The following is a 110,752-nucleotide window of genomic DNA, read 5'->3' on the forward strand; positions in this document are numbered from 1 at the left end:
CTGTGCGCGGGCGTGACCGTCTATAAGGGGCTGAAGGTGACCGATACCAAGCCTGACGACTGGGTGGTGATCTCCGGCATCGGCGGGCTCGGGCATCTGGCCGTGCAATATGCCAAGGCCATGGGCCTCAACGTGATCGCCGTGGACATCGACGACGCCAAGCTCGATCTGGCAAAGCGGCTCGGCGCCGCGCTCACCGTCAATGCCCGCTCTGCCGATCCGGTGGCGTTCGTGAAGAAGGAAGTGGGCGGGGCCCAGGGGGTGCTCGTCACCGCCGTCTCGCCCAAGGCCTTCGAGCAGGCGCTGGGCATGGTGGGGCGTGGCGGCACGGTGGCCCTCAACGGCCTGCCGCCCGGCGACTTCCCGCTCTCCATCTTCGACACGGTGCTGAACGGCATCACCGTGCGCGGCTCCATCGTCGGCACCCGGCTGGACCTGCAGGAGGCCCTGAACTTCGCCGGCGAGGGCAAGGTGAAGGCCACCATCGAGACCGAGCGCCTGGAGGACATCAACGCCATCTTCGCCCGCATGCACAAGGGCGACATCCAGGGCCGCATCGTCCTCGATTTCGAGGGCTGAGAGGGCCCGTGCCTCTCCGGGGCGGGGCGTCTGCGACGACCTCGCCTCGGGGGGCGCGTTTGCCTTATTTTTGATCAGCGGTGCACAGGGGCAGATTTCCGCCCGAAAACTGGCCTCGGCCTTGCTCTGACCTCTCCCGGCTTTGGTTCATGGAGAGTTTGCAATGTCGGACGATGCCCTGCACCCCGTCGTCGTAGCGAAGAAGACCATCGAGGCCGACAATATGGTCTCGTTCGAGCTGGTGGATCCGGCGGGCGCCGAACTGCCGGCATTCTCCCCCGGCTCGCATATCGATGTGACCCTGCCCAGCGGCATGGTGCGCCAATATTCGCTGTTCAACAGCGCCCATGAGCGCAACCATTATCTCATCGGCGTGTGGAAGGATGCCAACAGCCGCGGCGGCTCGGTGGCCCTCTACCAGGATGTGCAGGTGGGCGACACGCTTCAGGTGAGCACGCCGCGCAACCGCTTCGAGGTGCCGGAAACCACCACCCGCGCCCTGCTGCTGGCCCGCGGCATCGGTGTCACTCCGATCCTCTCCATTGCCGATCATCTGAAGGCCCGGGGCATTCCCTTCGAGCTGCACTATCTGTTCGCCGGCGGCTCGCCGGGTTCGTTCAAGGGGATGATCGAAGCGTCGGCCTTCGCCGGAGACACCACCTTCTACCTGGAAGGGGCGCAGCCGCCGTTCAATCCCGCCACCATCCTCGCCGACCGACCGGCCGATACCGAGCTGTTCATCTGCGGTGTCGACTGGTGGATGGAACCCATCGTCAAGACCGCCCAGCAGAAGGGCATCGACCCCGCCCTGATCCATATGGAGCGGTTCGGCGGCAAGGCGCCGGCGCCGCTCTTGGACAAGGTGTTCGAGGTCAAGATCGCCTCCACTGGAAAGACCTACAAGATCCCCGGCGACAAGTCGGTGTCGGGAGCGCTGGAGGAGCGGGGCGTCAAGATCCGCACCTCCTGCGAGCAGGGCGCCTGCGGCACCTGCAAGGTGAAGGTGCTGGAGGGCGAGGTGGACCACCGCGACAAGCGCCTCTCCACCGCCGAGAAGGAAGAGGGCTGGATGCTGGCCTGCGTGTCGCGTGGCAAAGGCGACCTGCTGGTGTTGGACTTGTGACACGTCCCGCCAAGGCCGGGGGATGTCCCTCAGCGAGGGTCTTTAAATACCTTTGATGGCGGGCCGGCATTGCCGAAAAGGCGCGCGCGGCCCGCAGAAAATTTAGGCACTGGCGCGGCGCCCTCGGGCGCCGCCGCACGAGCCGCAGGATCGGGAGCATGGTCATGCCGAGCGACGTGGAGCTGTGGCGCACCGCCTGGGTCATCGCCGAGCAATATGGCTCCGAGGGAGTCGATTTCGCCGCGGAGATGGCCCAGAGCTTCGAGAGCGGGGGCAAGACCTTCGAGCAGGGGGTGTGGCTCGCCATCATGTATAAGGTGGAGGAGATCACCGCCGGCGAGGGGCGCGCCCTGCAATAGCCGGGCGGGGCTTTGCTCCGCGCGGATCGGCCTTGGGTGTCAGCGGGCAGGCATCGCCATCAGGCCGAGCAGGCCCTTGAGCAGCGCCGTGGGCGTCGGCGGGCAGCCGGGAATGCTGAGGTCCACCGGCAGCACCGCTTGCACGCCGCCCATCACCGCGTAGCTGCCGGCGAACAGGCCGCCGTTGAGGGCGCAATCTCCCGCCGCCACCACCCATTTGGGCGCGGGGGTGGCGTCATAGGTGCGCTTCAACGCTTCCCCCATGTTGCGCGTGACCGGCCCGGTCACCAGCAGCACGTCCGCATGGCGCGGCGAGGCCACGAACTTCAGCCCGAACCGGTCGATGTCGTAGAAGGCGTTGGAAAGCGCGTGGATTTCCAGCTCGCAGCCGTTGCAGGAGCCGGCATCCACCTCGCGGATGGAGAGGCTGCGCCCGAGGGTGGCTTCCGCCGCCACGCCCACCTCCCGCGCCAGCGCGGCGAGTTCCACCGCACCGGGGCCGGGCTCCGTGAGCGGCGATGAGGCGAGGCTCTTGAACAGCAGGGTCAGCATGCCGGCGCCTTACAGGTCCACGCCCGAGTAGGAGCAGTTGAAGGATTTGTTGCACAAGGGAAAATCCGCCACGATGTTGCCCTCGATGGCGGCTTCCAGCAACGGCCATTGGAACCAGGACGGATCGCGCAGGTGGGCGCGGGCCACCCGTCCCTCCCCGTCGAGGCACACCACCGCGAGCACGTCGCCGCGAAAGCCCTCCACCAGCGCCACCCCTTCGCCGCGGCCGGGTTCGACCCGGGCGGCTATCGGCCCATCGGGCAAGGTGTCGAGCAACTGGGTGATGAGGCCGAGGCTCTCCTCGATCTCGCGAATGCGGATCCAGATGCGGGCGTTCACATCGCCATCGGTGCGCACCGGTACGTCGAAGCGCAGCCGGTCATAGGGCGCATAGGGCAGGGCGCGGCGGGCATCGAAATCGCGGCCGCTGGCCCGTCCCACATAGCCGCCGGCGCCGAAGGTGGCGACGAGCGTCGCCTTGACGATGCCGGTGCCCACGGTGCGATCCTGGATGGACGGCGTCTCGTCATACAGCCGCACCAGCGCGGGGAAGGTGGCCGCGACGGTGGCCACCAGGGCGCGCAGGGCGGTGATGCCGTCCTCTGTGATGTCGCGGGCGACGCCGCCGGGCACGATGGCATCCATCATCAGGCGATGCCCGAAGGCGATGGCGCTCGCCCGCAGCACCCGCTCGCGCAGCGCGCCGCAATGGGCCAGCATGAGGGCGAAGGCGGCGTCGTTGCAGATGGCGCCCACGTCGCCGATGTGATTGGCGAGCCGCTCCAGCTCCGCCATCAGCGCTCGCAGCGCCGTCGCGCGTGCCGGCACGCTCACATCCAGCGCCGCCTCCACCGCACGGGCGAAAGCAAAGGCATACGCCACCGTGCTGTCGCCGGAGGTGCGGCCGGCGAGTTGGGCGGCCTTCGCCACGTCCGCGCCGGCCATCAGGCCCTCGATGCCCTTGTGGACGTAGCCGAGCCGCTCCTCGAGCCGCACCACGGTTTCCCCATGGCAGCTGAAGCGGAAATGGCCGGGCTCGATGATGCCCGCATGCACCGGCCCCACCGGGATCTGGTGCAGCGCCGCACCTTCGGCTGCAAGGAAGTCATAGGGTGGCTGCGGCTCCGCCGGGACGGTCCCGCCGAGCGGGGCTTGGACCGCCCAGCGGCCATGGTCCAGCCACGGCCGGCTGTCGGGGGCATGATCGGGGATGAGGCCGAACAGGTCCCTCACCGTGCGTTCCAGCCGCTGCGCGGGGGCATGCACCTGCCCCACCGAGGGGAAATGCCCGTCCGGGCAGAGGCAGGTGGCGATGCCGGCGGTGCCGCTCTGTGGCTCCAGTACCGCCATATGCACGGCGTCGTCGTCGCCCCACAGGCCGGCGAGGGTCAAGGTGCCCTGGGCGAGATGGGCTGCGAGGGCCGACCAGTCGCCGGGGGCAAGCACGGCGCGGGGCCAGGGGCGGCAGGCGGGCACCGGGGTGCCGCGGGCGAGAAGTTGGCTGAGGCTCTGCATGGCGCGCCCCTATCCCAGAAGCCCGGCCACGTGCTGGAACCACGCCACCAGCGGCGCCGGCAGGTAGATGCCGGCCATGAGCACGAGCGCGAGGTGGACCACCATGGGCAGGTAGGAGGCCTTCACCGGCGCGGTGCCCGGTGAAGGCGCGCCGAAGGCGATGGCGGAGAGCTTCAGCATCAGCGCGCCGAAGGCGATCAACAGCCCGACCACCAGCGGCAGGGCCAGCAGCATCAGCGGGAACGGCTGCTCGAACGTGGAGGTCACCAGCAGGAACTCGCTCATGAACACCCCGCCCGGCGGCAGGCCGGCGATGGCGAGGGTGCCGATGACCAGCGACCAGCCAAGCGCGGGATGGGAAGTGGTGAGGCCGCGGATCTCGGAGAGCTTCTGCGTGCCCTTCACCTGCGCCACATGGCCCACGGCGAAGAAGATGGCGGATTTGGTGAGCGAGTGCATCACCATGTGCAGCAGACCGGCGAAATTGGCGAGCGGCCCGCCGATGCCGAAGGCGAAGGCGATCAGCCCCATATGCTCGATGGAAGAGTAAGCGAACAGGCGCTTGATGTCCCGCCGCCGGTACAGCATCACCCCGGCGATCAGCAGCGAGGCGAGGCCCATGCTCATCAGCAGCGGCCCCGGCGCCAGTGCGGCGGGGTTGGCGGCGAGCAGCATCTTAAAGCGCAGCACCGCATAGAGCGCCACGTTGAGCAGCAGGCCCGACAGCACCGCCGAGATGGGGGTGGGCCCTTCCGCATGGGCGTCGGGCAGCCAGGCGTTGAGGGGGGAGAGCCCCACCTTGGTGCCATAGCCCAGCAGCAGGAACACAAAGGCGAGGTTGAGCAGGGCCGGATCGAACTGCGCCGCGCGGGTCACCAGCACGCTCCACACCATGCCGTCCTGGCCTTCGCCCACCACCGGCTGGGCCGCCATGTAGACGAGGATGGTGCCGAACAGAGCGAGGGCGATGCCCACCGAGCCGAGCATGAAGTATTTCCATGCCGCTTCAATGGCTTCCGGGGTGCGGTAGAGGCCGACCATGAGCACGGTGGAGAGAGTCGCCACCTCGATGGCCACCCACATGACGCCGAGATTGTTGGAGACCAGCGCCAGCGTCATGGCGAACAGCAGCACCTGATACATGGCGTGGTAGGCGCGCAGGTTCAGGCTGTTGAGCCGGCCGCTCTCCACCTCATGGGCGATATAGGTGGCGCTGAACACGGCGGTGGTGAAGGCGACGAAGCTGTTCAGCAGCACGAACACGCTGTTGAGGTCATCCACCAGCAGCAAGGCGCCGCTCTCGGGCCGGTGCACCACCAGCCCCACCGCCGCGCCGAAGCTGATGGCGCAGGCCAGAACGTTGATCCACGCCCCGGAACGATAGGCGGGCCACAGGGCCAGCAGCACGGCGGCGAGCGCCGGCGTCGCCAGAAGCACGGTCATGGCGGTCATGAGCGGCCTCCGCGGAAGCGGTCGAGGGCGTCCACGTCCACCGTGTCGAAGCGCTCGCGGATGTGGAACAGCACCACGCCGATGACGATGAAGGCGATAAGCACCGAGAAGGCCACCGAAATCTCCACCACCAGCGGCATGCCGCGGGCGCCGGTGGCGGCCAGGATCAGGCCGTTCTCCATGGACATGAAACCGATGATCTGGCTCACCGCGTTGCGGCGGGTCACCATCATCAGCAGGCCCAGCAGCACCACCGAGAGGGCGAAGGCCAGGTCCTCCCGCGCCAGCGGATCGGAGGTGGCGGTGACCGGCAGCATGATGACCAGCGACAGGCCGACGAGCCCGAGCCCGGCCAGCATGGTGGGGCCGGTGGCCACCGCCGTTTCCACCTGCCGGTGCAGGCCGAGCCGCGTCACCATGCGCTGCAGCGCCAGGGGAAGCGCGATGGCCTTGAAGATCAACGCGATGGCGGCGGTGACATAAAGATGCGGCGCATCATGGGCATAGGCCTGCCAGGCCACCGAGGCCGCCAGCGCCACCGCCTGCAGGGCGAACACCTTGATCAGCGCGGTGAGGCGGTCCTGATACAGCATCATCAGGCTGATCAGCACCATGGCGCCGGCCAGGAGATGGGCGATGTCGAAGACCAGATGGGGGGAAATGGGCAGGTCCATGGATCAGAGCCCCCGCGACACGAACAAGAGCAGGGTGCCGAGCAGCCCCAGCATCAGCGCCGCGCCGAGGAAGTCCGGCACCCGGAACACCCGCATCTTGGCGATGGAGGCCTCGAACGCGCCCAGCAGCGCCGCGCCGCAGACCAGCTTGGCGCCATAGGTCACGAAGCCAAGCGCGAAGGCGCCGGCACCGGCGCCCGCCGGGGCGAGGCCCCAGGGGGTGAAGACGCAGGCGATGAGGGAGATGTAGAGCAGCAGCTTCAGCTGCGCCGATAGCTCGATGAGGGCGAGGTGGCGGCCCGAATATTCCAGCACCATGGCCTCGTGCACCATGGTCAGCTCCAGGTGGGTGGAGGGATTGTCCACCGGGATGCGGGCATTCTCCGCCAGGGCCACGATCATCAGCGCGATCAGCGCCAAAGCGAGGGAGACCCGCAGGCCCACGCCCGCCAGCATCACCCCGGCCATGGTGGAGAGCTGGGTGGAGCCAGCCACCAGGGCCAGGGAGAACACGATCATGATCATGGCCGGTTCGGCCAGGGAGGAGATCATCATCTCCCGGCTCGCCCCGAGGCCGCCGAAGCTGGTACCGATGTCCATGCCGGCCAGCGCCAGGAAGAAACGGGCGCTGCCCAGCAAGGCGATGATGGCGATGAGGTCCGCCGACCAGGAGAACAGCAGCCCGGTGGCGAAGGTGGGCACCAGGGCCGCGGCGACCCAGGTGGCGGCGAAGATGAGGTAGGGGGCGGCGCGGAACAGCCAGGAGGCGCCCTCCGCCACCACCGCTTCCTTGCGCAGCAGCCGGGCGAGGTCGCGATAGGGCTGGACGATGCTGGCGCCGCGCTTGCGATAAAGCCGCGCTTTCACCTTGCGCACCAGGCCGGTGACCAGGGGGGCGAGGGCGAGCACCAGCAGCATCTGGCCGCCCTGGATGAGGAGGTGGTTGATCAGCGCCATATGGCCAGCACCAGAAGGAGCGCCACCAGCGTCGCGAAGACGATGCCGAGATATTGGCGAATAGTGAGATAGGGCAGGATGTTACTGCGCTCGGCCAGGGCCTCTACCGCCCGCGCCAGCGGGGTGAAGAGGAGGGCCCATGCGGGGTCGCGCTCGGTCAGCCGGATGCGGGCGGGGGCGCTGTCGCCGGGGGGCGGCATGGTCACCTCCTCGCGGGCGCTGAACAGGGTGCGGGCGAACACCCGCCGCAGGGGCTGGCCGAAGCTGGAAGCGGAATACTGGGTGACGGGATCGGCGTTGGGAAAGCCGCAGTCCCACGCCGGCGCGCGGCGCAGCGCGCGGGAGGCGAAGCGGTGGATGACGAGGGCCATGAGGCCCGCCGAGAGCACCATGAACACGAAGACGAGGAGGCCGTTGTAGCTCGAGCGGCTCTCGCCCACCGGAATGATGGAGAGCCAGGCCACATCCGTCTGCACCGGCAGGCGGGCGCCCATGAGCGGACCCACCGCATTCTGCAGCGCGTCGAGCACCGGGCCGGGCAGGATGCCGGCGAGCACGCACAGGGTGGCGAGCCCCACCATGGCGCCGCGGGACCAGCGGTCCACCTCGACCGCCTGCGCGGCCTCTTCCGAGCGGGGGCGGCCCAGGAAGGCGATGCCGTAGAGCCGCACGAAGCAGGCGGCGGCCAGCGCCGCGGCGAGCGCCAGGAGGGCGCCCACCAGGGGCACCAGCAGCTTGAGGCCCCAGGGGGACAGTGCCGGGCTGAGCAGGATGGCCTGGAAGGTCAGCCATTCGGAGACGAAGCCGTTGAGCGGCGGCAGAGCGGAAATGGCGGCGGCGCCCACCAGCATCACCACGGCGGTGGTGGGCATGCGGTGGATGAGGCCGCCCAGCTTCTCCAGGTCGCGGGCGCCGGTGGCGTTGAGCACGGCGCCGGCGCCGAAGAACAGGAGGTTCTTGAACAGCGCGTGGTTGAGCACGTGGAACAGGCCGGCGGTAAGGGCCAGCGCCCCGGCGGCCATCAGGCCGTTGCCGCGGAATGCCAAGGCGAGGCCCAGGCCGATGAAGATGATGCCGATGTTCTCGATGGTGCTGAAGGCGAGCACCCTTTTCATGTCCGATTGCAGGAGCGCCTGCAGCACGCCGGCCACCGCGCTGATGCCGCCGATGGCCAGCACCGGAATGCCCCACCACCAAGCCGGCGGACCGGCAAGATCGAACACGATGCGGATGAAGCCATAGACCGCCACCTTGGTCATGACCCCGCTCATGAGGGCGGAGACGTGGCTGGGCGCGGCGGGATGGGCCAGCGGCAGCCATACATGCAGCGGCACCAGGCCGGCCTTGGAGCCGGCGCCGAGCAGCGCCAGGGCCAGCACCAGCGCGCCCACCAGCGGGCCGTGGGGGGCGTGGGTGAGGGTGGCGAACGTGAGATCGCCGCCGCCCGCCAGCAGCGCGAAGGCCAGCATCAGCGCCAGGGTGCCGAAGCTCGCCATGGCGATATAGACGAAGCCGGCCTTGAGGTTGTCGGCGGATTTGTCGTGGGCCACCACCAGCGCCCAGGAGGCCAGCGACATCAGCTCCCAGCCGAACAGGAAGCTGTAGGCATCGGCCGCCACCAGCACCAGGGACATGGCGCCGAGGAAGGCGGGGAAGAAGGGCAGCACCCGCTGCGGGGCATGCTCACGCCGGCCGTAGCCGATGCCGTAGAGGCTGGCGGCCGCGCCGCCCAGATTGATCACGCACAGGAAGAAGCCGGCGAGCGGATCGAGGCTGAAATGGGCCCCCATCCAGGGCACGCCCAGGGGCAGCACGAGGGTGGCCGGAGTGCCCAGCACCCCCTGGACACCGAACACAAAAGCCGTCGCGGAGATGAGCGCGCTGGCGCCATAGACGAGGGGCCGGCCGAGGGGCGTGCGGGCCAGCGGCACGGCCAGCGCTGCCAGTGCGAACAGGGCGAGGATGCTCACCAGTGTGCCCGGCAGTGGCGCGATCAGGGGCCCGCCCATGGCTCAGCCCTCCCGCTCCGGCGCCGGGCGCCGGGCGGTGAGCCGCACGCCGCGGCCGCCGCCGTCGCTGACGGTGCCTTCGCCGATCAGCTCGATGCCGGCGGTGCTGAGCGCGTCCACCAGCTTCATGAGGGAATCCACATTGCCGCGAATGACCTCCTCGCTGGCTTCCATGCGCTGGATGGTGGGCACCGAAAGGCTGGACAGCGCCGCGAGACCTTTCTGGTCGAGGCCGAGAAGGGCGCGGGCGGCACGGAGCTGGGCGGCGGTGATCACGAGCGGGGTGACCGGCATCAGGAGAGGATTGGTGAACGCTACGCCCCCTCTTCTCAGATTTCAACGACAAATAGTGATGTTTAAAACATCATGTGCCCGTCTGACGCAGGCGCCTGGGAGCCGCGAGCGGGCGGCGAAAGGCCGCCGCCCGCTCGCGGCTTTGTGTCCTGATACCGCCCTGGAGATTGAATGCCGGAGAGGAAGTGTGGTAGTCCCGGCCCTGCGGTCAGTGGGGCGACTGTTGAGCTAACCGAGCTCAACCTTAGGAGACCGTTCAGGCATGGGAGCCTGGCTCTTGCCGTTCCTCCAGCATCCCTTTGTGCAAGCATTCATCCGTTTCGTGATCTATGTCGGCATCATTTCTGGAATTTTTCTATTAATGTATGTCGACGCGATGACAACCAAGACGTTTGGTGAGACGTCTCTTGTCGAGATTTCTCAGTCGGTTATCTTAGTCGTGGTCACAGCGATTTTCGCGACCTGCGCGGTGCGGCTGCCGGCGCTGCGGGTGTCGGCGTGGCTTCTGGCCACCTTCACCGCAGCCTCGCTGATCCGCGAGAACGACGTCTGGCTCGACATGCTGCATGACGACGGCTGGCAGATCCTCGTCACGCCGGTCATTCTGGCCGGGCTCTTCTACACCTGGAAAAACCGCACGCGGTTTCTGGACGAGCAGGTCCACTATACCCAGACCAGCGCCTTCGGCCTTCTGATGGCAGCTTTGCTGACCACCTATGTCTTCGCGCGCTTCTACGGCATGGGGGCGTTCTGGAAGGCGGTGATGCAGGACGCTTACCTGCGGAACATCAAGGACATGAGCGAGGAATGTCTGGAGCTGTTCGGCTACGGCATTCTGCTGTGCGCGGCCCTTGAGTTCGTGGTGGTGGCCCGGCGGCTGGTGCGCGGCACCGATCCGGCGGCGGCCGCCGGCGCCTGAAACGGCAGCGCCCCACCGATGGGCAATCGATGGGGCGCGGGCGTCGTACGGGTGAAGGGGCTTGGCCGCCTCAGGCGATGAGGCGATAGGCCGGCAGGGTGAGGAATTCGTCGAACGTGTCGGCCAGCGACATGTCGGCGAACAGGCCGATGGCCTCGGGGAAGCGGCCGGAATCATAGACGTCGGCGCCGAGCACGGTGCGCAGCTTGGCCATCTCGTCGTCCAGAAGCGCCTTGAACAGGTCGGCGGTCACGGTGCGGCCGTCGTCCAGCTGGGCGCCGAGGTGGATCCACTGCCACACCTGGGCGCGGCTGATCTCGGCGGTGGCCGCATCCTCCATGAGGTTGTAGAGCGGCACCGCGCCGCGACCGCGCAGCCACGCCTCGATATATTGCACGCCCACGCGGATGTTCTCCCGCAGGCCCGCCTCGGTGCGGGTGCCCTGGTGCACCTCCAGCAGATCGTCGCGGGTGACGTTGGCAGCGGGCTTCACCACATCACGCTGGTTGGCCGTGGGCATGAGGCGGTCGAACACTTCCATGGCCACCGGCACCAGATCGGGATGGGCGACCCAGGTGCCGTCGCAGCCGAGGCCCGCCTCGCGCTCCTTGTCGGCCTTCACCTTGGCGAAGGCGGCGGCGTTGGCGGCGGCATCGCCCTTCACCGGAATCTGTGCCGCCATGCCGCCCATGGCGAAGGCGTTGCGGCGGTGGCAGGTTTCCACCAGCAGCAGGCAATAGGCCTTCAGGAAGGCCTCGCTCATCACCATGCGGCTGCGGTCGGGGGTGAGGAAGCGGGCATTCTTGCCGAGCCGCTTGATGAACGAGAAGATGTAGTCCCAGCGGCCCATGTTGAGCCCGGCCATATGGTCCTTCAGCTCGAACAGGATCTCGTTCATCTCGAACACCGCCGGCAGGGTCTCGATGAGCACGGTGGCCTTGATGGTGCCGTGGGGGAGCCCCAGCTGCCGCTCGGTGAAGCTGAACACCTGGTCCCACAGCCGGGCTTCCAGGTGGCTCTCGGTCTTCGGCAGGTAGAAATAGGCGCCGGAGCCCTGGGCCAGCGCCGCCTTGGCGCAATGGAAGGCGTAAAGGCCGAAATCGAACAGCGCGCCGGACATTTCCGCCCCGTCCACCCGCACATGGGCTTCCGGCAGGTGCCAGCCGCGCGGGCGGATGATGAGCACGGCGGGGGTGGCGCCGAGCTTATAGGCCTTGCCGCTGGTGGCGTCGGTGAAGTCGATGACGCCGGCCCAGCGATCCTTCAGGTTCAGCTGGCCCTCGATCATGTTGGTCCAGGTGGGGGAGGAGGCATCCTCGAAATCCGCCATGAACACCTTCGCCCCCGAATTCAGGGCGTTGATGATCATCTTGCGGTCCACCGGGCCGGTGATCTCCACCCGGCGGTCCAGGAGGTCGGCGGGCAGGTCGGCGATGGTCCAGTCGCCCGCCCGCACGGCGGCGGTCTCGGGCAGGAAATCGGGCAGCTCACCGGCGTCGAAACGGACCTGGCGCTCGGCGCGACGGGCCAGCAGCGCCTCGCGGGTGCCATTGAAGCTGCGCTGCAGGCTGGCGACGAAGGCCAGCGCCTCGGGGGTCAGGATCTCCTCGAAGCGTGGGGCGAGCGCGCCGGTGATCTCGACGCCGGCGGGCAGCGCGGTGGGGGAAATGGATGCGGAAGCGACGGACGCGGACATGAGCGGCCTCCTTGAGCCGGATGAGACGGGAACGGAACGCCGGCGCATCGTGGCGCCGGAAAAGGGATCAGCGGGCGGCCGCGACGGCGGCGCGCAGGCGTTTGGCGGCCTCCGCGACGTCGTCCGCCGCGCACAGGGCCGAGACCACGGCGACGCCATCGGCGCCGGCACGGATCACCTGTGGAACCGCCGCGACGTCGATGCCGCCGATGGCCACCAAAGGCAGCGGCGTCAGGGCGCGGACCGCGGCGATGCCGGGCGCGCCGATGGCGGCGCCCGCATTCGCCTTGGTGCCGGTGGCCTTGACCGGGCCGACACCGAGATAGTCGACGCCGGTGAGGTCCGAGGCGGCATATTCCGCCGGATTTCCCACCGAGAGGCCGAGAATGCGGCCGGGCCCCAGCAGGCCCCGGGCATCGGCGGGGGCCATGTCGTCCTGGCCGAGGTGCACCCCATCCGCATCGGCCGCCACCGCCACATCCACCCGATCATTGATGATCAGGGGAATGCCGAGGGGGGCGAGCAGGGCCTTCAGCGCCCGTGCCTGCTCCACCAGGGCGCGGCCGTGGGCCTGCGGGTCCCGCAGCTGCACCAGGGTGGCGCCGCCCTTCACCGCCGCATCCACCGTCGCCACAAGGCCGCGCGCCGCGGTGAGGCGCGGGTCGGTGACGAGATAGAGGGTCAGATCGAAGGCGGGAGCCATGGTGCGACCGGGGTTGGAGCGGCGCGGCGGCAGCCGCCGCGTGTTGCTGCAGTGGTACCCTTGCGCGTGGGGGAAGTCTAACCCTGGCGAGGCAATGGACTTTCGCATTGCCGGCAACAATGGGTGCCGGCTCAGGCTGCGGCCTCGGTGAGGGCGCTGGGGCGGGGGCCGCCGGTGGCCCAGTCGAGCAGCTCCACCGTGTGCACCACGGGCAGCGCCGTGCCGGAGGCGATCTGGGTGAGGCAGCCGATGTTGCCGGCGGCGATCATCTGCGGCCGCAGGGCCTCCAGCGTGTCCACCTTGCGGGTCTTCAGCGCGTCCGCGAGCTCGGATTGCAGCATGTTGTAGGTGCCGGCCGAGCCGCAGCACAGGTGCGGGTCGAACGGCTCCACCACCTCGAACCCGGCCTGCCGCAGCAGCGCCACCGGCGGGCTTTTCACCTTCTGCCCATGCTGCAGCGAGCAGGCGGAATGATAGGCCACCCGCCCGCCGGGCCCGTGCGCCGCCGGCAGGTCCTGGGCGGCGAGGAATTCGGTGATGTCTCGCACCTTGCCGGCCAGCGCCGCCGCACGCCCGGCGAAGGTAGGATCGCCGGCCAGCATGTGGCCATAGTCCTTGAGGGTGGTGCCGCAGCCGGAGGCGGTGACCAACAGCGCATCGAGCGGGCCCGCCGCCTCGAACGCCCTGACATTGGCGCGGGCGAAGGCGAGGGCCTCCTCGGAGCGGCCCATGTGGTGGGGCAGGGCCCCGCAGCAGCCCTGACCGGCCACCCGCACCACCTCCACCCCCATGCGGTTGAGAAGACGGATGGCGGCGGCGTCGATGGCCGGCTGCAGCACCTGCTGGGCGCAGCCCGCGAGCAGCGCCACCCGCGCCTTTCGCGGCCCCGCCGGGGCATGCACACCGCCATCCCGCGCTGCCGGCGGCACCTTGTGGGGCGCCAGGCGCAGCATGGCGGCGAGGGGGGCGAGCCCCGCCCGTTCCAGCAGGCCGGCGAACGGCCGCCCGAGGGCCGCCGCCTTCAAGGCCAGGCGGAAGCGGCGCGGATAGGGCAGCACCCGGGCGATGAGGGTGCGCACCAGCCGTTCGGAGCGCGGCCGCGCATAGGTCTCCTCGATATGAGCGCGGGCGTGATCGACGAGGTGCATATAGTCCACGCCCGACGGGCAGGTGCTGGTGCAGGAGAGGCACGACAGGCAGCGGTCGATGGGCCCCACCTCCTCGGCGGTGGCGGGCCGGCCATTCTCCAGCATGTCCTTGATGAGATAGATGCGCCCGCGCGGACTGTCGCGCTCGTCCCCTTTCAGCACATAGGTGGGACAGGTGGCGGTGCAGAACCCGCAATGGACGCAGGCCCGCAGGATCCGGTCCACCTCGGCAAGCCGCGGATCAAGGAGCTGCGCGGGCGAAAAATGGGTCTGCATGGCTCAGCGTCCGGGGCGGGCGGGGAAGGGCAGGAGCGCAAGGGATGGCATGTCACCAGACCTCGTGCATGCGGCCGCGGTTGAGGAGGCCGGCCGGGTCAAAGCTGGATTTCACCCGGGCCGTCAGGGCGGCGAGTGGCTCGTCGAGGGGCTGGAACACGGCGGTCCGTGCCCGCTCCTCAGCTGTGGCGCGCAGGAGTGTGGCATGGCCACCTGAAGCTGCAAGGGCCGTTCGCACCGTGTCCGCTTCCGATCGCGGGCCAGGCAGCGCCAGCCAGATGAGGCCGCCGCCCCAGTCGCAGAAGGCCTCGGCATCGAGGGTGGCGCAGAGCCGCGCGGCCAGGGCGGGGCCGGCCATGGGGGCGGTGGAGAGGCGCCACAGGGCGCGTTCGGGGCAGCCGACGAAGGGCGAGACGTCCCGCACGGCCGCCCACAGGGCGCTGGAGGCGGCTTCGTCCATCACCGTGCACGGGCCGAAGGGGGCGAGCACGCGGGCCAGCATGTCCCGCCGCGCCTCAACCGAGGGACCGACGCCTTCCAGCCGCAGCATCACCGTTCCGGTGGCGATGCCGCCCGGCAGGCGCACCGCCACCCGGGCCGGGGCATAAGCGGCGCCGGAGACTTCGCAGGACGAGCCCAGCGCCGCGCTCATGGCCGCCGCCGCCGCATCCGGGGCGAGGCCTTCGAGCCGCAGGGTCTCCTGGGTTTCGGGGCGCGGCAGCACCTTGAGGGTGATCTCGGTGGCGACGCCCAGGGTGCCGAAGGCACCGGCGAACAGGCGCGGCAGGTCGTAGCCGGTGACGTTCTTCACCACCCGCCCGCCGGACTTGAACAGCTCGCCGCGCCCCGACACCGCCTTGAGGCCCAAAGTATGGTCGCGCACGGCGCCGGCGCTGATGCGGCGGGGGCCGGCGAGATTGGTGGCGACGAGCCCGCCGAGGCTGCCCGCCCGCGCCGCGCCGCCGAACAGGGGGGCAAGGTCCGCCGGCTCGAAGGCGAGCATCTGGCCGCTTTGGGCCAGCATGTCCTCGATGTCCCGGCGCGGCGTACCGCAGCGGGCGGAGAGCACCAGCTCTTCCGGCTCGTAGAGGGTGATGCCGGAGAGGGCGGAGAGGTCCAGCACCGTGTCGGCCACCACCGGGCGGCCGAGCGCCGTGAGGCTGCCGGTGCCGCGGATCTCCAGGGTGCGGCCGTTCGCACCGGCGGCGTTGACGGCGTCGACCACATCCTGCGGATCGCGGGCGAGGAGGGTTTGCGGCATCGTCACCTCAGAACCGCGGCAGGTCGGGGAAGGGCGGGGCGCCGCCGCTCACATGCATGCGGCCCATCTCGGCGCAGCGGTGGAGGGTGGGGAACACCTTGCCGGGATTGAGCAGGTTCTGGTCGTCGAACGCGCATTTGAGACGCAGCTGCTGGGCGAGATCCACCGTGTCGAACATCTCCGGCATGAGGTCGCGCTTCTCGATGCCGACCCCGTGCTCGCCGGTGAGCACGCCGCCCACCTCCACGCACAATCGCAGGATGTCGGCGCCGAACGCCTCGGCCGCCTCCAGCTCTCCGGGCGCATTGGCATCATAGAGAATGAGCGGGTGCAGATTGCCGTCGCCCGCATGGAACACATTGGCCACCCGCAGCCCGTGCCGGTGCGACAGCTCGCGCATGCGGGCCAGAACGAAGGGCAGCTGGCGGCGGGGAATGGTGCCGTCCATGCACAGATAGTCCGGGGAAATGCGCCCCACCGCCGGGAACGCCGCCTTGCGCCCGGCCCAGAAGCCGAGCCGCTCCTCTTCGCTCTGGGACACCCGCAGCGTGGTGGCGCCGCAGGCCTGCGCATGGGCGGTGACCGCATCGAGCAGATGGGCGCACTCGGCTTCCGGCCCGTCCAGCTCGATGATGAGCAGGGCCTCCACATCCAGCGGATAGCCCACGTTCACGAACGCCTCGGCGGCGGCGATGGCGTCCTTGTCCATCATCTCGATGCCGGCGGGGATGATGCCGGCGGCGATGATCTGCGCCACGCAGTCGCCGGCGCTCTCGGAGGTGGGAAAGCCCACCAGCACCGCCCGCGCCGTATCCGGCTTCTTGAGCAGGCGCACGGTGACTTCGGTCACCACCCCCAGCAGGCCTTCCGAGCCGATGATGACGGAGAGGAGGTCGAGCCCGCCGGCGTCCAGGTGCTTGCCGCCCAGGCGCACGATCTCGCCGGTGATGAGGGCCAGCTCCACCCCCAGCACATTGTTGGTGGTGAGGCCGTATTTGAGGCAGTGCACGCCGCCGGAATTCTCCGCCACATTGCCGCCGATGGTGCAGGCGATCTGCGAGGAGGGATCGGGGGCATAATAGAAGCCCAGGTGCTCCACCGCCTTGGTGATGCCGAGGTTGGTCACTCCCGGCTCCACCACGGCGCAGCGGTTGGCGGTGTCGATCTCGCGGATGCGGGTGAACTTGCCCATGCCCAGCAGCACCGCATCGGCCAGCGGCAGGGCGCCGCCCGAAAGGGAGGTGCCGGCGCCGCGCGGCACCACGCGGATGGCGTTGTCGTGGCAATATTTCAGCACCGCCGCCACCTCGTCCGTGGTGGCCGGCAGCACCACCACCAGGGGCAATTGCCTGTGGGCGGTGAGGGCGTCGGATTCATAGGGGCGCATGGCCCGCTCGTGGGCGATCACGCTGTCCGCGCCCACCAGCCGCGCCAGATCGGCGACGATCTGGTCGCGCCGCGCCAGCACCGCCGCATCGGGCGCGGGCATGACGAGGCGGGAGCCGTCATGAGAGCCATCAGGTGACCCATCATGCACGCCCTGCTGAGCGCTTTCCTCCGCGCTTTCCTCCGCGCTTTCCGCCATGCTCTCCTGCGGTCCGCCGTGCGGCCGCGCGCCCGCGTCTCCCATGCCGGCTCCCCCGACCCATTCTGTTTGGTGCAATTATAATCGGTTCCGCGGAAAAGGTGGTCGCCGATTATTGCGCTGTCGGATAAAGTGAGTTGGAAAAACGGAATAATTGCCGGGCGACGCCGCGCCGATGATCGACAACCTCGCCGACCTTGAGATCTTCTCCCGCATCGTCACCGCCGGCAGCCTGTCGGCGGCCGGCCGCGAGATGGGCCTGTCGCCGCCGGTGGTGTCGAAGCGGGTGCAGCGGCTGGAGGAGCGGCTGGGCACGCGGCTGTTCCAGCGCACCACCCGCAAGGTCACGCTCACTGAAGCCGGGGAAGGCTTCTACGAGCGGGTGGTGGCAATCCTGGCGGCGGTGGAAGAGGCGGAGGACGCGCTGGCCCATGGCTCGGCCGATGCGCGCGGCCTTTTGCGGGTGTCGGCGCCCACCTCGTTCGGCCGCATGCACATCGCCCCCCATATCGGACCTCTGCTCAAGACCAACCCCGGCCTGACCGTGGACCTCGAGCTCACCGACGCCTTCGTGGACATCGTCGGCGAAGGGTTCGACCTTGCCATTCGCATTGCCGATCTCGACGATTCCAGCCTGGTGGCGCGCCGCCTCGCTCCGGTGCACCGGGTGCTGTGCGCCACCCCCGATTATCTCGCGCGGGCGGGCACGCCCAGAGATATCGAGGCGCTCTCCGGCCATGTGCTGCTGGCCACCCATTCCCAGGATCCATGGCGACTGGAGGGGCCGGAGGGACCGGTGACCCTGCGGATCGCGGCGCCGCTGCGCACCAATTCCAACGAGGTGGTGCGCGCCGCCGTTCTCGCCTCAGTCGGCATCGCCCTGCGCTCCACCTGGGACGTGGGGCCGGAGCTGCGGTCCGGGGCGCTCCAGGTGGTGTTGCCGCAGTGGCATGCCTCCCGCCGGGTGGGGGTGTTCGCGGTCTATCCCAGCCGGCGGTTCCTGCCGCTGAAGGTGCGGCTGTTCATCGATCACCTGGCCGCCCGCTTCGGGCCGCTGCCGCCGTGGGACGAGGGATTGGGCGGCCTTTTGGCCGGCACCGCCAGCACAGCGTGAAAACGGGTTGGCCGCGCCGGGCATGTGCGCCATAAGGGCCGCATCCCTCCCAATTGGCCCCCATGCCCCAGACCTCACATTCCCCCACCACGTTCACCCTGGCCGGCACCGCCGAAGGGCTGCGCGCCATGATGCCCCTCATTCCGGGGCTGTTCGTGTTCGCCATGGCGTTCGGCGCGGCGGCGGCCCAGAAGGGGCTGACCCTCGTGGAGGCCAGCCTGTTCAGCGCCATGGTGTTCGCCGGCCTCGCCCAGATGGTGGCGCTGGAGGGCTGGACCCAGCATTGGTCGGCGACCGCCTTGCTCACCCTCGGCCTTTTGACCATGGCGGTGAACACGCGCCATGTGCTGATGGCGGCGGCCCTGCGGCCCTGGTTCGCGCCACTGCCGGCCTGGCAATCCTATGGCGCGCTGCTGCTGCTGGCCGATAACAATTGGGCGCTGGCCATGCGCTATCGGACCCAGGGCGGGTCGGACGCGGGCTATTTTGTCGGCGCCGGCTTCATCACCTGGCTGTTCTGGGTGATCGGCACCGCCGCCGGCCATGTGGTGGGCGGCGGCATTCCCGATCCCAAGCAGGTGGGGATCGACGTGGTGGTGCCGGCCTTTTTCATCGCCATCCTCATTCCCAATTGGAAGGGCCGGCGCGAGGCGGTGGGCTGGGGCGTCGCCGCCGCCGTCGCCATCGGCGTGTCGTTCGTGCTGCCGGGCTGGTGGTTCATCGTCATCGGCGCGCTGGCAGGCGCCCTGGCGGGGGGATTCACCGATGAGCGCTGAGCTTGGCACCCTGCTCGCCATCTCGGTGATGGCGCTGGCCACGGTCTTCAACCGGGCGGCGGGCTTCTTCCTCATGCGGCTGGTGCCCATCACCCCACGGGTGCGCCGGGTGCTGGATGCCCTGCCGGGCGCCCTGCTGGTGGCGCTGCTCGCCCCCGGGGCCGTGCGCGGTGATCGCGGCATGATCGCCGGGCTGGTGGCGGCGGTGCTGGTGGCCCGCTTCCTGCGCAGCGACATTCTGGCGGTGGTGGCCGCCATGGTGGCGGCGGCGGCGGTGCGCTTCGTCTGGCCCTGAGCCCGCGCGCCGAAGCGGGGTGGATTGGCGGTCTGTCTTGCAGATCTGGGGCCATCCCGCCCCTGCGCTCCTTCCCCACCCGGAAAGACGAAGGCCGCGGATCCAGGGGGTCCGCGGCCTTCGTCTGATCTGAGGACCTCCCGTGCGGGTGGCCCGAGCGGCGTTCACATCGCCTTCTTGTCGCTGGTGGTGGCGGCCTGGCTGCCCGGCGCCGGCGTGGGGGCCGCGGGCTGGGCCGGCTTGGCCACCGGCCGCGGCTTGGGCTTGCGCCGCACGCCGAGGGCGCGCACCTGGCTCACCACTTCCGAATGCAGCTGCGGCGACTTCTCGATGTTGAAATGATCGATGGCCGCCACCTGGTCGAGGTTGCGGTTGATCAGCTTGCCACGGAAGCCGGGGCCGGCGGTGAGCCGCTTTCCGTAACCGTTATTGGACTGGTAGTAGTTCACGAAGCGCCCGGAGGCGGCACCCACAGTGTTCACGCCCACCGGATCGAAGGTGACCACAAGAGTGGGCGGGGTGCCGAGAGCGGTGAGGCGCTCGGCCATCTGGATGGCGGCATCGGCGCCCAGGGAGTGGCCGACCACCACGATGGGGAAGCGGCCATGGGCGCGGCTTTCCGCCGAGGCCATGTCGGCCAGGGACTGCCATTGGCCATATTCATACACGGTGGCGGGAATGCCGCGGGCATTGAGCTTGGCCGCGAGGTCGTCCAGACCATAGGAAAACACATTGGCCAAGCCGCGCATGAGGTAGACATGCGGGGTGCCCTGGGCGGCGGCGGGCCGCACGGCGATGGTCAGGAACAGCGCTGCGAACAGCGCCACAGCGAAGCGCAAGCGGGACAACATAGGCACACCATCAATCGTGATCGCTGACTTCTGCCGTCAATTTGGCCGAGCGGCAACCCAAGTTTGGGGAATGGCCGCCGGCAGACCCGGCGCAAGGGGCGTTTTGTGTCAGGTCCGTGACCTCGCTGCATCAGCGCGGGGCCATCTGCCGTAAGGTCTGACGTTGGGACAGCCTGGGCGGAGCGCGCCAGCCGGGGCCGGCCTCAGCTCGGTGCGCCCACCAGCAGCACGTGCAGGCTGCGCGGGCCATGGGCGCCCAGCAGCAGGGTCTGCTCGATGTCGGCGGAGCGCGACGGGCCGGTGATCATGTTGATGGCCCGCGGCAGCTGGCCATCGGGGAACTGCGCGCGCACCCGGGCCCAGGCGGTTTCATAGTCCGCCACCACGTCCTTCGCCTCCAGCACCACCAGGTGGTGGTCGGGCAGGAAATTGAGGGTGGTCGGGTTGTCGGCGCCGGAGAACAGCACCAGCGTGCCGGATTCGGCGATGCCGGCGAAGGCGTGGGACAGGCCCACCAGTTGGCGGCCGTCGGACGGGCCGATCCACACGTCGATCTGCGGCGCGCTGCTCCAGGGCAGAGCCGCAAGGCGGGGATCGGCGCCGCGCAGCAGCTTCAGGGGCAGGTCGCGGGCGGAGAGGTAGGCGGCGATGGCGCCGGGCACCTCGGCGGCGGAGGCCAGGTGATCGAGCGAGCTGGCGGCGCCGAGCGCCATGGCCTTGAACAGCTCCAGCCGTTCCGCCGGCGGCAGCTGGGCGCGGGCGGGGATGATTCCGGCCGGATGGCTGGCGAGCCGCGCCTCCACCTCCTGGCGCCGCGGCGCCTCGCGGGAGGTGACGCCCAGGGCCCGCCGGACCGACGCCAGCACCGTATCGCGGGAAGACGGCGTTGATGTCATGGGGCGGGGCTCCGGCTGGTGGTCCCGGCGGCCTTGCGGGCGCGCCACTGGGCCTGGAAGGTGTCGCCCTCGGGGGCGGGGAAATCGCGGGTGGCGGTCCAGCCGCCGGCCAGGGGCAGTGATGCGAAGCGGCCCTTGTCGCGGCCGAACAGCGACAGCGCCCGCATGGCGAGGCGGGTGGCGGGGCGATAGAGCCAGCCGTTGCGGGCGAGGAACGCCCACAGCTTCAGCCCATAGCGCTGGGGCGCCGGGGTGAGGTGGCGCTCGAACTCCTGCTGGCGCCAGTGCCGCAGCAGCTTGGGCAGGGGAATGCGCACCGGGCACACCTCCTCGCACCGGCCGCAGAAGGTGGAGGCGTTGGGCAGGTTGGCGCCCTTGTCGATGCCGATCATGGCCGGGGTGAGCACCGAGCCCATGGGGCCGGGATAGACCCAGCCATAGGCGTGGCCACCCACCGACTGGTAGACCGGGCAATGGTTCATGCAGGCGCCGCAGCGGATGCAGCGCAGCATCTCCTTCAAGGTGCCGCCCAGCATGGCGGAGCGGCCGTTGTCCAAAAGCACCACATGGAATTCGCCGGGCCCATCGGGATCGAGGGCGCGGCGGGGGCCGCAGGCGAAGGTGGTGTAGACGCTCATGTCCTGACCGCTGGCGGAGCGCGCCAGCACCCGCAGCAGCTGGTGGGCATCTTCCAGGGTGGGCACCAGCTTCTCGATGGAGGCCAGCACGATGTGCGCCTTGGGCAGGGTCTGGGTGAGGTCGGCGTTGCCCTCGTTGGTGACGATCACCGCGGTGCCGGTCTCCGCCACCAGCACATTGGCGCCGGTGAGGCCCACGTCGGCGGCGAGGAAGCGCTGGCGCAGCTCGCCCCGCGCCTCCGCCAGCAGCGCGGTGGGCTCCACCAGGTCGCGATCCGCCGGCAGATCGGTGTGCACCCGGCGGAAGTCGGCTTCCACCTGGTCCTTGTTGAGGTGGATGGCGGGGGCGATGATGTGAGAGGGGGATTCCCCGCGGATCTGGATGATGTACTCGCCGAGATCGGTCTCCACCGGGGTGATGCCGGCGGCGGCGAGGTGATCGTTGATGCCGATCTCTTCCGAGACCATGCTCTTGCTTTTGGTCACCGTGCGCGCGTCGAGACGCTGGCAGATGCCGGTGATGATCTCGCGGGCCTCCGCCGCATCCACCGCGAAATGTACGTGGCCGCCGGCCTCGCGCACCTTCTCCTCGAAGCGTTCGAGATAGAGGTCGAGATGGGCCAGGGTGTGGTTCTTGATGTCGCGCACACTGTCGCGCAGAGCATCGAACTCGGGCAGCTTGGCGATGGCGTCCCGCCGCTTGCCGACAAAGCCCGGCCCGGCCTTGGCGAGGGCCGCCTGCAGCTGCGGATCGGCCAGGGCTTCGGTGGCGTTCTGCTTGAACTCGGGGGAGGTGATGGCGACGCTCATGGCCTCAACCCTTCTTGGCGGGCGCCGGCGCGCCGATGGCGGGTCCATCGCCCATGCCGGCCAGCACCTCGGCCACATGGCGCACCGCCACATCGCGGCCCTGGCGCTGCAGCTTGCCGGCCATGTTCATGAGGCAGCCGAGATCACCGGCCAGCAGCGTATCGGCGCCGCTGGCAAGGATGTTGTCGGCCTTCTTGCCGACGATGGCGTCGGAGACCATGGGATATTTCACACAGAAGGTGCCGCCGAAGCCGCAGCAGGTATCGGAATCGACGAGTTCCGTGAGCGCGAGACCCTCGACGCTGGCCAGGAGCTGGCGCGGCTGCGCCTTCACCTGCAGCTCGCGCAGGCCCGAGCAACTGTCGTGATAGGTGACGGTGCCGTCATAGCGGGCCTCCACCCTGGTGACGCCCAGCACGTCCACCAGGAAGGAGGTGAGCTCGAACACCTTGGCGCAGAAGCGCTCCACCCGCCCCGACCAGTCGGGCTCGCCGACGAACAATTCGGGATAATGGGCCTTGATCATGCCGGCGCAGGAGCCGGAGGGGGCGACCACATAATCGAAGCTCTCGAAGGCGGCGATGGTCTTTTCCGCCAGGGCGCGGGTGGTGACCCGATCGCCGGAATTGAAGGCCGGCTGGCCGCAGCAGGTCTGGCGCGGCACGTCCACGTCGCAGCCGGCATCCTCCAGGAGCTTCACCGCCGCGAACCCCACCGAGGGGCGGATCGTATCCACGAGGCAGGTGACGAACAGCCCCACCCGGGGCGGACGGGACGAGGCGGCGTCGGACGCGGAAGAGGCGGTCATGGCAGCTCGGCTATGGGCGCGCCGGGCATAAAGCGCCGGCGCGCGGGGAAGGCCCGGTGGAACGGGGCGTCACTCATTTTGGAATGATCCTATATCACCTCGCTGATGCAGGTAAAATGGCGCCCGTGGGCCCGGGGCGCGGCTTGACGGGGCCGGCATCTGGGCTCATTGGCCGAGATGTCGGTGATGCGCGGGCGGTGGCCCGCCGGGAGGGGCCCTTGTTCGTGAAATGGTCGGAACTCTCCACCACGGCGGTGGCGGCGCTCGACATGTCGCGGCTGGTGGCGGTGCTGCCGGTGGCGGCGGTGGAGCAGCACGGGCCCCATCTGCCCCTCGGCACCGACACCTTCATCGCCGAGGGCTATATCGCGCGCATCGCGCCGCAGGTGCCGGATGGTCTCGCGGTGGCGATGCTGCCGGTGCAGAGCATCGGCAAGTCCGATGAGCACCAGAACTTCGCCGGCACCCTCACCTTGTCGCCCACCACCGCCATCACCGCCTGGGGCGAGATCGGCGCCTGCCTCGCCCGCGCCGGGGTGCGCCGGCTGGTGATCATGAACACCCATGGCGGCAATGTGCCGGTGATCGACCTCGTGGCCCGCACCCTGCGGCTCGACCACGGCATGCTGGTGGCGATGTCGTCCATGCACCGCTACGGCTATCCGCCCGGCCTGTTCAGCGATGCCGAGCGGGCCCATGGCATCCATGGGGGCGAGGTAGAAACGTCGCTGATGCTGGCGTTTCGCCCGGATCTGGTGGACATGGCCCAGGCGGCCGATTTCGCCCCCTATTCCATCGCCATGGAACATGACTTCAAGCGCCTCAGGGCCAACCACCCGGTGGGCTTCGCCTGGGCCAGCGAGGATCTGAGCGCGGCCGGCGCCATGGGCGATGCCCGTGGCGCCACGGCGGAGAAGGGGGAGGCGGCGGCGCAGTTCGGCGCTCGCGCCTTCGTGGAACTGCTGGAGGATCTGGCGGCGTTCGACCTCGACCGGCTCGGCTGAGCTCAACCGTCGAGCAGGGCCGGCAGCCGCGCCCGGTTGAGAGCGAGCCACTGCAGGGCGATGATCAGATAGCCATTGGCGCAGCGCCCGGCCGCCAGCATGGCGAGGGCCTCGTCCACCGACAGCACCAGGGGACGGATGACTTCCGTCTCCTCCACAAGGCCGGTGCGCGCGGGCACGGCAGCCGCGTCCACCTCGGCCAGGAACAGGGTGGCCTGCTCATCAGTGATGCCCGAGGTGGGCATGAACTGGAGAAAAGGCACCATGCGGCCGGGGGCGACGCCGATTTCCTCCAGGCATTCGCGGCGGGCGGCGGCCTCTTCCGGCTCGCCCTCCTCCACGCCGCCGGCGACGATCTCAACGAGCTCGCTGCGCGCCGGCCCCAGGGCGAGATAGGCCGGCAGGCGGAACTGGCGCACCAGCACCACCTGGTCGCGCGCCGGATCATAGGCGAGCACCCCGACCACGCAGCCGCCGCGCAGGATGTCGCGGGTCTGGCTCACCACCGCCCCGTCATCGGCGAGATGGGCGGTGTAGCGCTCATAGGGGCGGTAGCCATTGCCGAGGGGGGTGGGCCCCTCCACCGTGACGTCAGCGGGCCCGTCACCGGGCAGGGGCTTCAAGGGGGCGGTCATTGGCACACCACGCCGGAGGTGTCGGTTTCCAGGGAGAAGGCGGCGGCGAACAGGGCGCGGGTGTAATCCTCCCGCGGCTGCTCGAACACCGTGCGGGCCGGGCCTTCCTCCACCATCCTGCCGTTGCGCATCACCAGGATGCGGCTCGCCAGCGCCGACACCACCCGCAGATCATGGGAGATGAACATGAAGGTGAGGTCGCGCTTCCGCTGCAGCGCCCGCAGCAGCTCGACGATCTGTGCCTGCACGATCATGTCGAGGGCGCTGGTGGGCTCGTCCAGCACCACGAAGGAGGGCTCGAGCGCCATGGCGCGGGCGATGGAGATGCGCTGGCGCTGGCCGCCGGAGAATTCATGGGGGTAGCGGTGGCGGGTCTCGGGGTCGAGCCCCACATCCGCCAGCGCCGTGATCACCCGCGCCTCGCGTTGGTCCGCATCGAGCTGGCGCTGGTGCACCAGAAGGCCTTCGGCAACGATCTCGCTGACCGACATGCGTGGCGACAAGGAGCCGTAGGGATCCTGAAACACGATCTGCATGTCGGCCCGGAGCGGCCGCAGGGCCTTGAAGCCGAGGCCGTCGATGCGCCGGCCGAGGAAGGTGACCGGCCCGGCCGAGGAGATGAGGCGCAGCAAAGCGAGGCCCAAAGTGGTCTTGCCGGAGCCGCTCTCACCCACCACGCCCAAGGTCTCGCCGCGGCGGATGGCGATGGTGATGCCGTCCACCGCCTTCACATGGCCGATGGTCTTGCGGAACACGCCGCGCTTGATGGGGAAATGCACCTTCAGATCAGTGGTTTCCACCACGATGGGCGCATCCGCCGCCACCGGTGCCGGATCGGGCTTCGGCTCGGCGCTCAACAGCGCCTGGGTATAGGGATGGCGGGGGGTGAGGAAGGTCTCCTCGGCGCCGCCCTGCTCGACGATCTCGCCTTTCTGCATCACGCACACCCGATCGGCGATCTTGCGCACGATGTTGAGATCGTGGGTGATGAACAGCATGGCCATGCCGAGCCGGGCCTGCAGATCCTTCAAGAGCTTGAGGATCTGCGCCTGCACCGTGACATCGAGGGCGGTGGTGGGCTCGTCGGCGATCAGGAGGTCGGGTTCGTTGGCGAGCGCCATGGCGATCATGACGCGCTGGCGCTGGCCGCCGGACAATTGGTGCGGATAAGCGGAGAGCCGGGCGGCGGGATCGGGAATGCCCACCTCGGCGAGCAGCTCCAGGGTGCGGGCGCGGGCGGCATTGGCGGAAAGGCCGCGGTGCAGAATGAGCATTTCGCCCACCTGCTGCTCGATGGTGTGCAGCGGGTTCAGGGAGCTCATGGGTTCCTGGAACACCATGGTGATCTTGTTGCCGCGCACCCCGCGCAGCTCGCGCTCGGACACCTGCAAGAGGTCGCGGCCCTGGAACAGGATCTCACCGGTGGGGTGGCTGGCGGCGGGATAGTTCAGGAGTTTCAGCACCGACAATGCGGTGACCGACTTGCCGGAGCCGCTTTCGCCCACCAGGGCCAGGGTCTCGCCCTTGGTGATGTCGAACGACACGCCCTTCACCGCCAGCGCCTGGGTGCCCTCGCGGCGAAAGGCGACGGAAAGGTTGCGGACGGAGAGGAGGGGATCAGTCATCGGCGTTTCTCGATGAAGGTCGCAAAGTCGAAATCCGCTGGATCAGTCAGCTGAATGGCGTTCGCGTCGCGCCACCGTCTGTCGGCCGTGATGATCGCATCGCACGCGGCGTGTTCGGCAGTGGCGATATGGATGGCATCGGGCAGCTTGGTGCTCGGCTTCCTGTTTCGCACCCGGGCCGCCCGCCCGAGGATGTCGCGGGACACCGGATGCGCCTCGATCTGCCCGGCGGTGCCGCCGGCAAGAAGGCTATTGTAGCCGATGACGAGGTGCAGGTCCTGATCCCGCAGCGGCTTGACCAGGAGCTCCGCCAGCGACAGCTCGCTGGTGACGACCACTGCGCCGGTCTGACGGCCGCCGGCCAGCAGACCTGCGAAGCGATCCAGCGAGGCGCCCGGTCCCTCGACCAGCTCAATGATGGTGTTCACGTCGAAATAGAGGCGCACCGGCGGTCAATCCCACTCGTCTCGAAGGGCGCGGATGCGGGCGACGGCCTCCTCGGAGGTGACGTTGCGGGGGCCGACCAGTGCGCGGATTTCCTGGATCGTCATGGGTTGCGGATGGGCGAGGATGTCGGCGACCAAAGCGTCGAATGCGTCGCGATCGAGCTTCGTCTCCTCCTCCACCGTGATGGTGACGGTCTGGCCGGCCGTGAGGCCCTGCCGCAGGTCCTCCGGCAGCTTGTCCACCGGGTAATGCTCGCGCACGATCTTGTTCATCTCGTCACCCGAATAGCGTCACCTGCCTGCCCAACCCGCGCCAGTCTACCACAGCCCGGCCGAAGGTCGGGTCACTCGAACGTCTTGCGCGGGTCGAAGGCGTCGCGCACCGCTTCGCCGATGAAGATGAGCAGGCTCAGCATGAGCGCCACGGTGAAGAAACCGGTGAGGCCGAGCCAGGGGGCCTGGATGTTGTTCTTGCCCTGGGACAACAGCTCGCCGAGGGACGGCGAGCCGGGGGGCAGGCCGAAGCCGAGGAAGTCCAGGGCGGTGAGCGTCATCACCGAGGAGGAGAGGATGAACGGCAGCATGGTCAGCGTCGCCACCATGGCGTTGGGCAGGATATGCCGCGTCATGAGCGTGAAATTGCCCACCCCGAGGGCCCGGGCCGCCTGCACATATTCAAAGTTGCGCGCCCGCAGGAATTCCGCCCGCACCAGCCCCACCAGCGACACCCAGGAGAACAGCAGCAGGATGCCGAGCAGCACCCAGAAGCCCGGCACCAGGATGGAGGAGATGATGAGCAGCAGATAGAGCGAGGGAATGGCCGTCCAGATCTCGATGAAGCGCTGGAACAACAGGTCCACCCAGCCGCCGAAATAGCCCTGCACCGCCCCTGCCGCGACGCCGATGATGGACGAGATGACGGTGAGCGCCAGGCCGAACAGCACCGAGATGCGGAAGCCGTAGATGAGCCGGGCCAGCACGTCGCGACCCTGGTCGTCGGTGCCGAGCCAGTTCCATTCAAGGCCCGCGCAGCCGGACACGCCCTTCTTTTCGGCCACCGCCTTGCACTGGTCCTCGGTGAGCATCCAGGTGGGCGGCGAGGGGGCCGGGGTGGGCAGGTCGAGATTGTGGGTGGAATAGGAATAGCGGATGGGCGGCCACACCATCCAGCCGCCCTTCTCGGCGATCAGCTTCTGCAGATAGGGGTCGCGATAGTCGGCGTCGGTCTCGAAGTCGCCGCCGAAGGCGGTCTCCGGATAGGCGTGCACCACCGGGAAATAATAATGCCCCTCGTAGGAGACGAGGATGGGCTTGTCGTTGGCGATGAACTCGGCGCCGAGCGACAGCACGAACAGCACCGAGAACAGGATGAACGAGCCATAGCCGCGCCCGTTGCGGCGGAAATTGGCGAGCCGCCGCCGGTTGAGGGGCGAGAGGGCGAAGCGGCTGTGGCGCCGGGTTTCGCCCGGCGGCGGCAGCGCGCCGTGGGGCAATTCGCGGGCGGCGGGCATGTCGGTGGGTTCGCCCGGCTGGAGCAGCGGCACGTTCTCCATGGCCTCACACCTCCCGCGTCTCGAAGTCGATGCGCGGATCGACCAGCATGTAGGTGAGGTCGGAGACGAGGCCGACGATGAGGCCGGCGAGGGAGAAGATGTAGAGGGTGGCGAACACCACCGGATAATCCCGGTTCAAGACGCTCTCGAACGACAGGAGACCGAGCCCGTCCAAAGAGAAGATGGTCTCGATCAGCAGCGAGCCGGTGAAGAAGGCGGAGATGAAGGCGCCGGGAAAGCCGGCAATGACGATCAGCATGGCATTGCGGAACACGTGGCCATAGAGCACCCGGTTTTCGGTGAGGCCCTTCATGCGCGCGGTGGTCACATATTGCTTGCGGATCTCTTCCAGGAACGAATTCTTGGTGAGCAGCGTCATGGTGGCAAAGGCGCCGAGCACCATGGAGGTGAGCGGCAGCACCAGGTGCCAGGCATAATCGGCGATGCGTTCCGGCCAGCTCATTTGCCAGAAATTGTCGGAGACCAGCCCGCGCAGGGGGAACAGGTCCAGGAACGAGCCGCCGGCGAACAGGATGATGAGCAGGATGGCGAACAGGAAGGAGGGGATGGCATAGCCGACGATCACCACCGCCGAGGTCCACATGTCGAACTTCGAGCCGTCGCGCATGGCCTTGGCGATGCCCAGCGGAATGGAAATGGCGTAGGTGATCAGCGTCATCCACAGGCCCAGCGAGATGGAGACCGGCATCTTCTCGGCGATGAGGTCGATCACCGAGATGTCGCGGAAATAGGAGCGGCCGAAATCGAAGGTGGCGTAATCGGCGATCATCTTGAAGAAGCGCTCGTGCGGCGGCTTGTCGAAGCCGAACTGCTTCTCCAGCTGCTTGATGAAGGCCGGGTCGAGCCCCTGGGCGCCGCGATATTTGGAAGAGACAGCATCGGCCGTTCCCGCCGCCTGGGCCGCCGCCGCGCCGCCGGAGAAATCGCCGCCGCCACCGGACACGCGGGAGGTGGCGGACACGTCGTCGCCGGTCAATTGGGCGATCACCCGTTCCACTGGCCCGCCCGGGGCGAACTGGATGACCACGAACGACACCAGCATGATGCCGAGAATGGTCGGTACCATGAGGGCAATGCGGCGGATGATGTAAGCGAGCATCCCGTCTCCCGATCCAGCCGTGCGGCGGTCCCCAGTCTAGAGCATTCGCGCCGGGTGGACACTGGTGCGCGCGGGGAAAATGCGTGAACTCAAGACTCTAGCGACGCTCAGCCGCCATGCGTCGTCTCCGGGGTGGTGCTCCACCAGGTGTCGAGGACGCCGAGTTCGTAGCGCGGCTTGGTCTGCGGCCGGTCGAACACGTTCCAATAGGCGATGCGGTGCTCGCCCGAATACCATTGCGGCACCCAATAATGGCCGGCCCGCAGCACCCGGTCGAGGGCGCGGCAGCAGGTGGTGAGGGCTGCCGCATCCTGGGCCGCCAGCGCCTGGGCGATGAGGGCGTCCACCACCGGATCGGCGATGCCAGCCACATTGTAGGACCCCGGCGTGCGGGCCGCCTCGGTGGAGAAATAGGCCCTCAGCTCGTCTCCCGGATAGGGCGCGAAGCTGTAGCGCCGCACCACCACATCGAAATCGAACGTCTGCAGCCGGGCCTGGAACTGGGCCGGATCGACGATGCGGAAGGTGGCGTCGATGCCCACCTTTTTCAGGTGGCCGATGAAGCGGGCGTGGTGGCGCTCCATGGCGCCGTCGTCGTCCAGGAACTCGATGGTGATGGTCTCGCCTTTGGGCCCCACCAGCTTGCCCTGGCGAAAGCCGTAGCCGGCCTCCTTCAGCAGCGCCACGGCTTTCAGCCGCAAGGCGCGGTCCTCGCCGGAGCCGTCGGAGACGGGGGGCACATAGGGTTCGCCGAACACCTCTTCCGGAACCTTGTCGCGGAACGGCTCCAGGAGCTTCAGCTCGGCGGGGGAGGGCAGGCCTTCCGCCATCATGTCGGAGTTCTGGAAGAAGGAGACGGTGCGGTGGTAGGAATCATACATCAGATTCCGCCGCGTCCAGTCGAAGTCAAACAACAGGCCGATGGCCTCGCGCACCCGCCGGTCGAAGAATTGCGGGCGCCGGGTGTTGAGGAACCAGCCCTGCACGCCGGAGAAGGATTCATCCGGCAGGGTCTCGGTCTTCACCCGGCCGTCATGCACCGCCGGGAAGTCATATTGGGTGGCCCATTCGCGGGCGGTGAATTCCTCGCGGAACAGATAGACCTTGGCCTTGAAGCCTTCGAGGCCGGCGATGCGGTCGCGGAAATATTCGTAGCGCACCGTATCGAAATTGAAGCGGCCCTTCAGAGCCGGCAGGTTCTGGCCCCAATAGTCCTTCACCCGTTCGTATTCGATATAGCGGCCCTGTTCCAGTCGGGAGACCTTGTAGGGGCCGGACCCCAGCGGCGGCTCCAGGGACGACTGGTTGAACGGGTGCCGCGCCAGAAACGCCTTGGAGAAGATGGGCATGCCGGCGGCGGTCAGCGGCACGTCGCGGGCCCGCCCGGCCTTGAAGCGCATCACCACGGCGTGGTCGCCATCGGCCTCCACCTCAATGAGGTCGCGCAGGGCCATGCGGATAGTCTCGTAGCCGTCCGCCTTCAGCGCCTCGAAGGTGGCGACCACATCGGCGGAGGTGAGCGCCGTACCGTCGTGGAAGCGGGCTTCGGGGCGCAGGGGAAAGCGATAGGTCAGCCCGTCGTCGCTGATCTCGGCGCCGGTGGCGAGGCGCGGATACAGCGCGCTCTTCTCGTCGCCGGCGGCGGTCATCAGCGTATCGTAGATGAGCTCGATGCCCTGGGCGCCGTTGCCCCGCTGGTTATAGGGGTTCAGCGTGTCGAAGGTGGTCAGCGACTGGTTGTAGAAGGTGGTCCGCCCCATCTGCGAGAATGGGCCGCCCTTGGGGGCGTCCGGGTTCACATAGTCGAAATGGGTGAAGTCGGCGGGATATTTCAGGTCGCCGAAGAAGGAGAGGCCGTGCTGCTTGAGGACGGCGGTGGGGCTGCCGCCCTCGTCGGCCGCCGCCGCCAGGGGCGATGGCCCCTCGGCGCGGGCGAGACGGGGGGCGAGCGCCGGTGCCAGCAGGCCCGCGCCGACGCCGATCCGCAACAGGGCACGACGGCTCAGGCTCATTTGCCGCCTCCGATCTTGGCCGCCTTGGCGGCATCGAACCACCAGATGTCGGGGAAGGCGAAGGAATAGGCCGGCAGCGGCGCGGGGTGGGAGAAGCGATCCCAGCGGGCGGTGCGGGTGTAGTTCAAGGTCCAGGCGGGAATGACGAACTCGTTCCACATCAGCACCCGGTCGAGGGCGTGCGTGGCGGCCACCAGATCGGCCCGGTCGGTGGCGTAGATCACCTTGTCGATGAGCGCGTCCACCGCCGCATCCTTGATGCCGGCATAGTTGCGCGAGCCTTCCCGATCCGCCGCCTGGGCGCCGAAGAAATCGCGCTGTTCGTTGCCGGGCGAGAGCGACTGGCCCCAGCCGGACACGATCATGTCGAAGTCACGCGCCCGCAGCCGGTTGATATATTGGGAAGAATCCACCATGCGGACGGTGACGGTGATGCCGAGCCGCTCCAGCGCCGGCTTGTAGAACACCGCCACCCGCTCCATGGCCGGGCTCGCCAGCAGGATCTCGATGGTGAAGGGCTCGCCGGCGGCATTCACCAGCTTGCGGTTCTTCACCTCGTATCCGGCGTCCTTGAGGAGCCGCGCCGCCTCGCGCAGGTTGGCGCGGCGCGCCTCCTCATTGCCGCTGACGGGGTTGGTGTAGGCGGTGGTGAACACCTCCTGCGGCACCTGGCCCTTCACCGTGTTGAGAATCTCCAGCTCGCGCCCCTCGGGCAGGCCGGAAAAGGCGAGCTCTGTGCCGGAGAAGAAGGAGGAGATGCGCGTGTATTGGTCGAAGAACAAGGTGTGGTTCATGCCCTCGAAATCCAGGGCATAGTTCAGGGCGCGCCGCACCCGCCGATCCTGGAACTTGGCGCGTCGCAGGTTGGGAATGAAGGCCTGCATGACGCCGGAGGCCCGGTTCTCGAACATTTCGAGGATCACCTTGCCGTCCTTGCGGGCGGGGAAGTCATACGCGGTGGCCCAGTTCTTGGCCGAGCTTTCCACCCGGAAATCGTACTGGTCCGCCTTGAAGGCCTCGAGCATCACCGTGTCGTCGCGGAAATACTCGTAGCGGATCTCGTCGAAATTGTTCCGGCCCACGTTCACCGGTAGATCCTTGCCCCAATAATCGGCGACGCGCTCGTAGACGATGGTGCGGCCGGGGGCCATGCTCTTGATGCGATAGGCGCCCGAGCCCAGCGGCGTCTCGAGGGTGCCCTGGGTGACGTCGCGCGGCTTGCCCGAAGCGTCCTGGCCGGTCCACCAGTGCTTGGGCAGCACGATGAACTGGCCGACGATCTGCGGCAGCTCCCGGTTGCCGGCCTGGTCGAAGGTGAAGGTCACGTCACGCGGGCCGGTCTGCTCGGCCTTCACCACGTGGCTGTAATAGAAGCGCTGGTTGGGGTTGTTGGCCACCAGCGTCTCGAACGACCACACCACGTCCGCCGGGGTGATGGGGGTGCCGTCGTGCCAGCGGGCGTTTTCGCGCAGGCGATAGGTGACCTGCGAGAAATCCGGTGGATAGCTGACGCCCTCGGCCAGCAGGCCATATTCGCTCGCCACCTCGTCGAAAGCCGAGGTCATGAGCGTGTCGTAGATCAGGTTGAGGCCGGCGGCGGGGGTGCCGCGGGGCACCACGAAATTGAGCGAATCAAAGGTGCCGTCCTCGGCGAGACGCAGCAGGCCGCCCTTGGGGGCCTGCGGGTTCACATAATCGAAATGGGCAAAGCCGGCCGGATATTTGGGTTCGCCCATCAGCGAGACGCCGGTGCGGAACACCGGCGCGCCGCCGGCGGGCGCATCGGTGGTGGCCGGCGCGCTTTGTGCCGCGGCCCCGCGTGCCACAAGGGCCGGCGCCAAGGCGGCGGCGAGGGCGAAGGTACGGCGGGTCATCAGCACAGGCATCGTCGACTCCGAGGAACAGGTCCGCTGCAGATCGGGATACCTGATTATGGCGCCGATCGCGACCGGGGGAAGATGGCGCCCCGGCTGGGCGCGAACGGTGGCGCCCGGCTGCGGCAACAAAAAGGGCCGGTCCGCGTGGACCAGCCCTTTTTCCATTCCGATGCCTGACAAATGCGTGAGGCGAGCCGCCGCTTCCGGTCTCAGCCCAACGGCCCGCGGCCGTCGCCGGCACTCCCCTCAACACCCGCGCCTCACACTCAGGTGCCTCACCCTTACTTTGCGGCCTTACCTAGCGGCCTTACTTGGCAGCGGCCGCGGTGGGCAGCGGCTGCGGATTGTGCGACAGCGAGTTCAAATAGGCGATCATGTTGGCCCGATCCACGCCCTTGGGCAGGCCGGCAAAGCCCATGGCCGTGCCCGGCACCGCCTTCTTCGGCGCGGTGAGGAATTCGTTGAGCGCCTCGGGGGTCCATTCGCCGCCCTTGGCCTTCATGGCGTCCGAATAGGAGAAGCCCTCGGTGCTGGCCACCTTGCGGCCCACAACGCCGTAGAGGTCGGGGCCCACCTTGGGGCCGGCGCCTTCGGCGAAGTTGTGGCAGGCGGCGCACTTCTTGGCGACGGTGGCGCCCTTTTCCACGGAGGCGGAGGCGAACAGCTCCTCGATGGGGGGCTCGGCCACCTTGGCCACCGCCGCGCCACCTTCGGTGATGACGATATCGTACCCGGGCTTGGCCGGAGCTTCCGGCGTGAACAGGACCTGCGACACCACGCCGATGCCCACGGCGAACGCCAGCGCGCCCAGCGTCGCACCTGCGATTTTGTTCAATTCAAAGAAGGTCATCGGCGCTTTGCCCCTCGAAGCCCTTTTTTCGGCGCACCCGGCCGCGAAATGGGCAGCGCGCGGCAGGATGCATCCAATCCCAACGACGGCGCGGACACACGCCGCGCATTCGTGGCGACACTAAGCACTTTGATTGGGGCCGCGCAACCCGTATTAAAGCGCGCGCCACTGCCCTTCTGCGCGCTCCGCCCGCAGCCCGCAGCACCGATCGAGGTCGTCATGTCCGGCGCTCAAACCGTTGTTCTCATTCCGGCCCGCATGGCCGCCACCCGCCTGCCGGGCAAGCCCCTGGCCGACGTGGGCGGGCGACCCATGATCGTCGAGGTGGCGCGTCGCGCCGCCGCAGCCGAAATCGGCCGCGTGGTGGTGGCGACGGACAGTCCGCAGGTGGCGGAGGCGGTCATCGCCGCCGGCTTCGAGGCGGCGATGACCCGGGAGGATCATCCCTCGGGATCCGATCGCATCTTCGAGGCGCTGTGCACCCTGGAGGACGCCGGCACCATCGAGACGGTGGTGAATGTCCAGGGGGATATCCCCACCATCGATCCCGCCAGCATCCGCCGCGCGCTGGAGCCCCTGCGCGACCCCGCGGTGGACATCGCCACCCTGGCGGCGGAAATCGTGCGCGCGGAAGAGAAGACCGACCCCAACGTGGTGAAGGTGGTGGGCTCGCCCATTGGCGAGGGGCTTATGCGGGCGCTTTATTTCACCCGCGCCACGGCTCCCACCGGCGAGGGGCCGCTCTATCACCACATCGGCCTTTACGCCTATCGCCGCGCGGCCCTCACGCGGTTCGTGGCGCTGCCACCCTCGCCGCTGGAGGTGCGTGAGAAGCTGGAGCAGCTCCGGGCACTGGAAGCCGGCATGCGAATCGACGTCGCGGTGGTGGACACCGTGCCTTTGGGGGTGGATACCCCGGCCCATCTGGAACGGGCCCGCCAGCTGCTGGCCGCTGAGGCGGCCGGCCGCTGAAACCCGCGTGAGATCGAAAGCAGACCGAAAGCACCATGCAGCGCATCACCTTTCAGGGCGAGCCCGGCGCCAATTCCCACATCGCCTGCCGCGAGGCCTTCCCCGACTATGAGGCGGTGCCCTGCGCCACCTTCGAGGATGCGTTCGCCGCCGTGGAGAACGGCACCGCGGCGCTGGCCATGATCCCCATCGAGAATTCGGTGGCCGGCCGGGTGGCCGACATCCACAGCCTGATGCCGCAGTCGCGGCTCAACATCATCGGCGAATATTTCCTGCCCCTGTCGCACCAGCTCATGGCGGTGCCCGGGGCCAGCCTCGACACCCTCAAGACGGTGCAGAGCCATGTCATGGCGCTCGGGCAGTGCCGCAAGGCCATCCGCGCCCACGGGCTCACCCCGCTGATCGGCGCCGACACCGCCGGCTCCGCCCGCGAGATCGCCGAGGCCCACGACATCAGCCGCGCCGCCATCGCTTCGCGGCTGGCGGCGGAGATCTATGGACTGGAGATCCTGGCCGAGAATATCGAGGATGAAGCCCACAACACCACCCGCTTCGTGGTGCTGGCGCGCAATGGCGAGTGGGCGCCGGCGGACCAGGGGCCGGTGGTCACCACCTTCGTGTTCCGGGTGCGCAACGTGCCGGCGGCCCTCTACAAGGCGCTGGGGGGCTTCGCCACCAACGGCGTCAACATGACCAAGCTCGAATCCTACCAGATGGACGGCCACTTCACCGCCACCCAATTCTATGCGGACGTGGACGGCCACCCGGACGAGCGCGCGCTGAAGCTGGCGCTGGAGGAACTGGCCTTCTTCTCCCGCGAGATGCGCATTCTCGGCGTCTATCCCGCCCATGCCTATCGGCTGAAGCTGCGGGCCGAGGAAGCCGCGGAATAGGCGTCCGGCGTCTCAGTGGTCGAAGCGGAGCGCGATGCGGGCGCGCCCGCCGGAGCGGCCGAAGCGCACATGGTCGGACAGGCGCTGCAGCATATAGGCGGCGAAGGCCGCCACCTCCTTGGCATCGCCCAGCAGCGCCTCGGGAGAGGGCTGCTCCTTGGGCGGTTCCACCACTTCCCCGTCATAGAGCAGGAAGACGTCGAGATGGGTCTCGTCGAAACGGGCCCGCAGCTCGATGGGCCCTTCGGCGAGGCCGCTGTCGGTCACCAGCTCCAGCGCCTGCGCCACGGTGGGGATGGCGGCGGCGATCACGTCGCGCCGCGCCCCCCAGGCATCGCCCTGCTGCTCCAGGAAATCGCGCGCGAAGGGAAAGGCGTGGGCGTGCACCGGCACCAATTGCCCCACCTCCCGCGAGATGCCGATGCGGAACAGCATGTTGAGCAGGATCGCGGTGCAGGCGGCGACGGTCAGCGGCGTGGAGAACAAAGGCTGCAGCGCCACCGGCAACTGCCCCTTCAGCGGCAGCAGCGCCACCGACAGGCCGGCCAGCACCGACAGGCCGACCAAGAACACCCGCCGCTCCGACAGCCGGCGGGAGGTGATCAGATCCATGCCGGCCACCACCAGATAGGCAGACGTATAGAGCAGGATGCCACCGATCACCGGTGAGGGGATCATGGTCAGGGCTACGATGGCCTTCGGGAAGAAGGCGGTGGCACAGATGAGGACGCCGGCGGTGATGCCGATCACCCGGGCGGTGGCCTGGGTGGCGAAGGCAAGGCCCACCGACGAGGACGACAGGCCGGACTGGAAGCCGCCGGTGAGCCCGTTCAGCACGTTGCCGAGGCCGCAGGCGGTCACCGCGCGCTGCACCGCGCCCATGTCGGCCCGCCGCCAGTCCGCATCGTTCATCTTCTCCAGTGAAACGGTGACGGAGAGCACATCCACCAGATTCATCACCACAAGCAAGGCCATCAGCGGGAACAGGCTGGAGTCGAAGCGGAGGGGGGGCAGGCTCAGCTGTGGCCAGGCGAGGAGGGGCGCGGCGGCAATGGCATCGCCCGTGCCCGGATGGCCGGTGCCCAGGATCACCGCCAGCCCCCAGCCGAGCGCGGCGCCGGAGAAGACCGCGAACAGCTTCAGCCGGCGGGGGGCGAACACGGTGATGGCGACGATCGTTCCCAAGGTCGCTGCGCTGGTCAGCAAGGCGTGCCCGCCGATGGTGAAGTCGGAGGTTTCGACGATGCCGAGGGCGCGGCGCAGGGCGGGTCCTGCCAGCGAGACGCCGAGCATGGTCACTGCGACCCCCGACACTTCCGGTGGCAGCAGCACCCGAAGGGGGCGCGCCAGGCGGGCGGCAAACAGCTGGCACAGGCCCACCAGAATGGTGCTCATGGCCATCAGCCCGATCCCGCCCAGGCTGATGGCCTGTACCGCCAGGGGAATCGCCGCGGGCGCGGGAATGTGGACGCAGAGATAGCCGCTGCCGAAGCGGCTGCGCAGGCATTGCAGAATGGTCGCAATGCCGATGCTGAGGGCGCAGGCCGACAGCAGGGCGGAGATCTGCCCGGCCGACAGCCCGGCTTCGGTGGCGGCGAGCAGCGGGTAGATGAGGAAGGTCACCGCCAGCATGGCGTGCTGGGTGGCCAGCGCCAGCAGTGGCCCCCGCGGCACCGGATCATTCAGCCCATAGACCAGGGTGGCGGGCCGGCGCGGCGTGCGGCCGAAGCCGCTGGGCGGGGGAAAGGCGAGGTCCAGAAGCCGGCGGAGCCGTTTGCGGAGCGCCGGTGGGGGAGACATCGCCTCAGCCACGCGCGCGCTCCACGAAAGCCCGCATCAGATGGTGGGCGATGGCCGCCGGCGCTGGCGCGAACAGGCCGTCGGGATGGGTGTGGGCGATCAGCGCCGCCACTTCGTCGCGCTCGAACCAGCGCACGGCTTCGAGCTCGCCCGGATCCATGGTGATGGTGTCGCTGGTGGCCTCGGCAAAGCAGCCGATCATCAGCGACATGGGGAAGGGCCAGGGCTGGCAGCGGTGGTAATGGACGGCGCCCACATGGATTCCCGCCTCTTCCAGGGTTTCGCGGCGCACCGCGTCCTCGAAGGTCTCGCCGGGCTCCACGAAGCCGGCGAGGCAGGACCACATCCCCGGGGCGAACTGGGGCTGGCGGCCGAGCAGGCAGCGGTCGCCGCGGGTCACCAGCATGATCACCACCGGATCGGTGCGCGGGAAATGCTGGGCGCCGCAGGCGGGGCAATCGCGCCGCCATCCGGCGTCGACGATGCGCGAGGCGCCGCCGCAATTGGAGCAGAAGCGATGCCGCTGATGCCAGCCGAACAGCGCCTTGGCGCAGGCGAAGGCGCCCAGATCCGTCGGCGCCACCAGCCCGCCGGAGGCCACCGAGCGCAGGTCGGTGACGGCAAGGCCCGCCGCTTCCATCTCCTCCCGCCGGCCGGGATCGAACGGGGTGGCAAAGCGCGGCGCGTCGGCCTCAAGCCCGAGGAACAGCGGTTCGCCATTGGCCCAGAGGGCAGCGGCGGCGCGGGAAAACAGGGCCGTGTGCGGCGGGCCGAGAGGCGCCAGGGCCACCAATTCCCCGCCCAGCAGGTAGGTGCGCGCCTCCGGATGGTCTCGCAAGGCGTCCGCCTGTGGCCGCACATGGCCGGCGCGGTCGATGCGGGTCTCGACATAGCCGAGCGGCGGCGGCGCGCCGAGGGAAGGGCGGGGCGGAACGAACATGGCGGGCAGCGGCACCTGAGGTCTGCGGCGCAGGCCCGGGACGGTGGCACGGGGACCGAACCGAGGCAAGCCTGTTGACCTGATTTCGCCTGCTCCCGTGCAGAGAAAGAAGCGGGCGCAAAAGGCCGTGGTGCCCTAGGCGGGCGGCGCCAGGCGCTGCCGCAGGGCGGCGAGCCGCGCGTCCCGGGTGGCGGCGTCCAGCGGCACGCGGGTGCCGACGCCGAACACCGGGCCCGGCCAGGCGGCATCGCCGGGATTGCGGCCGACCACGTGCACGTGGAGCTGCGCCACCACATTGCCCAAGGCCGCCACATTGATCTTGGCGCAGCCGGAGGCGGCCTGCACCGCCGCCGCCACCACCGCGATCTCCTCCATCAGCACCGCCCGTTCCGCAGCGACAAGGTCTGTGATCTCCACCAGGCCGGCGCGGCGCGGCACCAGCACGCCCCAGAAGAAGCGGGCATCGTTCACCAGTCGCAGGTGGCACAAGGGCAGGTCGAGGACGAAGGGCCCATCGCCTTCGAGGCGCGGGTCGAGGGCGAAGGGGGTGGGCGAGCTGGGATCGGACATGGCGCGGAGCGCTCCTGGCGGGCCGGCCGGGGGCCGGTGGCGCCCTGTCATGCCCCATGGGGGCGATCGCGGACAAGTCTGTCGCGGGCGGGGGCGCGGTGGCGCGGTGGCGCGGTGGCGAACCCGCCTCCGGAACGCGACGAGGTTGCCCCCGCCGCCGCGAGCCGCTATGGAGGCGCCGCAATGCGCCGCGCTTTCCTGTCTGGCGGCGCGCATAAGGTTTTCGGGGATGGTCCGCAACGTCACTTCCGCCCGCTCGTTCTGGTGCGCCCTCTCGCGCCCGGGAGCGTCGAAACGTCGAAAATGACGCTGCGCTGACGGCGCCCGTGGCGCGCCGACCTGACGTTTCCCCTGTTCAGATCGAAGAAAGGCACGAGCGATGGCTCGGCTGGTGATGAAGTTCGGCGGCACCTCGGTCGCCAATATCGAGCGTATCCGCAATGTGGCGCGTCACGTGGCGCGCGAGGTGAAGGCCGGCCACCAGGTGGCGGTGGTGGTTTCCGCCATGGCCGGCAAGACCAATGAGCTGGTGGCCTGGTGCAAGGAGGCCGCGCCCCTCTACGATCCGCGCGAGTATGACGCGGTGGTGGCCTCCGGCGAGCAGGTGACCTCGGGGCTGCTCGCCATCGCTCTGCAGCAGATCGGCATTCCCGCCCGCTCCTGGCAGGGCTGGCAGATCCCGCTTCTGACCGACGATGCCCACGGCTCGGCCCGCATCATGGAGGTCGACGGCACCCGGCTCGGCGCCGCCATCGACGGCGGCGAGGTGGCGGTGATCGCCGGCTTCCAGGGCATCCATGCGGAGAGCGGGCGCATCACCACCCTGGGGCGCGGCGGCTCCGACACCAGCGCGGTGGCCATTGCCGCCGGCCTGAAGGCTGAGCGCTGCGACATCTATACCGACGTGGACGGGGTCTACACCACCGATCCGCGAGTGGTGCCCAAGGCCCGGCGGCTGGACCGCGTGGCCTTCGAGGAAATGCTGGAAATGGCGTCGCTGGGCGCCAAGGTGCTGCAGGTGCGCTCGGTGGAGCTCGCCATGGTGCACAATGTGCGCACCTTCGTGCGCTCCAGCCTGGTGGATCCCGATGCGCCGGAGATGGCCAACGTGGAGAAGGCCGGAACGCTCATCTGCGACGAGGAGGAGATCGTGGCAAACCAGATGGAAATGCAGGTGGTCACCGGCATCGCCTTCTCCAAGGACGAGGCCCAAGTGTCCATCCGCCGGGTGGCGGACAAGCCGGGCATCGCGGCCTCGGTGTTCGGCCCGCTGGCGGACGCCCATATCAATGTGGACATGATCGTGCAGAACGTGTCCGCCGATGGCTTCACCGACATCACCTTCACCGTGCCCACCGCGGATTACGAGCGGGCCAAGGCGGTGATCGAGACCGCCCAGCCGGTGATCGGCCACCAGATCGTGGAAGGGGCCACCGACGTCACCAAGGTGTCGGTGATCGGCATCGGTATGCGCTCACACGCGGGCGTTGCAGCCCAGGCGTTCGAGGCGCTGGCGGCCAAGGGTATCAATATCCGCGCCATCACCACCTCGGAGATCAAGATCTCCTTCCTCATCGATGCGGCATACACCGAACTTGCGGTTCGGACTCTGCATTCGCTATACGGGCTCGACAACTGACGGTGGACCTTTCAGGATCCCCCTTGGGATACCTTTGTTCGCCGTTGGCTCCGCGGGTGTGAAACCCGCACAATCTAAGGATGCGGCCGATGCGTGGCGCGCTCGGCGGTCCCCGCGTGCTGTTGCGCCGGCTCCGCGAAGTGATGGCGGAGCAGGTCAGCGCGCAGGATCGCCTCGACAAGATCGTGGTGCTGATCGCCGCCAACATGGTCGCGGAGGTCTGCTCGGTCTACGTGTTGCGCGTCGATCAGACCCTTGAGCTCTATGCCACCGAGGGTCTGAATCGCGACGCGGTTCACCAGACGGTGATGAGCGTGGAGGAAGGTCTCGTCGGCCATGTGGCCCGCGAGGCCGAGCCGCTGGCCCTGTCCGACGCCCAGGCCCATCCTGAATTCTCCTACCGTCCGGAGACGGGGGAGGAGGTCTACAATTCCTTCCTCGGCGTGCCGATCCTGCGGGCCGGCAACACGCTGGGCGTGCTGGTGGTGCAGAACCGCGCCCGGCGCACCTATACGGAAGAAGAGATCGAGGCGCTGCAGACCACCGCCATGGTGCTGGCGGAGATGATCGCCTCCGGCGAGCTCACCGCGCTGGCCCGCCCCGGCGCCGAGCCGGCGGTGCGCCGGCCGCTGCATCTCCAGGGCGTGGCGCTGGCCGATGGCCTGGGCCTCGGCCATGTGGTGCTGCATGAGCCGCGGGTGAAGGTGACCAACGTCATCGCCGACGACGTGCCGCGGGAAACCCACCGGCTGGATGCCGCCATCGGCAAGCTGCGCCACTCCATCGACATGCTCCTGGAGGACGACGGCCTCGCCAAGTCCGGCGAGCACCGGGACATTCTCGAAGCCTACCGCATGTTCGCCCACGACCGGGGCTGGATGCACAAGATGCGCGAGGCGGTGCTGTCCGGCCTCACCGCCGAGGGCGCGGTGGAGCGGGTGCAGTCGGATACCCGCGCCCGCATGATGCGTGCGTCCGATCCCTATCTGCGCGAGCGGCTGCACGACCTCGACGACCTCGCCAACCGGCTGCTGCGGGAACTGACCGGCCGTGGCCGCGGCGGCCTCCTGGAGCGCGAAGAGCTGCCCGAGAACGCCATTCTGGTGGCCCGCAACATGAGCCCGGCGGCGCTGCTGGACTATGACCGCACCCGCATCCGCGCCCTGGTGCTGGAAGAGGGCGGCACCACCAGCCACGTGGCCATCGTCGCCCGCGCCCTGGGCATCGCCGCCGTGGGCCAGGTGGAGAATGTCACCGGCCTTGCCGATTCCGGCGATCCGGTGATCGTCGATGGCCAGGCGGGGGAGGTGCATCTGCGGCCCCCCGGAGACGTGGAGGAGGCCTATGCGGAGAAGGTGCGCTTCCGCGCCCGCCGGCAGGCCCAGTATGCGGCGCTGCGCACCCGCCCGTCGGTGACCAAGGACGGGGTGCATATCAATCTGCACCTCAATGCCGGCCTGCTGGTGGATCTGCCCCATATCGCCGAGACCGGGGCGGCGGGCATCGGCCTGTTCCGCACCGAACTGCAGTTCATGATCGCCTCGGCCTTCCCGCGCATTTCGGAGCAGTTGAAGCTCTATCGCGCGGTGCTGGACGCCGCCGGCGAGCGGCCGGTGACCTTCCGGACCCTCGACATCGGCGGCGACAAGGTGCTGCCCTACATGCGGACGGTGGAGGAAGAGAATCCGGCGCTGGGCTGGCGCGCCATCCGCCTCGGCCTCGACCGGCCGGGGCTGCTGCGCTCCCAGGTGCGGGCGCTGCTGCGCGCCGGCGCCGGGCGGGATCTGCGCCTCATGTTCCCGATGGTGGCGGCGGTGGACGAGTTCGATTCCGCCCGCGCCATCGTCGAGCGCGAATTGACCCATCTGCGCAAGCACGGCCATGGCCTGCCGGAGCGGGTCTATGTGGGCGCCATGGTCGAGGTGCCCTCGCTCCTGTTCCAATTGGACGAGATCCTGGCCCGGGCCGATTTCCTCTCGGTGGGGTCCAACGATCTGGTGCAGTTCCTGTTCGCCGCCGATCGCGCCAATGTGCGGGTGGCCGATCGCTTCGATCCGCTCTCGCCGCCGGCCCTGCGGGCCTTCCGCATGGTGGCCGAGGCGGGCGCCCGCCACGGCAAGCCGGTGACCCTGTGCGGTGAGCTGGCGGCTCGGCCGCTGGAAGCGGTGGCGCTGGCGGCGCTGGGCTATCGGGCGCTGTCGGTCTCGCCGGCCTCCATCGGCCCGGTGAAGGCGACGCTCTTGGAGCTGGACGTGTCCGCCGCCCGCAAGGTGCTGCTACCGCTGCTGGACGATCATTCGGGAACCGCCGACATCCGCCTGGCCCTGCGCGGCTTTGCGGAAGCCACCGGCGTGCCGTTGTAGCGGGCGTGGCTGAACGGGCGTGATCGCCCCGCGCGCTCCGGTGGCGTGAACCGGAGGCCCCTTGCTCATCGGTTCAGGTTCCCATGTCGTCCTCCCTGCCCCTTGCCAAGCTCGACCAGCTGGTCGCGCGCCATGCCGAGATCGAGGCCGCCCTCGCCCATGGCGCCGAAGGCGACGAATATGTGCGCCTCGGCCGCGAATTCGCCGATCTCGCGCCGGTGGTGGAGCAGGTCCGGGCCTTGAAGCAGGCCGAGCAGGACCGCGCCGGCGCCGAGGAACTGCTCACCGAGGCCGCCGGTGACCCGGAGATGCGGGCCCTGGCGGAGAGCGAGGTGGAGCGGCTCGACGGGCGTATCGAGGAATTGACCCATCTGGTGCGGCTCGCTCTGCTGCCCAAGGACGCCATGGACGAGCGCGGCGTGATCCTGGAGATCCGCGCCGGCACCGGTGGCGACGAGGCGGCGCTGTTCGCCGGCGACCTCTACCGCATGTACACCCGCTACGCCGCCGAGCGCGGCTGGAGCGTGGAGGTGCTCTCCGAGAGCGAGGGTACCGTGGGTGGCTACAAGGAAATCATCGCCGCGGTGCACGGGCGCGGCGCCTATGCCCGCCTCAAGTTCGAGAGCGGCGTGCACCGGGTGCAGCGGGTGCCGCAGACCGAGAGCGGCGGGCGCATCCATACCTCGGCCGCCACCGTCGCCGTGCTGCCGGAGGCGGAAGAGGTGGATGTGGACATCAACGAGGCGGACCTGCGCATTGATGTGTTCCGCGCCCAGGGCGCCGGCGGCCAGCACGTGAACAAGACGGAAAGCGCGGTGCGCATCACCCATCTGCCCACGGGCACGGTGGTGGCGGTGCAGGACGAGCGCTCCCAGCACCGCAACAAGGCGCGGGCCATGGCGCTGCTGCGGGCGCGCCTCCTGGACGAGGAGCGCACCCGCGCCGCCGCCGGCCGTGCCGCCGAGCGCAAGGGCCAGGTGGGCTCCGGCGACCGCTCCGAGCGCATCCGCACCTATAATTTTCCGCAGGGACGGGTGACCGACCACCGCATCAACCTCACCCTCTATAAGCTCGAGGAGGTGATGGCGGGCATCGCGCTCGACGACATCCTTGATGCATTGCTCACCGAACACCACGCGGCGTTGCTGGCGGCGGCGGACGAAGCCTGAAACACTTACAACCCGCCCTTGGCCCACGCGCGGCGCGCGTGTGGCCACCAGCCCCAAGCAGATGATGATCGACGCCCGGCCTTTCACGGTTTGGAATTTCAGTCGGCAGATGGCCGCCGAGCTCTCGGTGTCGGGCGTCAGCGCCCCCGAGCTGGAGGCCGGACTGCTGCTGGCCCATGTGCTGGGCTGCGCGCGTTCCGACCTGCTGGCCCGCCGCGATGAGCCCATTTCCCCAGAAGTGGAACGCCAGGCCCTGGCGCTGCTGGTGCGGCGCATCTCCGGCGAGCCGGTGGCGCGGATTCTCGGGCATCGCGAATTCTGGAGCCTCGATTTCCGCCTCTCCCCCGACACGCTGGTGCCGCGCCCCGATACCGAGACGGTGGTGGAGGAGGCGCTGGCCCTGTTTCCCGACGGCGCGGCGCCCCTGCGCATCCTTGATCTGGGCACCGGATCGGGCGCCATCCTGGCGGCCCTGCTCAGTGAGCGGCCGCAGGCCATCGGCCTCGGGGTGGATCGCGCGGAGGGGGCGGCGCGCGCCGCGCGCGACAATCTGGCGCACGCGGGGGTTGCGGACCGCAGCGCCGTGATGGTGGGGGATTGGGGCGCGGCCTTGTCCGGCGGCTTCGACCTGGTGGTGTCGAACCCGCCCTATATCGCCCATGGCGCGCTCGCCAACCTGCCGCGGGAGGTGCGCCTGCACGATCCGGCGCTGGCCCTGGACGGCGGCGCGGACGGCTTCGACGCCTACCGGGCGATCGCCGGGGAGCTCGGGCGGCTGCTGGTGCCCGGTGGCGCGGTGGTGCTGGAGCTGGGGGCCGGACAGGACGAGCAGGTGCGTGACATCCTGCGCGAGGCCGGCCTCGCAGTGACCAGCCCTACCCGCCGGGATCTTGCCGGGATCGCCCGCGCGCTCAGCGCCCGGCGGCCGTAAGGGCCGGGCCCTTCGGGATGGTGGGGCTGAAAAAATCGCTTGGAAGGCGGCAGGGAACTGGGTAGTGTCCTTGCCAGGAATCGAACCGGGGCATCAGCCGAAACGGCTGGTCCGGGTTTCCAGAAACTTCGGTTTCGGATGCTCGCGGAGCAGTGCGTGGCGGCGCGCAAGAGTGCAGCGCTCCCGTCGGCCTCCAAACGGGACGATCGAATCACCAGGTTGCAGGCACTTCCGCTTTCTTGGGGTGCGGCGGGTTGGAATGGCCGTTTCCGGTGACGCGGGGCGGCGGTTCGCAGGCGTTCAGTTGCGAACCATGCAGATCCAAACCAGAGCCTGGATTGATATTGCCATCAGCAGCGCCCGATGCAGGCGGGCCTTGCAGGGAAGAGTTTCATCATCCTGCGATGAGAGACACGGTCGCTGATACCGAATTTTCGGTCTCCCGAGGATCAGAGGATCCCACAGGATCAACGCACCCGAGGGCTTGGCGCACCGGACGCAAGCGGCGGCTTGAACGCCGAGCGAGTAGAGAACGATCCAGATGAGAAATGGTCAGCAGAAGCGTATGCGCGGCCGGAACAACAACCGCCGCAGCACGAATCCCCTGACGCGGGTCTATGAATCGAACGGTCCGGACGTCAAGGTGCGCGGCACCGCCCACCATATCGCCGAGAAGTATCAGCAACTGGCGCGGGATGCCCAGTCCTCGGGCGACCCGGTGGCGGCTGAGAATTATCTCCAGCACGCCGAACATTATCTGCGCCTGATCGCCTCCCTGCAGGGCCAGTTCGCGCCCCAGACCGGGTTCGGTCGCGATGATGAGGGCGACGAGGACGATTTCGACGACGTCTCGGCGCTGGATGCGCCGCAGCCGTTCGGCCGGGCCGAGACGCCCTATCCGGCGCGTGAGGCCCGCGAACCGCGCGAGGCGCGGGAAAGCCGTGAGCCCCGCGAGGGACGCGAGCCGCGGGAAGGCCGTGAGCCGCGTGAGAATCGTGAGCCTCGAGAGGGGCGTAGCGAGGGGCGCGGGGACGGACGCTCGTCCCGCGACAATCGCCAGAACTACCGCCGCAATCGCGATGAGGATGGCGGCGACTATCGCAGCAATCGCAATCGTGACGACGCCGAGGGCGCCAGCGCCCCCCGGCCGGCGCGGGCGCCGCGCAGCAGCGAGGAGGGCGAGAGCCCGCGCCCGAGCCGAGCCAGCGCGCGCAGCTCGGCTGATGCCGAGGACCTGGGGCTGCCGTCCTTCATCACCGGCGCGCCGAGCGTCGCCAAGGTGAGCGTCGAGGCCAAGGCTGAGCCCAAGGCCGACACCAAGATCGAAGCGAAGAGCGAGACCAAGGCTGAAGCGAAGGCGAAGAGCGAGCCGGAAGCCAAGGCTGATCTGGAGGCCGCGCCGCCGGCCGGTGAGGATGACGCCGCTGCCGAGGGGCGCACCCCCACGCGCCGTCGCCGTCGGCTGCGCACCACCCGCACCGATCGCGCGGATGAGGCGTCCGCTGGCGGTGAGGCCGCGGGCGGCGAGCCGGAGCAGACCGCGCTGTTCGGCGAGTGAGCCGGCGCGGCGCTTCGCGATCCTGAGACACGACAACGCCCGGAGCGGTCCGCTCCGGGCGTTGTCGTGTCTGGACCCTATTGGCGCCGCTTCTGTCGATCCGCAGCCTGCGGCTCAGAGCCGGCGCAGGCTCACCTCCGCCACCTCATGGTCGCCGGCCTTGCGCAGGATCAGGTCGGCCCGTTGCCGGGTGGGCAGGATGTTGTCCTGGAGGTTGGGCAGGTTGATGGTGCGCCAGATGGACAGCGCCCGCTCCGTGGCCGCCTCTTCGGTCAGCTGCGAATAGCGGTGGAAGTAGGAGAGCGGATCCATGAAGGCGGTGGAGCGCAGCCGCATGAAGCGGTCCACGTACCACTCTTCCAGCACCTCCTCTTCGGCATCGATATAGATGGAGAAGTCGAAGAAGTCGGAGACGAAGGGGATGGCCTTGCCGTCCTTCGGCGGCCGCGTGGTCTGCAGCACGTTCAGCCCCTCGACGATGAGGATGTCCGGACGGTCCACCTCCACCATCTGGTCGGGCATGACATCATAGAAGAAGTGGGAGTAGAGCGGCGCCCGCACCGGCCGGCGGCCGGCCTTGATGTCGGTGAGGAAGCGCAGCATCAGCGGCAGGTCGTAGCTTTCGGGAAAGCCCTTCTTCTCCATCAGTCCTTCGCGCTTCAGCACCGCGTTGGGATAGAGGAAGCCGTCGGTGGTGATGAGGTCCACCTTCGGCGTGTTGGGCCAGCGTGCCAGCAGCGCCTGCAGCACGCGGGCGGTGGTTGACTTGCCCACCGCCACCGAGCCAGCGATGCCGATGATATAAGGCATCTTGCCCTCGCCGGGCCGTTCCACGTCCTTCTGGTCGAGGAAGTAGCTCATGGCGCGGAACAGCTTCTGGGTCGCCGCCACGTAGAGCGAGAGCAGCCGCGAGAGCGGCAGATAGATCTCTTCCACCTCGCGGATGGAGAGATGGGCGTTGAGGCCTTCCAGGCGCGCGATCTCGTCGGGCCGAAGGGTCATGGGCGTGTCGCGGCGCAACGTGGCCCAGGCTTCGCGCGAGAAGGTGCGATAGGGGGAGAGGCTGGCGTCGATACGGCGGTCCATCCGGTCCCTCGCCTCCGTGTCAGCCCTTGGCCCGGCTGGCTTTTTCTTCCAGTCCGGAACGGCCGGTGCGGCGCGCCAGCTCGGCATGCACCGCATTGAGGCTGATGCCGCGGGCGTTCAGCACCACCAGCAGATGGTAGAGCAGGTCCGAGCTTTCCGCGATCAGCTCTTCGCTGGGACCAGACACCGCCGCGATCACCGTCTCGACCGCCTCCTCCCCCAGCTTCTGGGCGCATTTGCCGATGCCGCGCTCCAGCAGCGAGCGGGTGTAGGAGGACGTGGCATCGGCTTTGGCGCGCACCGCGATGATGGCTTCAAGGTCGGCCAGGGTGAAATCGTCAGTCATGTCATCGCTCATGGCGCACCTCGTTCAGTCCGCGGTTGGCGCGGCGGACGGGAGGAAGGGGAGTGCGGCAGGCGGCAGGCCACGCGCGCCTCACACGTCGAGCCGCACCGGCAGGCCCGCCTCCGCCAGCCGGTCCTTGGCCTGGCGGATGGTGAAGGTGCCGAAATGGAAGATGGAGGCGGCCAGCACCGCCGAGGCGCCGCCGTCGACGATGCCTTCCACCAGATGGTCGAGGGTGCCGACCCCGCCGGAGGCGATCACCGGCACGTGCACCGCGTCCGACACCGCCCGGGTCAAAGCGCAGTCGAAGCCGCGGCCGGTGCCGTCGCGGTCCATGGAGGTGAGCAGGATCTCGCCCGCCCCCAGGTCCACCACCTCGCGGGCGTATTGGATGGCGTCGAGCCCGGTGGGCTTGCGCCCGCCGTGGGTGAAGATCTCCCAGCGGTCGGCTTCGCCGGGGCCGGACACCTTCTTGGCGTCGATGGCCACCACGATGCACTGCTCGCCGAACTTCTCGGCCGCCTCGCCCACGAAGGCTCGGCGGTGCACGGCGGCGGTGTTGATGGAGACCTTGTCGGCCCCCGCATGCAGAAGGGTGCGCACGTCGTCCACGGTGCGCACGCCGCCGCCCACGGTGAGCGGCATGAAGCATTGCTCGGCGGTGCGCTGGACCACGTCGAGGATGGTGCCCCGGTTCTCGTGGCTGGCGGTGATGTCGAGGAAGGTCAGCTCGTCGGCGCCGGCGGCGTCATAGGCGCGGGCCGCTTCCACCGGGTCACCGGCGTCGCGCAGGTCCACGAACTGGACACCCTTCACCACGCGGCCGTCCTTCACGTCGAGACAGGGGATGACCCGGACTTTCAGCATGGCATACCTATCGTCCGGCCACCAGGGCGAGGGCCGCGCGGGGATCTAGCCGGCCATCATAGAGGGCGCGGCCGGTGATGGCGCCTTCGAGCTTCTGCGCCCGCGGCTCCAGCAGGGCCTCGATGTCCTTCAGCGAGGCGAGCCCGCCGGAGGCGATCACCGGGATCGAGACCGCGTCGGCGAGCGCGATGGTGGCCTCGAGGTTCAGCCCCTTCAGCAGGCCGTCGCGGGCGATGTCGGTGTAAATGATGGCGGCGACCCCGGCATCCTCGAACCTTTTGGCGATGTCTTCAGCCGGCAGGTCCGAGGTCTCGGCCCAGCCGTCCACCGCCACCCGCCCGTCGCGGGCGTCGAGGCCGACCGCGACGCGGCCGGGATGGGCCTTGGCGGCGGCCTTGACGAACTCGGGATCGCGCACCGCGGCGGTGCCGAGGATGACCCGGTTGATACCCTTTTCCAGCCAGGTCTCCACGGTCGCCCTATCGCGGATGCCGCCGCCGAGCTGCACCGGGATCGAGACCGTCTCCAGGATCCGCTCCACGGCGGCGGCGTTCACCGGCTTGCCGGCGAAGGCGCCGTTGAGGTCCACCAGATGCAGGTAGCGGAAGCCCAGGGTCTCGAACTCGGCGGCCTGGGCCGCGGGATCGTGGTTGAACACGGTGGCTCGCGCCATGTCGCCCTGTTCGAGGCGAACGGCGAGGCCGTCTTTCAGATCGATGGCCGGAAAAAGGATCACGGATGCCACTTCAGGAAATTCGCGAGCAGGGCCAGGCCGAGGGTCTGGCTCTTCTCAGGGTGGAACTGGGTGCCGGCCACGTTGTCACGGGCCACCATGGCGGTGATGGTTCCGCCATAATCGGTGGTGGCCACGAGGTCGAGCCCGTCGGCCGGCTTCAGGTGATAGGAGTGCACGAAATAAGCGTTGAGGCCGCCTTCTCCGGTGCGGATGCCGGTGAGCAGCGGATGCTCGCGGGCCGGGTTCAGCGTGTTCCAACCCATGTGCGGGATCTTCAGCTGCGGATCGGTGGGGGCGATGCGGTCCACCTCGCCCTTGATCCAGCCGAGGCCGGCGGTAACGCCGTGCTCCAGGCCCCGCTCCGCCAGCAGCTGGGCGCCGACGCAGATACCCAGGAAGGGCCGGCCCTTTTGGTGCACCGCCTCGGTCATGGCTTCCACCATGCCGGGCACGGCATCAAGCCCCGCGCGGCAATCGGCGAAGGCGCCGACGCCGGGCAGCACCACCCGGTCGGCGGCGCGCACCACATCGGGGTCATGGGTGACCACAACGGCTTCGCCACCCACGGACTGGGCGGCCCGCTCCATGGCCTTGGCGGCCGAGTGCAGATTGCCGGAATTGTAGTCGATGATGGCGACGGTCATGAAGGATTTCCCGGATCAGGGTCCTGGATCAGTGGCCCGGAAAGGCGCCGATGACGGGTGCGGCCCCGGCGCCCGGCAGCACGGGCGCGCCGCTGGCGCGGCTTGGCCGCAGCGCCGCCGGCGGCGCTGGGCGCCGCGGGCTCCAGGCCGCGAAGAAGCGCTGTTCGGCGAGATCGCGATGGGGCGCGATCACCACCCCCTCGTCCTCATAGCCGAGCCGGCGCAGCTTGCGCGCACGCAGGTCCGACAGCTCGAACGCCAGCAGCAGGTTGAAGCCGAGCATCACCACCTGGGTGCTGGCTTCGGGGGCGCCGAGGGCGGTCGCCAGCGCCATCAGTCCCAGTACCGCCACATAGGCGGCGAGCGCCAGCCAGAGCCGGTGGGCGAGCAGCACCAGCGGAGCGAACAGCAGGGTGAGCCAGGAAAAGCCCTCGCGCACGAACACCACACGCCCCTCCGCTGCCGCCCGCAGATCCTGGGGGCGGGCGCGGGAGAAGACCGTAAAGGTCGCCATGGCTCGCTCCGTCCGCGCCTAATTGCCCAGCGCGCCCTTGGTGGAGGGGATTTCCCCCGCCGCCCGGGCGTCGATGGCCACCGCTGCCCTGAGCACCCGCGCGAGGCCCTTGAAGCAGCTCTCCGAGATATGGTGCGCGTTGAGACCGTACAACGTCTCCACATGCAGCGTCACCCCGGCGTTCATGGCGAACGCCTGGAAGAACTCGCGCACCAGCTCGGTGTCGAACGCGCCGATCTTGGCCACCGGGAAGGTGGTGCGGAACACCAGGAACGGCCGGCCGGAAATGTCGATGGCCACCCGGGTGAGGGTCTCATCCATGGGCAGCAGGCAGTCGGCGTAGCGGGTGATGCCCCGCATGTCGCCCAGCGCCTTCTTCACCGCCTGGCCGAGCACGATGCCCACATCCTCGGTGGTGTGGTGGAAATCGATGTGGAGGTCGCCCTTCGCCTTGATGGTGAGGTCGAAGCGGGCATGACGCGCGATGGCATCCAGCATATGGTCCAGGAACCCGATGCCGGTCGAGATGTCGGACTGCCCCGTCCCGTCGAGATCGACGGCGACGGAGATCTGCGTCTCCTTCGTCTCGCGAACGATGTCTGCCTTGCGCATGAACGCCTCCAAGGCAGCGGGTTCTAGCAGCATCCCCGCTGCAACGCCATATGGCGATGAGATGACGGACCCACGAACAGGAGTTGTGATGCCCACCGCCGCCAATGCCGGGATCGAGCTCGACTATGAGGTGAGCGGGGAGGGCCCGCCGCTGCTGCTGATTTCGGGCCTGTCGGCCCAGCGTCCGTTCTGGTCGCTGGCCCGGCCGCGGCTCAAGGGCTTCCGCCTGGTGGAGTTCGACAATCGCGACATCGGCAAGAGCGGCCGCGCCACCGGCCCCTATGAGATTGCCGACATGGCGCGGGATGCGCTGGCGGTGCTGGATGCCGCCGGCATCGACCGGGCCCATGTGGTGGGCCATTCCATGGGCGGGGTGATCGCCCAGGAGCTGGCGCTCTTGGCGCCGGCCCGGGTGGATCGGCTGGTGCTGGCCAATTCCTTCGCCCGCAACGATCTCTACACCCGCGAGGTGTTCCGCCTCATCGCCGATCTGCGGCGCACCCTGGACGACGAACTGCTGTTCGGCGCGGCGCTCACCTCGTTCGTCATCGGCATGCCCACCCTCAAGCACACGGCGCTGTTCGGCTTCGTGCAGGCCGCCCTCGATGCCGGCCTGCTGCAGGAGAAGGACGCCTTCCTGCGCCAGCTCGACGCCTGCCTATGCGCCGACACCTTAGACCGGGTGAACGGCATCACCGCCCCCACCCTGGTGCTGTTCGCCGATGGCGACCGCCTGTTTTCCTCCACCATGGCCCGGGAGCTCGCCACCCTCATTGCCGGCGCCGACATCGATGAGATCGTCGACAGCGGCCATTGCCCCATGGTGGAACAGCCGGTGGCCTTCGCCGAAGTGGTGACGAGCTTCCTTCACGGCGGACGCGGCTGAACATTGCGTCCGGCGCAGAACGGCATAAGTAAGCCTTCGGGTGGAGCCCCACCCGAGGCCCGCTGTCCCGTCCGTATGCCACGGCGGCGGCCGGGTCGTCAGGGCATTGCCCTGTGAATTTGGACTGAGGCCCGATCGCCCCAGGCTGGCCCACATGCGGCCGGGGGTGCAGGCTTCTCGCGGAGCGCTTGATGCATTCTTCCCCGGATACCATTTACGGCACCACCATCGTCTCCATCCGCAAGGGCAGCCGGGTCGCCATCGCCGGTGATGGCCAGGTGACGCTTGGGAATACGGTGCTGAAGGCCAATGCCCGCAAGGTGCGGCGGCTGGGGCGGGGGGATGTGATCGGCGGCTTCGCCGGCGCCACCGCCGATGCCTTCACTCTGTTCGAGCGGCTGGAAGCGAAGCTGGAGCAGTATCCCGGCCAGCTGCAGCGGGCGGCCGTGGAATTGGCCAAGGACTGGCGCACCGATCGCTATCTGCGCCGTCTGGAAGCCATGATGATCGTGGCCGATGCGTCGGTGACCCTGGTGCTCACCGGCACCGGCGACGTGCTGGAGCCGGAGGCGGGCATCGCCGCCATCGGCTCGGGCGGGCCCTATGCCTTGGCCGCAGCCCGGGCGCTGGTGGACCACCAGGACGACCCCGAAAAGATCGCCCGGCGGGCGTTGGAGATCGCCGCCGACATCTGCATCTACACCAACGGCAACATCGTCATCGAGACCATCGGCGCCTGACGGCCGCCGCGTCCCGATGGTCCGGCCCTTCCAACGGAAGCCTTTTTTCCCATGAGCAGCGACTTTTCCCCCCGCGAGATCGTCTCCGAGCTCGATCGCCACATCGTCGGCCAGGCCAATGCCAAGCGGGCGGTGGCCATCGCCCTGCGCAACCGCTGGCGCCGGTTGAAGCTGGACGACAAGCTGCGTGAGGAGGTTCTGCCCAAGAACATCCTGATGATCGGCCCCACCGGCGTCGGCAAAACCGAGATCTCCCGCCGCCTCGCCCGGCTGGCCGGCGCCCCCTTCATCAAGGTGGAGGCCACCAAGTTCACGGAAGTGGGCTATGTGGGCCGCGACGTGGAGCAGATCGTGCGTGATCTGGTGGAAGTGGCCATCGGCCTTGCCCGCGAGGTGAAGCGCAAGGACGTGCAGGCCAAAGCCCATCTCGCCGCCGAAGGCCGGGTGCTCGACGCTCTGGTGGGCGCCAACGCCTCCGCCGCCACCCGCGATGCGTTCCGGAAGCGCCTGCGGGCCGGCGAGCTGGACGACAAGGAAGTGGAAATCGAGGTGCAGGCGGGTTCCGCCGGCATGCCCATGTTCGAGATCCCCGGCATGCCGGGGGCACAGATGGGCGCCATCTCGTTGGGCGACATGCTGGGCAAGGCCTTCGGTGGCCGCGCCAAGCCGCGCCGGGTGACGGTGAAGGAGGCCCATCCGCTGCTGCTCAATGAAGAGGCCGACAAGCTCATCGACCAGGATGCCACGGTGCAGGATGCCATCCACGCGGTGGAGAACAACGGCATCGTGTTCCTGGACGAGATCGACAAGATCGCCGGCCGCGAGGGCCGCTCGGGCGCCGATGTCTCCCGCGAGGGCGTGCAGCGCGACCTGCTGCCCCTGATCGAGGGCACCACCGTCTCCACCAAGCACGGGCCGGTGAAGACCGACCACATCCTGTTCATCGCCTCCGGCGCCTTCCATGTCTCCAAGCCGTCTGACCTGTTGCCGGAGCTGCAGGGCCGCCTGCCCATCCGGGTGGAGCTGGAGGCGCTGACCCGCGCCGATTTCGTGCGCATCCTCACCGAGACCGAGGCGAGCCTCGTCAAGCAGTCGGTGGCGCTGATGGAGACCGAGGGTGTCACCCTCACCATCACGGCTGATGCGGTGGAGGCCATCGCCGACGTGGCGGTGGAAGTGAACGCCACGGTGGAGAATATCGGCGCCCGCCGCCTGCAGACGGTGATGGAGCGGGTGCTCGACGATCTCTCCTTCACCGCGCCCGATCGCTCGGGCGAAGCGGTGGTGGTGGACGCCGATTATGTGCGCACCCGGGTCGCCGATCTCGCCAAGAACGCCGATCTCAGCCGCTACATCCTCTGAACGGTTGCCGGTTCAGCGTGCGCCTTCGCCGGCGGCCATGATGTCGGCGAGGGCGGGAATGATGTGGGTGCGCATGGCGCGGCCGTAGAACAGGGCGAAATGGCCGGCGCGGGGCACCACAAGATGCCGGCGCAGCGCCTCCGGCACGTTGGCGCACAGGTCATGGGCGGCCTCGGTCTGGGTGAGGGCGGAAATGTCGTCCTCATCCCCTTCCACGGTGAGGAGGGCGGTGCGCTCCAGCCGCGCCGGCTCCACCCGGTGGCCGGCGATGTCGAGGGTGCCGCGGGCCAGCGCATTGGCGCAGAAGATGGTGGCCACATTCTCCATGAAGAAGTCACCCGGCACGTCCATCAAGGTCCAGCACAGGCGGGCCAGGGGAAAGCGATAGGGATCGGCGCCCTCGTCGAACGCCAGCTGCAGCGGCAGCCGGCCGCCGCTCATGGTCTGGCGCCAGAGGTAGAGGGCGAAGGTGTCGGTCTGCCGCCAGGCGGGAAACACCAGGCGCCCGGCGCCGGCGAATGGCGGCGGCACGGCCTCCAGCACCTCCTGCCGCAGGGCCTCCAGGGAGCGGCCCTGCAGCATGCGCCACAGTCGCGTGGGGTTGCGCGAGGGATCGATCGGCCCGCCCACCAGGGTCAGGCTGGCCGGTGGCGCCCCCAGCTCCGACAGCAGCAGCGACCCCACCAGGGCCGGCACCGCCCCCTGGCACACCCCCACCACATGGGTGAAGGGCATGGTCTTGTGACCCAGGGCCCGGATCATCTGCGTGGTTTCGAGGGCGTTTTCGGCAAAGCCGAAGCGGCCGGCCTCAAGCGGCACATGGCGGGCATCGGGCCAGTCGGTGATGGCCACCTCATCGGCAATGGTGAGCAGCGCCACCACCAGATCGCGCATGAGGAAGGGAAAGCCCCCCGCCATGGGCGCCACCACCAGCACCCGCCGGCGCGCGCCCTGCGCCGCCACGGCATTCGCCGGCGCGCGGGAGAAGGTGCGCAGGCGGCCGAAGGGCAGGTAGCCGCCGATCTCCTCGGTCACGGGGCAGGCGTGTCCCGCAATGTCCACCGCGCCGATGCTGAATGGCTGATACGCCTTGTCGGCGGGTCGCCGCTCCGATGCGGGGGCCTCGTGCGTGAAGGGACGATGGTCGTCGAGCCACATGGGGGATTCCTACGGCAGCTCGCCTCAGGGTCGCAAGAGAGGAGGGGATGCCGCAAGAGGGGTGTCGTGTCGGCGATCAGGCGGGTGGGCCGAACAGGATCCGCAGGCGGGCCCGGACGCCGCGGGCGCGCCAGGCGTCGCGCAGCATGGGGGCCCATTCCACCACCACGATCTTCAAGGGGTTGGCGGGGACAGTGGTGCCGGCGAGGCCGAAGCGCAGGGGCTCGGCCCCTGGGGCTTCGGCGAAGGTGCCGAACAGCCGGTCGAACACGATCAGCACACCGCCGAAGTTCCGGTCGAGACAATCCGGGTTGGAGGCGTGGTGCACCCGATGGTGCCGCGGCGTGTTCAGCACCCATTCCAGGGGGCCCAGATGCGGCGGGCGCGAGAGGTGCAGCAGGAATTGATAGGCGAGGCCGAGACCCAGCATGCCGAACACGGCAAGGGGCGGGAAGCCGAGCGCCACCAGCGGCAGATAGAACAGGAGGCCGCCGGTCAAAGGTCCGCCCCAGGCCAGCCGCACCGCCGCGGTCAGGTTGATGCGGCGCGCGGAATGGTGGACCGCATGGCTCGCCCATAGCCAGCGCACCCGGTGCATGGCGCGGTGGTGGAGGTAATAGGTGAAGTCCACCGCCAGGAACAGCAGGCCGGCACGCAGCGGGCCCTCGATGGGGATGTCGAACAGGCGGTGCTGGGAGACGAACAGCACCGGTACCGCCAACAGCCCGGCCGATGCGACGCCGATCACCTTGTTGCCGGTGGCGATGACGAGCGAGGCGGCGGCTTCGCGGGCATCATGGCTGTCGGCGCCGTGTCGGCGCAGGATCAGGTATTCGCCGAGCATGAGCAGCAGGGCGAGGCCCGCGCCGAGGCCCGCGCCGTTGCCGGCAGAGCTGGAAAACAAGGAGATCACCTTACGGCCCTCCGGCGCTGGTTCCGCCCCGCTCCAGGCTCACTGCTTGGCGTTGGCGCGGGCCTGGGCGGCCGTGGCGAGGGCGGTCTTGCAGGCCGGCGAGATCTGGTCGGATTTCTCCATGATGCATTGCTTGATGCGTCCGCCGCCGGGCTGCACGCCGGCGCACAGGGCCTTGATGTCGGCGCCGCAGGCCTTCTGCAGTTCGGCGATGGACTGGGCCAGCGCCGGGGTGGCGAGCAGGGTGCCGCTCACGGCGAAGAGGATGAAGGATGTACGGATCATCGGAGCACTCCAGTGGGGACGGAAGGGGTGGCTCAGGCTGGCGGAACGCGCCGGACCGTGGCTTTGGGGCGGCTCGCCACGGTCCGGCGCCCGCGATGGCGTCATTTTGGGGTGACGCTCACCGAGCCGGATCGGGTGATGCTGGTGCCGGCGGGGCCGATGGTGGTGCGGCCGTAGGACAGCGTGCCGGTGCCGGTGCGGGTGGCATAGCCCGACCGTGTGGCGCTGGCGCCGGCCGCGCCGGTAACCTGGACGCTGCGGGAGCAGGTGCCGGCCGCGCAGCCGCCGGAGCCGCTGGCGGTCGCGGTGCCCCGTGCGGTGGTGACGGTGCCGGAGCGGCTCCAGGCCGACGCTTCGGAGGCGGCGGCCAGGGACAGCAGGGCGGCGACGGTGAGGGACAGGGCGGCGCGCTTCATCTTCATCTCCTGCGCGGCGCCGGTGGGACGGGGGCTTCAGGGCGGAGCCGCGCTGTGATGGGGAGGACGATGGCGGCGCCCCGTTGCCGACGGATTGCAGGGCGGCGGCGCGCTGTAACGTTTTGTAACCGGCGGCACCATGCGTATTGAAGCCGGCGGCAAGCCCCGCGACACTGGCGCCATGTTGCCTTCGTCGTCCCAGACCGCGTCACACGCCCGCACCCTGCTGCTGGTGGAGGATGATCGCGAGATCCGATCCCTGCTGGCCGATTTTCTCACCCGCGAGGGCTTTGCGGTGCTGGTCGCCGAGGACGGCGGCGCCATGGACCGTCTGCTGGCCGGCACTCGGCCCGATCTGGTGGTGCTCGACCTCATGCTGCCCGGCGAGGACGGGCTGTCCATCTGCCGCCGGCTGCGGGCGCGCGGCGGGCTGCCCATTCTGATGCTGACCGCCAAGGGCGACGAGGTGGATCGCATCGTCGGGCTGGAGATGGGTGCCGACGATTACCTGCCCAAGCCCTTCAACCCGCGCGAGCTGCTGGCGCGCATCCGGGCGGTGCTGCGGCGCGCCGACGGCACCGTGGCGGCGCCCGCCACCCGCCGGGTGGCGTTTGCCGGCTTCCTGGCCGATCTCGATGCCCGCAGCCTCAGCCATGCCGACGGTGGGGGGGTGGAGCTGACTTCGGCGGAATTCGAGCTGCTCACCTGCTTTGTGGAGCGGCCGAAACGCATCCTCTCCCGCGATCAGCTGCTGGACTGGACCCGGGGCCGCAATGCCGATCCGTTCGACCGCACCATCGACGTGTCCGTGAGCCGGCTGCGGCGCAAGCTGAGCCAGGTGGACGCCGAGGCGGGCCAGCTGATCAAGACGGTGCGCAACGGCGGCTATCTGTTCGCCGCGGACGTGCGGGTGCTGTAGGCCCATGCTCCGCTTCGGCATTGGCGCGCGCATCGCGCTGATCATGCTGGTGGCCCTGGTGGCCGCCCAGGTGCTGATGCTGGCCGCCTACATGATGGAACGGCGCGGGGCCGACGCCGCCAGCGCGACGTTCCTGCCGCTCATGGGCCAGATCGCGGCGGTGGTGCGGCTGGTGGACCAGATCGATCCGGCCCAGCGGGACCTGGCGCTGCAGGCCACCACCAGCGCCGGCTTTCTGCCGCGCTATCTCAAGACCCCGCCGGCCATTCACACGCCACTGCTGCTGCAGACGGTGGAGCGCCGGCTGCGCGCGCTGATCGGTGCCGATGACGGGCGGCTCATCGCCGTGACGATCATCGGCTCCGACCGCAATGGCGGCCAGCCGGTGCGTCGGTTCGGCGAATTGTCCGGCGCGCGACTGCAGGCGGTGGTCGCGCTGCGGTCCGGGGGGTATCTGGAGATCCTGGCCGGCGGTGATCTCACCGTGCGGCTGCTGGGCCTGCCGGTGGGGCTGCTGGCGGGCGTTCTCGGTTTCCTGGTGGCTCTGGCGGCGCTGCTTGCGGTGCATCGGGAAATGCGCCCCTTGACCGCGCTCGTTGCCGCCGTGAACCGGTTCGGCGCCGCCCTGGAGGTGCAGCCGGTGCCCGAGCGGGGCGCGCCGGACGTGCGGGCGGTTATTCGTGCCGTCAATGTCATGCAGGCCCGCATCGCCGATCTGGTGCGCACCCGCACCCTGGTGCTGGGCGCCATCAGCCATGATCTGCGCACCTACCTCACCCGCCTGCGCCTGCGGCTGGAATTGCTGCCGGCCGATCCCCATGTGGCCAAGGCGAACGCCGATCTCGACGGCATGCAGGCTCTGGTGGACGACGCGCTGGCCTATGCCCGGGCCACCTTTTCGGGCGCCTCGGACGAGGTGGTGGATCTCTCGGTGCTCGCCCGCGCCGAACTGGAGGCCCGCCAGACCCAGCAGGCCAAGGTTCGGGAGGCCGACGGGGCTGCAGAGCCGCGGCCCGCGCCGGTGCGGCTCACCGGTGCCGACACGCCGCATCTGGTGCGTGGCGCACCCGGCGCCCTGGCGCGGGTGGTCGCCAATCTGGTGGGCAATGCCCTGGCCTACGGCGGGTGCGCGGATATCAGCCTGTTCACCGGTCGGGACACGGTGGAACTGCGCGTGGAGGATCGCGGACCGGGCATTCCGCCGGCGGCGCGGGAGCTGGTGTTCGAGCCGTTCCAGCGCCTGGAGCCGTCCCGCAACCGGGACAGCGGCGGTGCCGGCCTCGGCCTCACCATCGTGCGCCAGATCGTGGCCGGGCATGGCGGCCAGGTCATCATCGCCGATCGCCCCGGCGGTGGCGCGCAGGTGCGTGTGCTGCTGCCGGCGCTGGCGTTGGGTGAGGGGCCGGCCTGAACGACAAGGCCCCCGGCACATGGGTGCCGGGGGCCTTGTCGGACAAGCGTCAGTGGTCGGTCAGCGCCGCATCTGCTGCAGCAGGGCGACGTCGGGGTACCCGTCCGGCAGCAGGCCCTTGCGCACCTGGAAGTCCTGGATGGCGCTCTTGGTCTTCTGGCCAAGGATGCCGTCCACATTGCCGATGTCGTAGCCCATCTGGCTCAGCCGGCCCTGGATCTCCAGCCGCTCCGCCTTGGACAGGCCGCGCTCCTCATTGGGCCAGGCCTGGGCGAAGTGTCCGCCGCCGCGCAGCCGGTCGGCCAGATGGCCGATGGCGAGGGCGTAGGCATCGGCCGGATTGTACTTCAAGATGGCGTTGAAATTGCCCAGCATCAGGAAGGCTGGGCCGTTGGCGCCCGCCGGCAGCAGCAGGAAGGCCTGGTCGGAGGCGCGGGGAAAGCCCTTGCCACCCGGGCGGGCCACGCCCAGCGACGCCCACTGGCCGAGCGATTGCTTGAAGGTGCGATTGACGTAGCGGTAGTCGAAGCCCTTGGGCAGCACCACCTCATAGCCCCAGGCCTTGCCGAACTCCCAGCCGTCCAGCTTCAGGTTGTTGGCGGTGGAGGCAATGATGTCGGGGATGGAATCCACCACGTTGCGCTTGCCGTCGCGGTCGAAGTCCACTGCGAAGCGCTGGAACGAGGTGGGCATGAACTGGGTGGGGCCGAACGCGCCCGCCCACGACCCCTTCAGGTGGTCATACGGCACGTCGTCCTTGTCGAGGATCTGCAGGGTGGCGATGAACTCGTCGCGGAAATAGTCCTGCCGCCGGCCGATGCAGGCCAGAGTCGCGGTGGACACCAGCACGTTGCGGCTGCCGATGCCCTTGGGGTCGCCATAGGTGGATTCGATGCCCCAGATGGCCGCCACCGCATAGCGGTCGACGCCATAGGCCTTTTCCACCTGATCGAAGATGGGCTTGTAGCGGGCCAGGATCTCCCGGCCCTTCTTCACCCGCCAGTCGCTCACCAGCATTTCCACATAGGCCCCGGTGGGCTTGGAGAATTCCGGCTGGCTGTCGAGATAGTCCATGATCTTCATGTCGGGCTCGAGCCGGCTGGTGTAGCGCTCGAAGGTCCGCCGCGACACGCCCTTGGACTGTGCCAGGGGCCACATGGAGGCAATGCAATTGGGGAAATTGGCCTGCGCCTGGGCGATGGCCTGGGGGGTCATCAACGGATGGCCGCCGCCGGTCGCCTGGGGCTGCGGCGCGGTGAAGCCGCCGAAGATGGAGCCGGTGGTCTGGGCCTGGGCGCGGGCCGGCGTGATCAGCGCAACAGCCGCGAGTGCCAGGACCGCGCCCAGGGCGCTCTTGGTGATCGGTGAAGCCATTACGCGAACCCTCGTCATCTCATCTGCCGTTACGGCAGCCGCAGGAGCCAAAGCGATGTGTCGTGCGTTAGTGGGCAGGCAAGACGGTTGAGCCGAGGTTAACAAGGGCCAGCAATTTGTGCCTTTTGCAGGGCGTGGGCCCGGCTGGAGGGCGGCGCGCCCATGGCCGCATGACGATTTCGATGCCGTTAGGCAAACATCAACCACGGCGCGCCAGATTTCAGCCCGTATTCCCGATGATAGGTGCGTGGCACCCAAGGCCGGGAGCGGCGCTTCCGGAGGATCAAGGCGGACATCTTGATGCGTAAGCCCATTCGCAAGGCGATTTTGCCCGTGGCCGGACTCGGCACTCGGTTTCTCCCGGCCACCAAGGCGGTGCCGAAGGAGATGCTGACCGTGGTGGACCGTCCCGTGGTTCAGCACGTGGTGGACGAGGCACGGGCCGCCGGCATCGAGCACATCGTTTTCGTCACCGGCCGCAACAAGGCGGTGATCGAGGACCATTTCGACCGTCAGTTCGAGCTGGAGCGCACCCTGCAGGAGCGCGGCAAGCTGAAGGAGCTGGAGCAGCTCGATCGCGATACGCCGAAGGCGGGCACCACCTCCTTCACCCGGCAGCAGCTGCCGCTGGGCCTCGGCCATGCGGTGTGGTGCGCCCGTGACATCATCGGCGACGAGCCGTTCGCGCTGCTGCTGCCGGACATGCTGCACATGGCCAAGGACGGCAAGGGCTGCCTCGCTTCCATGGTGGAAGCCTATGACGAGACCGGCGGCAACGTGCTCGCGGTCTATGAGGTGCCGGAGGACCAGGCCTTCCAGTACGGCATCGTCGGCACGGGTGCCGTGCACGGCAAGGCCCACGCCATCACCCAGATGGTGGAGAAGCCCAAGCCCGGCACCGCCCCCAGCAACCTCGCCATTTCCGGCCGCTATATCCTGCAGCCCACCATTTTCGATCTGCTGGCCAAGCAGGGGCAGGGCGCCGGCGGCGAGATCCAGCTCACCGATTCCATGCTGAAGCTGAAGGAGAGCGAGCCGTTCTATGCGGTGACCTTCGATGGCGCGATCTATGATTGCGGCTCGAAGATCGGCTTCCTGATGGCCAATGTGGCCTATGCCCTGTCGCGGCCCGACATCGAGGACGAGTTCCGTGTCGCGCTGGGGCAGGTGCTGGACCGCAAGTGACCGTGCAGTGACGGCGCAGTGACCGGGGCCGGAGGCGACGGGTGGCCACCATTCCGTCGCCTTCGTCGGCCACAGCTGCGGTGAGGATGGAACGGGAGCACTCATGGTCCGATTCGCGCTGCTGGCGGCCGCGCTGGCGTTCTGGGTCGCCGCGCCGAGGTCGGCGCTGGCCCATCCGCACGTGTGGGTCACCATGTCCACCGAGGTGGTCTACGACGCCCAGGGCCAGTTCACCGGCCTCAAGCAGGCCTGGACCTTCGACGAGGCGTTCAGCGCCTTCGCCTTGCAGGGGCTCGACAAGACCAACAACGGCACCTACGGCGACGACGTGCTGAAGCCGCTGGCCGAAGTGAACGTCACCTCCCTCAAGGAGTATGATTACTTCGTGACGGCCAAGTCGGCGACGGCCAAGCTCGCCTTCAAGGATCCGACCGACTATTACCTGACCTATGACAACGACGTGCTGACGCTGCATTTCACCCTGCCACTGGTGAAGCCGCTGCCGGCCAAGGGCACGCTGTCCATCGACATCTACGACCCCACCTATTTCGTGTCCTTCGGCTTTCGGGAGAAGGATCCGGTGACGCTGGTGGATGCCCCCGCCGGCTGCATCAAGGCGGTGGTGTCGCCGGAACGCTCGCAGACCATGCAGCTCAGCGAGAGCTTCTTTTCCAGCCTGACCGCGTCGAGCAATTTCGGCGCCCAATATGCCGATAAGATCACGGTGAAGTGCCCGTGAGCGCCGATGCGCCCGTTCGCGGCGCGGGGGCGCCCCTGCGCTGGCTTCTCACCGCTGTGCTGGTGGCGCTCGGCTGCGCCGGGGCGGTGCTGCTGCTGGCGCTGCTGCTCTACCCCGAATTCGCCTTCGCGCAGGCCTTCGGCGCCGCGGGCGCCAAGCCGACGCCGTTCGGGCTCGGCTCCGCCCCTCCGCCGTCGGGCATCGGCGGCTATATCATCGCCCGCCAGGCGGAATTCTATCAGGCCCTCATCAAGGCGGTGCGCGCGGCCAAGGCCGATGGCCATGGGGCCTGGCTGCTGGCCGGCCTGTCGTTCGCCTATGGGGTGTTCCATGCCGCGGGGCCCGGCCACGGCAAGGCGGTGATCTCTTCTTATCTGCTGGCCGATGGCGGCACCCTGCGCCGCGGCGCGGCCCTCGCCTTGGCGGCGGGCCTCGTGCAGGCGGTGGCGGCCATCGCCTTCGTCGGCATCCTGGCGGTGCTGCTCGGCGCCACCGCCGTTTCCATGGCCCGGGCCATGAACGTGGTGGAGATCGCCGCTTATGGCGGCATCGCGCTGTTCGGCGCCTATCTCGCCTTCACCAAGGGACGGCGGCTGCTGGCGCTGGTGCGGGGCGACGCCATCCATGCCGCCGATTGCGATTGCGGCGATGCTCATGCGCCTGATCCCGCCCTGCTTGCGGGGCAGGGCGGGCTGCGCCGCATGGCGGTGGCGGTGGTCTCCGCCGGCGCGCGGCCGTGCTCGGGCGCCATCCTGGTGCTCACCTTTGCTTTGTCCCAGGGCGTGTTCATGAGCGGCGTCATGTCCGCCTTCGCCATGGGGCTCGGCACGGCGCTCACCGTCACCGGCATCGCCGCGTTGGCGGTCTATGGCAAGCGCCTGGCGGTGCGGCTCGCCGGTGTGGATGGGCGCTGGCCGGAGCTGGTGCGCGGCACGGTGGAGCTTGGCGCGGCGGTGCTGGTGATGCTGTTCGGGCTGGCGCTGCTGACCGGCTATCTGGAAAGCGAACGGCTGCTGCCCGGCTGATCCGCGTCTGCTGCGATGCGGGATCTGCGCCCGCATCCACGCTGCATTGCCGCCCAAAACCATCCTGCATTGCACCAAAATGCGTCATGCCGCGCTTTGAGGCAATTTCGTTGCGTTTGGAGTTGGAACAACGAAATTGCCGGGTGCGACACTCCGTGTCAGCCTAAGGTTGAACGGCTCAGGGCCGCCCCTTTCGGCAGACCCGTACCTTCCGGCGCTGCCAGGCGGCCTCAAGAATGAGTCGGCCGGAGGCGCCCCATGGCTTTGAACGCGGTCCGTCTGGACGACAAATACGACCTCTCGCAGGAGCGCGTGTTCGTCTCGGGCACCCAGGCGCTGGTGCGCCTCGCCCTCATGCAGAAGGCGCGCGACCGCCGCGCCGGCCTCAACACCGCGGGCTATGTCACCGGCTATCGCGGCTCGCCCTTGGGCGGGCTCGACCAGCAGTTCCTGCGCGCCGAGAAGGTGCTCACCGCCAACGACATCAAGTTCCAGTCCGGCCTCAATGAGGACCTTGCCGCCACCGCTTTGTGGGGCTCGCAGCAGGCGGAGCTGCGGGGCGAGGGCCGGTTCGATGGGGTGTTCGGCCTGTGGTACGGCAAGGGGCCGGGGGTGGACCGCTCCGGCGACGTGTTCCGCCACGCCAACAATGCCGGCACCTCCCGGCATGGCGGCGTGCTGGCGCTGATGGGTGACGACCACACCTGCGAAAGCTCCACCACCGCCCACCAGAGCGAGTTCCATTTCGTCGATGTGATGATCCCGGTGCTCAACCCCGCCGGGGTGCAGGAGATCATCGATTACGGCCTTTACGGCTGGGCCCTCTCGCGCTTCTCCGGCGCCTGGGTGGGGCTCAAGGCGGTGAAGGACACCATCGAATCCACCGCCATTGTCGATGGACGGCTCGACCGGGTGAACATTCTCACCCCTGCGGATGTCGTGATGCCGCCGGGTGGCCTCAACATCCGCCTGGGCGATACCCCCATCGCCCAGGAAGAGCGGCTGCAGGAGTTCAAGCGCGACGCGGTGGTGGCCTTCCTGCGGGCCAACGGCCTCAATCGCATGATCACCTCCGGTGGGCCCCAGGCCCGCATCGGCATCGCCACCGTCGGCAAGAGCTATCTGGACGTGCGCCTGGCGCTGGATGAACTGGGCATCGACGAGGTGCGGGCCAATGCGCTGGGCCTGCGCATCTGGAAGGTGGGCTGCCCCTGGCCGCTGGATACCGAGGGGCTGATGCAGTTCGCCCGCGGCCTCGACCTCATCATGGTGGTGGAGGAGAAGCGCTCGCTCATCGAAGTGCAGGTGCGCGAGGAGCTGTACGGCACCGCCAACCAGCCCAGATGCATCGGCAAGAAGGATGAAGAGGGCCGCTGGCTGTTCCCGGTAAAGGGGGCGCTCGATCCCAACGACATCGCCATCGCTCTGGGCAAGCGGCTGCTCGCCTATGGCGACCTGCCGGACATTGCGGCGCGGGTGGCGCAGCTGGAAGAGGCGCAGAAGGCGCTGGCGGCGACCGCGGATGTGGCCACCCGCATTCCCTATTTCTGCTCCGGCTGCCCGCACAACACCTCCACCAGGGTGCCCGAGGGCATGCGCGCTTATGCCGGCATCGGCTGCCACTACATGGTGCAGTGGATGGACCGGGAGACCACCGGCTTCACCCAGATGGGCGGCGAGGGCGCCAACTGGATCGGCGAGGCGCCGTTCTCCCGGCGGCCCCATGTGTTCCAGAACCTGGGAGACGGCACCTATAACCATTCCGGCTACCTGGCGTTGCGCGCCGCCATCGCCGCCAAGGTGAACGTCACCTACAAGATCCTTTACAACGACGCGGTGGCCATGACCGGCGGCCAGCGCCACGACGGTGATCTCACCGTGCCCGTTATCGCCCGCCAGGTGGCGGCGGAAGGCGCCGAGCGGGTGGTGGTGGTGACCGACGAGCCGGGCAAATACCCGCCCAACACGGTCTGGCCGGGCGGGCTCACCATTCATCATCGCGATGAATTGGATGCGGTGCAGAAGGAATTGGCCGCCATCCCCGGCGTCACCGTGCTGATTTATGACCAGACCTGCGCCTCGGAAAAGCGGCGGCGCCGCAAGCGGGGCGCCTTTCCCGATCCGGATATGCGCGTGCTCATCAACGAGCGGGTGTGCGAGGGCTGCGGCGATTGCGGCGTGAAATCCAATTGCGTCTCGGTGCAGCCGCTGGAGACCGAGTGGGGCCGCAAAAGGGAGATCGACCAGTCCTCCTGCAACAAGGATTTCTCCTGCGTGAACGGCTTCTGCCCCTCGTTCGTCACCGTGCACGGGGCGAAGCCGAAGAAGGTGGCCGGCGCGTCGGCGGATCGCAGCGCCGAGGCGGCGGATCTGCCGGAGCCGGTGCTGCCGCAGATCCACGGCACCTATTCCATCATCGCCACCGGTGTGGGCGGCACCGGCGTCGTCACCATCGGCGCCATTCTGGGGATGGCGGCGCATCTGGAAGGCAAGGCCTGCGGCATGATCGACATGGCCGGCCTCGCCCAGAAGGGCGGCGCGGTCTACAGCCACATCCGCCTCGCCCATGACCCCGCCGACATCACAGCCATCCGCGTGCCGGCGCGCGGCGCCGACGTGGTGCTGGGGGGCGATCTGGTGGTGGCGGGCACCAAGAAGGTGCTGGCGGCGGTGAAGCCCGGCGAGACCCTGGTGGTGGTGAACACCCACGAGGTGCTGCCCGGCGACTTCACCCGCAACGCCGATTTTTCTCTGCCCACGGCGCGCATCAAGCGCACCATCACCGAGGCGGCGGGGGCGGCCAATACCCACTTCATCGAGGCGAGCCGGCTCGCCACCGCCCTGTTCGGCAATGCGCTGGCCCAGAACATCTTCATGGTGGGCTATGCCTATCAGTTCGGTGCGCTGCCGGTGTCCGCCGCGGCGCTGGAGAAGGCCATCGAGCTGAATGGCGAGGCGGTGGCCATGAACACCGCCGCCTTCCGCTGGGGCCGGCGCGCCGCCGCCGATCCCGCCGCCGTGGAGGCTCTGGCCCAGCCCAAGGGGGCGGTGAGCGATGCGCGCCGCCTGTCGGAGAGCCTCGATGAGGTGATCGCCCGCCGGGTGGCGGAGCTGACCGCCTATCAGAGCGCGGCCTATGCCCGCCGCTATGCCGCCGCCGTGGAGACGGTCCGCGCCGCCGAGACGGCCAAGCTGCCGGGCCACACGGAGCTGACCGAGGCGGTGGCGCGCAACCTGTTCAAGCTGATGGCTTATAAAGATGAGTATGAGGTGGCCCGGCTCTATGTGGATGGCGCCTTCGCGGCGCAGCTCGATGCCGCCTTCGATGGCGCCCGCAAGCTGGAATTCCACCTGGCTCCGCCGCTGCTGGCGCGCTTCGACCCCGCCACCGGCGTCCCGAAGAAAATCACCTTCGGCCCCTGGATGATGCGCGTGCTGGGGGTGCTGGCGCGGTTCAAGGGCCTGCGCGGCACCGCTTTCGACCCGTTCGGCCACACCGAGGAGCGGCGCACCGAGCGGGGGCTGATCGCCCAATACGAGACGCTGCTGGCGGAGATCGCCCGGCGCCTGGAGGCTGACAGCCATGGGCTGGCGGTGGCGCTGGCCTCGGTGCCGGAGAAGATCCGCGGCTTCGGCCCGGTGAAGGCGAAGAGCCTTGCCGCCGCCAAAGCCGAGGAAGCCGCCCTGCTCGCCCGCTTCCGCGAGCCCCCGGCGCTGCGCGCGGAGGCGGCGGAATAGGCCGCCTTGCGTGAGGTGAAGTTATCTGACTAAAGTCAGAAAATGCAGGCAGGCCACATCAATCAGGTGCGCCGCTTCAACCGGCTGGTGACGCAGCGGGTGGGGGCGCTGGAGAACAGCTATTTGCAGCGCGGCCGCCCGCTGGGCGAGGCGCGGCTGCTGTTCGAGATCGGGCGACCGGATGCGCCGGATGGCGTTGACGTGCGGGAGCTGCGCGCGCGTCTTCAACTCGATTCCGCGTATGTGAGCCGTCTGCTCCGTGCCCTGGAAGGGCAGGGGCTGGTGGCGGTGCGGCGCCGGGCGGATGACGCGCGGGTCCGTTGTGTCGCCCTGACCTCCGCCGGCCGGGCGGAGCGCGACACTTATGATCGCCTCTCCGACACCTTGGCCCGTGACCTGCTCGCGCCTCTGGCGCCACCCCAGCGGGCGAGGCTGGTGGCGGCCATGGCCGAGGTGGAGCACTTGCTGGCCCAGTCCGGCCGGCTAGCGGGTCTTCATGGCAACCTGAGGATCGTGGTGGAGGATCCGGCAGGGGCCGATGCCCGCTGGTGTCTGGAGGCCTATGTACGGGACCTTGCCGAACGCTTCGAGGGCGGGTTCGATCCCGCGCGCAGCAATCCCATCGCTTTGGAAGACATGCGTCCGCCCCACGGCGCCCTGGTGCTGGCCCGCATGGCGGCGCGGCCGGTGGGCTGCGGCGCGATCAGGTTCCACGATGCTGGAGTTGGAGAGATCAAGCGCATGTGGGTCGCGCCCACGGCCCGCGGCCTCGGCGTGGCCCGCCGCATCCTCGCGCGATTGGAAGAGGCGGCGCGCGGGGCCGGGGTCTCCCTTCTGCGCCTTGAGACCAACCGCACGCTGACGGAAGCGCAGGCGCTGTACCGGGCGAGCGGCTTCGTGGAGGTGGCGCCCTTCAATCGCGAGCCCTACGCTCACCATTGGTTCGAGAAGCCCCTGGCGCCTCCACCGGGCGTGGAACCCGCCTGAGTTGCTCGCGCGCGGGTGCTGGCGCGGGCGGTTCAGCTCTGCTCGTGCCGGGGCTTGCCGGCGGCGCGGCGGCCGAAGTCGGGGGCGGCGGTTTCCTGGCCCAGCTCGATGATGGAGCGGCGGATGGCGCGGGTGCGAGTGAAATGGTCGAACAGCGCGTCGCCGTCCCCATAGCGGATGGCCCGCTGCAGGGCGGTCAGGTCCTCGGTGAAGCGGCCCAGCATCTCCAGCACCGCATCGCGGTTATAGAGGAACACGTCGCGCCACATGGTGGGGTCGGAGGAGGCGATGCGGGTGAAGTCGCGGAAGCCGCCGGCGGAGAATTTGATGACCTCGGAGGCCAGGGTCTCTTCCAGCTCCGCCGCCGTGCCGACGATGTTGTAGGCGATGAGGTGGGGCACGTGGGAGGTGATGGCCAGCACCAGATCATGGTGGTGGGCGCTCATCAGCTCCACATTGGCGCCCATGGCGCGCCACAGGCCGCTCAGGCGGTCCACCGCCTGTTCGTCGGCCCCTTCCGGCGGGGTGACGATGCACCAGCGGTTCTCGAACAGGCTGGCGAAGCCCGCATCCGGGCCGGAAAACTCCGTGCCCGCCACCGGATGGGCCGGCACCAGATGGGCGTGGGCCGGCACGAACGGCGCCATGGCCTCCACCACCGCCCCCTTCACCGAGCCCACGTCGGACAGGATGGCGCCGGGCTTGAGGTACGGCCCCACCTGTTCCGCCACCGCCCGCGAGGCGCCCACGGGCACGCAGGCGATGACGAGATCGGCGCCGGTGGCGGCGGCGGCGAGATCCTCGGTCACCTCATGGGCGAAGCCGAGCTCGCGCACCCGGGCGCACACGGCGGTGTCGCTGTCGGCCACCACCACGGTGGTGGCGAGCTCCTTCTCACGCACGGCGCGGGCGATGGACGAGCCGATGAGGCCCGCGCCGATGACCACAAGCCGATCGAACAGGACGGCGCTCACGCCGGCTTCCCCGCAAGGAAGTCCCTGAGGGCGTCCACCACCAGGCGGTTGGCCTCCTCCGTGCCCACCGTCATGCGCAGGGCCTGGGGCAGGCCGTAGGACGCCACCGAGCGCAGGATCAGTCCGCGCTTGGTGAGGAAGGCGTCGGCCTCCTTGGCGGTGCGGCCGGGGGTGTCCGGGAAGTGGATCAGCAGGAAGTTGGCCACCGAGGGGGTCACCTTCAGGCCGAGGGCCTCGATCTCGCGGGTGAGCCAGGGCAGCCACGCGGCATTGTGCGCCACCGACTTCTCCACATGCTCCGCATCCAGAATGGCGGCGGCGCCGGCGAGCAGCGCCGGGGTGTTCATGTTGAACGGCCCGCGCACCCGGTTCATGGCGTCGATGACATGGGCCGATCCCACCGCCCAGCCGATGCGCAGGGCGGCGAGGCCATGGATCTTGGAGAAGGTGCGGGTCATCAGCACGTTCTCGCTGGTGAGCGCCAGCTCCAGCCCGGTCTCGTAATCGTCCTTGCGGACATATTCCGCATAGGCGGCGTCCAGCACCAGCAGCACGTGGGGCGGCAGCGCGGCGTGCAGGCGCTTCACCTCGGAGAAGGGAATGTAGGTGCCGGTGGGGTTGTTGGGATTGGCGAGGAACATCACCCGGGTGCGCTCGGTCACCGCCGCCAGCAGGGCGTCCACATCGGTGGTGAGGTTGCGCTCGGGGGCCACCACCGGCACGCCGCCGGCCGCCAGGGTGGCGATGCGGTACACCAGGAAGCCGTGCTGGGAATACACCACCTCGTCGCCGGGACCGACGAAGGTGTGGGTCACCAGATTGAGCAGCTCGTCGGAGCCGGCGCCGCAGATGACGCGATCGGCATCAAGCCCATAGGCGCGGGCGATGGCCTCGCGCAGCACCTGGGAGGCGCCGTCGGGATAGTCCTGCAGGTTGAGGCCGGCCTCGGCAAACGCCGCCACCGCCTTGGCGCTGGGGCCGAGGGGGGTCTCGTTGGAGGAGAGCTTGAAGACCTTGTCCACCCCCGGCGCGTGGCTCTTGCCCGGCACGTAGGCGTCGATGGCGAGAACGCCAGGACGCGGCTGCGGGCGCGAGGGGGAGACAACGTCTTTCGGCACGGCGGACATCGAAGGTCACTCCACAAACACAGGTCCCCGCGGCCACGCGATGGCCGCCGGGGGCAGAGGCATATCACACATTCACTTTATGGATGGCGGCGTGGCTGCCCACCTCGCACACCGCGCGGATGCCGGCGCCGGCGCCCTTCACGGCGTCCAGCACCTCGTCCACCTGGTGGCCGGGGGGCAGCGAGACCAGCAGCGCGGCGCCGTCCAGGGCTTCGTCGGGCGCCAGCAGCGTCTCGGCGAAGGCCGGCAGGGCATGGCCGGCACGGGCGCTCCAGCCGGAGACGCGGAGGGAATAGACCCGCACCTCGCGCACCGCCGCATCGGCGATGGGGTGGGAGACCACGAACACCGGCAGGCCGGCGGGGTGGTCAGCCCGCTCCACAAACGGCAGGCGGGCGATGATCTTGGGCGCGCCGTCCCCTTCCAGCTGGGTCCACCAGGGCAGGGTGCCGATGGCGGCGGGCAGCAGGCCGAGATCGCCCTTGGAGGCGGCCACCGCCTCGATCACCCCCGCCGCGCCCATGTGCGGCACGAATGGCACGGTGAAGCCGAAGTGGAAACGGGCGCTGTCGCGCATGGCCGGCTCACCCACGGCGAGATCGGCATGCACCGCATAAGGCGACTGGACATAGGTGAAGGTGGCGATGATGACGCGCCAGATGCTCTCCACCGTATCGAGGGGGAGCAGGCCATGGTGGCGTTCCACCAGCCGGCGCATCATCTCGGCCTCGCGTGCCGGGCGAAAGGCCGAGCCGCCCTCGGCGCCCTGGGTGCGTTTCACCTGCACCAGGCGATCGATGATCTCACTGCGCTCCATCAGGAGGCGGTGCATGGCTTCGTCGATGCGATCGATCTCGGATCGCAGATCGGCGAGGGAGGGGGATGCGGAAGCAGGGGGTGCGGAAGAGTGTGTCATGGTCAGCCGGCTCGCCGCGAGGCTTAGCGGGAACGCGGCTGAGAATCAAAGGAATGTTGGTCGGCGCGGCCCCTTCAGGCGGCCGGCGGCAGTCCGGCGGGTGGCTCGGGTGGGGGCAGCCGGCGGGCGGCGCGTTCGGCGGCGGAGCGCAGCACCGGCTTGAAGAAGCCGGCGCTGGAGCCCGCCACCAGCCAGTAGACGAGGCCCCCCGCGAGGCCGGCGGCGATCACATAGAAGGGGTCGTGGGCGGCGGCGTTCACTTCCGCGTCGGAGGCGAACAGCTGGGTGCCGATCCAGGCGGAGACCACGCCATTGGCGGCATGGAACATCCAGGAGCGCACCGCGAACAGCTCCGAGAACAGGATGCCCACCGCCGCCACCAGCCACATCATGGACACCAGCAGCACCAGCACGAAGCCGGCCACCACGATGGCCACGAAGGCGCCCAGCGCCGCCTCATCGGGCGTGCCGGCCTGGAACAGGGTGCCGATGCGCCACTCGCCCACCAGGATCACCGCCGAACCCGCCACCACCGCGGCCAGATAGCCGAGGGGCACCAGGATGAGGCGCAGCAGCAGGCGGAAGAGATTGTCCATGGCCGGCGGTCGATACCCTCAGGCCGGCTGGTGGCAGACGGCTTCCACATTGGTGCCGTCGGCATCCAGCACGAAGGCCGCGTAATAATTGGGATGGTAATGGGGCCGCAGGCCCGGCGCGCCATTGTCGCGCCCGCCGGCGGCCAGGGCGGCGGCATAGAAGGCATCCACCGCCGCCCGGTCCGGGGCGGTGAAGGCCACATGGACGGGGCCACTGGGCGTGGGCCCGCTGCCGAGCCAGAATTCCGGCTTGCCGGCGCCGAAGCCCACATGGGCGGCGCCTCCGGTTTCCGCCGCGCTCACCTCCATGACGACGCCGTAGCCGAGCGGCGCGAGGGCCGCCGCATAGAAGGCGCGGGCGCGCGCGAAATCGCTGACGTGAAGGCCCATATGGTCGAGCATGGGGATGCTCCCTGCGGTTACTCCGCCGCTTCCGCCGCGGCGGCCATGGCGCGATAGGCGAGGCGCTCGCGGGCGGAGAGCTTCTCGCTCTCACTCTTCAATTGCCCGCAGGCCGCCAGGATGTCGCGCCCGCGCGGGGTGCGCACCGGACTCGCATAGCCGGCCTTGAACACGATGTCCGAGAAGCGCTCGATGGTCTCCCAGTCGGAGCACTCATATTGGGTGCCCGGCCAGGGGTTGAACGGGATCAAATTGATCTTGGCCGGCACCCCTTCCAGGAGCTTCACCAGCGCCCGGGCATCGGCGGGGCTGTCGTTGACCCCCTTCAGCATCACATATTCAAAGGTGATGCGCTTGGCGTTGGAAGCGGCCGGATAGGTGCGGCAGGCCTCCATCAGCTCCTTAATGGGGTACTTCTTGTTGATGGGCACCAGCACGTCGCGCAGGTCGTCTTTGACCGCGTGCAGGGAGATGGCCAGCATCGGCCCCACCTCGGCGCCCAGGCGCTCGATCTCCGGCACCACGCCGGAGGTCGAGACGGTGATGCGGCGCTTGCCGAGGCCGAGGCCATCGCCATCGGACAGGATCTCGATGGCTTCCTTGACGCTGTCATAGGCATAGAGCGGCTCGCCCATGCCCATGAAAACGATGTTGGTGACCAGCCGGTCGCCCTCGGTGGGCAGCCCCGGGCCCACCGCCCGCTCGCGGCCGGGATAATCGCCCAAGCGGTCGCGGGCCACCATCACCTGGCCGACGATCTCGGCGGCGGTGAGGTTGCGCACCAGGCGCTGGGTGCCGGTGTGGCAGAAGGCGCAATTGAGGGTGCAGCCCACCTGGCTGGACACGCACAGGGTGCCGCGGTCGCTCTCGGGGATGTAGACGGTTTCGATATCGTGGGGCTTCTCGCCGGGATTGTCGGCGGGAAAGCGCAGCAGCCACTTGCGGGTGCCGTCCTGCGACACCTGCTCCATCACGATCTCCGGACGCGCCAGCGTGTAATGATCGGCCAGCCGGGCGCGCAGGTGCTTGGAGACGTTGGTCATCTCCGCAAAATCGGTGGCGCCGCGCAGATAGATCCAGTGCCAGAGCTGGTTCACCCGCATGCGCTGCTCGCGCCCCTCGACGCCGATGGTGGCCAGGGCGGCGCCGAGCCGGGCCCGGTCGAGCCCCACCAGAGACGGCAGGGCATGCGCCGGCGCATCGGCGGGTCGGCCGGCGGCGAGGTCGGAAACGGGGGCGGGGTCGAGAGCGCTGGTCATGGCGTCACACATAAGCCTTCCCGCGCCGGCTTTCCACAGGCGTTCGGCGCGGTGATGGGGATGCGGGGCCTTGAAGCAGCGGATTGGGGCGCCGGCAGGGCGGGCGCCTGAACATCATCGCGGGCGGCACCCCGCCGCTGGCGGTCATCCAGCGGCGGGGGCGCGGTGTTCCGCGGCAGTCCTCGTCCGTCAGCGGCATTCCTGGGCGACCCGGTCGAGGGCCTGGGAGATGCCGGAGAGGGAATATTTGTCGGTGGTGACGTTGCCGCGGCCGGAGGTGAGGGCCACCGACAGGTCTCGACCCTTGCGCATGGCGTCCACCAGCTTGGCCTCGTCCGCCACATTGCGGACCCAGGCCCCTTCGCCCTTGGTGTAGAGCTGCAGGCTGAGGCTGCCCACGGTGAGCGTGGCATCCTTGCCGTCCTGCAGGGGGAAGCCGGCGGTGATGGACACCTCGTTCTTCACATTCTCACCGGGGCGGGTGGAAATGAAGAAATAGGCGGGGTCACGGTTGAGGCCCGCGGGCAGGCGGCTCTTGGGCTGGGAGATGGCGTAGCACACCTTCGGGTTGCCGGTGGAGGCATAGACGCTCCAGTCCCCGAACTGGGCAACCGGCTTGGATTGACCCTGAGCCAGCGCGGGCGCGGCGGCCAGGGTGGCGAGGAAAACGCCCAGGAGCGTCGGACGGACACGACGAGGTGCCATGGCTTCTCCTTTTCGTTGCGGATCTCCAGTCATAGACCTTCGAGCCGCGAAACTGAGGGGTTGAGCCTATGTGCCGCAGGGTGCGATCGAGGCAGTCGAAAAAAGATGGCGGGCGCGCCTTGCGTTTTCTTAAACCAACGGCTCCGCTCACCTCAATGCGTGAACCCCTCAAACATCGGCGATCTGCAGGCTCTGCACGGGTGCGACAAACAGGTGGCGCGAGGCCGAAAGTTCTGGCTTGTACAAAGCTTTGCCGCTACGGCCCGGGCGCTGCGGCGACCGGCCGATGGTGCATTCAAACTGCCGCGACGGTTAAGGAATGGTAACCGGCCGTGGGGAAATGGCGGAAACGGGAGGTGTGATCCATGAAAGCGGTGTTGTGCGTGCGCCATGGGCCGCCGGAAGCCCTGGAAATCGTCGGCCTGCCCGATCCCACGCCGGGCCCCGGCGAGGTGGTGGTGGACGTGGCGGCCATCGGCCTCAATTTCTTCGATACGCTGATCATCCGTGATCTCTATCAGGTCAAACCCTCGCTGCCGTTTTCCCCCGGCGGCGAGTTCGCCGGCACCGTGGCGGCGCTGGGCGAAGGGGTCACCGGTGTCGCGGTGGGCGAGCGGGTGTGCGGCTACATGAGCTACGGCGCGGCGCGGGAGAAGGTGGCGGTGCCGGCCTCCCATCTCGCCCGGGTGCCCGACGACCTGGATCTGGTCAAGGCCGCGGGCCTGATCGTCACCTATGGCACCGCCCTCTATGCTCTGCGCGATCGCGGCAATCTGAAGGCGGGGGAGACCCTGGCGGTTCTGGGGGCGGCTGGTGGCGTCGGCCTGGCGGCCGTGGAAGTGGGGCGCGCCCTCGGTGCCCGGGTGATCGGCTGCGCCTCGTCGGCGGAGAAGGTGGCGTTCGCCCGTGCCCATGGGGCCGAGGCGGGGCTCGACTATACCGCCTCCGATCTCAAGGCCGGTCTCAAGGCGTTCGCCGGGCCGGGCGGGCTGGACATGGTGTTCGATCCGGTGGGGGGCGAACTGGCGGAGCAGGCGCTGCGGGCGCTCGGCTGGTACGGCCGCTTCATGGTGGTGGGCTTCGCCGCCGGCGAGATTCCCAAGATCCCCCTCAACCTGCTGCTGCTGAAAAACTGCGATGCGCGGGGCGTGGCCTTCGGCGCGCAGGCCAAGAGCGATCCGCTCTGGCTCAAGGCGGCGGTGGAGACGCTGGTGGGTTACGCCCATGCGGGCGCCATCTCCGCCCATGTGGATGCCACCTTCTCCCTCGACGACTGCGCCAAGGCTATCGGCCTCATCGCGGGCCGCAGGGTGAAGGGCAAGGTGGTCCTCACCACCGGGTGAGGACGCGGTTGGGCGGGCGCGCTGACCCGCCGGTCGGCGGGGCCTCCGGCGGCGGTCCTCAGCCGCGGCGCAGGTCTTCCAGCGCGTCGTGGGCGGCGCTGTGGTGCTGCGGGGTGATGTGTCCGGAGATCAGGCGCAGGGCGGTCATCAGCACCGCCGCGTCGTCGGTGAAGCCGATCACCGGGAACACGTCCGGCACCGCATCCACCGGCAGCACGAAATAGGCCAGCGCCGCCAGCAACGTGGCGCGCACCTTCAGCGGTGTCGCACGGTCGAAGGCGGCGAAATAGGCGGCCGTGGCCTCTTCGGCGAACGGCACATAGGTGGCCGAGCGCTTCAGCTTCGACCAGAAGCCCCGGCGCACACGAACTTCGTCCCGCGCGGCGTTGCGCTGGGCCGTCGTTTCATCGCCGGTGTCCCGGCCCAGCCACTCCAGGGCGGAAAAGGATGCGGGATTGGACGTGGTCATGGCTCTTCACATGGTCGAGAGGCCCGGGCACACAAGATCTCGCGCACCGAAATCTGTTGCGTTCGGGGGCCGCCTGCAGTCAGCAGACACGCCTGACGTGTCAGGAAAATGAATTCCATCCCGCGCTGCAAGAAAAAGCCGTCCGATGCGGCTCAATTAATAGGGATTCTAAAATACCGCCGGGCGGCTGACATCAGCCGAGCGGATAGGCGGCTTCCACCAGATACGGCCCGCCACCGACGGAATCCCGCGACGAGAACAGCACGAAGCGGGGCACCTTGAAACTGGGGCTGCGATAGGGGCCGCGGGTCGCGAGGTAATCGGCAACCTGACGGGTGGAAGCGTCGCGCAGCCGCGCCAGGGTGACATGGGGCTTGTAGTTGCGGCCCTCGGCGGAGAGGCCCAGGCGCTGCATCAGCCGTTCCTGCTCGGCCTGCAGCTCCATCAGGGCCGCATTGGTCCTCACCGCCGCGAACACCGCCCGGGGCTTGCGGCCGCCGAACTGGTCGAGACCATCGAGGGTGAGATCGAACGACGGCCGGCGCACGGCGCCGAGCATCTCCATGATGTCGCGGCCCATGGCGTCGTCCACGTCGCCCATGAAGCGCAGCGTCACATGGTAGTTTTCGGGATCGATCCAGCGGGCCCCCGCGATGCCGCCCCGCAGGAACGACAGGCCGAGACCCACATCCGGTGGGATCTCGATGGCGGTGAACAGGCGCGGCATGGAAGCCTCCGCAGGCGTTCGATTCGATCCTGCGCCCATCAAAGGAGATTCGCGGCGCGGAGGAAAGCCGGCCGTGGACGGTGTTCCACGGCCGCGGGCGGGTCCCTGCCTTATCTGGGGTCGGGCACGAGAATGTCGATCTTCAGCGCGTCGGGCGCGGTGGTGGTCATATCGGTGCGGTACTGCTCGATATAGAGGCCGTCGGCGTTGATGTTCTTCTCGTCGAGGTAGTTGGCGATCTGCTCGTAGGTGTTGTCCATGTCGGCGAAGGAGCCGGAATGGCTGAACTTCAGCGCCTTGCCCGCATAGGAGCCGCCGAGCTTCATGGTGCCGCTGGCCTTCTGGGTGGTGGTGCCGGAGAAGGGCAGCTGCGCCTCGAACTCGAAGCCGAGATCGTCGCTGGAGGTATAGACCACGAAGGCGTCGCCGGCGCGGGTGAGGCCCAGCCGGGTCAGCTCCTTGTCCAGGGTCTTCAGGGCCGCGACCAGCTTGTCGTAGCCCTCGTCCCAGGTGGCGGTGCCGGCAAGGGTGATGACCGGCATCGGCGTCAGGGTCAGTTCCTCCGGCACAAAGCGCGCGGCGGCGGGGGCGACGGGTTGGGTCTCCACGGGCTTGGGGTCCACAACCGGCGGCGGCGTCAGGCTGTCGTCCTTCTGGACCGTATTCTGCTGGGTGGCCGCAGGGGCGGGCTGGGCCAGAGCGGGGGCGAGCGGGGTCAAGAGCAGGCCCAGCGCCAGCAGCGGGGCCGCTCCGCGCGCGGTCCGGCGGCCGGCCGGCGGCTCATTGTGGGAAAACGCTACCATCTTGCCAGGGGCGCCCTGCGCCGCGCGTGCCGACATCATCCGTCCTCCGTGCCGGCGCAACGGCGCGGCAGCGCGCCATCTCTACCATGCGCTTCGGCATCTTGGAGGCGGGACTGCGGCCGAGTTGCGGCCGTCACCCGGTGCCCTGCGCGCCGGGGTGGCGCCGGCGTTCATTCGAGGCCATATAGGAGCGGTCTCCTTCGTTCCCCGTTCCTTGGCGCCCATGCAACCGCTCGCCCATCGCCCCTTCGTGAAGATGAATGGTCTCGGCAACGAGATCCTGGTGCTCGACCTGCGTGCCGATCCGGTGGAGGTGAGCCCCGACGCGGCGCGGGCGCTGGCGCGGCCGGGGGTGCTGCCGTTCGACCAGGCCATGGTGCTCTATCCGCCCCGGCGGGAGGGCACCCGCGCGTTCGTGCGCATCCTCAACAACGATGGCTCGGAATCCGCCGCCTGCGGCAACGGCACCCGCTGCATCGCCGCGCTGGAGGCGGAGCAGACCGGCCTTTCGCATCTCCTGTTTGAAAGCCCGGCGGGGCTGCTGGATTGCCAGATGCTGCCCGATGGCCGGGTGACGGTGGATATGGGCGCGCCCCGGTTCGACTGGCGCGACATTCCCCTGGCCCATGACGTGGGCGACACCCGCGCGGTGCTGATCCCGGGCTATGAGGCGCTGGGGCCGGCCAGCCTCGTCTCCATGGGCAATCCCCACGTCATCTTCTTCGTGGCCGATGCGGACGCCATGGATGTGGTGGGGCTCGGCCGGGCGCTGGAGCACCATCCCTTGTTTCCCGAGCGGGCCAACATCTCGTTTGCCAGCCCCAAGGGGGAAAATGCCTTCCTTCTCCATGTGTGGGAGCGTGGCGCCGGCCGCACCCGCGCCTGCGGCAGCGCCGGCTGCGCCACCGCGGTGGCCGCCGCCCGCACGGGACGTGCCGGCCGCACCGTCAGCGTGACCCTGCCGGGGGGTGAGCTCGCCCTCGACTGGCGCACCAGCGACGACCACGTGCTGATGACCGGGCCGGTGGCCCATGAATTCCGGGGCGAGATCACCCCCGCCATGCTGGGCGAGGCGGCCTGATGGCGGGCGCGCCTTTGGCGGTCGCCACCTTCGGCTGCCGCCTCAATGCCCTGGAGAGTGATCGCCTGCGCACGCTCGCGACCGCGGCCGGGCTGGAGCACACGTTGGTAGTGAACACCTGTGCCGTCACCGCCGAGGCGGTACGCCAGGCGCGCCAGGCCATCCGCCGCGCCAAGAGGGCCGATCCCGACCTGCGGGTGGTGGTGACCGGATGCGCCGCCGAGACCGAGCCGGAGACCTTCTCCGGCATGGCCGAGGTGGACCTTCTGGTGCCCAACCGCGACAAGACCGGGGCCGCCGCCTGGGCCGGCGCGCGGGCGCGCCTCGACTTCGGCCTCGCCGATGAAGCGCCGCCCCGCCTTCAGGACCGCGCGACGGTGGCGCGTGAGACGCCCCATCTGACCGCGGCGTTCGAGGGGCGCACCCGCGCCTTCGTGGAGGTGCAGAACGGCTGCGATCATCGCTGCACCTTCTGCATCATTCCCTTCGGGCGCGGGCCCTCGCGCTCGGTCGCCATGGGCGCGGTGGTGGACGAGGTGCGCCGGCAGGTGGAGGCGGGCCATCGCGAGGTGGTGCTGACCGGGGTGGATCTCACCTCCTATGGCGGCGACCTGCCGGGCGCGCCCACCCTCGGCCGGCTGGTGCGCACGGTGCTGCGGCAGGTGCCGGAGCTGGAGCGGCTGCGCCTGTCCTCCATCGACGCGGTGGAGGCGGACAGCGAGCTTTTGGCGGCGCTGGCGGACGAAGAGCGGCTGATGCCCCATCTGCATCTTTCCTTGCAGGCGGGGGACGATCTCATCTTGAAGCGCATGAAGCGCCGGCACAGCCGGGCCGAGGCCCTGGCCTTCATCGCCACCGTGCGCCGGCTGCGGCCGGATGTGGTGCTGGGGGCGGACGTGATCGCCGGCTTTCCCACCGAGACCGAGGCGCAGGCGCGGAATACCGCCGCGTTCCTGGACGAGGCGGGGCTCGCCTTTCTCCATGTCTTTCCCTTTTCCGCCCGCCCCGGCACCGCCGCCGCCCGCATGCCGCAGCTCGATGGCGCGGTGGTGAGCGCGCGGGCGGCGCGGCTGCGCGCCCTCGGCGCCCGGCTGCTGCAGCGCCACCTCGCCGGCGAGGTGGGCCGGCGGCGCGCGGTGCTGGTGGAGGCCGGCGGGCGCGGACACACCCAATATTTCACCCCGGTGCGCCTCGCCCGGCCGCTCACGCGCGGCACGGTGGCGGAGCTGCGCATCGCCGGCCACGACGGCACCCGCCTGATCGCGGCCTGACCTTTCAAGGAAAGCCATGAGCCAAGACGATCCCCGGGATGATGCCGCCAAGGATGCTGCTACAAACGACGCTCCTGCCAAGGAGATCCCTGCCAAGAAGAAGCGGGGCTTCTGGGGCTGGCTGACGGGCGGTTCCGAGACCGAAGCCGCTCCGGCCGCGGAGCCGGCGCCGACCGAGCCGGCATCGGAGGCGCACATCGAAACTCAGGACGGTGCGTCTTTGGACGCCGTGTCTCCGGACACGCCGCCTGAGGCGGCCGCGCACCAGGAGACGGCGAGCCAAGAGACGGCGAGCCAAGAGACGGCTGGCCAAGAGGTGGTGCGTGAGGACGCTTCGAGTGAAGACGCTCCTAGCGCAGACGTTCCTGCTCTTCCGGCGGAGCCGGTCGCCGCGGCGCCGGAGCCTCTTCCCGTGGCGGAAGTCCCCGCTCAGGCCCCGGTCGAGGTGGTTGCGGAGACGATCACCTCCGTTGCGGTGGTATCTGAAGGTGAGGCTCCCATTGAAGCCCCCCTCGAAGGCCCCGCGGAAATGGCGGTGTCGGCCGTGCTCCCGGAACCTGTTCCGCCCGAGCCCGAAGCGGTGGCCAGCGCTCCGGAGGCGACGGCGCCGGTGTTGCCGGAGGAGGCTGCGCCCACTGAGCCGGAGATCCCCATTTCCGAGACGGCCGAGCCCCAGGCGCCCGCTCCCGTCGCAGCTGCGGAAGAACCCGAGCTGGTGGCGGAGGGCGGTGCCGGGGACGAGGCTAGCGCGCTGGTTCCGGCCACTCCGGCGAAGAAGGGCTTCTGGGCGCGGCTGGCGTCGGGCCTGGCGCGCACCGCTTCCAATCTCGGCCAGGGCATCACCGACCTCGTTTCCAAGCGCAAGCTGGATGACGACACCCTGGAAGAGCTGGAAGATGTGCTGATCCGCGCCGATCTCGGGGTGGAGACGGCCACGCGGATCGTCGAGGCGGTGGGCAAGGGCCGCCACGACAAGATGATCTCGCCTGAGGAGGTCAAGGGCCTGATCGCCGACGAGGTGGAGGCGATCCTGACGCCGGTGGCCAAGCCCCTGGTGATCGACCACAAACACCGCCCGTTCGTGGTGCTGATGGTGGGGGTGAACGGCTCCGGCAAGACCACCACCATCGGCAAGCTCGCCGCCCAATGGCGGCACGAGGGCAAGAAGGTGATGCTGGCGGCGGGCGACACGTTCCGCGCCGCCGCCATCGACCAGCTCAAGGTCTGGGGCGCCCGCACCGGCACCAAGGTCATCGCCCGCGAGCCGGGGGCGGATGCCGCCGGCGTCGCCCACGAGGCGCTCACCGAGGCGCGGGCGGAAGGGGCGGACATCCTGCTCATCGACACCGCCGGCCGGCTGCAGAACCGCACCGAGCTGATGGCCGAGCTGGAGAAGATCGTTCGCGTGGTGAAGAAGCTGGAGCCCTCGGCCCCCCATGCGGTGCTGCTGGTGCTGGATGCCACCGTGGGCCAGAACGCGCTCTCTCAGGTGGAGGCGTTCCGCCGCATCGCCGGCGTCACCGGCCTGGTCATGACCAAGCTCGACGGCACCGCCCGCGGCGGCATTCTGGTGGCCATCGCCGCCAAGCATCAGCTGCCGGTGCATCTGATCGGCGTCGGCGAGGCGGCGGAGGATCTCCAGCCCTTCACCGCCCGCGACTTCGCCCGCGCCATCGCCGGCCTGGATTGAGGCCGGCCCGCGATCGTTTCAGGCGAGGCCCTGCTCGCGCTGGAAGGCGACGAGATCGAGGGAGGGGGCTGCCGCCCGTCCGCCCAGCTGGGTGAGCAAAGTGTGGACCTGGCCGCGATGATGGGTCTCGTGGTTGAACAGATGGTCGAGGGCGCTGGCGCAGCTTTGTGAGAAGCTGCGGCCGGAACTGTTGGCATAGACCACCGGGGCCGCCAGCCGCGCGACATCGAGGTGGCGGGTGAAGGCCAGAAGGCGCGCGTCCTCTGTCGCGCGCAGCGCCCGCAGGGCGGCAAGGTCGGTTTCCAGCATTGTGTCGAGGGCCGGCTGCGGCGCGCCGCTGGCCTCCAGCCGGGACAGCCAGATGCGATCGGTCACCACCAGGTGGTTCAAGGTGGCGATCACCGAGCCGAAGAACGCCCCCATGGGCCTGGCGCACAGCTCCGGCCCTAGCGCCGCGGCCGCATCATAAAGGCGGGCATTGGCCCAGGCATTGTAGGCGGCGAGCTGCTGGTAGGTGGCGATCGCCCGCATGGCGACGCCCGTGGCCGGATCATCGGGCAATGGAGCGATGGGCGACGCGGACATGGCGTTTCCTCTTCGGCAATGGGGCTCGGGGTTTGGGGGCGTGGGGCTTTGGGCCCAGTCTACGGCACGGCGCCGCGCCGGTCTCCGCCGTCTTTCTGGCTGGGTTCGACCCTGCGGACATGAAAAGGCCGGCGGAAGGCATCCGCCGGCCTGTTTTTCTTGAGGCTTAGCGCCGGAAGCCGCCGCCCCGGAAGCCCCCGCCGAAACCGCCGCCTCCGAAGCCACCGCCGCGGAAGCCGCCGCCGAAACCGCCGAAGCCGCGGTCGAAGCCGCCGCTGCCGAACCGGTCGCCGCCGAAATTATCGCCGGCGAAGCGATCACCGCCTCCGAAATTGTCCACCCGCTGCTGGCTCCAGGAGCGGGCCTGCTGCTCGTCGTCGAGCCGCTGGGTGTCGGTGTTGCGGTCCACATTCTGCCAGCCGCTGGTGGTGTTGCGGCTCCAGCCATTGTCGTTGTGGCGGTAGACGTTGCCGTCGTGGTCCACCATGACATTGCCGTTGTGCCAGGCGGCGGCGGTGTTGGTGTGGGTGTCCACGGCGGCGCCGCGGCTGTCCACATTCACATGGCCATGGTTGTCGGTCACCGCCGTCTGGCTGGCGTGGGCCGTGCCGCGGGCGGGATCGATGCTGGCGGATTCACGCCCGGCCGCCGCATTGCCGGTATAGACATTACCCGCCGCTCCGGCCCGCGAGGCGCCCCGGTCGCCGGTGTAGGGATTGGCGTGGGCGCCCTCGCGCCCGGCGGCCCAATTGCCCGAATAGGGGTTGAACGCCGCCGCCGAGCGGCCGGTGAAGGCGGTGCCGTTGGCGGTGGTGCCGCGCCAGTCGCGACCGGACCAGCCGGTGCCGTTCCAGGTGGTGCCCCAGGCGTGGTTCACCGTGGCGGCGCCGCCCCAGCGGCCATAGATGTTGGTCTGGTTGACGTTGGTATAGCCCCAGTGGCCGCCCCAGGGGCCGGGCCCCCACGGATGCGGTCCCCAGGGACCGGGGCCCCACGGTCCGGGACCCCAGGGATGCCAGTACGGACCCCAATAGGGCCCCACCGCCACGCTCCAGGGCCAGCCGGCGGCAAAGCCGAAGGCGAACCCGTCGGCGACGCCCAGGGCAAAGCCGGCGCCGAGGCCGTAGGTGACCGGGCAGGAGATCCAATAGGTGCCGACATAGCCCGGGCAGGAATAGCCGGTGCCGTAGACCACGGTGCCGCCGGGAGCCACCACGACGCCCATGTAACCGGGGGTGTAGCCGACGACGACCGCATCCGGCGTGGAGCCATAGATGCGCACGTAGGTCACGTAGTGCACCGGGGACGAGACCGGGATGGTGTAGATGACATCCGGCACCACATCGGCCACGTGCCAGGGCCCCAGCGGCGCCTCGGCCACGAACCAGATGCCGTTGTTGACCGCGTAATAGCGGCGGGTATCGAGCTGGATCACCGGCACCGGGGTGTTGACCGCATAGGCGAGGGGGGTGCCGGCGATCGCCTCGAACCGCGGCGTGCCCTCATAGACCACGTTCAGGGTCACGTCGCGCTTGACGCTGGCGGTCTGCGGGATGGTGGCGGCGATGGCCGCCTCCTTGGCCTGCGGCGTGCCGGCCACCGAAACCAGCACATTGGCCTTGGGATCATTGGGATTGATCTTGGCGAAGTCCTTCGGCAGCGCATTGGCCGCCACGAAGCTCCACGGCCCCTTGAGGTCGCCGGCCTTGAACCAGCGGCCGGAGATGAGGACGTAATAGGTGTTGCTGGTGGTCTCCATGAACACCGCGTGGTCGGCATTGTTCATGGTGAGCAGGTTGGTGCCCACCACCGGCAGCATCTGCGGCTGGCCGTCGGTCTGGATCAGCTCGGTGGGGACGGTGGTCACCAGGATCGCCGGCGGCGGGGTGATGGCCTTGCCGTCGGAGCTGAGCAGCGGGTCGGCGGCGAGCTCGTCGCTGGCGGCCTTGCCGGCGGCGATCAGCGCATCGGACACCTTGGGGGTGACGATCCAGGTGCCGGTGAGGGACGTGGTTTCATACCAGGTACCGGCGGCCTGCAGGTGATAGGTGCTGGCCTCGTCCAGCAGCAGCAGCGGGCGGGTATTGATGACCCGCTTGAAAGCGCTGACGCCGGTGATGGGCTTCAGCACCGGTTGCCCGGCGATGGGCACCTGGATGGTGGTGGTGGAGGCGAACAGGATCTGCGGCGGGGTGTTGTCCACCGGCTGGGTCTTGAGCTGGGCCAGCTCCTTGTTCACCGCATAGCTCGCCTGGAGCTGGTCCAGGGGAATGGTCATGCCCTCGGCGGGCAGGTGGGCCTGCAGGGTGCTGCGGATAAGCCCCGCCTTGTCGGGCGCGGTGGGCACTTCCACGCCCGTGATGGTGAGACTGGCGAGGTGGACGATGCCGGCCGGCTTGTCCACCGCCACCCGGCTGGTGAAGCGCACCATGCCATAGGTGGGGGTGCCGGCCTTGGCGCCGATGGCCACCGCCGCGCGGCCGGACATGACGTCCCCGTTCCAGTCGTCGACCTGAGGCTGGTAGACCTGGATCTGGTCGCTGTCGGAGGTCTCGAAGGTGCGCGGCCAGGGCGCCGGGGCATTGGCCGGGCTGGTCGCCGCCTGCGGGGCCGGTGCCTGCTGGGCATGTGCAGGCGGCGCGCTGACCAGCGCCATCAGGGTGGCGGCGGCCACGGCGGGCCACAGGGGGCGAGGGTTCCGGGCACGCGCGGCGCGCCGGCCGCTGGTGGGTGACCACGTCATGGATGTTTCCCCTACACCCCGGATCGCGGGGCGCGTCAGACCTACCATGTTCGCGTTACGGCGTCTGCCAAATCTGGGTCCCACGGGTGCCGGAGTTCGGCCCGGAGCGCGGACATCGTCGTCACCGCGCACGAGGCTCGCCCATCAGCTTCGGTCAATCTTGAAGGCGGGTGCAACTTCAGATTATGTCGTGCCCGCGATATGGGCTTCAGGGCGGGGCCATGCCGCATGACGTTCAACATGGGGAATGACATGAACAAATATGTCGCCGAATTCATCGGCACTGCGGTTCTGGTGCTGTTCGGCTGCGGCGCGGCGGTGCTGACCGGCTATGGCAGCGCGCCCATCGGCATGCTGGCCATCGCCTTCGCCTTCGGCCTGGCGGTGACGTCCATGGCCTACGGCATCGGCCATGTGTCGGGCTGCCACATCAATCCGGCGGTCACCGTGGGCGTGTGGGCGGCGGGGCGCATTCCTGCGTCCGAGGTGCCGCTCTACTGGATCGCCCAGGTGCTGGGCGGCATCGCCGGCGCCGGCATTCTCTACATCATCGCTTCCGGCAAGCTGGCGGGCTTTGATGCCGCCACTGCCGGCCTTGGGCAGAACGGCTGGGGCGAAGGCTATGGCGGCAGCTATGGGATCGGAGCGGCCATCGTCGCGGAACTGGTGGGCACCTTCGTGTTCCTGGTGGTGATTCTCGGGTCCACCTCCAAGGCGGGCATCACCCAGGCCGCCGGCCTCGCCATCGGCCTGTCGCTGGTGATGATTCACATCGTCTTCATTCCGGTGACCGGCGTGTCGGTGAACCCGGCCCGCTCTATCGGCCCGGCCCTGTTCGTGGGTGGCAAGGCCTTGAGCCAGCTGTGGCTGTTCATCGTGGTGCCGATGGTTGGCGCCTTCCTCGCCGGCTTGTTGTTCAAGCTGAAGGTGTTGGAAGACTGAGGTCTTCGCTGATGAAAAAGGGGGCTGCGCCCTGGGCGCAGCCCCTTTTTTCGTTGACGGCCTGCTCACTCCGCAGTGGTGGCTTTGGCGGCGAGGGCGATGCGGGCGGCCCGCACGCCGGCGCCGTATTCCGGATGCACCTGGTCGAACAGCTTCATCTGCCGTTCGGCGATCTCCTCCGGCACGCTGGCCATCGCCTCGGCGAGGTTGGAGAACAGGCGGGCGCGCTGGTCCACGTCGAACAGCTCGAACAGGGCACGGGGCTGGCAGAAATCGTCATTGCCCACCCGGTGGCTGTAGCGCTCGGCGTCGCCGGAGATCTTCAGCGGCGGCTCCAGGAACGCCGGGTTCTCGGCGGCGCCATTGAACGAGTTGGGCTCGTAATAGGCATCCGTATTGCCGGTCATCTGACCGAAGAAGCGCATGGCGCCGTCCTTGTGATAGTGATGGACGGGGCATTTGGGCGCGTTCACCGGCAGGTGCTCGTAATGGGTGCCGAGCCGGTAGCGGTGGGCATCCGCATAAGAGAAGATGCGGGCCTGCAGCATCTTGTCCGGCGAGAAACCGATGCCGGGCACGATGTTGGACGGCGAGAACGCCACCTGCTCGATCTCGGTGAAATAGTTCTCCGGATTGCGGTTCAGTTCCAGGATGCCGACGTCGATCACCGGATAGTCCGCATGCGGCCACACCTTGGTGAGGTCGAAGGGGTTGTAGGGGGTCTTGTCGGCATCGAGCTCCGGCATCACCTGCACCTGCATCTTCCACTTGGGGAAGTCGCCGCGGGCGATGGCGCCGAACAGGTCTTCCTGGGTGGATTCGCGGCTCTGGCCCACCACATCGGCGGCTTCCGCATTGGTCCAGTGCTTGTGGCCCTGCACGGTCTTGAAGTGGAACTTCACCCAGAAGCGTTCATTGTCGGCATTGATGAACGAATAGGTGTGCGAGCCATAGCCGTTCATGTTGCGCACGCCCACCGGCAGGCCGCGGTCCGAGAACAGGATGGTCACCTGGTGCAGGCTCTCGGGCGAGAGGGACCAGAAGTCCCACATGGCGGTGGGGGAGCGCAGGTTGGTCTTGGGGTGGCGCTTCTGGGTGTGGATGAAGTCCGGGAACTTGTAGCCGTCGCGGATGAAGAACACCGGCGTGTTGTTGCCCACCAGGTCCCAATTGCCTTCCGGCGTGTAGAATTTGAGCGCGAAACCGCGCACGTCGCGCTCGGCATCTGCCGCGCCCATCTCGCCGGCAACGGTGGAGAAGCGGGCGATCATCTCGGTGGTGGCGCCGGGCTGCAGAGCCTTAGCCTTGGTATATCTGGAGATGTCGCCGGTGATGGTGAGGGTGCCATGGGCACCCCAGCCCTTGGCGTGCACCACCCGCTCGGGGATGCGCTCGCGGTTCTGGTGGGCCAGCTTCTCGATCAGCTGGTAATCCTGCATCAGCACCGGGCCGCGGGCCCCGGCGGTGATGGAGTTCTGGTTGTCGGCAACCGGGGCGCCGGCAGTGGTGGTGAGGGTGGGTCGGCTCATGCGTCTCTCCTCGCACTGGGCCCGCGGGGCAACGGGCTGGGATCTGCCCGCACCATGGCTCAGCTCTGGAATAAGAACAAATCAGATTGCGGTGGGTTCCTGATCAGATAATCTGATCACCATGCTCACCCTTCGACAGATCCGCTATTTCGAGGCCCTGGCGCGGCTCGGCCATTTCGGCCGGGCGGCGGAGGATTGTGGCGTCACCCAACCGGCGCTGTCCATGCAGATCCGCGAGATGGAGGAGATGCTGCGCGTCAAGCTGGTGGAGCGCACGCCCGCCGGCGTCCGCCTCACCCCCATCGGTGAGGATGCGGCGGTGCGGGCCCGCGCGCTGCTGGCGGGAGTGAGCGATTTCGAGCGGTCGCTGCGCGATCATGGCCGGCTCTTGCAGGGGCGGCTGCGGCTCGGCGTCATCGCCTCGGTGGGGCCCTATTTGCTGCCCCGCCTCCTGCCCGAGCTGGCACGGCGCTTCCCCAAGGTGGAGATCGCGCTTAGCGAAAGCCTCACCGAGCATCTGGTCGGCGAGCTGGTGCATGGGGATCTCGACGTGGTGATCCTCAGCCTGCCCTTGGTCCACCCCGCCTTGGAGACCCGGGCGCTGTTCGACGATCCGTTCGTGCTGGCGGTGCCGGAGGTGGCGGAGGGCTACCCGGGCCCGGTGGTGCGCGCCGATGCGGTGGATCCCGACGGCCTGCTGCTGCTGGAGGACGGCCACTGCCTGCGCGATCAGGCGCTCAACGTGTGCCGCCATGCGGATGCGCGGCGGCTGCGGCGGTTCGGCGCTTCCAGCCTCTCCACTCTGGCGCAGCTGGTGGCCAACGGCCAGGGCGTGACGCTGCTGCCGGACATGTTCGTGCGCTCGGAAGGCATCAGCCTGCCGCGGGTGCGGCTCATTCCGTTCGCGCCGCCGGCGCCGTTCCGCACCATCGGCCTCGCCTGGCGCCGGACCCTGCCGTTTCCCGAGGATGTGGAGGCGTTGGCGCAGGCGATCACCGCCAGCCAGCCGTGAGTGGTGTCCGGCTGATCCGCGGCCCGATTTCCGGTGGGAGCGGGCCTGCCCTGCATCACGCCCGCCTTGCGCGCGAAGGCGTTCGCGGCTAAGCCGCGCGGACAGGCGCGGCACGCGCCACAAGCCCAACCAGGTCGGGGCGTGGAGCGTATCGCTCGGCGAAGCGCCGCCCTGCCGCGAGGACCCGATGGCTCAGGACGGACTTTCCTATCGCGACGCGGGCGTCGATATCGACGCCGGCAATCGCCTCGTCGATCTCATCAAGCCGCTGGTGAAGGCCACCGCCCGCCGCGGCGCCGACGCCGATATCGGCGGGTTCGGCGGCGTGTTCGATCTGAAGGCCGCCGGCTTCAACGATCCGCTGCTGGTGGCCACCACCGACGGTGTGGGCACCAAGCTCAAGATCGCCATCGAAACCGGGGTGCACGACACCATCGGCATCGACCTCGTCGCCATGTGCGTGAACGATCTGGTGGTGCAGGGGGCCGAGCCCCTGTTCTTCCTCGATTATTTCGCCACCGGCCGGCTGGCGCCGGATGTGGGCGCCCACATCGTCGCCGGCATCGCCCGGGCCTGCAAGGAAGCCGGCTGCGCCCTGGTGGGCGGCGAGACCGCCGAGATGCCGGGCATGTATGGCGATGGCGACTATGACCTCGCCGGCTTCTCGGTGGGCGCGGTGGAGCGCGGTGACCTGCTGCCGCGCCCCGATGTGGCCCCCGGCGACGTCATTCTGGGCCTTGGCTCGGCCGGCGTGCATTCCAACGGCTATTCCCTGGTGCGCCGCATCGTCGAGCGGTCCGGTCTCGGCTGGGAGGCGCCGGCCCCGTTTGCCCCGGCCCAGAGCCTGGGCGCGGCGCTCCTCACCCCCACCCGGCTCTATGTGAAGAGCACGCTGGCGGTGATCCGGGCCACCGGCGCGGTGAAGGCGCTTGCCCATGTCACCGGCGGCGGCATCACCGAGAACCTGCCGCGGGTGCTGCCCAAGGGCACCATCGCCCGCATCGACCTCACCAATCTGATCGTGCCGCCGGTGTTCCGCTGGCTCGCCAGCGTCGGGCAGGTGGCGCCGGAGGAGATGCTGCGCGCCTTCAACTGCGGCGTGGGCATGGCGGTGGTGGTGCCGGCGGAGCTGGAGGAGAAGGTGGCGGACGCCTTCGCCGCGGCGGGCGAGACGGTGGTTCGCCTGGGCGTCATCGAGCCCGGCGCGGGCGCGGCCCATGTGGTCTATGAGGGCGCGGCCGATTTCGGGTTCACGGCATGAGCGCAACCGTGACGGCCGCCGGCCGCAAGCGGGCGGCGGTGCTTATTTCCGGGCGCGGCTCCAACATGGCGGCGCTGGTCGAGGCGGCCGCCCGGCCGGGCTTTCCGGCGGAGATCGCCCTGGTGCTCTCCAACCGTGCCGATGCGGCCGGGCTGGACTTCGCCAAGGCCCATGGCATTCCCACCAAGGTTCTGAGCCACAAGGGCTTTGCCGATCGCCAGGCGTTCGACGAGGCGCTGGACGCGGTGCTGCGCGACGACGGCATCGAGATCGTCTGCCTGGCCGGCTTCATGCGGCTGCTCACCCCCTGGCTGGTGGAGCGCTGGCGCGACCGGATGATCAATGTGCATCCCTCGCTCCTGCCCGCCTTCAAGGGCCTGCACACCCATGAGCGGGCGCTGGAGCTGGGCGTGCGCTTCCATGGCTGCACGGTGCATTTCGTGCGCGCGGAAATGGATGAGGGGCCCATCATCCTGCAGGCGGCGGTGCCCATCGAGACCGACGACACGCCGGATGTTCTGGCTGCCCGGGTGCTGACCCAGGAACACCTGATCTACCCCAAGGGCCTCGAACTGCTGGCCGCCGGCCGCCTCACGGTGGCCGACGAACGGGTGGCCATCGCCGGCGTGGAGCCCGGCCTCAAGCCGCTGATCGCCCCGAAGGTGTGAGGGCGGGGCCGTCGGCCGTCAATGGTTCGACGCGGTGGTCTGCGGTGTGTTCAGCCAGCCCCAGCGATTGTTGCGGTAGACCAGGCTCCAGTCGCCATATTTCATGAAGGCGACGGTGGGGGACCTGTCGTTCTGGGTTGGCGGGCCGAGGGGGGTCGTGTCGGCCTTGGGCTCGGCGGGGTTGCGGGGCGGCACCGGGTAAAGGCTCAGCCTGCCGTCGCTGGCCAGGGTGAGCGCGCTGCCGCCGCTGAGAGCGTTGAACTGCGCGCCGTCCAACTGGTTGAACTTCTCGAGCTCATTCCTGTCGAAAGCGAGTGCCACGGCGATGTGGTGGGGAAAGCGGTAATGGCGGGCGCTGTCCACCGTCAGGGCCAGCAGCTTGCCATAGGATTCGGCGATCAGGTCCTTGTCGGCGTCGGCGCGGGTCTGTCGCCATTTCTGCAGCACCACCGCGCGGATATAATGAACATACGCTTCCGCAGCGGTCTGCTCCGGCGCCGAGAGCGCGCCCCTGGTGGCGCTGATCTGCTGGAGCCGCGTCCTGATGTCGGCCACATCCGCATTGGTCAGGTCATCGGCGAAGAAATATTCGTAGATGGCGTTGTACAGCATGCGGGCATAAGCGTCGGCCAGCTGTGCTTTCTGGAGGGTGTCGCGACTGGTCCGCAACTGGTCCTCGATACTCTGCTGGATCTCACGCGCGGGGTAGTTTGCGACCACCAGCTGGGCGCTGGTGCGCACTGTCGCGTCGTTGGCCGAGAGGCTGGCGATGACTGCCTTGCGCAGCTTGTCGCTCCAGGGCAGCGCGATTGAGAGGTCGCGCATGCGTCCGGGCCGGGCCGGCTGGGCGGGCGCCGCGCAGCGTCCGGCCCGCTGGGCCCGATTGGCGATGGAGATGGACCAGCACAGATCCACCTCGGACGTGACGGCGCGCACCAGATCCAGGAGCTGCCTCTGGGTGTCCACCGCCTCTGTCGAGAGCGTGGGCTCGGCGGCAAGGTCGGCGAGCCGGTCGGCGATGCGATTGCGGGCGCAGGACCATTGTTCCACGACGGTCTTGAGCTGATCCTTCTCGATGGTGAGTTGGTCGATGATCCGATCGACGGCTGCGTTTGCCGCCATTTGATCACACGCGCGAGTGGCGTGGCCGGTCGTGCGCTTCGTCGGGATCGTCGTCGCAGGCTCCGGCGTCATCGGGAGGGAGGAGCGGACAACCTCCGTATCGCTGATCTGCATGGACTTCTCGCTTGGCGACACACTTTCTCCGGGAGTGGCGCCCCCACGCGGCACCGCCGCGGGCGAGCCCCGGACATAGACGGCGATTTGTGACCGCTTCCAACTGCTGGCCATGGACCTGAATTGTTCCACCGGCCCGAGCGGCACCACCCAGATGTCCTTCGTGACGCGAACCGGAATCGTGTCGGTCTCTGTGGATGACGCCGCGCTGAGCATCGTGGACTGCGCCAGGACAGACTGAGGGACTAGCGTCGGCTGAGCCTCTCTCACCTCCAGGCACGACGTGGCCGAGACTTCCTGTCGTGTCCGGTCCGGATTTAGACCGTTGCTGTCGCGGATGGCGTCGATGGCAACCTCACTGGCGAAGTTGAGGGCATGGATCGGGTCGTTTCCATTGTTCCCCTCGGTCTTGACGAGATAAACATCCTTTTCCGGCGCTGGAGGACTATATTGATAAAAAATATTCAACGTGCACAAGGCCTTGATATTTTTTCCGTTTATGATGCTGAAAAATTCGATAGATGGTTGAAAATTTTCGATTCGTGAAAGAAAAATGGTAATGTTTCCTTCGGAGTTTCCAAGGAGTGTGGAGTCGTCTGTCGAGATCAGTTTCGAGTTTTTCTGCGATGGAATGCGGGCGAAGACCAGGGGGGATTTATCTTGGGCCATCCCCCATCCTGAAACGTGGCGGAAATTGCGAATGACGAAAGCGGCCTGATCCGCGTTGCAGGTGCCGGGAACGGTCGCAAGCACGATGATGATGCACAGCACGAAGGCGCCGGCGCCGCCTGCGGCGCGCATGGGGATGCCGAAGACCGTGCCCCTCAGGCCCACGGTGCCGCCCAAGGCCGCCAGAAAGCAGCCCACCGCCGTGGCGATGATGAATGCCGACGTCACCCGGGAGAGTTCACAGGAGAAACGCAGGGTCGTGACCGCCCACAGCGCCACCAGCAGCATGATGATGGTGACCAGGGCCACGCCCAGCATCATCATCGGGTGATGGCCGGAGATGCGCTCCACGGGAATGTCGTCTTCGGCGCGACGTCCACGGGGCTGTCCCGAACGCCCGCGCCTGTCGCCGCGCGGCGGGGGGGATGCGCTTGATCCCTCGGTCGCATCACCCCGTGTCGGGCCCGGTTCGGTGCCCGTGGGAGTGGGGTTGGAGGAGGCCGCGGCTGCGGTGTCGTCGGTGTCTTGCGGGCACATGGTCGGCCCCCCGATGATCTGGGCAGCTACAACCATAAATATATAAATTGATATTAATCAACTCTTAACTTTTTGCCGCACCCGCACGCGGTTGTCGTGGAAGGCGGCGCCGCCCACCGGGGCGACCGGGTCGGCGCCGGTCAAGGTGTTGATGCCGCGACCGCCGGCGTGGGCGCGGTTGGGTTGGATCTGCTCGGACACCACCACCCCGCGCCGCACGCCCGCGAACAGCCGCAGTTCAAGCTGCACCTGGCCGCGGGCGCTCTCCACCTCCACCGGATCACCGGCGGCAAGGCCCAGCATGGCGGCGTCGTCCGGATGCATCAGCAGCGACGGCGGGCCTTCCCGCTCCGCCGAGGTCGCGGTTTCCGTGAAGGTGGAATTGAGGAAGCTGCGGGCCGGCGCGGTGACGAGGCGGAACGGGTAATCGGATGTCGCCTCCTCGATCACGTCCCAATGGTCGGGCAACGCGGGCATCTGCGCCACCGGGCCGAACTTGCCCGGCGCCGCGAACGGCAGGCCGGCCCAGTCGGCGGCGAAATGGAAGCGCTTGTCGCCATGGCCGAAGCCATCGAGGAAATGGGCGGTCTCGAACGGCTCGTGCACATCAAGGAAGCGCGCTGCCTCCAGCTCTGCGAGGCTGCCGCGGCCGCTCATCCGCAAGGTCTCGTCGATGATCTCGCGCGGGCTGAGGGTGAAGCCCCGATGGTGGGCGCCGAGCCGGCCGGCCAGGGCGCAGACCACCTCGTGGTTGGACCGGCACGCGCCCGGCGGCTCGACCAGCTTGGGGCCGAACAGCACATGGGGGTGCCCGCCGGCCTGATAGAGGTCGTCATGCTCGGTGAACATGGTGGCGGGCAGCACGATGTCGGCCATGCGGGCGGTGTCGGTCATGAACTGCTCATGGGCCACCACGAACAGGTCGTCGCGGGCGAAGCCGGCGCGCACCTTCTCCTGCTCCGGCGCCACCACCACCGGATTGGTGTTCTGGATGAACAGCGCCGCCACCTTCGGTCCGGCCCCCAGGGCCTCGGCATCGCCGGTGAGGATGGGGCCGATGCGCGACTGGTCCAGGGCGCGGGTCGCGGGATCGCGCACGTCCAGGCCCTCGATGAGGGTCTTGTTCCAGCCGTAGATGCCGGACAGCGTGTGCACGGCGCCGCCGCCAAGCTGCTGCCAGGCCCCCGTCACCACCGGAATGGAGGCCACCGCGTGCATGTTCACCGCCCCGTTGCGCGAGCGTGAGACGCCGTAGCCGATGCGGAAGAAGGCGCGGGGCGTCGCCCCCACCAGCGCCGCATAGGCCTCGATCTCCGCTTCCGGCAAGCCGGTGATGGCCGCCGCCCACGCCGGGGTGCGGCTGGCGACATGGGCTTCCAGCTCGGCGGTGTCGCGGGCGTAGCCATCGAGATAGGCGCGGTCGGCGTGGTCGTCGCGGAACAGCACGTGCATGACCGCGCAGGCGAGCGCGCCATCGGTGCCGGGGCGGATCAGCAGGGGAATGTCCGCCTGCTCCATGGTGGGGGTGCGGTAGACGTCGACCACCGCGATCCTGGCGCCGCGCTCCTTGCGGGCCTTGATGGCGTGGGTCATCACATTGACCTGGGTGGACACGGCGTTGGTGCCCCACAGGGTGATGAGGTCGGCCTGCGCCATCTCCCGCGGATCGGCGCCCGAGAGCCGCCCGGCACCGGCCAGATAGCCGCTCCAGGCGGGGTTTACGCAGATGGTGGAGAAGAAGCGGGAATAGCCCTTGGCATGGGTCAGCCGGCTGATGCCGTCGCGCATCACCAGACCCATGGTCCCGGCATAATAATAGGGCCAGATGGATTGGGCGCCGTGGGCCCGCTCGGCGGCCAGCAGGCCGTCCGCCACGAGGTCGAGGGCCTCGTCCCAGGAGATGGGGGTGAACTGGCCTGAGCCCTTGGGCCCGGTGCGCTTGAGCGGCGTCAGCAGCCGGTCGGGATGGTTGGCGCGCTCGGCATAGCGGGCGACCTTGGCGCAGATGACGCCGGCGGTATAGCTGTTGTCGCGGGCGCCCCGCACCCGGCCGATGCGGCCTGTGGGCTCGATCTCCACCTCCAGCGCGCAGGTGGAGGGGCAGTCGTGCGGGCAGGCGGAGGCGCGCACGAGAGGCCGGGAGGGGACGGGACGGGAAACGGCGGGGGCCGGCGGGGCAACACGGCTGATCATGCCCGCACCTTAGACAAAGGACAAACCGCCGTCGCCTGCTTTCCGCAGGCCCCGGCGGCCAGGCCGGGGCTTACGCCTCGGCCTCCGCCTTGTCGCCACGGCGGCGCAGGTAGAGCCCGAGGCCCACGACGAACACCGCGCCGATGGTGGAGGCGAGGTAGCGGGGCAAAGCGGCGGGATGGGCGCCGTGATCGTCCACCGCCACCAGGGAGGGATCGAGATGGGCCAGGCCCTGCAGGGACAGAGCATCACCCACCAGCATCTCGCCGGCGATCCAGCCGAGCAGCGCCGCGCCCGCCCAGATGAGCAGCGGGAAGCGGGTGAGCAGCCGCAGCAGGATCTGCGAGCCGAACACGATCAGCGGAATGGTGAGCAGCAGGCCGAAGATGAACAGCTCGGGGTGGCCGCGGGAGGCGGCGGCGATGGCCACCACATTGTCGAGGCTCATCACCGCATCGGCGATGGCGATGGTGCGCACCGCCTTGAACAGAGTGTCCGCCGCCTTCACCTCATGGGCATCGCCATCACCATCTGTGGCGAGCTTCAGGGCGATCCACAGCAGCAGCAGGCCGCCCACGATCTTCAGAAACGGGATGCCCAGCAGCAGCGAGACCGCCAGGGCGAACAGAATGCGCAGCACCACGGCGGCGCCGGCGCCCAGAATGATGCCCCAGGTGCGCTGGGATTTCGGCAGGGAGCGGCAGGCCAGGGCGATCACCACCGCATTGTCGCCGGACAACAGCAGGTCGATCCAGACCACCTGGAGCAGCGAGACCCAGAAGGTGGGGGCGGTGAAATCCATGGGCGTTCCCGTCGGGTGGGCGATGATTCCAAACGCGGGGCGCGGCCGGCGATTGGGTCAGGGCTGGGCGCAGGTTGAGGCGGCGGGGCAGCCCGTGTCCGCCGCATGGGCAGGTGTCTTAAGGGGCAGCACCCGTGGCGTCCAGGCGCAAACGGTTGCGGTTTTGCTCCGCGACACGCTCCGCACGATGGGCGTCGGCCGGGCCGGTGGGCATGATGGCCGGAGCGTGTAAGCCGGGGCCCGGACGCGCCGGGCCCCGGGGTCAGCCTCAGCCGACGATCTCGTTGCCGGCGAAGAACTGGGCGATTTCCACCGCGGCGTTCTCGGCGCTGTCGGAGCCATGGGCCGAGTTGGCCTCGATGGATTCGGCGAACAGCTTGCGAATGGTGCCGTCGGCGGCGTTGGCCGGGTTGGTGGCGCCCATCACGTCGCGATACTTGGCGATGGCGCCCTCGGCCTCCAGCACCTGCACCACCACCGGACCGGAGGTCATGAAGGCGACGAGGTCGTTGAAGAAGGGCCGCTCCTTGTGAACGGCATAAAAGGTCTCGGCCTGGGCCTTGGTCATCAGCACGCGCTTCTGCGCGACAATGCGCAAGCCGGCCTTCTCGATCACGGCGTTGACGGCGCCGGTGAGATTGCGACGGGTCGCGTCGGGCTTGATGATCGAGAAGGTGCGCTCGATCGCCATGGGGATCGTCCTGTTCTGCTTGGGGAATGAAACGCCGCGCAAGGGCGGGATGGCGCGGCTCTTAGCAGCCGCGCCGGTGCGGGGCAAGCTGGGGCGGCGCGGGGCACCCTTGCCTGTGGCGGAGCGGACCGGTTCAGCGCGGGGGCGTTTCCGGCGGCGGTGTGTCGCGCAGCAGGGCGCCGATGGCGCGATCGACCGCCGCATCGGCGCAGAACGCCACCGGCACGCCCAGCACGCGGGGCCAGAACAGTGGTTCCTTGATCGCCCCCAGAAACTGGGCGGCCGCCAGGGTCGGGTCGAGGCCCGGCGAGAGCCGGCCGGCGGCGGCCAGGCTGGCCAGATAGGTGGCGAGCCCTTTCACCGCCGGTTCCTTGCCGGCGGCGAAATAGGCGCGGGACAATTCCGGAAAGCGCGGCGCCTCGGCGATCACCAGCCGCAGCAGGGGAATCACGTCCGGCCGGTCCCAATGGGCCTTGAGGCGGTCCACATAAGCGGAAAGTTCCTGGCGCGGGTTGGCGCCGGCCTCCGCCGGCAGCACCGGCGCGCGGGTGAAATGGGACCAGGCCTCGTCGATGACGGCGGCGAACAGATCCGCCTTGCTGGCGAAGTGGTGATAGAGAGTGCGCTTGGAGACCGGTGCGGCCGCCGCCACCGCATCCATGGACGTGCCTTCGTAGCCCTTCTCCAGGAAGAGCAGGCGGGCGGCCTTGCGGATGCGCACGGCGGCGCCGCGCTTGTCGGCCACCGGCGGCTTGTCGGCGCAGGGCGGTGGGCTGGCGGGCGAAGGGGCGGCGGTTCCGCCGGGAGGAGGGGTCTCAGGCATTGACAAAGTAAACGGTACGGTGTAGTTTACATTTCAGTCCCCCGCCATTCGGCGCCGGACTCATCCTTTTCCCACATTCGAGAGGTCCCACCATGGACCATCCTTCTCTGGACCACCGCCCGCTTGGTCGCTCGGGTGTCACCGTGTCCGCCATCGGCCTCGGCTGCATGGGCATGTCCGAATTCTACGGCCCCAGCGACGACAATCAATCTCTGGAAACCCTGGCCGCGGCGCTCGATCTCGGCATCACCTTTTTCGACACCGCCGACATGTATGGCGTGGGCGCCAACGAGCGTCTGCTCGGGCGCTTCCTCAAGGGCCGTCGTGACCGCGTGGTGCTGGCCACCAAGTTCGGCAATGTCCGTGGGCCGAAGGGGGAGCGGCTCGGTGTCTGCGGTACGCCGGACTATGTGAAAAGCGCCTGCGACGCCAGCCTCGACCGGCTCGGCATCGACACCATCGATCTTTACTATCAGCACCGGGTGGACCCCAACACGCCCATCGAGGAGACGGTGGGGGCCATGAAGGCGCTGGTGGAGGCGGGCAAGGTGCGCTTCCTCGGCCTCTCCGAATGTTCCGTGGAGACCTTGCGGCGCGCTCACAAGGTGCATCCCATCACCGCGGTGCAGACCGAATACTCCCTATGGAGCCGCGAGCCCGAGCAGGAGATGCTGGAGGTCTGCCGCGAACTCGGTATCGCCTTCGTCGCCTACAGTCCGCTCGGCCGCTCGTTCCTGACCGGGGCGGTCTCCTCCCCCGACGCGCTGGCCTCCGACGATTTCCGCCGTGCCAATCCGCGCTTTTCCGGCGAGGCCTTCGCTCAGAACCACAAACTGGTGGAGGCGCTGGCGGATTTCGCCTCCGCCAAGGGGGCGACCAACGCCCAGATCGCCTTGGCGTGGATCCTGAACAAGCAGGAGCACGTCATCCCCATTCCGGGCACGCGGCGGATTAAGTACCTCACGGAGAACGTGGCCGCGACCTTCATCCGCCTCACGCCGGCGGAGCTCGCCACCCTCGACGGCCTGTTTGCGCCGGCGGCGGTGGCCGGCACCCGCTATGCGGCGCCGGCCATGGCCGGGCTTGGCCTCTAGGCTCCCGTTCGGCCGTCGGAGGTCATTCCTCCGGCGGCAGCGGGCGGGGGCGACCTGTTTCGTCGATGGCCACGAAGGTGAACACGGCTTCGGTCACCTTGGTGGTTTCCTCGCTGTCGCGGGCCCGGCGCCAGGCTTCCACCTCGATGCGCATGGAGCTGCGGCCGGACTTCACCAGGTGGCCGAACAGGCTCACCTCGTCTCCCACCACCACCGGCGACAGGAAGCTCATGGCTTCCACCGCCACCGTGGCGGCACGACCGCGCGACCGGCGCGCGGCGACGTTGCCGGCGGCCAGATCCATCTGCGACATCAGCCAGCCACCGAAAATATCGCCGCTCGGGTTGGTGTCCGCCGGCATGGCGATGGTGCGGATGACGGGGGCGCCCGCCGGCATCTTGGATTCCTTGTCGTACATCTACCCTCTCCAGCGCCCCGGCCGGTCACTCCGGGCCCCGCCGGGGCGCGCCCCTCGATTAGACAAATTTCAGGTTGGATACATCCAAATTTGATCCAGCTCAGAGAAATGGGGGCGAAGCCGTGCTCTTTTCTGCTTGTCCATGTCTTTTCGGGGCAGACAGGGCATGGATCACCGGCTCCGCCTGGCTGTGTGGGCGGAGCCGGTATCTCTTTCTTGAAATTTCTCCATTGGAATGATGGCATGAGCGTCGCGCCCATGCCGCGGCGCCGGCAACAACGGCTCTGTCATCGCCGGAGAGGTTTCATGCGCACCCTTCACCCGTCCCTGTTCCGTCGCATCGCTGCCGGCTGTGCCGTGGCCCTCATCGCCGCCGCGCCGGCGCAGGCCTGCACCCGCGCCACCTATCTCGGCGGTGACAATGTGGTGGTGACCGGCCGGTCCATGGACTGGGCGGAAGACATGCGCACCAATCTCTGGGCATTTCCCGCCGGCATCAGCCGCGATGGCGCGGCCGGGGCCAACACGCCGAAATGGGTCTCCAAATACGGCAGTGTCATCGCCTCCGGCTATGACGTGGGCACCGCCGACGGCATGAACGAGAAGGGGCTGGTGGCCAACCTGCTCTATCTCGCCGAATCCCAATATCCCGCGCCCAACGGCCGGCCGACCCTCTCCATGGCCCTGTGGGCCCAATATGTGCTCGACAATTTCGCCACCGTGGATGAAGCGGTGAAGGTGCTGGAGAAGGAGCCGTTCGTGGTTGCCACGGCGGAGTTGCCCAATGGCCGTGCCGCCCAGCTGCACCTCGCCATTTCCGATTCCAGCGGCGACAGCGCCATCTTCGAGTATCTGGACGGCAAGCTGGTGATCCACCACGGCCGGCAGTATCAGGTGATGACCAATTCGCCGTCCTACGATCAACAGCTCGCCCTCAACGCCTATTGGGCGGCCATCGGCGGCACCGTGTTCCTGCCCGGCACCTTCCGGGCGGCGGACCGGTTCGCGCGGGCGAGCTTCCTCATCAAATCCCTGCCCACCAAGGCCGAACCGGCCATCATCACCGCCGTGCCGGACCAGACCTATGACAATCAGGCGGTGGCGTCGGTGGCGAGCGTCATGCGGGCGGTGAGCGTGCCGCTGGGCTTCATCGAGCCGGGCTCCCCGAACATCGCCTCCACCCTCTGGCGGACGGTGAGCGACCAGAAGAACAAGGTCTATTTCTTCGATTCCGCCACCAGCCCCAACACCTTCTGGGTGCCGCTGAGCGATCTGGACCTGAAGCCGGGCGCACCGGTGAAGACCCTTACCCTCACCGGCGGCAGGGTCTATTCCGGCAATGCGGCCAAGCTGTTCGCACCGGCGACCCCGTTCACCTTCATGAAAGTGAACGTCAAATAGGCCCCGCCAGGGGCTGTCGCTGTGGCACCGCACCATAAACGTGGCGCATGGCACGACGGGAAGCCGCCCGCCCGCGGACATTGACTTCGGCCCCCGGCTTCCTGTATCGAACCGACTTCGCGCGGGCGCTTGCGTCCGCATTCCAACCCGACCGAAAGAAGCCCACCCTCTTCCGTCTTCTCCGGAAGCCGCAAGAGAGGCGTGGCGGAACACGAAAGCGAGACAGAATGTTCGCGGTCATTAAGGCAAACGGCAAGCAGTATCGCGTTGCCGCCGCCGATGAGATCACCATCGATCACCTCGACGCCGAGGTGGGTGCCGTGTTCACCTTCCCGGTGCTGATGCTGGGTGGCAAGGTCACCGCCGTGGGTGCTCCCCATGTGAATGGCGCCGTGGTGACCGGCGAGGTGGTCGAGCAGACCCGTGGTGACAAGGTCATCGCGTTCAAGAAGCGCCGCCGGCAGAATTCGCGCCGCAAGCGGGGCTTCCGCGCCGACCTCACCGTGGTGCGCATCACCGAGATTTCCGGCCTGGGCGAGAGCGTCAAGGCTGAGGCTAAAACCGAAGGCGCGCCGGCCCCCGAGGCCGCCGCTGGCGCCTGATCTGAACGAGGAGAGCAACAATGGCTCATAAAAAGGCAGGCGGCTCGTCCCGTAACGGTCGCGATTCCGAGAGCAAGCGCCTTGGCGTGAAGAAGTTCGGTGGCCAGGCGGTCATTCCGGGCAACATCATCGTGCGCCAGCGCGGCACCAAGTGGCATCCCGGCACCAATGTGGGCATCGGCAAGGATCACACCCTGTTCGCCCTCGTGCCCGGCAAGGTCGAGTTCCGAACCAAATCGAACGATCGCACCTACGTATCTGTCGTTCCCGCTGCCGCCGAGGCAGCTGAGTAAGACGGCGAGACCTGACAGAATGCAGGATCCCGCCGGTCTCGTAGACCCGGTGGGAACCTGAGCCAGGATCCCGAGACGCCAAAAGGATCAATGATCCGGCGCCGCGAGAACAGGGCTCCAGAACGAACCGGGGAGACGAGACGTCTTCCCGGTTTTCGTTTGTCCACCCGACTGGAGCCCGCCATGACCGTCGTTGAAACGCCCTTTGGAGCGCCGCTCGCGGAGAGCTGTATCCCCGTCCTCGAAACCGATCGGCTGGTGCTCCGCGCCCCGTGCATCGAGGACGTTCACGCCGTCGCGGAGCTCGCCAACAACCGCAAGATCGCGGAAATGACCGCGAACCTGCCCTTTCCCTATCGTCCGTCCGATGCTCATGCCTTCGTCGAGACCCTGGGCGCCACGCCCGATGCCACCACTTTTGCGCTGCTGCTGAAGGGCGGCGAGGGCCAGCTCGAGTTCATCGGCATGTGCGGTTTCGGCCGTCGCCCCACGGAGCTGGCGCCGGAGCTCGGCTATTGGGTGGGCGAGCCCTATTGGGGCCAGGGCCTGGCCACCGAGGCGGCCCGGGCCGTCATCGACTATGCCTTTTCTGAAACCAACATCGGCGTGCTTTCCGGCGCCGCGCGGGTGGTCAATCCCGCCTCGCGCCGGGTGCTGGAGAAGTGCGGCTTCCAGTGGTGCGGCGTCGGCCTGTGCCAGGTGCGCGCGCTTGGCGCCTCGGTGCCGGTGGATCGCTTCCAGCTCGATCGGCGCACCTGGGCCTCGCTGCGGGCCTGGGGCTCCACCGTGCTGCCGCATCTGCGCGCCGCCGCCCATTGAGGGCCGCTCGATGATGATCCGGCTCGGGTGCGCGGGTGGCGCGCGGGCCGGATCGGCGACGACGCGTCCGCGGCCTCTTGCGCTGCGGCGCGGCAGGGGCCATCACACGCCGGTCACCTTCGCCGGGATTTTGCCATGAGCAAGCACCATCACGATCTTCCCTACCGCCCGTGCGTGGGGCTGTGCGTCTTCAACGGGGCGGGAAAAGTCTTTCTCGGTCGTCGCATCGGCGGGCCGGAGCATGTGGACGCGACCCATTCCTGGCAATTGCCGCAGGGGGGCATCGACAAGGGCGAGGAGCCGTTCGATGCGGCCCTGCGCGAGCTCTATGAAGAAACCTCCATGCGCTCGGTGACCAAGCTCGCAGAGGTGGAGGATTGGCTGACCTACGACCTGCCGGGCCGCATCGCGGGCGAGGCGTGGAAGGGCAAGTATCGCGGTCAGACCCAGAAGTGGTTCGCTCTACGCTTCACCGGCGCCGATGGTGAGATCAACATCTCCGCCCCCGGCGGCGGCGTGCACAAGCCCGAATTCATGGATTGGCGCTGGGCCGAGCTCGAAGAGGTGGTGGATCTGGTGATCCCCTTCAAGAAGCAGGTCTATGAGGACGTGGTGCGCAACTTCCGCCGCTTCGCCGGCCTCTGACGCGTGCGGAGGGGCCGGGTGGCCCGAACCCCTCCGGACGTCGCCTCAGTCTTCCTTGTAGCCGAGGGACGGGATGCCCTGCTCGGCGCCGTAATATTTGTAAGGCAGGAACTTGCCCGACATGGTGATGCCGACCCGGTCGCCCTTCTCATTGGCCTGGCGGGTGATGTCCATGTCGAAATCGATGGCGGACATGATGCCGTCGCCGAACTCGTCCTCGATCAGCGCCTTGAGCGCCGGGCCGTTCACCAGGATCAGCTCGTAGAAGCGATAGATGAGCGGATCGGTGGGCGGCATGGGCATGCCGCGCATGGGCACCTCGTTCAGCATCTTTTCTTCCAGCTCGCTGAGGCCGAACAAGGTGGCGGCCTTCTTGGCCAGGGGCTTCACCAGCTTCATCTGGCCCAGCAGCGCGCCGGTGATGAGAACCGGGGAGATGCCGCCGATCTCCTCGCAGATATATTTCCAGCTCCAGCCCTTCTCGCGCTTGATGTCGAGGATCTTCTCGGTGAGTTCTTCACGCTTCATCGTGGTCTCCACTCGTCTTGTCTGCGTGGGGTGTGACAGGGCCGGCAGGCAACGCCGCCCGCCGGCGCCATTGGGCTATGGTGCGCCGGCGGCGAGGGTCGGAGCGGGGGCGATGTCGGCGGCCGGCGCGCCGGTGCCGATCCGCACCACGGGCGGGCGGCGCGGGTCGTAGCCGGCGGGCTCGTCATCGCGGAAGGTGCGGCTGCGGCTCACCAGGAAATCCACCAGGTGATTGCGCAGCGGGTAGTAATCAGCGGCGCGGTGGACGCTGTCGCGGGCGCGATCCTTGGGCAGCGGGTTCTCCACCACCTCGGCGATCTGCGCCTCCGGGCCATTGGTCATCAGCACGATCTTGTCGGCGAGGTAGATGGCCTCGTCCACATCGTGGGTGATCATCACCACCGTCTGGCCGGTGCGGGTGCAGATGCGCCGCACCTCGTCCTGCAGGGTGCCGCGGGTTAGGGCATCGAGGGCGGAGAAGGGCTCGTCCATGAGCAGGATCTTCGGCTCGATGGACAGCGCCCGGGCGATTCCCACCCTCTGGCGCATGCCGCCGGAGAGTTCCGCCGGCTTCTTCATCTCGCTGCCCTTGAGGCCGACGAGATCGATGAAGCGGCGGGCGCGCTCCTCCACTTCGGCCTTGCCGGCCTTGCGCCAGCGTGAGGAGACCGCATAGCCCACATTGCCCATCACGCTCTTCCAGGGCAGCAGCGCGTGGCCCTGGAAGATCACGGCGCGATCGAGGCTCGGCCCCTCGATGGCCTGGCCATCGACGATCACCGCGCCATCGGTTGGGGCTTCGAGGCCCGAGAGGATGTTGAGCACTGAGGTCTTGCCGCAGCCGGAATGGCCGATGATGCAGACGAACTCGCCGCGCGCCACCTGCAGCCACAGGTCCTCGAAGATGGTGGTGAGGCCGCCTTCGCGCTTGGGATAGCGCCGGGAAATGCCTTCGATGGAGATGAACTTGGGGTTCTGTTCGACCATGGCGCTCACTCCGGAAAGGTCACGCGCCGCTGGAGGCGCGCCAGGATCAGGTCCAGCACCATGCCCACCACGCCGATCATCAGGATGCCGACGATCACATTGGCGATGGAAAGGTTGTTCCACTCGTTCCACACGAAATAGCCAATGCCGGTGCCGCCCACGAGCATCTCGGCCGCCACGATGACCAGCCAGGCAATGCCGATGGAGATGCGCATGCCGGTGAGGATGGTGGGCGCCGCCGCCGGCAGGATCACCGTGAACGCCCGGCGCCACGGCCCCACCTCCAGGGTGCGGGCGACGTTCAGCCATTCCTTGCGCACCGCGCCGACCCCGAACGCGGTGTTCAGCAGCATGGGCCAGACCGAGCAGATGAAGATGACGAAGATGGCAGAGAGGTTGGAATCCTTGATGGTGTAGAGGGCAAGCGGCATCCAGGCCAAAGGTGAGATGGGCTTCAATACCTGGATGAACGGATCGAGCGCCCGATAGGCCAGAGCCGACATGCCGATGAGAAAGCCGAGCGGCACCGCCACCAGCACCGCGAGGCCGTAGCCGATGGCGACGCGGCCGATGGAATAGGCAAGCTGCAGCCCCAGCCCCTTGTCGTTGGGCCCGTTGTCGTAGAACGGATCCTTCAGGGCGTCCCACAGCTTGCCGGCCACCTCCACGGGCCCCGGCATGGCGGACTGGGCTCCGGCCGTGGTGATGCCCATCAGCTTCGCATATTCCGGATCGAGGGCCGGCCCCGAGCTTGCGCTCGGGGTGACGGCGATCTGCCAGACGAGGCAGAAGGCGAAGAACAGCACCACCGACAGGATGCCGGCGCGCACGCCGAGGCTCTTCATCTGTCAGCTCCGCTTGATGGCGAAGGAGTTGACGTATTCCTCGGGCTTGGCCGGGTCGAACATCTTGCCCATCACAGAGAAGCTCTTGGTGGTGGTGGCGGGCGGGGTGAGGCCCATTTCCTTCATCACCTTGGCGGCGTCGGTGGCGAGGAACACCTGGTTGGCGATGCCCTGGTAATCCACCTCGCCCTTCACCTGGCCCCAGCGCTTCATCTGGGTCAGCATCCACACCGCGAAGCTTTCCCACGGGAACGGATCGAAATCGATGCGGTTCGGGTCGTCCTTGATCTGTCCGAGGCCGTTCGCATACTTGCCCACCAGCACCTGCTCCAGCACGATGGGCGGCTGGTTGAGGTAGGCCGCCGGGGCGATGGCTTCGGCGATGGCCTTGCGGTTCTCCGCCTTGGAGGCATAGCCGGTGGCATCGACAATGGCCCGGAGCAGCGCCGCATAAGTATTCGGCATGGTGGTGATGAATTCGCGGCTGGCGGCGAAGGCGCAGCACGGGTGTCCGTCCCACATGGACTTCGACAGGGAATGGATGAAGCCCACGCCATCATAAACGGCGCGTTGGGCGACATTGCCGGGGGCCAGGAAGCCGTCGATATTCTCGGCTCGCAGGTTCGCCACCATTTCCGGCGGCGGCACCACGCGCAGCTGCACGTCGTTGTCGGGGTCGATGCCGTTTTCCGCCAACAGATAGCGCAACAGATAGTTGTGCATGGAGAAGTCGTAGGGAATGGCGAACTTGAGGCCCTTCCAAGACTTCACGTCCATCTTGTCCTTGTGCTTGATGCCAAGGGTGAAAGACTGGCCGTTGATGTTCTCGATGGCGGCGGTGACGAACGGAATAGGGTTGGAGCCGATGCCCTGGGAGATGGCGAGCGGCATGGGCGCCAGCATGTGGGCGGCGTCGTATTCCTTGTTGATGGTCTTGTCGCGCACCACCGCCCAGCCGGCGGTCTTCACCACGTCCACGTTGAGTCCGTGCTTCTTATAGAAGCCCATGGGGTGGGCCATGATGATGGGGGTGGCGCAGGTGATGGGGATGAAGCCCACCTTGAGGTCGGTCTTCTCCGGCTTGCCGGTGGCGGCGAAGGCCTCGGTGGCCGTATCCAGGGGGAAGAAGGTGCCGAGCGCCGCGGCCGCCGTGGAGGCGCCCACCGCCTTCAGAAAGGCGCGCCGCTTCAGGTCATTGGGGAACAGGGCGCGCATGAGGCCGGAGGCGACCACCTCCTTGTAGCGGCTCTCGTCATCGAGGGCCGCGGCCCGCTCCGCCGCGCGATGGGCATCCTCGTTCTCATGCTGCCCGCAGGCACACCGCCGGGACAGCTTCGACTTCGTTGAGAACGGGTTCGAGAACATTGACATCGGCGGATCTCCTTGACACCGGGCAGAGGAAGAGGCGTGTCACGCGCAGCACGCTCCGCAACGAGCATGCCAAGACTGACCTTGGGTGAGATTATCCAGGGGAGGGGGCGGGCTGCGGCTCCGGCGCCGCCAGGGCGCGGCGGGCCAGCATGTGGCTTTTCGGATCGTTCACCGAACAGACGGCAATCAGCCGCTCGCCGTGGAAATAGCGCACACAGAAGCGGGCGGCCGCGACGTCGCCGTCACATTCGGTGCGGGTGAAGCCGTCCAGCAGGCCGGCGATCTGCAGCTTCACGTCATACTGATCGGACCAGAACCAGGGGATCGGGTCATAGACCACGTTCGCCCCGGTGATGGCTTTGGCTGCAGCCTTTGCCTGATCGATGGCATTCTGCACGGATTCAAGGCGCACGCGCCGTCCGTAGAGCGCGCTGGGGAAGGAGGCGACATCGCCCACGGCGTAAACGTCGGGCGCGCTGGTGCGGGTGGCCGCATCCACCTTCACGCCGTTGTCGAGGGCGAGGCCGGCGGCCTGCGCCAGCTCGGCATTGGGCACCGCGCCCACGGCGGAGAGCACCAGATCCGCCGGCAGCACGCGGCCATCGGCCAGTTCCACCCTGCTGACGCGGTCGCTGCCGGTGAGGCGGGCCACCCCCATGCCGGTGAGGAGAGTGACGCCGTGGCCCTCGTGCAGGGCGCGGGCGAAGTCCGAGATGGTGGCGCAGGCCACCCGGGCCAGCACCCGGGGCTGGCCTTCCACCAATGTCACCTCCAGCCCGAGCTTGCGGGCCTTCGCCGCCACTTCGAGGCCGATATAGCCGCCGCCGATGATGACGAGCTTCGCCCCCGGCACGGCGGCGGCGCGGAACGCCTTCACATCGTCGATGGAGCGGATGGAATAGACGCCAGCCAGTTCCGCCCCCGGCACCGGCAGGGCGCGGGCCCGGGTGCCGGTGGCGATGAGCAGGGCGCCATAGGCGTGGCGGCTGCCGTCGGCCAGCTCCACCTGATGTTCGGCGGGCAGCAGGCGGGTGACGCGGGTGTTCAGATGCACCTCGACGGCGCTGTCGTCGTAGAATTTGGGAGCTTTCAGCTCCAGTCGCTCCTCGCTCAGCTCGTCCCCCAGATAGGCCTTGGAGAGGGGCGGGCGCTGGTAGGGCAGATAGGGCTCGTCGCCAAAGAGCACGATGTCGCCGGAGAAGCCCTCGGCGCGGAGCGAGGTGATGGCCTGGGCGGCGGCCTGGCCGGCGCCGACGATCACCACGGGGCCGTGGATGCGCGCGCTCATGCGGCGCCTCCCGCCGCCAGGGCCTTCAATTTGTCAGCGACAAAGTCGAGCCGGTCCTGGCCGAAGTAGAGTTCGCCATCGACGACGTAGGAGGGGGAGCCGAACACGCCGGCGCCGATGGCTTCGGCGGTGTTGCGCTCCACGCCCTCGGCTGCCGAGAGGGTGTCGGACAGGCTGACAAGGTGGGCGCCATCGAGCCCCACCTCGTTGGCGAGACGGATCAGGGTGTCGCGATCGGCGATCTGCAGGTCGCGCGCCCACACGGCGCCGAGGCAGGCGCCGATGAGGGCGGTGACATCGAGACCTTCACGCTGGGCGGCGACGATCATGCGGCAGGCCGGCAGGGTATCGGTCGGCCAGTAGGCCGGCTCGGTGGTGATGGGGATGCCGGCGCGCTTGGCCCAGCGGACGATGTCCTGCTTGCGATAGGCGTTGCGCTGCGGCGACTGCTTGGCCGGGGCGGTGGAGCCGCCCGCGGCGAACACTTGCAGGATGTCGACGGGGCGCCAGGAGATGGTGGCGCCATGCGCCCTGGCGATGGCGACGAGGCGCGCGTGCCCCAGATAGGCGTAGCCGGATTGCGGGCTGAAATAGCAGATGATCTCGGGCACGGCGTCTTGCTCCTCTAGCTGGCGGTCGCGGCCGGGTGCCCCTCCTCGATCGGCAGGGCCGGGTCGCGCGACCATTCGTTCCAGGAGCCAAAATACATCTTCACGTCCTTCACCCCTGCCTCTTTCAGAGCCAGGAAGGTGTTGGAGGCCCGTGCACCCTTGAAGCAGTAGAGATAGACCGGCGTGTCCGGGGTGATGCCCACGGTGGCGCATTCGGCCAGGATCTCGGGGGCGGATTTGAAGCGCGGCCCCTCGGCGGTGGGCTTCATCATGCGGTACCACTCGATCCACACGGCGCCGGGGATGCGACCCTTGCGGGGGCAGAAGTCCTTGCCATAGGGCGAGGAGCTTTCGCCGATCCACTCGTCCACGTCGCGCACGTCGAGCTTGGAGATGGCGGGATCGGACACCGCGTCCAGCATGGCGGCGGCATCGATGATGAGGGCGCCGGCGGCCTCGTCCATGGGGAAGGCGGCGGGGGCGGGTGCCGGCACGTCGGTGGTCACCGGCAGGCCGGCGGCGGCCCAGGCGGCAAACCCGCCATGCAGCACCTTGATCTTGGGATAGCCGAGGAAGGTGAGCAGGAAATAGCCGCGGCACGACTGACCGAAGCCCGAATTCATGGACTGTTCGTAGATCACCGCCGTTTCGTTGCCGGAGAGGCCCGCCTTGCCGAACGCTTCGGCGAACTTCTGCCGCAGCTCCGCATAGCCTTCCGGGGTGGAAGTGGCGAGATAGGTGAAGATCTCGTTGAGGTTCACCGCGCCGGGAATATGGCCGGCGGCGTAGCTGGCGGGATCACGGGTGTCGATCACCACCGTGGGTTCGGCGAGGATGAGGGAAGAGAGTTCAGACGGCGTAATGAGCACTTCACTCATGATGATCCCCTCTCGAGAAAGACGAACAGGCGCGGAAGGCAGAAAGCGCGGGGCAATGGATGCCCTCTTGTCTTGGGATGTTGAGAAGGAGGCGGGTCAGGCCGGCATCTCGTCCAGCATCAGGCGCAATTGCTTGGTGGCAGGGGTGACGATGGCCACGAAATAGGCCTCGCGCAGTCGGCGTTGGCAGCGATGGGCGGCCACATAGCCGCGCGCGCCGCAATGGAGCATGGCGTTGTGCGCGGCCTGGACGCTGACCTCGCCGGCCAGCAGGCGCGCCTCGACCACCCGCCGCCAGTAGGCGGGGGAAGTGTCGAAGGGGGTTGCGGCCAGCGCTGCCACCTCGGCCTCGATGCCGGCCAGACTGTCGGCCATCTGCGAGGGCTGCACCTCCAGGAAGCGGTTGACGTGGCCGAGCGGGGCTTCCACCTCGCGCATCAGCGCGATGCAGTCGCGGATCAGGCCCACTGCCATGCCGGCCTGCAGCAGGATGAAGCCGGCCCGCATCTTCTTGACGAACGGCATGGCGTCGTCCGCCAGCACCATCTCGTCGGGTACGAACAGGTCACGCACCTGCACGCCATAGGTGCCGGTGCCGTCCATGGCCAGGAAGCGCTCGCAGGGCTTCAGGGTCACCGCCGGATCGGCGCAGTCGATCAGCGCCATCACCGGCGTGTCGCGGCCCTCGACGGCGAAGATGGCGCCGAAGACATGGTCGGCGCCGAGGT

The 110,752-nt window shown here is 68.6% G+C and carries 106 protein-coding genes (2 of these 106 running past the window's edge); 39 read left to right on the forward strand and 67 right to left on the reverse strand.

Annotated elements, in window-relative coordinates:
* The 3 genes from adhP to ACU4E7_RS08500 all read left to right on the forward strand — a co-directional run.
* Positions 1 to 579: the 3' portion of an alcohol dehydrogenase AdhP gene (gene adhP / locus ACU4E7_RS08490; RefSeq protein ID WP_447021251.1), read on the forward strand. The gene continues 450 nt to the left of window position 1, outside the view; only the last 579 of its 1,029 coding nucleotides appear in the window; the start codon falls outside the window, past its left edge; the stop codon is at positions 577 to 579.
* A 163-nt stretch (positions 580 to 742) separates the two neighbouring features.
* Positions 743 to 1,702, forward strand: coding sequence for a PDR/VanB family oxidoreductase (locus ACU4E7_RS08495; RefSeq protein WP_238122175.1), 960 nt, complete (start codon positions 743 to 745; stop codon positions 1,700 to 1,702).
* Between the two features lie 158 nt (positions 1,703 to 1,860).
* Positions 1,861 to 2,061, forward strand: a complete 201-nt coding sequence (locus ACU4E7_RS08500) for a hypothetical protein (protein WP_238122174.1) — start codon at positions 1,861 to 1,863, stop codon at positions 2,059 to 2,061.
* Between the two features lie 39 nt (positions 2,062 to 2,100).
* Here ACU4E7_RS08500 and ACU4E7_RS08505 read toward each other — a convergent pair whose 3' ends face one another.
* Genes ACU4E7_RS08505 through ACU4E7_RS08535 form a run of 7 tightly spaced genes read right to left on the reverse strand, consistent with a single transcriptional unit; the run spans position 2,101 to position 9,496 of the window.
* The gene (locus tag ACU4E7_RS08505; RefSeq protein ID WP_238122173.1) at positions 2,101 to 2,613 is read right to left on the reverse strand and encodes an NADH-quinone oxidoreductase subunit B family protein; all 513 of its coding nucleotides are present in this window, start codon (positions 2,611 to 2,613) and stop codon (positions 2,101 to 2,103) included.
* Positions 2,614 to 2,622: 9 nt separating this feature from the next.
* Positions 2,623 to 4,128, reverse strand: a complete 1,506-nt coding sequence (locus ACU4E7_RS08510; RefSeq protein WP_447021252.1) for a hydrogenase large subunit — start codon at positions 4,126 to 4,128, stop codon at positions 2,623 to 2,625.
* A 9-nt stretch (positions 4,129 to 4,137) separates the two neighbouring features.
* Positions 4,138 to 5,580, reverse strand: a complete 1,443-nt coding sequence (locus ACU4E7_RS08515) for a hydrogenase 4 subunit F (RefSeq protein WP_447021253.1) — start codon at positions 5,578 to 5,580, stop codon at positions 4,138 to 4,140.
* Positions 5,577 to 6,254, reverse strand: coding sequence for a hydrogenase-4 component E (locus ACU4E7_RS08520; protein ID WP_447021254.1), 678 nt, complete (start codon positions 6,252 to 6,254; stop codon positions 5,577 to 5,579). Before ACU4E7_RS08520 ends, ACU4E7_RS08515 begins: the two co-directional genes overlap by 4 nt.
* A 3-nt stretch (positions 6,255 to 6,257) precedes the next feature.
* On the reverse strand, positions 6,258 to 7,211 hold the full coding sequence (locus ACU4E7_RS08525) for a respiratory chain complex I subunit 1 family protein (protein ID WP_447021255.1): 954 nt from the start codon (positions 7,209 to 7,211) through the stop codon (positions 6,258 to 6,260).
* Positions 7,202 to 9,220: a hydrogenase 4 subunit B gene (gene hyfB / locus ACU4E7_RS08530; protein WP_447021256.1), complete on the reverse strand. Its 2,019-nt coding sequence runs from the start codon at positions 9,218 to 9,220 to the stop codon at positions 7,202 to 7,204. The genes ACU4E7_RS08525 and hyfB overlap by 10 nt, the downstream gene beginning before the upstream one ends.
* Positions 9,221 to 9,223: 3 nt before the next feature.
* Positions 9,224 to 9,496, reverse strand: coding sequence for a helix-turn-helix domain-containing protein (locus ACU4E7_RS08535; RefSeq protein ID WP_238122454.1), 273 nt, complete (start codon positions 9,494 to 9,496; stop codon positions 9,224 to 9,226).
* Between the two features lie 280 nt (positions 9,497 to 9,776).
* Between ACU4E7_RS08535 and ACU4E7_RS08540 the strand changes: the two genes are divergently transcribed.
* Entirely contained in the window at positions 9,777 to 10,433 is a 657-nt protein-coding gene (locus ACU4E7_RS08540; protein WP_447021257.1) for a hypothetical protein, read from the forward strand.
* Between the two features lie 70 nt (positions 10,434 to 10,503).
* Here ACU4E7_RS08540 and aceB read toward each other — a convergent pair whose 3' ends face one another.
* The 5 genes from aceB to ACU4E7_RS08565 form a co-directional block, all read right to left on the reverse strand.
* Entirely contained in the window at positions 10,504 to 12,129 is a 1,626-nt protein-coding gene (gene aceB, locus ACU4E7_RS08545; RefSeq protein ID WP_447021258.1) for a malate synthase A, read from the reverse strand.
* Between the two features lie 67 nt (positions 12,130 to 12,196).
* Positions 12,197 to 12,832, reverse strand: coding sequence for a thiamine phosphate synthase (thiE, locus tag ACU4E7_RS08550; RefSeq protein ID WP_238122165.1), 636 nt, complete (start codon positions 12,830 to 12,832; stop codon positions 12,197 to 12,199).
* A gap of 131 nt (positions 12,833 to 12,963) precedes the next feature.
* Complete coding sequence (gene glcF / locus ACU4E7_RS08555; protein ID WP_447021259.1) at positions 12,964 to 14,256, reverse strand: glycolate oxidase subunit GlcF; 1,293 nt, start codon at positions 14,254 to 14,256, stop codon at positions 12,964 to 12,966.
* Between the two features lie 52 nt (positions 14,257 to 14,308).
* Entirely contained in the window at positions 14,309 to 15,517 is a 1,209-nt protein-coding gene (gene glcE / locus ACU4E7_RS08560) for a glycolate oxidase subunit GlcE (protein ID WP_447021260.1), read from the reverse strand.
* A gap of 7 nt (positions 15,518 to 15,524) precedes the next feature.
* A complete protein-coding gene (locus ACU4E7_RS08565) occupies positions 15,525 to 17,006 on the reverse strand; it encodes an FAD-linked oxidase C-terminal domain-containing protein (RefSeq protein ID WP_447021606.1) in 1,482 nt (493 codons plus the stop codon).
* Positions 17,007 to 17,277: 271 nt separating this feature from the next.
* Here ACU4E7_RS08565 and ACU4E7_RS08570 point away from each other — a divergent pair, with 271 nt between their 5' ends.
* From ACU4E7_RS08570 to ACU4E7_RS08580, 3 genes are all read left to right on the forward strand, one after another.
* Complete coding sequence (locus tag ACU4E7_RS08570) at positions 17,278 to 18,216, forward strand: LysR family transcriptional regulator (RefSeq protein WP_447021261.1); 939 nt, start codon at positions 17,278 to 17,280, stop codon at positions 18,214 to 18,216.
* A gap of 62 nt (positions 18,217 to 18,278) precedes the next feature.
* A complete protein-coding gene (locus ACU4E7_RS08575) occupies positions 18,279 to 18,992 on the forward strand; it encodes an AzlC family ABC transporter permease (RefSeq protein ID WP_447021262.1) in 714 nt (237 codons plus the stop codon).
* Complete coding sequence (locus ACU4E7_RS08580; protein ID WP_447021263.1) at positions 18,982 to 19,287, forward strand: AzlD family protein; 306 nt, start codon at positions 18,982 to 18,984, stop codon at positions 19,285 to 19,287. The genes ACU4E7_RS08575 and ACU4E7_RS08580 overlap by 11 nt, the downstream gene beginning before the upstream one ends.
* A 164-nt stretch (positions 19,288 to 19,451) precedes the next feature.
* Here ACU4E7_RS08580 and ACU4E7_RS08585 read toward each other — a convergent pair whose 3' ends face one another.
* The 4 genes from ACU4E7_RS08585 to ACU4E7_RS08600 all read right to left on the reverse strand — a co-directional run bounded on the left by ACU4E7_RS08585 (position 19,452) and on the right by ACU4E7_RS08600 (position 23,290).
* Positions 19,452 to 20,138, reverse strand: a complete 687-nt coding sequence (locus tag ACU4E7_RS08585) for a thioesterase domain-containing protein (protein WP_447021264.1) — start codon at positions 20,136 to 20,138, stop codon at positions 19,452 to 19,454.
* Between the two features lie 203 nt (positions 20,139 to 20,341).
* Positions 20,342 to 21,034, reverse strand: coding sequence for a LutC/YkgG family protein (locus tag ACU4E7_RS08590; RefSeq protein WP_447021265.1), 693 nt, complete (start codon positions 21,032 to 21,034; stop codon positions 20,342 to 20,344).
* Positions 21,031 to 22,482 (reverse strand): LutB/LldF family L-lactate oxidation iron-sulfur protein, encoded by a 1,452-nt coding sequence (locus ACU4E7_RS08595; RefSeq protein ID WP_447021266.1) that lies wholly within the window; start codon positions 22,480 to 22,482, stop codon positions 21,031 to 21,033. Before ACU4E7_RS08595 ends, ACU4E7_RS08590 begins: the two co-directional genes overlap by 4 nt.
* Positions 22,483 to 22,486: 4 nt before the next feature.
* Positions 22,487 to 23,290 carry a (Fe-S)-binding protein gene (locus ACU4E7_RS08600; RefSeq protein WP_447021267.1) on the reverse strand — a complete coding sequence of 268 codons (804 nt, stop codon included), beginning with the start codon at positions 23,288 to 23,290 and terminating at the stop codon, positions 22,487 to 22,489.
* 218 nt (positions 23,291 to 23,508) lie between these two features.
* Here ACU4E7_RS08600 and ACU4E7_RS08605 point away from each other — a divergent pair, with 218 nt between their 5' ends.
* Entirely contained in the window at positions 23,509 to 24,294 is a 786-nt protein-coding gene (locus tag ACU4E7_RS08605) for a creatininase family protein (protein WP_447021268.1), read from the forward strand.
* A 2-nt stretch (positions 24,295 to 24,296) separates the two neighbouring features.
* On the opposite strand, the gene ACU4E7_RS08610 is transcribed toward ACU4E7_RS08605, so the two are convergent.
* The 9 genes from ACU4E7_RS08610 to ACU4E7_RS08650 form a co-directional block, all read right to left on the reverse strand.
* Entirely contained in the window at positions 24,297 to 24,929 is a 633-nt protein-coding gene (locus ACU4E7_RS08610) for an NUDIX domain-containing protein (protein WP_447021269.1), read from the reverse strand.
* Positions 24,926 to 26,554, reverse strand: coding sequence for an ABC transporter ATP-binding protein (locus ACU4E7_RS08615; RefSeq protein ID WP_447021270.1), 1,629 nt, complete (start codon positions 26,552 to 26,554; stop codon positions 24,926 to 24,928). Before ACU4E7_RS08615 ends, ACU4E7_RS08610 begins: the two co-directional genes overlap by 4 nt.
* Positions 26,551 to 27,000: a type II toxin-antitoxin system VapC family toxin gene (locus ACU4E7_RS08620; protein ID WP_447021271.1), complete on the reverse strand. Its 450-nt coding sequence runs from the start codon at positions 26,998 to 27,000 to the stop codon at positions 26,551 to 26,553. The genes ACU4E7_RS08615 and ACU4E7_RS08620 overlap by 4 nt, the downstream gene beginning before the upstream one ends.
* Positions 27,001 to 27,006: 6 nt before the next feature.
* The gene (locus ACU4E7_RS08625; protein ID WP_238122152.1) at positions 27,007 to 27,273 is read right to left on the reverse strand and encodes a hypothetical protein; all 267 of its coding nucleotides are present in this window, start codon (positions 27,271 to 27,273) and stop codon (positions 27,007 to 27,009) included.
* A gap of 71 nt (positions 27,274 to 27,344) precedes the next feature.
* Positions 27,345 to 28,511, reverse strand: a complete 1,167-nt coding sequence (locus tag ACU4E7_RS08630; RefSeq protein ID WP_238122451.1) for an ABC transporter permease — start codon at positions 28,509 to 28,511, stop codon at positions 27,345 to 27,347.
* A 46-nt stretch (positions 28,512 to 28,557) separates the two neighbouring features.
* The gene (locus ACU4E7_RS08635; RefSeq protein WP_238122151.1) at positions 28,558 to 29,673 is read right to left on the reverse strand and encodes a microcin C ABC transporter permease YejB; all 1,116 of its coding nucleotides are present in this window, start codon (positions 29,671 to 29,673) and stop codon (positions 28,558 to 28,560) included.
* Positions 29,674 to 29,780: 107 nt separating this feature from the next.
* A complete protein-coding gene (locus tag ACU4E7_RS08640; RefSeq protein ID WP_447021272.1) occupies positions 29,781 to 31,685 on the reverse strand; it encodes an extracellular solute-binding protein in 1,905 nt (634 codons plus the stop codon).
* Positions 31,682 to 33,571, reverse strand: a complete 1,890-nt coding sequence (locus ACU4E7_RS08645) for an extracellular solute-binding protein (protein ID WP_447021273.1) — start codon at positions 33,569 to 33,571, stop codon at positions 31,682 to 31,684. Before ACU4E7_RS08645 ends, ACU4E7_RS08640 begins: the two co-directional genes overlap by 4 nt.
* A 298-nt stretch (positions 33,572 to 33,869) precedes the next feature.
* Positions 33,870 to 34,412, reverse strand: a complete 543-nt coding sequence (locus tag ACU4E7_RS08650) for a c-type cytochrome (RefSeq protein ID WP_238122148.1) — start codon at positions 34,410 to 34,412, stop codon at positions 33,870 to 33,872.
* 219 nt (positions 34,413 to 34,631) lie between these two features.
* On the opposite strand from ACU4E7_RS08650, the gene ACU4E7_RS08655 reads away from it, so the two are divergent.
* Both ACU4E7_RS08655 and ACU4E7_RS08660 read left to right on the forward strand, forming a co-directional pair.
* Positions 34,632 to 35,384, forward strand: coding sequence for a 3-deoxy-manno-octulosonate cytidylyltransferase (locus ACU4E7_RS08655; RefSeq protein ID WP_238122147.1), 753 nt, complete (start codon positions 34,632 to 34,634; stop codon positions 35,382 to 35,384).
* Between the two features lie 35 nt (positions 35,385 to 35,419).
* A complete protein-coding gene (locus ACU4E7_RS08660) occupies positions 35,420 to 36,277 on the forward strand; it encodes a prephenate dehydratase (RefSeq protein ID WP_238122146.1) in 858 nt (285 codons plus the stop codon).
* A 12-nt stretch (positions 36,278 to 36,289) separates the two neighbouring features.
* Here ACU4E7_RS08660 and ACU4E7_RS08665 read toward each other — a convergent pair whose 3' ends face one another.
* From ACU4E7_RS08665 to ACU4E7_RS08675, 3 genes are all read right to left on the reverse strand, one after another.
* Entirely contained in the window at positions 36,290 to 38,089 is a 1,800-nt protein-coding gene (locus ACU4E7_RS08665) for a uracil-xanthine permease family protein (protein WP_447021274.1), read from the reverse strand.
* Positions 38,082 to 39,017 carry an NAD(+) diphosphatase gene (nudC, locus tag ACU4E7_RS08670; RefSeq protein WP_447021275.1) on the reverse strand — a complete coding sequence of 312 codons (936 nt, stop codon included), beginning with the start codon at positions 39,015 to 39,017 and terminating at the stop codon, positions 38,082 to 38,084. The genes ACU4E7_RS08665 and nudC overlap by 8 nt, the downstream gene beginning before the upstream one ends.
* A gap of 135 nt (positions 39,018 to 39,152) precedes the next feature.
* Positions 39,153 to 39,587 carry an HIT domain-containing protein gene (locus ACU4E7_RS08675; RefSeq protein ID WP_447021276.1) on the reverse strand — a complete coding sequence of 145 codons (435 nt, stop codon included), beginning with the start codon at positions 39,585 to 39,587 and terminating at the stop codon, positions 39,153 to 39,155.
* A 379-nt stretch (positions 39,588 to 39,966) separates the two neighbouring features.
* Between ACU4E7_RS08675 and ACU4E7_RS08680 the strand changes: the two genes are divergently transcribed.
* The 5 genes from ACU4E7_RS08680 to ACU4E7_RS08700 all read left to right on the forward strand — a co-directional run bounded on the left by ACU4E7_RS08680 (position 39,967) and on the right by ACU4E7_RS08700 (position 47,247).
* Complete coding sequence (locus tag ACU4E7_RS08680; RefSeq protein WP_238122142.1) at positions 39,967 to 41,226, forward strand: aspartate kinase; 1,260 nt, start codon at positions 39,967 to 39,969, stop codon at positions 41,224 to 41,226.
* Between the two features lie 89 nt (positions 41,227 to 41,315).
* Positions 41,316 to 43,589 carry a phosphoenolpyruvate--protein phosphotransferase gene (ptsP, locus tag ACU4E7_RS08685; RefSeq protein WP_447021277.1) on the forward strand — a complete coding sequence of 758 codons (2,274 nt, stop codon included), beginning with the start codon at positions 41,316 to 41,318 and terminating at the stop codon, positions 43,587 to 43,589.
* An 83-nt stretch (positions 43,590 to 43,672) separates the two neighbouring features.
* Entirely contained in the window at positions 43,673 to 44,758 is a 1,086-nt protein-coding gene (gene prfA, locus ACU4E7_RS08690) for a peptide chain release factor 1 (RefSeq protein WP_447021278.1), read from the forward strand.
* Positions 44,759 to 44,822: 64 nt separating this feature from the next.
* Complete coding sequence (gene prmC / locus ACU4E7_RS08695) at positions 44,823 to 45,689, forward strand: peptide chain release factor N(5)-glutamine methyltransferase (protein ID WP_447021607.1); 867 nt, start codon at positions 44,823 to 44,825, stop codon at positions 45,687 to 45,689.
* A 565-nt stretch (positions 45,690 to 46,254) separates the two neighbouring features.
* Positions 46,255 to 47,247 (forward strand): DUF4167 domain-containing protein, encoded by a 993-nt coding sequence (locus ACU4E7_RS08700; RefSeq protein ID WP_238122139.1) that lies wholly within the window; start codon positions 46,255 to 46,257, stop codon positions 47,245 to 47,247.
* 114 nt (positions 47,248 to 47,361) lie between these two features.
* On the opposite strand, the gene coaA is transcribed toward ACU4E7_RS08700, so the two are convergent.
* The 7 genes from coaA to hisB all read right to left on the reverse strand — a co-directional run bounded on the left by coaA (position 47,362) and on the right by hisB (position 52,052).
* Complete coding sequence (coaA, locus tag ACU4E7_RS08705; RefSeq protein ID WP_238122138.1) at positions 47,362 to 48,333, reverse strand: type I pantothenate kinase; 972 nt, start codon at positions 48,331 to 48,333, stop codon at positions 47,362 to 47,364.
* A gap of 19 nt (positions 48,334 to 48,352) precedes the next feature.
* Entirely contained in the window at positions 48,353 to 48,691 is a 339-nt protein-coding gene (locus ACU4E7_RS08710; RefSeq protein WP_447021279.1) for a phosphoribosyl-ATP diphosphatase, read from the reverse strand.
* A gap of 78 nt (positions 48,692 to 48,769) precedes the next feature.
* Positions 48,770 to 49,546, reverse strand: coding sequence for an imidazole glycerol phosphate synthase subunit HisF (gene hisF, locus ACU4E7_RS08715; RefSeq protein ID WP_238122137.1), 777 nt, complete (start codon positions 49,544 to 49,546; stop codon positions 48,770 to 48,772).
* A 7-nt stretch (positions 49,547 to 49,553) separates the two neighbouring features.
* Positions 49,554 to 50,291, reverse strand: a complete 738-nt coding sequence (gene hisA / locus ACU4E7_RS08720; RefSeq protein WP_238122136.1) for a 1-(5-phosphoribosyl)-5-[(5-phosphoribosylamino)methylideneamino]imidazole-4-carboxamide isomerase — start codon at positions 50,289 to 50,291, stop codon at positions 49,554 to 49,556.
* Positions 50,279 to 50,926, reverse strand: coding sequence for an imidazole glycerol phosphate synthase subunit HisH (hisH, locus tag ACU4E7_RS08725; RefSeq protein WP_238122135.1), 648 nt, complete (start codon positions 50,924 to 50,926; stop codon positions 50,279 to 50,281). The genes hisA and hisH overlap by 13 nt, the downstream gene beginning before the upstream one ends.
* Before the next feature lie 28 nt (positions 50,927 to 50,954).
* Entirely contained in the window at positions 50,955 to 51,440 is a 486-nt protein-coding gene (locus tag ACU4E7_RS08730) for a DUF2628 domain-containing protein (RefSeq protein ID WP_238122134.1), read from the reverse strand.
* An 18-nt stretch (positions 51,441 to 51,458) separates the two neighbouring features.
* A complete protein-coding gene (hisB, locus tag ACU4E7_RS08735; protein WP_238122133.1) occupies positions 51,459 to 52,052 on the reverse strand; it encodes an imidazoleglycerol-phosphate dehydratase HisB in 594 nt (197 codons plus the stop codon).
* 88 nt (positions 52,053 to 52,140) lie between these two features.
* On the opposite strand from hisB, the gene ACU4E7_RS08740 reads away from it, so the two are divergent.
* The 3 genes from ACU4E7_RS08740 to hslU all read left to right on the forward strand — a co-directional run bounded on the left by ACU4E7_RS08740 (position 52,141) and on the right by hslU (position 55,040).
* Complete coding sequence (locus ACU4E7_RS08740; protein ID WP_447021280.1) at positions 52,141 to 52,938, forward strand: alpha/beta fold hydrolase; 798 nt, start codon at positions 52,141 to 52,143, stop codon at positions 52,936 to 52,938.
* Positions 52,939 to 53,129: 191 nt separating this feature from the next.
* Positions 53,130 to 53,678: an ATP-dependent protease subunit HslV gene (gene hslV / locus ACU4E7_RS08745; RefSeq protein ID WP_447021281.1), complete on the forward strand. Its 549-nt coding sequence runs from the start codon at positions 53,130 to 53,132 to the stop codon at positions 53,676 to 53,678.
* Positions 53,679 to 53,729: 51 nt separating this feature from the next.
* On the forward strand, positions 53,730 to 55,040 hold the full coding sequence (hslU, locus tag ACU4E7_RS08750; RefSeq protein ID WP_238122130.1) for an ATP-dependent protease ATPase subunit HslU: 1,311 nt from the start codon (positions 53,730 to 53,732) through the stop codon (positions 55,038 to 55,040).
* Between the two features lie 12 nt (positions 55,041 to 55,052).
* Here the strand turns inward: hslU and ACU4E7_RS08755 are convergent, their stop codons facing one another.
* The 4 genes from ACU4E7_RS08755 to ACU4E7_RS08770 all read right to left on the reverse strand — a co-directional run bounded on the left by ACU4E7_RS08755 (position 55,053) and on the right by ACU4E7_RS08770 (position 57,812).
* On the reverse strand, positions 55,053 to 56,198 hold the full coding sequence (locus ACU4E7_RS08755) for a hypothetical protein (RefSeq protein WP_447021282.1): 1,146 nt from the start codon (positions 56,196 to 56,198) through the stop codon (positions 55,053 to 55,055).
* Positions 56,199 to 56,274: 76 nt separating this feature from the next.
* On the reverse strand, positions 56,275 to 57,111 hold the full coding sequence (locus ACU4E7_RS08760) for a sterol desaturase family protein (protein ID WP_447021283.1): 837 nt from the start codon (positions 57,109 to 57,111) through the stop codon (positions 56,275 to 56,277).
* Positions 57,112 to 57,150: 39 nt separating this feature from the next.
* Positions 57,151 to 57,396 carry a cysteine rich repeat-containing protein gene (locus ACU4E7_RS08765; protein WP_238122127.1) on the reverse strand — a complete coding sequence of 82 codons (246 nt, stop codon included), beginning with the start codon at positions 57,394 to 57,396 and terminating at the stop codon, positions 57,151 to 57,153.
* 101 nt (positions 57,397 to 57,497) lie between these two features.
* Entirely contained in the window at positions 57,498 to 57,812 is a 315-nt protein-coding gene (locus tag ACU4E7_RS08770) for a hypothetical protein (RefSeq protein WP_238122126.1), read from the reverse strand.
* A 181-nt stretch (positions 57,813 to 57,993) separates the two neighbouring features.
* Between ACU4E7_RS08770 and ACU4E7_RS08775 the strand changes: the two genes are divergently transcribed.
* Both ACU4E7_RS08775 and ACU4E7_RS08780 read left to right on the forward strand, forming a co-directional pair.
* The gene (locus ACU4E7_RS08775) at positions 57,994 to 58,731 is read left to right on the forward strand and encodes a response regulator (protein WP_447021608.1); all 738 of its coding nucleotides are present in this window, start codon (positions 57,994 to 57,996) and stop codon (positions 58,729 to 58,731) included.
* A 4-nt stretch (positions 58,732 to 58,735) separates the two neighbouring features.
* A complete protein-coding gene (locus ACU4E7_RS08780; protein WP_447021284.1) occupies positions 58,736 to 60,142 on the forward strand; it encodes an ATP-binding protein in 1,407 nt (468 codons plus the stop codon).
* A gap of 60 nt (positions 60,143 to 60,202) precedes the next feature.
* Here the strand turns inward: ACU4E7_RS08780 and ACU4E7_RS08785 are convergent, their stop codons facing one another.
* Complete coding sequence (locus ACU4E7_RS08785) at positions 60,203 to 61,516, reverse strand: lytic murein transglycosylase (protein ID WP_238122124.1); 1,314 nt, start codon at positions 61,514 to 61,516, stop codon at positions 60,203 to 60,205.
* Between the two features lie 300 nt (positions 61,517 to 61,816).
* Here ACU4E7_RS08785 and galU point away from each other — a divergent pair, with 300 nt between their 5' ends.
* The 5 genes from galU (at position 61,817) to ACU4E7_RS08810 (ending at position 69,190) form a co-directional block, all read left to right on the forward strand.
* Positions 61,817 to 62,701 (forward strand): UTP--glucose-1-phosphate uridylyltransferase GalU, encoded by an 885-nt coding sequence (galU, locus tag ACU4E7_RS08790; RefSeq protein ID WP_447021285.1) that lies wholly within the window; start codon positions 61,817 to 61,819, stop codon positions 62,699 to 62,701.
* A gap of 103 nt (positions 62,702 to 62,804) precedes the next feature.
* Positions 62,805 to 63,440 carry a DUF1007 family protein gene (locus ACU4E7_RS08795; protein WP_238122122.1) on the forward strand — a complete coding sequence of 212 codons (636 nt, stop codon included), beginning with the start codon at positions 62,805 to 62,807 and terminating at the stop codon, positions 63,438 to 63,440.
* Entirely contained in the window at positions 63,437 to 64,465 is a 1,029-nt protein-coding gene (locus ACU4E7_RS08800; RefSeq protein ID WP_447021286.1) for a nickel/cobalt transporter, read from the forward strand. Before ACU4E7_RS08795 ends, ACU4E7_RS08800 begins: the two co-directional genes overlap by 4 nt.
* Before the next feature lie 258 nt (positions 64,466 to 64,723).
* A complete protein-coding gene (locus ACU4E7_RS08805) occupies positions 64,724 to 68,203 on the forward strand; it encodes an indolepyruvate ferredoxin oxidoreductase family protein (protein ID WP_447021287.1) in 3,480 nt (1,159 codons plus the stop codon).
* Positions 68,204 to 68,245: 42 nt separating this feature from the next.
* Positions 68,246 to 69,190: a helix-turn-helix domain-containing GNAT family N-acetyltransferase gene (locus ACU4E7_RS08810; protein WP_238122119.1), complete on the forward strand. Its 945-nt coding sequence runs from the start codon at positions 68,246 to 68,248 to the stop codon at positions 69,188 to 69,190.
* A 32-nt stretch (positions 69,191 to 69,222) separates the two neighbouring features.
* Here ACU4E7_RS08810 and ACU4E7_RS08815 read toward each other — a convergent pair whose 3' ends face one another.
* From ACU4E7_RS08815 to ACU4E7_RS08845, 7 genes are all read right to left on the reverse strand, one after another.
* Complete coding sequence (locus tag ACU4E7_RS08815; RefSeq protein WP_447021288.1) at positions 69,223 to 70,164, reverse strand: prephenate/arogenate dehydrogenase family protein; 942 nt, start codon at positions 70,162 to 70,164, stop codon at positions 69,223 to 69,225.
* Positions 70,161 to 71,291 carry a histidinol-phosphate transaminase gene (gene hisC / locus ACU4E7_RS08820; RefSeq protein WP_238122117.1) on the reverse strand — a complete coding sequence of 377 codons (1,131 nt, stop codon included), beginning with the start codon at positions 71,289 to 71,291 and terminating at the stop codon, positions 70,161 to 70,163. The genes ACU4E7_RS08815 and hisC overlap by 4 nt, the downstream gene beginning before the upstream one ends.
* Positions 71,292 to 71,355: 64 nt before the next feature.
* Positions 71,356 to 72,207, reverse strand: a complete 852-nt coding sequence (locus ACU4E7_RS08825) for a chorismate mutase (RefSeq protein WP_447021289.1) — start codon at positions 72,205 to 72,207, stop codon at positions 71,356 to 71,358.
* 74 nt (positions 72,208 to 72,281) lie between these two features.
* Complete coding sequence (locus ACU4E7_RS08830) at positions 72,282 to 72,803, reverse strand: hypothetical protein (RefSeq protein WP_238122115.1); 522 nt, start codon at positions 72,801 to 72,803, stop codon at positions 72,282 to 72,284.
* 18 nt (positions 72,804 to 72,821) lie between these two features.
* A complete protein-coding gene (locus ACU4E7_RS08835) occupies positions 72,822 to 73,205 on the reverse strand; it encodes a VOC family protein (RefSeq protein WP_238122114.1) in 384 nt (127 codons plus the stop codon).
* Between the two features lie 17 nt (positions 73,206 to 73,222).
* The gene (rlmN, locus tag ACU4E7_RS08840) at positions 73,223 to 74,464 is read right to left on the reverse strand and encodes a 23S rRNA (adenine(2503)-C(2))-methyltransferase RlmN (RefSeq protein ID WP_447021290.1); all 1,242 of its coding nucleotides are present in this window, start codon (positions 74,462 to 74,464) and stop codon (positions 73,223 to 73,225) included.
* Positions 74,465 to 74,653: 189 nt separating this feature from the next.
* Positions 74,654 to 75,169 (reverse strand): invasion associated locus B family protein, encoded by a 516-nt coding sequence (locus ACU4E7_RS08845; protein WP_447021291.1) that lies wholly within the window; start codon positions 75,167 to 75,169, stop codon positions 74,654 to 74,656.
* A gap of 365 nt (positions 75,170 to 75,534) precedes the next feature.
* Here ACU4E7_RS08845 and ACU4E7_RS08850 point away from each other — a divergent pair, with 365 nt between their 5' ends.
* The gene (locus ACU4E7_RS08850; protein ID WP_447021292.1) at positions 75,535 to 76,512 is read left to right on the forward strand and encodes an NADPH:quinone oxidoreductase family protein; all 978 of its coding nucleotides are present in this window, start codon (positions 75,535 to 75,537) and stop codon (positions 76,510 to 76,512) included.
* A gap of 58 nt (positions 76,513 to 76,570) precedes the next feature.
* On the opposite strand, the gene ACU4E7_RS08855 is transcribed toward ACU4E7_RS08850, so the two are convergent.
* From ACU4E7_RS08855 to ACU4E7_RS08865, 3 genes are all read right to left on the reverse strand, one after another.
* Entirely contained in the window at positions 76,571 to 76,981 is a 411-nt protein-coding gene (locus tag ACU4E7_RS08855) for a YkvA family protein (RefSeq protein ID WP_238122111.1), read from the reverse strand.
* Between the two features lie 193 nt (positions 76,982 to 77,174).
* Positions 77,175 to 77,708 (reverse strand): RNA 2',3'-cyclic phosphodiesterase, encoded by a 534-nt coding sequence (gene thpR, locus ACU4E7_RS08860; RefSeq protein WP_238122110.1) that lies wholly within the window; start codon positions 77,706 to 77,708, stop codon positions 77,175 to 77,177.
* 110 nt (positions 77,709 to 77,818) lie between these two features.
* Positions 77,819 to 78,550, reverse strand: coding sequence for a GyrI-like domain-containing protein (locus ACU4E7_RS08865; RefSeq protein WP_447021293.1), 732 nt, complete (start codon positions 78,548 to 78,550; stop codon positions 77,819 to 77,821).
* Between the two features lie 184 nt (positions 78,551 to 78,734).
* On the opposite strand from ACU4E7_RS08865, the gene dapF reads away from it, so the two are divergent.
* The 3 genes from dapF to ftsY all read left to right on the forward strand — a co-directional run bounded on the left by dapF (position 78,735) and on the right by ftsY (position 82,553).
* A complete protein-coding gene (gene dapF / locus ACU4E7_RS08870) occupies positions 78,735 to 79,592 on the forward strand; it encodes a diaminopimelate epimerase (protein ID WP_447021294.1) in 858 nt (285 codons plus the stop codon).
* A complete protein-coding gene (gene mtaB, locus ACU4E7_RS08875; RefSeq protein WP_447021295.1) occupies positions 79,592 to 80,863 on the forward strand; it encodes a tRNA (N(6)-L-threonylcarbamoyladenosine(37)-C(2))-methylthiotransferase MtaB in 1,272 nt (423 codons plus the stop codon). The genes dapF and mtaB overlap by 1 nt, the downstream gene beginning before the upstream one ends.
* A 412-nt stretch (positions 80,864 to 81,275) precedes the next feature.
* Positions 81,276 to 82,553, forward strand: coding sequence for a signal recognition particle-docking protein FtsY (gene ftsY, locus ACU4E7_RS08880; protein WP_447021296.1), 1,278 nt, complete (start codon positions 81,276 to 81,278; stop codon positions 82,551 to 82,553).
* Between the two features lie 18 nt (positions 82,554 to 82,571).
* Here ftsY and ACU4E7_RS08885 read toward each other — a convergent pair whose 3' ends face one another.
* Positions 82,572 to 83,138 (reverse strand): DinB family protein, encoded by a 567-nt coding sequence (locus tag ACU4E7_RS08885; protein WP_447021297.1) that lies wholly within the window; start codon positions 83,136 to 83,138, stop codon positions 82,572 to 82,574.
* A 166-nt stretch (positions 83,139 to 83,304) separates the two neighbouring features.
* Positions 83,305 to 85,881, reverse strand: a complete 2,577-nt coding sequence (locus tag ACU4E7_RS08890; protein ID WP_447021298.1) for a carbohydrate-binding family V/XII — start codon at positions 85,879 to 85,881, stop codon at positions 83,305 to 83,307.
* A gap of 252 nt (positions 85,882 to 86,133) precedes the next feature.
* On the opposite strand from ACU4E7_RS08890, the gene aqpZ reads away from it, so the two are divergent.
* Positions 86,134 to 86,823, forward strand: a complete 690-nt coding sequence (gene aqpZ / locus ACU4E7_RS08895) for an aquaporin Z (protein ID WP_238122103.1) — start codon at positions 86,134 to 86,136, stop codon at positions 86,821 to 86,823.
* Positions 86,824 to 86,888: 65 nt separating this feature from the next.
* On the opposite strand, the gene ACU4E7_RS08900 is transcribed toward aqpZ, so the two are convergent.
* Positions 86,889 to 88,352, reverse strand: a complete 1,464-nt coding sequence (locus ACU4E7_RS08900; RefSeq protein WP_238122102.1) for a catalase — start codon at positions 88,350 to 88,352, stop codon at positions 86,889 to 86,891.
* A 121-nt stretch (positions 88,353 to 88,473) separates the two neighbouring features.
* On the opposite strand from ACU4E7_RS08900, the gene ACU4E7_RS08905 reads away from it, so the two are divergent.
* From ACU4E7_RS08905 to purN, 3 genes are all read left to right on the forward strand, one after another.
* Positions 88,474 to 89,364, forward strand: a complete 891-nt coding sequence (locus ACU4E7_RS08905; RefSeq protein ID WP_238122101.1) for a hydrogen peroxide-inducible genes activator — start codon at positions 88,474 to 88,476, stop codon at positions 89,362 to 89,364.
* Between the two features lie 187 nt (positions 89,365 to 89,551).
* Positions 89,552 to 90,625: a phosphoribosylformylglycinamidine cyclo-ligase gene (gene purM / locus ACU4E7_RS08910; protein ID WP_238122100.1), complete on the forward strand. Its 1,074-nt coding sequence runs from the start codon at positions 89,552 to 89,554 to the stop codon at positions 90,623 to 90,625.
* Positions 90,622 to 91,293: a phosphoribosylglycinamide formyltransferase gene (gene purN, locus ACU4E7_RS08915; protein ID WP_238122099.1), complete on the forward strand. Its 672-nt coding sequence runs from the start codon at positions 90,622 to 90,624 to the stop codon at positions 91,291 to 91,293. The genes purM and purN overlap by 4 nt, the downstream gene beginning before the upstream one ends.
* A gap of 18 nt (positions 91,294 to 91,311) precedes the next feature.
* On the opposite strand, the gene ACU4E7_RS08920 is transcribed toward purN, so the two are convergent.
* From ACU4E7_RS08920 to ACU4E7_RS08940, 5 genes are all read right to left on the reverse strand, one after another.
* Positions 91,312 to 93,549, reverse strand: a complete 2,238-nt coding sequence (locus tag ACU4E7_RS08920) for a QueT transporter family protein (protein WP_447021299.1) — start codon at positions 93,547 to 93,549, stop codon at positions 91,312 to 91,314.
* Between the two features lie 243 nt (positions 93,550 to 93,792).
* Positions 93,793 to 95,928, reverse strand: coding sequence for a molybdopterin-containing oxidoreductase family protein (locus ACU4E7_RS08925; protein WP_447021300.1), 2,136 nt, complete (start codon positions 95,926 to 95,928; stop codon positions 93,793 to 93,795).
* A gap of 70 nt (positions 95,929 to 95,998) precedes the next feature.
* Positions 95,999 to 96,730 carry a TerC family protein gene (locus tag ACU4E7_RS08930; protein ID WP_447021301.1) on the reverse strand — a complete coding sequence of 244 codons (732 nt, stop codon included), beginning with the start codon at positions 96,728 to 96,730 and terminating at the stop codon, positions 95,999 to 96,001.
* Positions 96,731 to 96,998: 268 nt separating this feature from the next.
* On the reverse strand, positions 96,999 to 97,421 hold the full coding sequence (gene ndk, locus ACU4E7_RS08935) for a nucleoside-diphosphate kinase (RefSeq protein WP_238122095.1): 423 nt from the start codon (positions 97,419 to 97,421) through the stop codon (positions 96,999 to 97,001).
* 133 nt (positions 97,422 to 97,554) lie between these two features.
* The gene (locus ACU4E7_RS08940; RefSeq protein WP_447021302.1) at positions 97,555 to 98,166 is read right to left on the reverse strand and encodes a TetR/AcrR family transcriptional regulator; all 612 of its coding nucleotides are present in this window, start codon (positions 98,164 to 98,166) and stop codon (positions 97,555 to 97,557) included.
* Positions 98,167 to 98,336: 170 nt separating this feature from the next.
* Here ACU4E7_RS08940 and ACU4E7_RS08945 point away from each other — a divergent pair, with 170 nt between their 5' ends.
* The gene (locus ACU4E7_RS08945) at positions 98,337 to 99,338 is read left to right on the forward strand and encodes an aldo/keto reductase (RefSeq protein ID WP_447021303.1); all 1,002 of its coding nucleotides are present in this window, start codon (positions 98,337 to 98,339) and stop codon (positions 99,336 to 99,338) included.
* 22 nt (positions 99,339 to 99,360) lie between these two features.
* On the opposite strand, the gene ACU4E7_RS08950 is transcribed toward ACU4E7_RS08945, so the two are convergent.
* Positions 99,361 to 99,756 carry an acyl-CoA thioesterase gene (locus ACU4E7_RS08950; RefSeq protein ID WP_238122092.1) on the reverse strand — a complete coding sequence of 132 codons (396 nt, stop codon included), beginning with the start codon at positions 99,754 to 99,756 and terminating at the stop codon, positions 99,361 to 99,363.
* 306 nt (positions 99,757 to 100,062) lie between these two features.
* On the opposite strand from ACU4E7_RS08950, the gene ACU4E7_RS08955 reads away from it, so the two are divergent.
* From ACU4E7_RS08955 to ACU4E7_RS08975, 5 genes are all read left to right on the forward strand, one after another.
* On the forward strand, positions 100,063 to 101,157 hold the full coding sequence (locus ACU4E7_RS08955) for a linear amide C-N hydrolase (RefSeq protein ID WP_238122091.1): 1,095 nt from the start codon (positions 100,063 to 100,065) through the stop codon (positions 101,155 to 101,157).
* A gap of 227 nt (positions 101,158 to 101,384) precedes the next feature.
* A complete protein-coding gene (gene rplU / locus ACU4E7_RS08960) occupies positions 101,385 to 101,759 on the forward strand; it encodes a 50S ribosomal protein L21 (RefSeq protein ID WP_238122090.1) in 375 nt (124 codons plus the stop codon).
* A gap of 20 nt (positions 101,760 to 101,779) precedes the next feature.
* Positions 101,780 to 102,052, forward strand: a complete 273-nt coding sequence (rpmA, locus tag ACU4E7_RS08965; protein WP_238122089.1) for a 50S ribosomal protein L27 — start codon at positions 101,780 to 101,782, stop codon at positions 102,050 to 102,052.
* A 183-nt stretch (positions 102,053 to 102,235) separates the two neighbouring features.
* Positions 102,236 to 102,871, forward strand: coding sequence for a GNAT family N-acetyltransferase (locus ACU4E7_RS08970; RefSeq protein ID WP_447021304.1), 636 nt, complete (start codon positions 102,236 to 102,238; stop codon positions 102,869 to 102,871).
* A gap of 135 nt (positions 102,872 to 103,006) precedes the next feature.
* Complete coding sequence (locus ACU4E7_RS08975) at positions 103,007 to 103,516, forward strand: RNA pyrophosphohydrolase (RefSeq protein ID WP_447021305.1); 510 nt, start codon at positions 103,007 to 103,009, stop codon at positions 103,514 to 103,516.
* 45 nt (positions 103,517 to 103,561) lie between these two features.
* Here the strand turns inward: ACU4E7_RS08975 and cynS are convergent, their stop codons facing one another.
* From cynS to ACU4E7_RS09015, 8 genes are all read right to left on the reverse strand, one after another.
* Positions 103,562 to 104,044, reverse strand: coding sequence for a cyanase (gene cynS, locus ACU4E7_RS08980; protein ID WP_447021306.1), 483 nt, complete (start codon positions 104,042 to 104,044; stop codon positions 103,562 to 103,564).
* A 75-nt stretch (positions 104,045 to 104,119) separates the two neighbouring features.
* Positions 104,120 to 105,031: an ABC transporter ATP-binding protein gene (locus ACU4E7_RS08985; protein WP_447021307.1), complete on the reverse strand. Its 912-nt coding sequence runs from the start codon at positions 105,029 to 105,031 to the stop codon at positions 104,120 to 104,122.
* Between the two features lie 5 nt (positions 105,032 to 105,036).
* A complete protein-coding gene (gene ntrB, locus ACU4E7_RS08990) occupies positions 105,037 to 105,876 on the reverse strand; it encodes a nitrate ABC transporter permease (RefSeq protein WP_238122084.1) in 840 nt (279 codons plus the stop codon).
* A 3-nt stretch (positions 105,877 to 105,879) separates the two neighbouring features.
* Positions 105,880 to 107,247 carry a CmpA/NrtA family ABC transporter substrate-binding protein gene (locus ACU4E7_RS08995; RefSeq protein WP_238122083.1) on the reverse strand — a complete coding sequence of 456 codons (1,368 nt, stop codon included), beginning with the start codon at positions 107,245 to 107,247 and terminating at the stop codon, positions 105,880 to 105,882.
* Positions 107,248 to 107,338: 91 nt separating this feature from the next.
* Complete coding sequence (locus ACU4E7_RS09000) at positions 107,339 to 108,535, reverse strand: NAD(P)/FAD-dependent oxidoreductase (RefSeq protein ID WP_238122082.1); 1,197 nt, start codon at positions 108,533 to 108,535, stop codon at positions 107,339 to 107,341.
* Complete coding sequence (locus tag ACU4E7_RS09005) at positions 108,532 to 109,146, reverse strand: 2-hydroxychromene-2-carboxylate isomerase (protein ID WP_238122081.1); 615 nt, start codon at positions 109,144 to 109,146, stop codon at positions 108,532 to 108,534. Before ACU4E7_RS09005 ends, ACU4E7_RS09000 begins: the two co-directional genes overlap by 4 nt.
* 14 nt (positions 109,147 to 109,160) lie before the next feature.
* Positions 109,161 to 110,024, reverse strand: a complete 864-nt coding sequence (locus ACU4E7_RS09010) for a sulfurtransferase (RefSeq protein ID WP_447021308.1) — start codon at positions 110,022 to 110,024, stop codon at positions 109,161 to 109,163.
* A 96-nt stretch (positions 110,025 to 110,120) separates the two neighbouring features.
* A protein-coding gene (locus ACU4E7_RS09015; protein WP_447021309.1) for an acyl-CoA dehydrogenase family protein crosses the window boundary here: on the reverse strand, positions 110,121 to 110,752 show its 3' portion. 490 nt of this gene lie beyond the right edge of the window; the window shows 632 of its 1,122 coding nt (coding positions 491–1,122); its start codon lies off the right edge, out of view; its stop codon occupies positions 110,121 to 110,123.

Source organism: Xanthobacter sp. ZOL 2024, assembly GCF_052932325.1.

Coding starts and splice junctions, on each gene's coding strand:
- ACU4E7_RS08495 (WP_238122175.1), top strand. CDS start 743: ATGTCGGACGATGCCCTGCACCCCGTCGTCGTAGCGAAGAAGACCATC.
- ACU4E7_RS08500 (WP_238122174.1), top strand. CDS start 1,861: ATGGTCATGCCGAGCGACGTGGAGCTGTGGCGCACCGCCTGGGTCATC.
- ACU4E7_RS08505 (WP_238122173.1), bottom strand. CDS start 2,613: ATGCTGACCCTGCTGTTCAAGAGCCTCGCCTCATCGCCGCTCACGGAG.
- ACU4E7_RS08510 (WP_447021252.1), bottom strand. CDS start 4,128: ATGCAGAGCCTCAGCCAACTTCTCGCCCGCGGCACCCCGGTGCCCGCC.
- ACU4E7_RS08515 (WP_447021253.1), bottom strand. CDS start 5,580: ATGACCGCCATGACCGTGCTTCTGGCGACGCCGGCGCTCGCCGCCGTG.
- ACU4E7_RS08520 (WP_447021254.1), bottom strand. CDS start 6,254: ATGGACCTGCCCATTTCCCCCCATCTGGTCTTCGACATCGCCCATCTC.
- ACU4E7_RS08525 (WP_447021255.1), bottom strand. CDS start 7,211: ATGGCGCTGATCAACCACCTCCTCATCCAGGGCGGCCAGATGCTGCTG.
- hyfB (WP_447021256.1), bottom strand. CDS start 9,220: ATGGGCGGGCCCCTGATCGCGCCACTGCCGGGCACACTGGTGAGCATC.
- ACU4E7_RS08540 (WP_447021257.1), top strand. CDS start 9,777: ATGGGAGCCTGGCTCTTGCCGTTCCTCCAGCATCCCTTTGTGCAAGCA.
- aceB (WP_447021258.1), bottom strand. CDS start 12,129: ATGTCCGCGTCCGTCGCTTCCGCATCCATTTCCCCCACCGCGCTGCCC.
- thiE (WP_238122165.1), bottom strand. CDS start 12,832: ATGGCTCCCGCCTTCGATCTGACCCTCTATCTCGTCACCGACCCGCGC.
- glcF (WP_447021259.1), bottom strand. CDS start 14,256: ATGCAGACCCATTTTTCGCCCGCGCAGCTCCTTGATCCGCGGCTTGCC.
- glcE (WP_447021260.1), bottom strand. CDS start 15,517: ATGCCGCAAACCCTCCTCGCCCGCGATCCGCAGGATGTGGTCGACGCC.
- ACU4E7_RS08565 (WP_447021606.1), bottom strand. CDS start 17,006: ATGCCCGCGCCCGATGCGGCGGTGCTGGCGCGGCGCGACCAGATCGTC.
- ACU4E7_RS08570 (WP_447021261.1), top strand. CDS start 17,278: ATGATCGACAACCTCGCCGACCTTGAGATCTTCTCCCGCATCGTCACC.
- ACU4E7_RS08575 (WP_447021262.1), top strand. CDS start 18,279: ATGCCCCAGACCTCACATTCCCCCACCACGTTCACCCTGGCCGGCACC.
- ACU4E7_RS08580 (WP_447021263.1), top strand. CDS start 18,982: ATGAGCGCTGAGCTTGGCACCCTGCTCGCCATCTCGGTGATGGCGCTG.
- ACU4E7_RS08585 (WP_447021264.1), bottom strand. CDS start 20,138: ATGTTGTCCCGCTTGCGCTTCGCTGTGGCGCTGTTCGCAGCGCTGTTC.
- ACU4E7_RS08590 (WP_447021265.1), bottom strand. CDS start 21,034: ATGACATCAACGCCGTCTTCCCGCGATACGGTGCTGGCGTCGGTCCGG.
- ACU4E7_RS08595 (WP_447021266.1), bottom strand. CDS start 22,482: ATGAGCGTCGCCATCACCTCCCCCGAGTTCAAGCAGAACGCCACCGAA.
- ACU4E7_RS08600 (WP_447021267.1), bottom strand. CDS start 23,290: ATGACCGCCTCTTCCGCGTCCGACGCCGCCTCGTCCCGTCCGCCCCGG.
- ACU4E7_RS08610 (WP_447021269.1), bottom strand. CDS start 24,929: ATGACCGCCCCCTTGAAGCCCCTGCCCGGTGACGGGCCCGCTGACGTC.
- ACU4E7_RS08615 (WP_447021270.1), bottom strand. CDS start 26,554: ATGACTGATCCCCTCCTCTCCGTCCGCAACCTTTCCGTCGCCTTTCGC.
- ACU4E7_RS08625 (WP_238122152.1), bottom strand. CDS start 27,273: ATGAACAAGATCGTGCGCGAGCATTACCCGGTGGACAAGCTGCCGGAG.
- ACU4E7_RS08630 (WP_238122451.1), bottom strand. CDS start 28,511: ATGCCCGCCGCCCGCGAATTGCCCCACGGCGCGCTGCCGCCGCCGGGC.
- ACU4E7_RS08635 (WP_238122151.1), bottom strand. CDS start 29,673: ATGCTCGCTTACATCATCCGCCGCATTGCCCTCATGGTACCGACCATT.
- ACU4E7_RS08640 (WP_447021272.1), bottom strand. CDS start 31,685: ATGAGCCTGAGCCGTCGTGCCCTGTTGCGGATCGGCGTCGGCGCGGGC.
- ACU4E7_RS08645 (WP_447021273.1), bottom strand. CDS start 33,571: ATGCCTGTGCTGATGACCCGCCGTACCTTCGCCCTCGCCGCCGCCTTG.
- ACU4E7_RS08650 (WP_238122148.1), bottom strand. CDS start 34,412: ATGACCTTCTTTGAATTGAACAAAATCGCAGGTGCGACGCTGGGCGCG.
- ACU4E7_RS08655 (WP_238122147.1), top strand. CDS start 34,632: ATGTCCGGCGCTCAAACCGTTGTTCTCATTCCGGCCCGCATGGCCGCC.
- ACU4E7_RS08660 (WP_238122146.1), top strand. CDS start 35,420: ATGCAGCGCATCACCTTTCAGGGCGAGCCCGGCGCCAATTCCCACATC.
- nudC (WP_447021275.1), bottom strand. CDS start 39,017: ATGTTCGTTCCGCCCCGCCCTTCCCTCGGCGCGCCGCCGCCGCTCGGC.
- ACU4E7_RS08675 (WP_447021276.1), bottom strand. CDS start 39,587: ATGTCCGATCCCAGCTCGCCCACCCCCTTCGCCCTCGACCCGCGCCTC.
- ACU4E7_RS08680 (WP_238122142.1), top strand. CDS start 39,967: ATGGCTCGGCTGGTGATGAAGTTCGGCGGCACCTCGGTCGCCAATATC.
- ptsP (WP_447021277.1), top strand. CDS start 41,316: ATGCGTGGCGCGCTCGGCGGTCCCCGCGTGCTGTTGCGCCGGCTCCGC.
- prfA (WP_447021278.1), top strand. CDS start 43,673: ATGTCGTCCTCCCTGCCCCTTGCCAAGCTCGACCAGCTGGTCGCGCGC.
- prmC (WP_447021607.1), top strand. CDS start 44,823: ATGATCGACGCCCGGCCTTTCACGGTTTGGAATTTCAGTCGGCAGATG.
- ACU4E7_RS08700 (WP_238122139.1), top strand. CDS start 46,255: ATGCGCGGCCGGAACAACAACCGCCGCAGCACGAATCCCCTGACGCGG.
- coaA (WP_238122138.1), bottom strand. CDS start 48,333: ATGGACCGCCGTATCGACGCCAGCCTCTCCCCCTATCGCACCTTCTCG.
- ACU4E7_RS08710 (WP_447021279.1), bottom strand. CDS start 48,691: ATGAGCGATGACATGACTGACGATTTCACCCTGGCCGACCTTGAAGCC.
- hisF (WP_238122137.1), bottom strand. CDS start 49,546: ATGCTGAAAGTCCGGGTCATCCCCTGTCTCGACGTGAAGGACGGCCGC.
- hisH (WP_238122135.1), bottom strand. CDS start 50,926: ATGACCGTCGCCATCATCGACTACAATTCCGGCAATCTGCACTCGGCC.
- ACU4E7_RS08730 (WP_238122134.1), bottom strand. CDS start 51,440: ATGGCGACCTTTACGGTCTTCTCCCGCGCCCGCCCCCAGGATCTGCGG.
- hisB (WP_238122133.1), bottom strand. CDS start 52,052: ATGCGCAAGGCAGACATCGTTCGCGAGACGAAGGAGACGCAGATCTCC.
- ACU4E7_RS08740 (WP_447021280.1), top strand. CDS start 52,141: ATGCCCACCGCCGCCAATGCCGGGATCGAGCTCGACTATGAGGTGAGC.
- hslV (WP_447021281.1), top strand. CDS start 53,130: ATGCATTCTTCCCCGGATACCATTTACGGCACCACCATCGTCTCCATC.
- hslU (WP_238122130.1), top strand. CDS start 53,730: ATGAGCAGCGACTTTTCCCCCCGCGAGATCGTCTCCGAGCTCGATCGC.
- ACU4E7_RS08755 (WP_447021282.1), bottom strand. CDS start 56,198: ATGTGGCTCGACGACCATCGTCCCTTCACGCACGAGGCCCCCGCATCG.
- ACU4E7_RS08765 (WP_238122127.1), bottom strand. CDS start 57,396: ATGATCCGTACATCCTTCATCCTCTTCGCCGTGAGCGGCACCCTGCTC.
- ACU4E7_RS08770 (WP_238122126.1), bottom strand. CDS start 57,812: ATGAAGCGCGCCGCCCTGTCCCTCACCGTCGCCGCCCTGCTGTCCCTG.
- ACU4E7_RS08775 (WP_447021608.1), top strand. CDS start 57,994: ATGTTGCCTTCGTCGTCCCAGACCGCGTCACACGCCCGCACCCTGCTG.
- ACU4E7_RS08780 (WP_447021284.1), top strand. CDS start 58,736: ATGCTCCGCTTCGGCATTGGCGCGCGCATCGCGCTGATCATGCTGGTG.
- ACU4E7_RS08785 (WP_238122124.1), bottom strand. CDS start 61,516: ATGGCTTCACCGATCACCAAGAGCGCCCTGGGCGCGGTCCTGGCACTC.
- galU (WP_447021285.1), top strand. CDS start 61,817: ATGCGTAAGCCCATTCGCAAGGCGATTTTGCCCGTGGCCGGACTCGGC.
- ACU4E7_RS08795 (WP_238122122.1), top strand. CDS start 62,805: ATGGTCCGATTCGCGCTGCTGGCGGCCGCGCTGGCGTTCTGGGTCGCC.
- ACU4E7_RS08805 (WP_447021287.1), top strand. CDS start 64,724: ATGGCTTTGAACGCGGTCCGTCTGGACGACAAATACGACCTCTCGCAG.
- ACU4E7_RS08810 (WP_238122119.1), top strand. CDS start 68,246: ATGCAGGCAGGCCACATCAATCAGGTGCGCCGCTTCAACCGGCTGGTG.
- hisC (WP_238122117.1), bottom strand. CDS start 71,291: ATGTCCGCCGTGCCGAAAGACGTTGTCTCCCCCTCGCGCCCGCAGCCG.
- ACU4E7_RS08825 (WP_447021289.1), bottom strand. CDS start 72,207: ATGACACACTCTTCCGCACCCCCTGCTTCCGCATCCCCCTCCCTCGCC.
- ACU4E7_RS08830 (WP_238122115.1), bottom strand. CDS start 72,803: ATGGACAATCTCTTCCGCCTGCTGCTGCGCCTCATCCTGGTGCCCCTC.
- ACU4E7_RS08835 (WP_238122114.1), bottom strand. CDS start 73,205: ATGCTCGACCATATGGGCCTTCACGTCAGCGATTTCGCGCGCGCCCGC.
- rlmN (WP_447021290.1), bottom strand. CDS start 74,464: ATGACCAGCGCTCTCGACCCCGCCCCCGTTTCCGACCTCGCCGCCGGC.
- ACU4E7_RS08845 (WP_447021291.1), bottom strand. CDS start 75,169: ATGGCACCTCGTCGTGTCCGTCCGACGCTCCTGGGCGTTTTCCTCGCC.
- ACU4E7_RS08850 (WP_447021292.1), top strand. CDS start 75,535: ATGAAAGCGGTGTTGTGCGTGCGCCATGGGCCGCCGGAAGCCCTGGAA.
- ACU4E7_RS08855 (WP_238122111.1), bottom strand. CDS start 76,981: ATGACCACGTCCAATCCCGCATCCTTTTCCGCCCTGGAGTGGCTGGGC.
- thpR (WP_238122110.1), bottom strand. CDS start 77,708: ATGCCGCGCCTGTTCACCGCCATCGAGATCCCACCGGATGTGGGTCTC.
- ACU4E7_RS08865 (WP_447021293.1), bottom strand. CDS start 78,550: ATGATGTCGGCACGCGCGGCGCAGGGCGCCCCTGGCAAGATGGTAGCG.
- dapF (WP_447021294.1), top strand. CDS start 78,735: ATGCAACCGCTCGCCCATCGCCCCTTCGTGAAGATGAATGGTCTCGGC.
- mtaB (WP_447021295.1), top strand. CDS start 79,592: ATGGCGGGCGCGCCTTTGGCGGTCGCCACCTTCGGCTGCCGCCTCAAT.
- ACU4E7_RS08885 (WP_447021297.1), bottom strand. CDS start 83,138: ATGTCCGCGTCGCCCATCGCTCCATTGCCCGATGATCCGGCCACGGGC.
- ACU4E7_RS08890 (WP_447021298.1), bottom strand. CDS start 85,881: ATGACGTGGTCACCCACCAGCGGCCGGCGCGCCGCGCGTGCCCGGAAC.
- aqpZ (WP_238122103.1), top strand. CDS start 86,134: ATGAACAAATATGTCGCCGAATTCATCGGCACTGCGGTTCTGGTGCTG.
- ACU4E7_RS08900 (WP_238122102.1), bottom strand. CDS start 88,352: ATGAGCCGACCCACCCTCACCACCACTGCCGGCGCCCCGGTTGCCGAC.
- ACU4E7_RS08905 (WP_238122101.1), top strand. CDS start 88,474: ATGCTCACCCTTCGACAGATCCGCTATTTCGAGGCCCTGGCGCGGCTC.
- purM (WP_238122100.1), top strand. CDS start 89,552: ATGGCTCAGGACGGACTTTCCTATCGCGACGCGGGCGTCGATATCGAC.
- purN (WP_238122099.1), top strand. CDS start 90,622: ATGAGCGCAACCGTGACGGCCGCCGGCCGCAAGCGGGCGGCGGTGCTT.
- ACU4E7_RS08925 (WP_447021300.1), bottom strand. CDS start 95,928: ATGATCAGCCGTGTTGCCCCGCCGGCCCCCGCCGTTTCCCGTCCCGTC.
- ACU4E7_RS08930 (WP_447021301.1), bottom strand. CDS start 96,730: ATGGATTTCACCGCCCCCACCTTCTGGGTCTCGCTGCTCCAGGTGGTC.
- ndk (WP_238122095.1), bottom strand. CDS start 97,421: ATGGCGATCGAGCGCACCTTCTCGATCATCAAGCCCGACGCGACCCGT.
- ACU4E7_RS08945 (WP_447021303.1), top strand. CDS start 98,337: ATGGACCATCCTTCTCTGGACCACCGCCCGCTTGGTCGCTCGGGTGTC.
- ACU4E7_RS08950 (WP_238122092.1), bottom strand. CDS start 99,756: ATGTACGACAAGGAATCCAAGATGCCGGCGGGCGCCCCCGTCATCCGC.
- ACU4E7_RS08955 (WP_238122091.1), top strand. CDS start 100,063: ATGCGCACCCTTCACCCGTCCCTGTTCCGTCGCATCGCTGCCGGCTGT.
- rplU (WP_238122090.1), top strand. CDS start 101,385: ATGTTCGCGGTCATTAAGGCAAACGGCAAGCAGTATCGCGTTGCCGCC.
- rpmA (WP_238122089.1), top strand. CDS start 101,780: ATGGCTCATAAAAAGGCAGGCGGCTCGTCCCGTAACGGTCGCGATTCC.
- ACU4E7_RS08970 (WP_447021304.1), top strand. CDS start 102,236: ATGACCGTCGTTGAAACGCCCTTTGGAGCGCCGCTCGCGGAGAGCTGT.
- ACU4E7_RS08975 (WP_447021305.1), top strand. CDS start 103,007: ATGAGCAAGCACCATCACGATCTTCCCTACCGCCCGTGCGTGGGGCTG.
- cynS (WP_447021306.1), bottom strand. CDS start 104,044: ATGAAGCGTGAAGAACTCACCGAGAAGATCCTCGACATCAAGCGCGAG.
- ACU4E7_RS08985 (WP_447021307.1), bottom strand. CDS start 105,031: ATGGTCGAACAGAACCCCAAGTTCATCTCCATCGAAGGCATTTCCCGG.
- ntrB (WP_238122084.1), bottom strand. CDS start 105,876: ATGAAGAGCCTCGGCGTGCGCGCCGGCATCCTGTCGGTGGTGCTGTTC.
- ACU4E7_RS08995 (WP_238122083.1), bottom strand. CDS start 107,247: ATGTCAATGTTCTCGAACCCGTTCTCAACGAAGTCGAAGCTGTCCCGG.
- ACU4E7_RS09000 (WP_238122082.1), bottom strand. CDS start 108,535: ATGAGCGCGCGCATCCACGGCCCCGTGGTGATCGTCGGCGCCGGCCAG.
- ACU4E7_RS09010 (WP_447021308.1), bottom strand. CDS start 110,024: ATGAGTGAAGTGCTCATTACGCCGTCTGAACTCTCTTCCCTCATCCTC.